Origin of the sequence: Aquiflexum sp. TKW24L, assembly GCF_023502205.1 — a bacterium.
Taxonomy (GTDB): Bacteria; Bacteroidota; Bacteroidia; order Cytophagales; family Cyclobacteriaceae; genus Cognataquiflexum.
Genome location: NZ_JAMFLG010000017.1, coordinates 1 through 102,677, shown reverse-complemented (window position 1 = coordinate 102,677; position 102,677 = coordinate 1). Strand labels below are relative to the sequence as shown.

The window sequence follows — 102,677 nt, the reverse complement described above, 5'->3', positions numbered from 1 at the left end:
GATTGTAAAATTACAAAATTGCAAGATTTAAAAATTCTTTACGCTAATTCATTCGATTTTGAACTTTAGCTAATTCATTCGATTTTGATCTTTAGCTAATTCAATTTGACTCCTAAGAAACTGCTGAAAACTGGAAACTGAAAACTGAATACTGAAAACTTCCCCCTTCCCCAATGAAAATCATCCCAGCCATAGACATCATCGGCGGCAAATGCGTCCGGTTAACCCAAGGAGATTACAGCCAAAAAAAAGAATACCATGACAGTCCTTTGGAAATGGCAAAGCGCTTTGAGGGAGTAGGAATCGAACGTCTCCATTTGGTAGATCTGGATGGAGCTAAAGCAAAAAAAATAGTCAATCTTGAAGTTTTAAAAAGTATAACCGAAGGAACTTCCCTGAAAGTTGATTTTGGAGGCGGTATCCAATCCGATTTTGATATCAATCTTGCTTTTGAATCCGGCGCACATCAGGTGACAGGGGGAAGTATTGCTGTCAAAAACCCCGTCTTGTTCGAATCTTGGATAGCAAACTTTGGAGGAGAGAAAATCATCCTTGGTGCAGATGCCAAAGACCGGAAAATCGCAATCTCAGGTTGGGAGGAAACCACTTCGATGGACCTGATCGAATTTATCAAATCTTATCATGCCAAAGGAATCCAATATGTAATCTGTACCGATGTGGCGAAAGACGGTCTCCTTCAGGGACCTTCGTTGGAATTGTATCAGGATATTTTGTCTGAGATTCCTGGTATCAAATTGATTGCAAGCGGGGGAGTGGCGGGGATTCATGATTTGGAAGAGCTTCAGAAAATCGGCGTTTATGGGGCAATTGTAGGGAAGGCGTACTATGAAGGCAGAATAAGTCTTGAAGAGTTAGGGAATTTTGGATCATAAAAAGTGTAGGTTTTAAAATTTTTTACCAATTTAGAGCCAAGTTTATTTTACTACTTTTAAGTAAAAAAAAACTTGCTAAAACTTTAAAACAATATCTATGAAATCCAGCCTTTTAGTTTTTCTGCTTTTTATTTCCCTGAATTATGCTTTTGCCCAAACGGACGTCAGTTTCCATGCAAAAGGGATAGAGGGATGTTATACTGAATACTATATTGCCTTCACCGAAAGAGGCGCCAATCCTGTAACAGATGGCCAGCATGATGTGGTCATATCTGTCATTCACCAAGGGAAGAGCGAATGCTATCTTGGCAAAGCAACAGTAAAAGGTGGAAAATTTATCAATCCGGTCATGATCCAAAAGGATGACATGTCTTTGGTTCCTTTAAATACAATATTCCAAAGCCTAAATCAAAATTGGTTAGAAGAGCAAGATATGTCTACTCTAAACAATATTACCGATGGAATGACCAATATGTTCGTTACTAAAGACAATTACGAATTGAGGATGTTTTTCTACACTTTTATCCATCAAAATGTCAGGGCCAATAGGAAGGCACCACCTGCTGATGTCTTGCTAAAAAAATAAAATCGGAAGTATTCCAATCTTAAAAAAATAAATTCCCTGCCTCTTAATTCCATTTACGAGGCAGGGAACTTTTGTTTTATTTCTTTTCTATTTTTTCATAGGAAGCCAAAACTCCCCGTACCATGGCTGCTGAAAAACCCTGATGCTCCATTTCATTGAGTCCGACAATCGTACAACCTTTAGGCGTAGTGACTTTGTCTATGGCTTCTTCGGGATGGATGTTTTTTTGGATCATCAATTCTGCGGCGCCTTTTACTGTTTGGTTCACAATTTTGCTTGCTGTTTTGGCATCAAACCCGATTTGAATTCCTCCTTGAATCATCGCCCGCATAAACCTCAATACATAAGCAATCCCACAGGCACCAAGTATCGTAGCAGCTTCCATCAGACTTTCATCTATCGTGATGCTGAACCCGACACTGTTAAAGAGACCTTTCACTTGATTTTCTGTCGATTCTGTGAAATTTCTACCGCAGATACAGGTAACAGATTCCCGGATATCGGCAGCAATATTTGGCATTGCCCTAAATGCAACAGTAGTTGGATCTATTTCCTGAAATATTTCATCCAAAGTGATACCTGTCGCAACTGACACGATAATCTGTTTTTTGGGATCGAGGACCGGATTGATTTCTTTTAGAATAGCGGAGACATTGTATGGTTTCACTCCCAGAATAACAATGTCAGATTCTTTGGCAGCAATCAGATTATCCGAATGTACCCTGACCCCTTTGTCCTGAAGGTAAAGCAGGCTTTCCGGGTTCCTTTTGGTGACGTGGAGGTTTTGTGGCAAAAAATCAGCCTGTTCCAGCAAGCCGTTTGCGATGGAGGTTCCGAGATTTCCGCATCCGATGATTGCGATTCTTATATCTTTCAGCATTTAGTTTTTTGGTCTATTAGGTTTGACAGCATAAAGGTAAAAAGGAAACCTTGTTTTTTGGAGTTTTACTTTCAATCAAACAACCGAAAGCAAAAATTCTTATCCGGAAATTTTTTGCTTTAATAATTTGATTCAAAAAAAATTTATCAAATTTGTTTGACTATATGTAAAACAAAATTTACATTTGGTAAAAATATCTTTACAAAAATGGAGGTAATATTACTTTTGAGTTTTTATGTATTTGCCGCATTCGAATATCAAAAATGGATAGCTACAAAATCACTTTAAACCCACTTTAGACCATGTTAACGAAAATATTATTGCCCCATAGATTTCAGTTTATAGGATGGATGCTCTTTTTTCCTTTGGCCATTCTTCTGATCTTAAATAGCTTTTATGACTACGAAATCGGATGGCTGACTTGGGAGGGATTCAGGATGGGTGACATTTTTGCTCCATCCAATGAAAATTTCACCAATGAAGTTGCGATTGTTGGAACATTTTTGTCTTTGTTTTTTATCGCTTTCTCCAAAGAAAAGCAAGAGGACGAATACATTCAGAAGCTCAGGTTGGACAGTTTGTTGATTGCTTTTTACGTTTACGGACTGCTTACGGTATTGGGAACTCTTGTTTTTTACAGTACGGGTTACCTCGAATTCATGGGATTCAACATGTTTTCAATTCAGTTAGTCTTTATCGTCAGATTCAGATGGGTGATGTATAGACAACAGGAAACCCTTACTTTGATTTAACATTGGCAATATGAAAAACACTGTCAAAGTAGAACGTGCCAAGAAAGACATGACGCAACAGGACCTTGCGGATAAGATCGGTGTCTCCCGGCAGACGATTAATTCCATTGAAGCGGGAAAGTACGTTCCGTCCACTGTTCTTGCGCTCAAAATTGGCCGGGTATTCCAGACGCCTTTGGAATTGATTTTTGAATTGGAGGAAGGGGATTAATTAGTTGACAGTTGGCAGTCGCAGTCTGAAGAAATTGCTATTAGAATTTCACCTCTGCCTAATAAATATTGAGAAAACAGGAAAGTTTCTATTGCGGATTTAGGTGATTTTTATAATTTAGTTTTATGAAAGAAAACAAAGCCATCATTTTTATCCTATTGACCTTCCTGCTGAATCCGATCTTGATTTCCTGTGAATCAAAAACCAAAGGGGATGCTAAGATTATACAAGTGGATTTGGATGCTGCTAAAAACGGAAAAATATCAGACCATTTCGAATCCATTGACTACATCCTCTTGGACTATCCTGACAGTCTTCCGATAGTCAATCCTGCCAAAATGATTCTGACAAATGATAGGATTTTTGTCGAAAGCAGGGAAACTGCTGCGGTTTTTGTTTTTGACAGGAAAGGGAATCTTCAGAATGTTATCAGGAATTATGGTGAAGGGCCAGGCCAATTTCTTTTGATTGATGACATGTTTTTGGAAGGGAATTTGGTTAGAATTCATTGTACATATTTGAAAAAGTACCTGATTTTCAATCTAGAGGGAGAATTAATTGAGGAAGGAAAATTGGACGAAATTGCTGACCGGAGTTTTATAGGGAAGGATTTTTCACTTTTTCATTTTCAGAAAGGGCATGGACCTGAGAAATTTACAATTATCAGAAAAGAAAATGACAACGTTACACAGGGGTTTTTTCCGCTTCAGGAAGGGTTTGAAATTTTTTACAGTTACAATAGCATTTATGGATTTCAATTTGATCCATTCCGTGATTGCTATTACATTGTTGGCTTAGATTCTTATGAAATACCCGTTTTGGATGGCAAAGGCATTTTGAAACAAAAGATTGATTTTGATTTTGGCAAAAACAATTTTGAAATTAATAAAAGGATAGAGATGGCTCAAGATCCAAATGGAGTGAACGCCTTAATGAAAGACGGAAAGATTGTCCGATATATCAATTCATTCTTCCCTTTCAAGAATAAGTTTTTTGTTAACTTTTTTTCCGGAATTAGAAATTCCCATTTCTTGTTTTTGGATGAAAACTTTGATGTTATCTATCATGTCGATGAACTTGAAAATGATTTTGATGGGATGAAGATTTATATGAGGTCTTGGGCTTATTCAGAAATTGAGATTATTTATCAAATAGATTCGAAACAATTTTACAGTGACTATGTCGAAACATTCATGGGTACTAAAGTGACAGTGAAAAAGGGCGGTATCCATGATTTTTTTAAGAGTAATAAAGAAAAATTGGAAGAGGAAAAATACGTGTTGGTGGTAATGAAAGTTAAAGAATGAGTACTTCGATTTTTAAACAATCCCTTTGACTTTTTTATATTTTTTCCAATCCCCAAGCAATAAAAAGTTATATTTGGCATTTTAAACGCAAAAAACTGAATGTCAAAAATTATCCGGATCACCACAGTACCAATTTCATTAAAGCTTTTACTTTCAGGTCAGATGAAGTTCATGAAGGATGCAGATTGGGAGGTAATTATGGTAAGTGCAGATGGAAGAGAAATCAACGAGATTGTAAAAAAGGAAGATTGTAGGCACGAGGTAATTCCTTTTACAAGAAAAATAACTCCTCTTCAGGATCTTTCCTGCCTTTGGCAACTGTATAATCTAATCAAAAAAGAGAATCCGGATATTGTCCATACCCATACTCCAAAAGCAGGACTGCTAGGGATGTTGGCAGCCAAACTTGCAGGAGTAAAAGTAAGGATTCATACTGTGGCAGGCCTACCTTATATGGTGGCCGAAAAGCAGAAAAAGAGTCTTCTTGTCAATATCGAAAAGCTTACCTACTCATGGGCAACCCAAGTGTGGCCCAATTCGCCTTCCCTGAAAAAATTCATTGTCGATGAAGAATTGGTTGGGCAGGAAAAATTGAAACTGATCGGTTTCGGTTCTTCTAATGGTGTGGATTTGGAGAAATTTAATCGGGGGATTTTGAAGGAAAACCACCTTGTGGCCGCAACGATGAGGATTATGCCCGGAGACAATGACTTTATCATCCTTGCAATAGGCAGGTTGGTAAAGGACAAGGGGATAGAGGAAATGGTATCTGCTTTTTTGGATTCCAAAATTTCCGACAGATCTAAACTTGTATTGCTTGGTTCTTTCGAACAAGAACTTAATCCGGTTGATGAAGAAATCGTCAGGAAAATAAGTGACCATCCGAGGATTGTTCAAATAGAATGGACGGACCATGTTGCCCATTACCTCGCCTTGGCAGATGTTTTGGTGCATCCATCGCACAGAGAGGGATTCCCAAATGTGCTCTTAGAAGCAGGTGCCATGCAGGTTCCGATTATTTGTTCTGACATCATCGGAAATACGGACATTGTGACCAACAAAAAAACAGGGCTGGTATTTCCTGTAAAAAATAAAGAGTTTCTAAAAGATGCATTGGAGTTTGCTTATATCAAAAGGGATATTATGCAGGAATTGGCAGATAATCTTTTTAAAGAAGTGGAAGAAAAGTACCAAAGAAAGAAAATGCATCAATTAATTTTGGAGGAATATAAAAATTCCATGCGCACCATTGAAGGAAATTGATTTCGCTTAAACTAAATACTCTCAGAAATTAGGTTTATCAAAGTCAATTATTTAAAATTTTATTCGTTTTTTGCAGATTAATTAAGAAGAAGAAAATGAAATATCTTGTTACAGGTACTGCAGGTTTTATTGGCTTTCATGTTGCATTGTATCTTCTCAAAAGGGGAGAAGCTGTTGTCGGGGTTGATAATATCAATGATTATTATGATGTCAACCTTAAGTATCAAAGACTTGCAGAATGTGGCATAGTCCGCGAAAGTGTTTTAGAAAACAAAAAATCTATTTCCAATACCTATCCTCATTATTCTTTTTTTAAGATGGACCTTTCGGATAAGGCCGTTTTGATGGATATTTTTGAGACAGAAAAAGTGGATGTGGTCATCAATCTTGCAGCACAGGCCGGAGTTAGGTATTCATTGACCAATCCTGATGCCTACATCACAGCCAACATCCAATCTTTCTTGAATATTCTGGAGGCTTGCCGGGCGTATCCTGTCAAACATTTGGTATATGCTTCCTCCAGTTCTGTCTATGGTGCGAATACCAAGATGCCTTTTTCCACTTCAGATAACATCGACCATCCGGTAAGTCTCTACGCTGCCACCAAAAAATCAAATGAATTGATGGCGCATACTTATAGTCATTTGTTCAATATCCCGACTACAGGACTGAGGTTCTTCACTGTTTATGGACCTTGGGGGAGACCTGACATGGCTTTGTTTTTATTTATCCAAGCTATCGAGAAGGGTGAGTCTATCCAGGTCTTTAACCATGGTAAAATGAAAAGGGACTTTACTTACATTGATGATATTGTGGAAGGTGTCATCCGAGTAGCTGACAGGCCTTCCAAACCTAATCCTGCATGGACGGGTCAAGACCCTGATCCGGGATCCTCTTATGCTCCTTTTAAGGTTTATAATATCGGGAATTCCCAACCTGTAGAATTGATGGACTACATCGGTGCTTTGGAAAAAGCAATGGGTAAAGAGGCCATCAAGAACATGCTTCCGCTTCAACCTGGAGATGTACCCGCTACCTATGCGGATGTAACTGACCTTAAAAGAGATACTGGCTATCAACCCCAAACATCAGTGGAAGAGGGCGTTGCCAAATTTGTAGCTTGGTACAAAGAGTCTTACAAAAATTAACCCGTAGCAAGCCATCTGCCGAAAAAAAAAGACCTTGGTAGTTAGAACCTTAGTTTTTTCAATTTCCCAAATTTTTAATCCCAAAATATGAAAAAGAACATCCTCATCACAGGAGGCGCCGGATTCATAGGCTGCCATGTGGTTCAGCTTTTTGTCCAAAAATATCCTCACTACCATATCATTAACCTTGATTGCCTGACTTATGCCGGCAATCTTGAAAATCTCAGCGAGATTGAAAATTCCAAAAATTATACTTTCGAGAAAGTGAATATTTTGGATGTGGAGGCTTTGACTGAAGTTTTTTCAAAGCATCAAATCACTGATGTGATCCATTTGGCTGCAGAATCTCACGTAGACAGGTCGATTACGGATCCCTTGGCTTTTGTCAAAACCAATGTCATCGGCACCGTCAATCTTCTGAATGTTGCTAAGACGTACTGGGAAAATTTAGAGGACCATCTTTTCTACCATGTCTCTACAGATGAGGTATATGGCTCATTGGATCATGGTGGTTTTTTTACAGAGACAACGCCTTATGATCCACAATCTCCGTATTCGGCTTCAAAAGCATCTTCGGATCATTTTGTCAGGGCTTACAGCAATACTTACAAATTGAAAACCGTCATTACCAACTGCTCCAATAATTACGGTCCAAACCAATTCCCCGAAAAGCTGATTCCGCTTTGTATCAACAACATCAAAAATAATAGACCACTTCCAGTTTATGGAAAAGGTGAAAACATCAGGGATTGGTTGTATGTCGTGGACCACGCAAGAGCCATTGATATGGTGTTTCACAAAGGGAAAAGTGGCGAGACGTATAATATTGGCGGATTCAATGAATGGATGAATATCGATATTGTGAAGCTTCTCTGTCAAAAGATGGATGAAAAACTCGGAAGGGAAATAGGAACTTCTGAAAAGCTGATCACCTATGTCAAAGACCGCGCAGGGCATGACCTGAGGTATGCCATAGATGCTTCCAAAATCCAGAAAGAACTTGGTTGGGAGCCAAGCCTGCAGTTTGAGGAAGGTATCAGCAAAACCATTGATTGGTATTTGGAGAATGAAACTTGGCTTGAAAATGTAACCTCAGGCAATTACCAAAAATACTATCAGGAGCATTACGGCAAATGATTTTCTCATTTGACAATAAATGAAAAACACCCGACCAAATTGCCGGGTGTTTTTCGTTTTAGAGATAAATTGCAATTATTTCACCTCTACTTTTTCGATTTCCTTGAAGATATCAATCTGAGTGGCTTTTGCTTTTTCCTCAAATTGTTTCCAATCATTTTCGAAGAAAGTATTCCAAACCTTCAGTGCAGATTCAGCACTTTCTTTGGCTTGCTGCAATAACCTCAATTCGGTAAGACCAGGAGCTGTGAAGGAAGAATTGGCATAGCTTCTCGGAGCAAACAGCCTCGTCATCGTGGTTGGATAGAGATTTCTAACGATTCCCTGACCTTCTCTTGTTGGTCCGTAGAATGCTTCTCTTGTGGTGTCCACCTTCTTTTTGGTTTCTTCTGAAAGTTTGACTAATTCTTTGACAGATTCAGAGTTCACATCTTTGGCATAAGCCAATAGTTTGTCTATCGTCTTTTTGGCATCGTCCAGTTGTCTTGTTGCTTTCATGACATCCCCTGTCAGAGCCTCAGTTTGTTTGATAAATTCCTCTCTGGCTTTCAGGTCAGATAAATTGGTTTTGATTCTAGGATCTGAATAGACCATGATGGAAGTTTCAGCTGTGTTTTCTCCATATTTGAAAACCACTTTATATTTACCAGGTAGCGCATCACCGCCACTTGCCTCATAGAATCCTCTAGCTCTTGCAGCTTGGCCGCCACCGCCACCAAATGAAGGAGTTTCTACAGACGATTTCCTGTCAAGGTTCCAAGTAAACTTATTGACTCCCTGAGTTGGAAGTTTCTTAATAGTTCTGATCTGTTCTCCTTGTTCGTTGAAAATAGAAACTACCACAGAATCAAGTTTTTCCTTTTCGGGATCATTGAGAATGAAACTGAGTCTTCCACCTAATTCTCTGTTTTCTGCCGCATACTTACCGCTTGCAGGAAATCTTTCGCCGTGAGGCTGGTGGATTTCTGCCTGATAAGCATCAGGGGCAGGGATTGCCACTAGCTTTCCATCTGGAGTTTTACCTGAATTTTTTGCGAAAACCCTCAATGGTCTAATATCATCAAGGACATAAATGGACCGGCCAAATGTTCCGATTACCAAGTCGGCTTCTCTTTCTTGGATGACCATATCATAAGTGGATACAGCATTGGGATAGCCATGTCTCCATTGGTTCCAGGTTTTGGCATTGTCAAAACTCACATAAAGACCATATTCGGTACCTAAGAATACCAAGTTTGGTTCAACAGGATCTTGTACAATAGAAAGGGTAAATCCCCAAACTTTGTTATCATCTGCAATTCTTTCATAGGATCCACCAAAGTTTTTGGTTCTATAGGCATAAGCAGTGAAGTCATTATTTCGGTAGTTGTTTGCAATGATCCATGCTTCACCCGCATCATATTTGGAGGCTTGAATTTGAGGAATCCAACTTGCTTTAGGAAGTCCGGTAAGCTTGGCAGCGGTGTTCGTCCAGGTTTTCCCTCCGTCTTTGGTCACTTGTACATTGCCATCATCAGTTCCTACCCAGATCACATTTGGATCTATGGGACTTGGTGCGATGGCGATGATGGTAGTGTGGTTTTCTGCACCTGTGACATCAAAGGTCAATCCGCCCGTTTCTTGTTGTTTTTGTTTCTCAGGATCATTGGTAGTCAAATCAGGAGAAATGACTTCCCAGGTTTCCCCTCTGTCAGTGCTTTTATGCAAAAACTGACTTCCATAATAAATGGTTGTTTTACTATGTGGATCCTGTGCTATTGCAGCATTCCAGTTGAATCTCAAGAAGACATCATTTTCAGGATGCGTCGGTTTAATTGTTCTTTTATGTCCTGTTTCTTTGTCAAATCGGGTAACATTTCCTCCTTGTGACATGGAATAACCGAATCTTGAATCAGCAGGATCTGAAACTACATCAAACCCATCACCGAATTGGATTTCCTGCCAGTAAGTATTTCTGATACCATCTTGTCTCCAGACATAAGCAGGACCAACCCAGCTTCCATTGTCCTGAAGGCCACCATAAATATTGTAAGGCACCTCATTGTCAACATTGATATGGTACCATTGACCCACAGGGATATTTTCTGCAAAATACCATGTCTTTCCTCCATCACGGGTAATATTCAATCCACCATCATTTCCATCTATCATCAATTTTGGATCATTGGGGTTGATATACCAAGCATGGTGATCCGGGTGAACTCCTTCATAGGATAGAAGTTGGGTAAAGGAACGTCCACCATCTTCACTCATCCCTACCCTAGAATATAGCGTGTAAATACGGTCAGCATTCTTTGGATCGGCATGGATCTCAAAATAATAGAAAGGTCTATCCCCGATTTCCGCTTTGTCATTGACCATTTTGAAGTTACCGCCACCATCTTCGGACACGTACAACGCATTTTTGGAAGACTCAATCAGGGCATATACTTTTTGGCTGTTGGCTTTGGATATGGCCAAACCCATTCTCCCAAGATCACCTTTAGGAAGACCGTTTTTATCATCTAGTTTTTTCCATGTTTCGCCTCCATCAATGGTCACATGAAGTCCTGAAGATGGACCTCCTGATTTGAAAAACCATGGATACCTTCTGTGTTCCCACATGTTGACAAAAATCTTATTGGGATTGTTGGGGTCCATAATCATCTCCCCAACACCTGTCTTTGTATCGATGTAAAGGATTTTTTTCCAGGTTTTACCTCCATCAGTGGTTTTGTATACGCCTCGGTCTTCTTGCTCTCCCCATGGAGAACCGATGGCACCGACATATACTGTGTTTGGATCATCAGGATGTACGATGATCCGGTGAATGGCTTTGGTTTTTTCCAAGCCCATAGCCTGCCAGGTCTGACCGGCATCCATAGATCGGTAGACGCCAAGACCCATGTTTAGCGAGTTTCTTGGATTACCTTCTCCTGTCCCTACCCATATGATGTTTGGGTTTTTTTGGTATATGGAGATGGCCCCGATTGAATGCACTTTTTCCTCATCAAAAATCGGAGACCAGGTAATTCCACCCGAAGTTGATTTCCACAAGCCACCGGAAGCGGAACCTGCATAGATGATCTGTGGATTGTCATGGATAGCATCGATGGCAGTGATTCGTCCGCTCATAGCAGCAGGACCTACGCTTCGTGCTTTCATGGATTTGAATTGATCCATGTCAATTTTTTGGGCAAACACCGCGGGTTGTAGGGCTAGCACCCATAGGATTACCAAGCCTAGAAAGCTCATTTGGGTAAGTATTCTTTTTTTCATAGGGACATATTTTGATTCTGTGGATTAAATAAATTTAAATCATTCAGGTAAAATATTTATTTGATACAAGGGGGGTATTGGGTTGATGGATGGAGGATTAATTTTATTTTTTTAAACTTCAAAATTCTGATTTTGATAATATCGAGCTAACCTTTACTCGATTGGATATTTTGGCTTCAAGAAGTACGGATATAGGCTTTATAAATAATAGGTTAAAAAAGCCAAAATTTTATGTTTTTATTCCTTATAATTAAAATAATCAGCATTATTTCCGTTGATAATATTGGTAAAAGAATGTCTGGAGAGGGCATAAGTTTCCTTGCATATGAAAAAATTAATCTGAACTTTGTACACAAATACGTTGGTTACACTTACATGAAAAAGATTGCAATTTTAGGATTTTGTCTGGCTTTTGGGTTTCAGGTTAATGCAAAAGAATTAGTATCCAGGGACTCGGTTGGGATAGAAAAAGTTGGGGATAAGACCTTTATAATCCACCAAGTTGATGAAAAGGAGACGCTTTTTGGACTATCGAGGAGATATCAGGTTGCTGTCAATGACATCATGCTTACCAATCCCCAGCTTTCAGAAGGTATTAAAATAGGGCAAAGAATCAGAATACCATTTATAGCCAAATCAGCCGTGCCATCTGGTTCCACCCTTCACAAGGTAATTCCCGGTGAAACCATGTTTTCGATTTCCAAAAAATATGGGGTTTCTGTATCGGATATCCTAAGCTGGAACAATCTCCAAGGAGCAGATATCAGTGTTGGCCAATCACTTGTCATCCAAGGTGTAGAACCAAAACCAAGTCCTGTTCAGCCTGTAGCCACTCCGGTCACCCAACCTAAAGAAGCAAAAGCAGCAACCACTGTAACTCCACCAGCTGAGATGAAATCAGTGGCAGAGCCTAAAGCCAATACTCCAAAAACCTCTGTTCCGGTGGCTGAGCCTGCGCCGGCCAAGACATCCACCCCTTCCAACTTACCCGGTGATTGGATTTCACATACAGTTGCGCAGGGTGAAACATTGTTTTCAATATCCCAAAAATACAACGCTAACGTAAAAGATATCCAATCTTGGAACGGCTTGGGGTCGAATAATATATCTGTTGGGCAAAAGCTCAAAGTTGGGAGAGAGGCCAATTCAAATGTTCCTGTGGTCACTTCATCTGTACCTGTAATCATCAACAACGAAAAAACCAATGCGACTTTAAGTAAAGCTAAAACCGAATCAGGTGATGCGGATGCAAGTACAGCTTACAAAAACATCAAAGAGACGGGTTTGGCGGAAGTAATAGAAGGAACGGGCAACCATAAAAAATACCTTGTTCTGCACAAAGAAGCTCCAGTCGGAACGATCATGAGAGTTAGAAATGAAGAAAATGACATTACTATTTTTGCGAGGGTAGTAGGCAAGCTTCCGGAAACAGGAGACAATAGTAAACTTGTTGTGAAGCTATCCAAAGCTGCTTATGACCAACTGAGGGCTGTAAATGCACGGTTTCCTGTAGAGATTTCTTATTGATTACCTGATGAATAAAGGGCAACTGATATTTCACCATTTTTTTAGATTTATATGGAATACCATCTTCGTGTTGACTTACCCGATTTTGGCCACTTTTGGATTGTTCTTTATAGGGATTACATATCTATTTTCATTGTTGTCTAAGTTATTGGCAGGATTTAGAAAAGGGAATCTTACCGAAATTGAAGTGGAATCAGATTGGCTTCCATTACCTCAGACCAATGGATTGTTGGAAGCCAAAATGTACAAGCAAATCATGTTTGGCCCATCATGTTTCCAATTAAGACGAATTGATGGTGTTCCTTCTGTCATCCAAGATCATTATTTTGGAAACAAGGTCAGGTTTATTGAAGAAGGAATTTTGCTCGAAAAATGGAACAGTACAGATTCCAAGGAACTGCCTGACTTTGATATTTGCCTTTATGATCCCGATGAAGACAGACTTACTTCATTGACCACTATCAAATGTTTCGACTGGCATCTTTCTGAGAAAGAAAATAAAAACCTTTCCTTCAAATGGTTTGATGGTATTCAGGGTGGGGAGGTCAAAGTAGCACTTTAAGATGGATTTAAAGGAATTTTTAGATCAAAAAGTATCGCAGTACAACCAGGCTGGATTCATAGAGCTGGACCCTATCTCCATTCCCCATCGATTTACCATTAAGCAAGACATTGAAATTGCAGGGTTTTTTGCTGCTACCTTAGCTTGGGGGCAACGAAAAACCATCATCAACAAATGCCTGCAATTATTGGAAATGATGGATAATGCCCCCCACCAATTTATGCTTCATCATTCTGAGTCGGATTTAAAGCCCTTTTTAAATTTTAAGCACAGGACATTTAATGACCTAGACACACTTTATTTTATTCATTTCTTTTCCACCTTCTACAAAGAAAATATCTCGCTTGAAAGTGCTTTTGTGGTTGGATGGCAAGGAAAAGCTGATATCATGTCAGTTCTTTTGAAAAATTTCCACCAATATTTTTTCCAACATTCATTTGCTCCCAATAGAACCAAAAAACATGTTGCCACTCCCGACCGAAAGTCGGCTTGTAAGCGATTGAATATGTTTTTGAGGTGGATGGTAAGGAAAGATGAGCAGGGTGTTGATTTCGGTATATGGGACATCATTAAGCCCTATCAACTGATTTGTCCCTGTGACCTGCATGTGGATAGAGTCGGCAGGAAGCTCGGCTTAATATCCCGAAAGCAAACCGATTGGCAAACTGCAATGGAGCTGACTCAGAGATTAAGAGAATTTGATCCCATCGACCCTGTGAAATACGATTTTGCTTTATTTGGGCTAGGAGTGGAGGAGAAGTTTTGATAAGACTTATCTCCTGATTTCCCTTATTTCATCCACGCCCCTGGATTTTTTCTCCACTCTACTAGGGACGTCAAAGTATGATCATCAATATGACCATCGGCTAATGCTTGTGGAAGCATCGAAGAATAATCACTTAGACAGACCAATTTCACACCCGCTTCATCAAAATTCTGATCGGCTATTTCAAAGCCATAAGTGAAAATGGCGACCATTCCCAAAACTTCAAATCCCGAGGCTTTTAAATCAGCTACTGCTTTTAAGGAACTTCCGCCGGTGGAAACCAAATCTTCGACAACCACTACTTTTTGACCGGGGGTAACTTTCCCTTCAATCATATTTTCCATACCATGACCCTTTGGTTTGGACCTTACATACAAAAATGGAAGATCCATTGTATCCGATATCAACGCACCTTGTGGAATACCGGCAGTGGCAACTCCAGCTATGGCTTCTACGCCAGGGAAAAATTTTATTACTGCTTCAATTAATTTACTTTTGATGAATTTTCTAATCTCAGGATAAGATAGTGAAAGCCTATTGTCACAATAGATTGGGGATTTCCAGCCTGATGCCCAGGTAAAGGGATTAGAGGGCTGAAGCCTTATCGCTTCGATTTCTAAAAGCTTTGCAGCTACTTCTGAAGCAGTTTTTTTGTCGAATATTTCCATGGTCTAAAATTAAGCTATAAAATCCAAGCGGGGATTGTGCAGGCTTAAAAATTTTATGCATTTTTGACCAACTTCCTTATCAAACCACGGAACACGATTTTCATAAAATGAAGATTTTCATCAACGACAAACCGCTAGAGTTGTTTACACCAAAGGATCTGCCCAAAGACAGAACTTTTGAAGTGGTTTACGACCATCCTAAGGATATTCCTGCCACAGGAGATTTCCATGATGACGTGCTGATAATTGAACCTACCAAGGATGTCATCATCAAATTGCTTTACCTTCTCAGATCCCGTAAGCTTAAAAATCTAGATTCAGTCAGCGTGGTTTGTATTGATAAACCAGCTTTGAAAACATTTATAAAAAGTAGGTTCACCGTCATCAAAGCAGCCGGTGGTATTGTGGTGAAGGACGATAAAGCTCTTTTTATATACAGGCTTGGAAAGTGGGATTTGCCAAAAGGTAAATTTGACAAAGGAGAAACACCTGCACAGTGTGCACTCAGGGAAGTGGAGGAAGAATGTGGGATTAAGGTCAAACTAGGCCCAAAAATTACCAACACTTGGCATACCTACACCCAAGACAGGAAAAGTATTTTGAAAAAAACGTATTGGTACCTCATGGAAAGTGTCAATGATACGGGAATGAAGCCCCAAAAGGAAGAAGGCATCGTGGATATCCGATGGATGGGTCATCAGGAAGCGAAGACAGCGTTAGTAAATTCTTACCCTTCAATGCGGTATTTATATAAACAATTTTTAAAAATAATACCTAAAATTCACAATCGATAGGGTAGATAATTTGATACATCACCCTGATATCGATGTACTTCCCGGATGATCGTCGAACTCACATTCGCATACTGTGGAGATGTAATCAAAAACACAGTTTCCAATTCAGGATTGAGATTCCTGTTCATTTGACTGATGGTGTTTTCATATTCAAAATCGATGGTATTTCTCAAGCCTCTTATTAGGAATTGGGCACCTTGTTTTTTTGCAAAAGAGGTGGTCAGTTCATTGTATACCAAAACTTTGACTCTTTCATTTCCGGCATAAAGACTGCTGATTTTTTCGACCATCATCTCAATTTCAAAATACCGGTTCTTTTTCGCTGAATTATACCCTATTGCAATGATAACTTCATCAAAAAGATTGAGACTACGAAGCACGATGTCATGATGGCCTTTGGTATACGGGTCAAAAGAGCCGGGAAAAAGAGCGGTTTTTTTCATTAAAGGTTAATTTTAGGGCAGTACCCAATAGGATTCAAATACCTCAGGATTTTGAAATTTCTCGGTACCTTCTTGGTATTGTATGTTTGAAAACGGAGTGGAGATCTTAAAATTTTTGAAGTATAAATTTCCCCAATCTTCAACTATGCCATATGAAAAGGAATCACCATAAACCGAAACTCGGCAAAATGACCGATTGAAATTGAGTTGGTGGACTACTCCTAGGGTATATTTCAAAAAATCTTCTTTATTTTCAATTTCAAATCTGTTAAACAAAGTCAATTCTTGATTGGAAAATGCAATCAGATAAAAAAAACCTTTTTGAATCAAGATTAGGATTTCCTGGTTTAACAGATTGAATTTTTCTTTTAGTGCAAAAGAAAGAAATGACGAAGCACCATGGTGGAATGTGATCTCAGATTTTTCTTCAGCCAATAAATCAGACAATTCAGTACGTATGCTGCCGACGAGGTGAAGGTTGTTGCTTGATAAGGTGGTTTCAAAGACTAACATGTTTTCTTTCGGCTTTTCTGCAAAAAACAAAAATATTGAAGAAAGGGAACTTTCAAATAACATTCCCGGGATCAATGAAAATGGTGAAACATGGTTAAAAACCCTAATAGGAATATCAAGTTTCAGAAGTTTTTCCTCTTTAAGCTTGAAAGCCAACAGACGTGGGCTTTCATAGTATTGTCTATGAATGGCTAGAATTTTACCGTTTTGATCTTTGGCATAATAAAAATAAAATCCATCAAATAAGAAAAGCGATAAACTTGACACCGATTGAGGGTCAAATTTATCGCATTGAATTTTTTCTTGGATATTATTTTGTGTCTGGATGGCCAAAATTACTCCCAGTTACCTGAAGTAGATGAATCGGTTCGAGATCCTACTCTAAGTGCTTTCTCTTTGTTATTCAGTCTTCTTTTTGGATTGATCGGATCAGGATCTCTGATTTCAAAAACCGGAATCTGTCTCTGGGTTCTTTCTACTTTATCAGCAAAAAACTCAAACTGCTTTCCCCCTGAACCCGGTACAACATGCATGTTGTCAATGTTGAAATTTGGATATTTTCTTTCATTGAACAAAGAATCAATCACATTCACTGATCCAAGGGTATCATATTGAACAGTGATTTCTTCTTTTCCATATTCCAAAAGTTTGGTGGATTCTGTTCTTTGAACGAGCCAAATTTTTCCTTCTTCAATAAATTTCTTTAGATCATTCCAATTGCCGGCATATACACCGTTTGTAGCTAGGTATGCAGTTTCGGCATCTCTTAGCATTTGAAGTTTTTCGATAATCCTAGCTTCGGTAGCTATGATCAGTTTTTCTTGCTGCATTACATCATCCACACTTTTGTAGAGGAAATACCCAAGGGCAAGTGCGGAAATTAAGAAGACAATCGATAAAATTCTGGATAGTGTCATTTTTTGGATTGATTAGAACTTTTAATAAGGTTGATGGTGTACAATCAAGATGCTATTTTATAGAATTATTTTCAAAATTAAAATAACCTTTCCATAATCTCGCATCATTCACTGATTTTATTCCCCAAAAAAGGCGGTGTTTCTCCTCATTTTTGATGGATGACAATATATCGATGTCGAGAAACTGTATTTCAGTGATCAACTGTTTGTCATTTGGCAATTCGGGATCCTGTCCTAGGCCCAAAGTACCACCAGTTTGCTTAACTTCAAAATAGAGTTCTACAGCATGAAGGGGAGGGTTTAAGTATTCATAGTTGCAAAGAAAACTTTCTACAGCAATTTCAATTCCTGTTTCTTCAAGAAACTCTCGTTTTAGGTTTTCAGCGCTTGAGCTTCCATATTTCATTCCTCCTCCCGGCACATTCCAAAAGAATTTGCCGTTTCCCATGTTATGTTTGATCATTAGGATTTTTTCATTTTGGATCAAAACCCCGTTAACTCTCGTTCTTAACCTTCCACCGAACTTCTCATGAAGTTCCTTTTCCGAAATTGTCATATTAGCCTTAGCTTCGTCACTAATGATTGGTAAAGATAGTCAAGACAGTGTAAAGCCTTCTGCCTTATTGAGAAGAAATTTTCCTTTTGAGCCAACTAAGGGGCAAATGGATTTTTTCAGGCATATGGATGGTTTTATGACCTTAAAATCCTCGGGAAGCAAAGCTTTTTTGCTGAGGGGGTATGCCGGTACCGGAAAGACCTCCCTTATCTCTGCCTTAGTCAAAACCCTTCCCATGGTCAGACTCAAGTCATTATTGTTGGCACCAACTGGACGCGCGGCCAAGGTAATGGGTAATTACAGCAATAAGGCGGCATTTACTATTCATAAAATCATTTACAAACCAAAGGGAGAAGCCGGAGATCTGGGACAGGGTTTTACACTTCAGAAGAATTATTTCAAAGAGACGGTTTTTATAATAGACGAGGCTTCCATGCTATCTGATGATGGATTATCAGGAAGTAGTTTGTTAAAGGATTTAATCAATTTTGTTTTTCAGGAATCTACAAATAGGCTGGTGCTTGTAGGTGATGTGGCACAATTGCCCCCTGTCGGCAGTTCTTTGAGTCCGGGATTAGACAAGGATTACTTGATTCGGAATTTCAGGTTGGAGGTGGATGGTGTTGAACTTACAGAGGTCATGCGGCAGCAGCTGGCTTCCGGCATTCTTTACAATGCCACCCAGTTAAGGCAAATTCTCAGTAAGGAAGTGCCCGTGATTGGTATGGTAACTGGAGGATTTAAGGATTTTTTCAAAATGACCGGAGAAAGGCTCGAAGACGGGCTGCGGTATGCTTATGAAAAATATGGGATTGAGAATACTATCATCATCACACGATCAAATAAGTCCGCTGTACAATACAATCAATATATAAGAAGAACAATCCATTTTTTTGAAGATGAAATAGCAGCGGGGGACATGCTGATGATCGTCAAAAACAATTATGTTTATATGGCCGAATCAGAGAGAGTAAATTTTCTTGCAAACGGCGATTTTGCTGAAGTAATTAAGATCAGGTCTTTCGAAGAAATGTATGGACTGAGATTTGCTACACTGGAATTGCGGCTTATTGATTATCCTGACGAACCGTACTTTGAGGCAAAAGTGATCCTTGATACCTTATACAGTCCATTTCCATCTTTGAGTCCGGAACAATACAGGGAATTATATCGAGAAGTTTCGGAGGATTATGCTGATGTAGCAAACAAGGGTGAAAGAATGGAAATGATAAAAAAAGATCCTTATCTTTCGGCTTTGCAGGTCAAGTTTGCGTATGCATTGACGTGTCATAAAGCTCAAGGTGGACAATGGGATGCAGTATTTGTCGATCAGGGTTACCTGACTGATGAGATGGTCAACCAAGATTACCTCCGCTGGCTTTACACCGCAATGACCCGAGCAAAGAAAGAGTTATTTATGGTGAACTTTCACCCGAAATTTTACCTTAATGTAAATGATTTAGAAGTTTAACACCTAAATACAAAAAAAATGAAAAAAACCCTTTTATTCATGGTAGCTGTCTTGATGGCCTTTACCGTTTACTCGCAAGATCAAAAAGGAGCTGTAATCGAGTTCCAAGAAAAAGAAAAGAATTTTGGTGACATCAGCCAAGGTGAAAAAGTAGAGCATGTTTTTGTATTCAAAAACACTGGAGACGCCCCTCTAAAAATCCAGAACGTTGCGGTAACATGCGGATGTACTGCCCCAAATTGGCCGAAAGATGCAATTGCTCCTGGAGCCTCTGGAGAATTAAAAGTGGTGTATAATTCTGCCGGTAAAATGGGAACCCAAAACCCAATTATTAGGATTTATTCAAATGCTTCAGAACCGATAGAAAAAGTTGCGCTAAAAGTTAATGTTTTGCCAAAAGGGCAGTAACGAAAAGAAAAATTTATAAAAAGCCGATAGAATTTATTTTCTATCGGCTTTTTTTACAATTTTTTTTTTAATCCACCTTGAGCAATATCATCAACGGAATACCATCACTTGTAGTCAAATAAAGCCTGTTGTTTTCAATCTTGTATTTTTTGATTTCTCTCAAACCCTGCGTCACTCCCCTTTCCAAAATCATTTCAGCTTGAGGGCAGGCCATCATCGTACTCATCAGATTTCCAAATTCGATTTCTGTTTCTGTGAGTTTTGAAATGGGTCCCCTTATCGTATTACATCCAGAAAACCCAAAAATACCTTTTTCTGCAGCATTGAATTCGAAAATTAAGGGTTTGTCCATTCCTGTGGGATTTTTCATTTCACCAATACTTTCCAACTTCCAAATATCCGTTATCCGCAAGGTCAAGTCGGGTTTTTGAGAAATCACCTCAACCAAACTGTATTTGAGGCTGGAAGCATCTGCAGGAATCGGGGGAGGGAGTTGCTCTACATTGACTTTGATGCGGTAAATGTTTCCGGGTTTGTAGTCAAATCCCTCGATATTGCTGAAAAAATTCAACCATTTTCCCTCCTCGATTTCTTCTCCATCCTGTAGCTGAAGACATGTCATCGGTCCGACTCCCTGACAGGGAAACTTGGTGCTATTTACCCAAAATATTTTTTCTTCCATTTTTCGGTTGTCGGCGATTTTGGTGGATTTGCAGGAGACCATAGAGATAAATAGAATCCCAAAAGAGAGGATCAGGAGAGTTTTCATAGTTCTTTATTTTGATTGGTTCTGTTCCAAGACGGGCATTTTCAACTTTTTGATTGAGGGTTTTATGGGCGAATAAGTTAAAAAATGCTAAAATTCCTGATGTTTAGAATACCATTTCCTCTGAAACTATCTTCGTCAATTTCTCTGCCCAAGATTTGTAAACCAAAGCACTTGGATGGAGTTTGTCTTCGACGACCATTTCGGGCAGAGCGCCAATTTTTCGATATTCATCCGTGATGTCTATGTAATGAACTCCCATTTCGGTTGAGATGCTTTTCTTGGCGGCATTATATGCATCAATTTCCTTGGCCACCTTTTCACTGTCCGTTCCACGGTTGGCGGCAAAGGGAGTTACTCCCCAATCAGGAATGGAAATTACCACAACGTGTTTTGGATCTCCTTTGGCAAATTTGATTGCTTTCGTTAACATTTTTCTGAATTCCACTTCATAATCGGATACTGTTCTTCCTCGGTATTGATTATTGACACCAATCAAAAGCGTCACCAAATCATAGGTTTTTCCTTCAACTCCGGTATCATTTATTCCTTTATCCAGCTCGTCTGTCGTCCAACCTGTTTTGGCAATGATGGTGGGATCTTTAAAAATGAGGTTGTTGGATTTCCATATTTCAACAGCCTGATTGGGATATCTGCCTGATTCTTCCACGCCTTCACCGATAGTGTAGGAATCTCCCAATGCCAGATAGGTGTATGATTTTTCTTCCATTTTCGCTGTTTTTTCTTTTTCTATACAGCCCAAATAAAGGCTTGAAATGATCAAAATGATGAGTGCAATTGATTTCACGTTTTGAGTATTAAGATTTAAAAATACTTTCTGTCAAAGTGAATGTCCCTGCGTCAGCATCCATTTCTACATTAGCTCCAAAAGGGACGATAAATTGCTTGGCGACATGTCCGATCATTGCGCCTTTATATGCAGGGATTTTCAATGGAACAATGTAATCATCCAAAATATCATCTAAGGTCAAGGAACCATATCCGCCGCCGGGATTGCAATCTGTACATTGTCCAAAAATGAATCCTTTGATTTTGGACAGGGTTCCGTTGAGTTTCAAAGTGCTGAACATTCTGTCAATCTTATAGGGATCTTCGCTGATGTCTTCGACAAAAAGGATCGCATTTTTGAAATCAGGATAAAAAGGCGTGCCGGACAAGGAAGTCAGCACAGTTAGATTACCTCCCATAATCTTTCCTGACACTTTCCCACCAATCAAAGTCTGTATCCTGTTTTGCTTCACGATCAAATCATCGCCTTTGACCTGTTCGTTTTGAAATACAGTTAATGATTTTTCAAAGAATATTTGTTCGAATTGGGTAACATTGAATTTATTCCAGCTTCCTGTCCCGTTTGGACCATGAAAAGTAATCAGACCTGTCTGAGAGTGAATAGCGCAATGTAGTGCTGTGATATCCGAATAACCCAATATTGGCTTTGGATTCTTTTTGATCAGGTCATAATCAATCAAATCAAGAATCCTCGCGGCGCCCGAACCTCCCCGGATACAGATGACCGCTTTGACTTCCCGATCTGCAAACATCCCATTAAGGTCATCAGCCCGCTCCTGATCAGAGCCTGCAAGGTGGCCTCTTCGGTTTTTGAGATTGTCGCCAAGCTTGACCTGAAGTCCCAAAGCCTCTAGAGACTCTTTGGCAAAATCGAATTGGATGCGCTCTGAAGTGGCCGCTGAGGGACTGATCAAACCTACGATATCGCCCTCTTGAAAGGGTTGTGGAAAAAGTCTTTTTTTGGGATCCTCAACCTTGGGAAGGAAAGAAACAAGAGGTAAAGTACCGACCCCCAGGAGGGCTGATTTTATAAAATGGCGTTTGTTCATTTATCTGAATTGAATTTTTTGGTTTTCAGCTAATTTTACTTGTGCATTGATCAACTATTTGACTGATCATTGTTTTTCATTTTTGTCCCACTTTTGATCAGGAAGGAAATCTCCAAAATTGCCATCAAACGCTCCAGCCTTTCCAAATAGGTTAGTGATTTCATTTCGCCAATCCTTTTTGCTTCCTTGTCCTCAGGATTGGAGTAATTGAGCTTACCGGATTCTTGTTTTTTCATTTTGAAATCATTTAAGACCAAATCTCTTTATTCTAAGCTAAGGATTAGTGGCTTTTTTTCCAAGAGAAGTTATATCCTGAAGTACCATCAGCTGCACTGAAATCAAAAACTCTCCTTGATATACAGCATCACCTTTTCCATCTCCCTTCTAACCTCAGGGGCTTTGTTGAGGTAGTTGTTATTCATAAAGGCAAATGCATATATCTTTCCTGTATCGCTTTTTATATACCCTACGAGAGAATGGTTGTTAGCCACAGTTCCTGACTTTGCAAAAATATAAGGACTTCTTGCTTTGTAATTGTTTTTAAGTGTCCCGCTGATACCACCCTGGGGAAGCAGTTGCATGACCTGACTTCGGGGTATCTCTTTTTCGATTTTGACCAAAATGGAAATCATGGATCGTGGGGTAATCAGGTTGTGGCGGGAAAGTCCTGATCCATCCACCCACTTTGGCTGGTCAGGAAGGTCCCTAAAATAAGTCTTTTGAATATATTCAATTACCCTTTCGGAATTCAATTCTAAAAATTGCTTGTCGGACATCATCAGTAGCAATTGCTCTGCAATGAAATTGTCGCTTTCCTGCAATATCTCAATCCACAATGGTCTAATTTTTCCACCATAAAAAACTTTGTGAGATGAGGGGATAGGGTGCTTTACAGTATTAACGTTTTTTTTCAAAGTCTCCTTTACAAGAACCCTAAACAGTTCGGGGGAGGTGATAAAAGGGATTTCTGATTTGGATTCTGTGTAATTGTTGGGATTGAAATAAAAAGAATTTACATACCGGTCTCTCTCGACGCCTTTATTTGTTTTTTCAAGGTTGATTGCAACTTTTCCAAAATAAGGGATATTGGACAAGGGAACTCTTTTATTATTGGTGAAAGTGACGATGTTGCCGAAGATCGGAAAAGGGGATTTTTCGGCCGAATAGGAATAATTAAAATCATCCCACTGCCAGCCATATCCAAAGGACTCTTCTTTCCAATTTTGGTCCGAAAAATTAATGGTGTCAAATTTCCCTAGAAATTCATCAATACCTTGTTGTGGCAGTTTGGAATATTTCCAGCCTGGATATCCTGTTCCCCAAATAGTAATTTGTTTTCCAATTTCCAGATATCTGAATGCCGGAAGGCTGTCTTTCAAAATCATGATACTCCCATAAAAAGTCAAAAGCTTGGTCGTGGAAGCAGGGAGGAAATTGATGTGGCTGTTTTTTTCATAAATGACTCTTTGGCTGTCTGGTTCAAAAAGAATGAACCCTGTGAGGTGGTTGCCAAAAAACGATTTCTCATTGAGAAGACTATCCAAGCCTGCATATTTCACCCTAAAATCGGCTTCCTGTGCCCAAAGAGGGGAGAAGAATATTAATGTGAGGAGAAAGGGGAGGATGGTTTTTTTAATGTCCATTGAAATCAGGTTCCTTGTTTTTTTCCTGCCCAAAACAAAAACAACCAACCCACAATAAACGCAACTCCACCCAATGGCGTAATGGCTCCAAGCCAAGTAATTCCTGTTAATGATAAGACATAAAGGGAACCGGAAAAAATTAAGATCCCGATAAGAAAGGACCACATTGATTTTACCAATATTTTTCTTTCGGGCTGAATGCGATACCAAATTGCTACAGCCAATATTGCCAAAGCGTGGTAAAAATGGTATTTAACGGCCGTTTCAAAGGTGTCCGACCTTCCATTGGATTCCAAAATTGGCTCCAAACCATGTGCCCCAAATGCCCCAACGCCAACAGCGGTGGCACCAACTATAGCAGCTATCTGAATAAAATTTACTTTCATATCCTATTTGTATTCTCTTTCGCCAAAAATGGCAGTTCCGATCCGGATCATGGTGCTCCCTTCTTCCTGCGCGAGGATATAATCCCCGCTCATTCCCATAGAGATTTCTTTCAGGTCAAAGTTTGCCGGAAGCTCTTTGGTTTTTAATCTTTCGAAAATTGATTTCAAATTTTTGAATTCCTCCCTTACCATATTCTCATTGTCGGTAAAAGTGGCCATACCCATCAAACCCACAATTTTAACATTGGTTAAAGATTTAATAGCTTCACTCTGAACCAGTTCATCAAGTTCATTTATGTCAAGGCCAAATTTGCTTTCTTCTTTTGCAATGTAAATCTGCAAAAGGCAATTGATTACCTTCCCGCATTTAATAGCTTGTTTGTTGATCTCTGTGAGGAGCTTCAGAGAATCCACGCCATGGATCAGGTAAATGAACGGGGCGATGGATTTGACTTTGTTGGTTTGCAGATGGCCGATGAAATGCCACCTGATGTCTTTTGGTAGTTGGGCTTGCTTTTCTTCTACCTCTTGGACTTTGTTTTCCCCAAAATCACGAACCCCAAGGTCATAAGCCTGCTTGATCGCATCAATCGAATGGGTCTTACTTACTGCCACCAAAAGACAGTGGGGATTGACAAATGTATTTTTTAATGATAGGAGGTTTTCTTTGATACTCATTCTGTAAATTTGGCCAAATCAACTCAAGCAAAGATATGGCGATATTGGGTACATTACTAAAAAAAGGTATCAGATTAAGGGATTCTTTGGTTCAGGAGTATAGCTCACCCTTGGACCTTCAAAAAGAAGAACTCAAAAAGTTGCTGATCAAAGCCAAGGATACCGAATTTGCGGAAAAGTATAATTTTGACCTGATTTTAAGGGAATTCAAGAAAGGGGAACATGATTTTTATACCACATTTTCCAAGCAAGTCCCTATTTACGATTACAATACGATCTACAATGAATGGTGGTATCGGCTCAAAGGTGGAGAAGAAGACATCACTTGGCCGGGAGCAATCCGACATTTTGCCTTGACTTCCGGGACTTCCGGTGCCGCCTCGAAGTATATTCCCATTACCAAGGATATGGTAAAAGCCATTAGGAAGACAGGTGTCCGTCAGATTTTATCGCTTTCTAAATATGACCTACCGGATAAGTTGTTTACCAAAGGGATCTTAATGTTGGGAGGAAGTACGGACCTGGAATTTAATGGGACATATTTTTCGGGGGACTTAAGCGGTATCACCACTGGAAGATTACCGATTTGGTTTCAAAGGTTCTATAAGCCAGGGAAGAAAATCTCCAAAAACAAAAACTGGGGAGATAAACTGGAACAGATTGTTGAAAAAGCCGCCGATTGGGATATTGGCATCATAGTGGGTGTTCCGGCTTGGCTTCAGATTTTGCTTGAAAAAATCATTGAGCGGTATAACCTCAAAACAATCCATGACCTGTGGCCAAACCTGCAAATCTTTGTCCATGGAGGGGTTTCCTTTGAGCCATACAAACATGGATTTGAAAGGCTTCTCGCCAAGCCTTTAATTTACATGGAGACCTACCTAGCTTCAGAAGGATTTTTGGCATTTCAGGCAATTCCTGAAAGCAAGTCTATGCGCTTGGTTTTGAACAATGGGATTTTTCATGAATTTATCCCTTTCAATGAAGAGAATTTCGACAGTGAGGGCGAAATCCTTCCTTCTGCCAAATCACTTAAGATCGATGAAGTAGAAGAGGAAGTGGATTATGCTTTGCTCATCAGTACTTGTGCTGGAGCTTGGCGGTATTTGATAGGTGATGTCATCAGGTTTGCCTCAAAGGAGGAAAGTGAGATATATATTACAGGCAGGACCAAGCATTTTTTGAGTCTTTGCGGTGAGCATCTTTCAATGGACAATATGAACAAAGCCGTGGAATTGGTCTCTGAAGAAATGAACCTCAACATCAGGGAATTTACCGTTCTCGGCTTGCCTCACGGTTCGCTCTTTATGCACCATTGGTATATTGGGTCCGATGATCAGGTAGACCAAGCCATTCTCCTCCGCGAGATTGATGACAAATTGAAACAGCTTAATGACGACTATGTCGTGGAGCGGAAGCATGCCTTGAAAGAGGTGAAGCTGACGGTGCTATCGCCTTCCGTTTTTTACAATTGGCTCAGATCAAAAGGGAAAGAAGGAGGACAGAATAAATTCCCAAGAGTTTTGAAGGGTGAAAAAGCAACCCAATGGATTGAATTTCTCAAAGAAAATGGCGTAAAAATATGAACCAAGCGCTTTGGGAAGGCATCAGTATGGGGCTTGTCTTGTCGGCGATGATCGGCCCGGTTTTTTTTGCTTTGATCCAAAACAGCCTTGAACATGGTTTTCGGTATGCTGCGGTCTTGGCCTTGGGGATTTTGCTTTCTGATTTGATCTATGTCGTGATCACGTATTTCAGTGTGTCACTTTTTGCCCAGAATCCTTATTTTGAGATTATCCTTGGGTACATTGGTGGGATTGTATTGATTGGATTTGGGATTTCTACCATTCTCAAAAAAAACAGAAACAGGCCAAACTCAGGAGGTATACCCTTACCCAAAACCAAAAAAAGAACCGGGTTTATGAAGGGATTTGGGATCAACGGGGTCAACCCATTTGTCATGCTTTTTTGGATCTCTATCGCGGGATTGGTCAACCTCAAGCAAGAGTACCAAAGGATGGATATTTGGCTGTATTATATTGGGATCTTGCTGACAGTATTCTGCATCGATCTGCTCAAAGCATTTATCGCCAAGCAGCTTTCCGGTTTTGTCACCCCAAAACTGATGTCCAAACTCAATATCCTGGTAGGATTTATCCTGATTTTTTTTGGAAGCAAATTGGTAAAGTTTGCTTGGGACAAGCAGGTTTTGATGGGGTAAACAAGCTCGTTAAACTTTTGAATCAATCCACAGACAATTTATAGTCACATACTTTAAAATTTTGTTTTGTATATCCGAGCAGGTCCATATAATATATTTTTATTTTAATTTTTTCAAAGAAAATATTCTTAAAAAAAAGAATTTTTTTCTTAACTTAATACTAGGTTAAATGACCAATATTTTATTAACCACTAAATTTTAAAAAAAATGAAAAAGCCAAAGTTAATTTCAGAAAAATTATTGTCGCTATTTTGGATAATCTGTGTGATTATCATTTCAGCATCATGTGATTCGCTTCAGGGAGATCAAGGGATTCCGGGTGAAGATGGGGCAATTGGTCCTCAAGGTCCAATAGGTATCCAAGGTCCTCAGGGGATACCCGGGTTGCAAGGTGCAACAGGACCGTCCGGTCCGATTGGACTTACAGGTACCGCTGGTCCTGCAGGCCCGGTTGGCCCTGCCGGTCCCGCTGGAACTGATGGTCCCGTTGGTCCCGCAGGTCCTGCCGGCCCTGCCGGCCCTGCCGGTCCAACCGGTAACGGCAATGTTACCTTATTAATATATGATCAAGTCGATTTTAGATCAGTTTTAAACAGGAGCCTCACAATCCCACTTTTGCCAGGAGAAGTTCGAGAACGAGTTTTGCTGTTGCCATTTTTGATTTCAACAGTGTTTTCTTATCAGGTTCCTGGTCCGGGTGTAGCTAATGCATCTGAATATAGAAGCTTCATATCTGTAACAGGCCCATTTACATTAGGTATAAATAAGATTACTGGTCCCGGGGAATTATATAATAGCATCCGTGTATTTAAAATTGTGGCCAATTCCACTGTAAATGGAAGAATACAATTGCCTGACATTGATCTCGAGGATTATAATGCAGTGGCAGAATATTATGGATTTAAAGATTAATTATAGGCACCGAAAGGAATTTATTTCATCAGTTTTAGTTAAACCGCCAAGATTTTTGGCGGTTTTTTTATTGAAATGATGTTTTAAAAATTATAAAATCAATGATTTCATTAGGACAGGCATGTTTTGGTGGTGTGAACAAGCTCGTTAAATTTCTCACTCCTCTACTCCACTTCCACATCAAAAGCCCCATTTACAATCCTTCCATCGATTTTTACCTGAACCCAGACCCTGTAATTGCCGGGTTGGGGAAAGGCATAGGGGAAGCTGACCATGCTGTGCTCTATATGTTCGGGATCGCTTGGGTCGAGGTGAACCATATTTCCCATCAGGAGACTGTCACGTTCCTTTTCTGGCATTTGGTTCAAAACTTTGATCACACCATCGATGCTGTCTGGAAAGCTCAGCCCTGTCGGCAAATTTTGCATGCCTATTTTGCCTGATTCAAATCTTTCGAGGAGCATCTGTTGCGAACCCATGGAATAATTGCCGGTAGGGTGGAGGTGAATGTACACAGAACCATCGTGTTTCAGGACCACGGCATGGCCCATCATGCCGAGATAGGGTTCAAGCTTGGCAGCATTTCCTTCCGGATCAAAAAGCGCAAAATCAAGGTTGTAGAGGGTGCCGGTTTCAAAATTTTCTCCATCAGTTTCCCAAACTGCCGAGTATCCACCCGGCAAATCGGTTTTGATCCCGGGTTTGCCGCAAATCATGATATCCCCATCCAAGGAGGTCTTTTTACCTGAAACAGGATTGGAAAAGGTATAGGTATCGTCCCGTCCCAATATAACATCTGTATTGGAAATGAGCTGGAAATTGGAGTTTTCAGGAATGGTAAAATCCGAGATGATGGTTTCAGAAAAACCTGTGAACCGGGTGATATCCGCATACACATGGTAATCGCCGGCAGGGATGGAAGGCAATTTTACCTTGAAGTTCAGGGAGTCCAACCGCTCAGGGTGCAGGTGTGCAAACACATCCAGATCACCCTTTCTGATCAAAAACAAATGCATCAACTTGCCGTGGTCAGGAACTATCAGACTGAGTTTTCGTGAGGTTTTACCTTGCTTGAGGGTAGCGGTGTCTATTGCTAAGTGGAGGTAATTTTCTCCAGATTCTGATTCAATCCGCGAATTGGCTTCGATGGGTTTGAAAAGGTAGTCGTTGTATTTTTCTGACTCGGAATCCCACCAGGTTTTTCCTCCCCAAAGGACCAAGAGCATGATGACTGACCCGATGGCAATGCCATATTTTCTTCTTCTGTCGACAGCCGGATTCCTGTCTTTTCCCGGTTCCCTGATGCTGTCACTCATCGCTGAGGAGATGATGGTCACCATCAGGATGACCAAAAATATCCCCAAAATTGCCAATGGAATGCCCAACTCGGAGGTCATGGAATTTTTGGCTGTGGGCCAAGCCATGACAGGAACGATCGCTTCAAAAGTTTCCCCATTGGCTTGCATTATCACCTGCACACTCGAAGTTCCCGAATTCATAAACCACAATTCGCCTTCATACTTTCCAGGTTCACCAGGAACTGCCACCATGGGGTCGGCTTTGGGAGTTCCTTTCAGGCCTGCAGACCAATAAACAGGCCGCACCTCGAGGATGATATTGTCAGGATTTTCGGGAATGATGATCGTCACCCGCGCGATTCCGGGGACGACTTCCGCAGGGATAATATTGGCTAGGATGCGATACGGGCCTAGAAGACCTTCATAAATGACACCCGGACTTCCGATGTGGCTACTCGCCGTACACCACAGCAATAAGAGAAAAGGCAATACTAGTTTTCTTTTCATAATCTATCTTTTCACCTGCTTCATCCAATTGCCCCAAGCAAGTCCGACTCTTGAAGTCAGGATTCCAATGCCCACTGCTATCGCCAGACCTTTGATCAGATCCCAACCATAGGTAGAGAAATTGGGGTTGAACTGATACCTGAATTCGTAGCTTGGATTGGCAAAATAGGGCCAAGAAAACCTGCCAAAGAACCAACCTCTGCCGATTTCAGAAATCAAAACTTCAGAAAAATACCATTGTACAGGAGTAAAACAGACAACAAAGATCAGGGAAAGTAGGACTGCCAAAAGCCACTTGTTGGAATTTCTCCATTTTTCGATGGCATAGTCAATGGCAATCGCCGGCACAATCAGGAGAACGGGAAAATGAAAAGGCTGAAACCGCGTGATGTAATTGAAGACCGGGCTGAGCTTGGGTTCGGCAGGAAACAAGGGCATGATCCATACCATAGCTGCCATGACAAAGGTATAAATCAAAGCCATTTTGGTAGCGGCAAATCGATAAGGAGAGGCAAATGAGATGGAAATCAAAAACAATGGAAACATCAATGCGGCGATCTGATAAGGCAAGACCCCATGAAGCATATTCAAGAAGAAATACTCAGACACGAGCGTATAGACCATCACCAACAAAAACCCTGCGGATAAGGCGTACATCCATTGCAGGTGGGATTTGGTTCGGGCATCCATTTTTTCTCCCAATTTATTTTGGGCAGCGATCACAGAGATCATGGCGCCAAATTGGATCATCATCATCCCAAGCCCCAACAAAGCATGGGGAGGAGAGAGGATTTTTACATCAAGACCATAGGTATTGTGCCACCAATCATCAAAAGGAGCGGAGGTCAACATCGCAAATGCCCCCCAAACGCAAAACATCGCTCCCAAGGATCCATGGAAAATCCCCCAAAATCTGATGCTTTGGGACTTTTCTTCTTTGGAACCCCAAAAGCTGGTTTTCAACACTTTGATCCCCGAAAACACACCTGCGATCACCGCTCCCAAATAAATCAAAATATGCGGCGGAGAAAACAAGCCATCCCGACCCACACTCATGTGCCAGGAAATGTCCCATTGCAATCCGACAGCGATGCACAGGGAAGCAAAAACGGTGGCATAGACATACGTGGGAATCACGCGGGTGACCGTGACGGTGTCAAATGCTGCCGACTCAGTCAGGGTGGTGGAGGTGAAGTTTTGGTTCATAAAAGTCTGATTTGGTTCTAAATATAGAAGTATTGGTCCCTAGATAGAAATATTCTGATGTTAAATTTTTCAGGCAAATGGATAAAGTTGCTTTTCGGGGAGATTGGTTTTTAGGGCTTTGATTTGGATGAGATATTTGGCTTTTAAAAGATCAATACAGCGCTAGGCGTAATTTGAAATTACGCCTTCCTATCATTTTGAATTTGTAATTCAATTTCGCAAAGTTAAATGAAGATTTGTCGAGACACTGCCAACTGCGAAGCCTACTGAGAACTACTCCCTCATCCCCGGCTTGTATGTATACCGAGAGTTTTTCAGCACATCTTCCCTATAAAAACTCACCTCTTTGAATTCCCCTTGGCTGTATCTTTCTGCTTGGTCTACAAAGTGGGGAGAGAAGGGATTGCCGCTTTGACCGCCTGCAAGGAGGCTTTTGGCTTTGACTTTGTCTCCAAACTCCACCACAGCCACAAAGCTGTTGCCGACATTTCCGTACCATTTCTTCGTATTGGGATATGCCCTGCTGCCATACGCCGCCAATGAACCCCAAAGTGAAGAATTATAACCGATGGGTAAGCTTGGGAAGCTGTCGTCAAACCTTCCCTGAATGTCATTGGTGATACGCTGAAACCTGTTGATCTCTCCCCAAGGGGTATTCCATGTGCCAAAATCCGCTGTCAATTGATCGACAGCTTTTTCAAATGCAGCGAGCCTCATATTGTCTGAGGTTTCTTTGGCAAGAAAATCAAAGACATAGGCATCCCAAGGCCTGTCCATTTCTCTGGCATCCATTAGGAGTTGGTTTCCCCAAAATACCGCCAAGGAAGTGCCCACGGATTTGATTCCGGTATTTCGGTCCCAATTTGAAATCGCCGCCATAGGGTCTTTGAGTTTTGCTTTTCTGACATCTGAATCCGACAATCTTTCATATGCATCTTCCAAGGAAGGAATCAGCGGCTCAAAAGCCATGAGCTTGGGATCATAAGCTGTGGCTATCAGGGATTCCAAAGTGAAATCCTTTTTACCAGTCAAAACTCGGACGGCATTCAGTCCCCGTGCATTTTCCACGTCCCAAGCCATATAGGCAGGATAATTTTCTCTTTTGGGAGAAAAAGATCCAGCCGCAGTAAATGGATCTGAATTACAATTTTGGATCCATCCGTTTTCGGGGTTTTTGATCCAAAGCATCTCTTCTACCTCATGAAGTCCTTTCCAATCGGTAGCGGGATTGCTGCCATCCACTATATTTCTCCAATCAAATTTCGGGTCTCTTATTGGGATAAAATTTCCGTGGTAGTAGACGATATTCCCGTCTTTATCTGCATAGACTGTATTGTTGGAAGAGTTGGTTTTGAGCGCCATGGTGGCCATGAACTCTTGGTGGTTTTTGGTTTTTGTTCTCGAAAATGATTGGATCAAAGCTTTTTCCCTTTCCACCATCAGTGCGATGGCGATCCATTTTCCATTTTCTTCCCTGATTACAGGTCCATGATGGCTGTAATAGGCCGTGATTTCTTTTTCAAGGACTTGATCATCGGCTTTGTATTTGAGTTTGATTTGTTTTTCTGTCAGGGGAAGCCATTTCTTTCCAAACTGGTAATGGTACTTTCCTTTTCTGTTTTCTACAGTCAGTGCATAATGGTCTATCGCATCGGCTTTGCTGGAAGTATGTATCCATCCGTTGTATTCATTGAATCCCTGATAGATAAAAAACTGTCCCCAGGTCACAGCACCGTAGGCATTGAGGCCTTCTTCACTCACCATGTGCACCTCAGGACGGAAGTAAAAAGAAGTATGTGGATTGATCAAAAGCAGCGCCTTTCCACTTTTCGAAAGTTGGGGTGCGATTGCAAAACCATTGCTGCCCCGTGGTTCAGTGTCCCAATCCCGCTCTTCCAAAACAAGGTCAGAAAGTGGTTCTTTTCCATAAAAAGCTTTCAACTGGTTGGTGGAAATGGTCTCAATATCTCCACCGATACTGCCCTCACTGAAAGTCAAGGCCATCCATGGTTCAAATTTGGTGAGCAATTTGGGTTTGACTTCAGGATGGGTATGGAGGTAATAATTGATTCCGTCGGCCCATGCGTCCATCAGTTTTTTGAGCCATTCTGGGGAATTCAGGTATTCGCTTTTGACTACTTCTTCGTCGATATACAGCTTCATCCTGAAGTCATTGAATAGCATATTACTTCCTTCCACCTCTGCCATTCTGCCCAAGGCATTGATAAAGTTGACTTCAACCCGGTTGAAATCGTCCTCACATTGGGCATAGACCATCCCAAAAACAGCATCGGCATCGGTTTTTCCATAGACATGGGGAATGCCCCATTGGTCCCTGATAATCTCTGTGTTTTGGGACCTCTGTTGCCATTTTGTGGTTTCACTTTGGGAGAAAGAATGGGAACATATCCCAAGAAGGGAGATGAATAATAAGGTTTTTTTAAGCATTCTGAATTGGATTTACTGACGGGCTAAAATAGTGATTTGGCTTTTGCAAACAACAGCATTTTAGCTAAATGGCGGATTTATACACGATCAATTAGTTTCCGATCTCGCCCTCAAAGATTGATTTAATTAACTTTCTAGATAATTTTAAAGAAATCAGGCTGAAATTCCCATATTGACCCTTTGATTATTGATTTGGTCCCAATTTTATAATTACTGGGAGAGGCTTCCGTGACTATTATAGGTTGAATTACTATTGAATGGATAAATAGAAGAATCAAATGTTAAATAATGAATTAGATGCTTTGAAAGTTCTTACACTTCTGGACAATGTAGCTTCAGGACTAATGGTGTTGGATGGGGATGAGAAAATCATTTACATCAATCAACAGGCTTCAGTTTTTCTTGGTGTAAATCAAAATAAAGTTTGTGGAAAGGAATTTTCAACACTGAAAATAGAACCATTGATTTTTGACCTCGTATCGAAATTCAAGTCGGATAATTCAACTTCTTCTCTTGAGGTGGAAATGTTGGATGGTACAAAGCTAGTTTGTGTGGGGGTTAAAATTTTTGGCCAAGGTAATTCTGTCATTCTTTATTTTGATGACATTACAGAGAGAAAAGAAATCGGGGAAAAGTACAGGCAGGACTATTTGGCTATTAAAAACCTAAATTCCCAATCGCAAAAAATCAGGGAGGATGAAAGGGCGCTTCTTTCACGTGAGATCCATGATCAACTAGGGCAGCGACTTACAGGAATGAAGATGGAGATTGATTTCATTTTGAAAAAAAGTCCTGATCTCGATGATTTTGCTAAGGAAAAGCTGCATGTTGTCCTGAAGCAGATAGAAAGAACGGTAAGCACGATAAGGAATATTTCCCGAAATCTAAGGCCTGGAATATTGGACGATTTTGGACTCCTTGCAGCATTGGAGTGGCAGGCAGAAGAGTTTACCAAGTCAGGTAGGATCCCCATTTTCTTCCAATATGAAGGTGTAGAAAAACCCATGGATAACCAGAAAGCTACTGCAGTTTTCAGGGTTTTTCAGGAATGCCTGACCAATATCATGAGACACTCCAAATGCAGCCATGTCAAGGTTGGGGTGTTTTTTAAATCTGAAGGAGTGTGGCTGAGCATTTTTGACAATGGATTGGGCTTTGATCCTATAATTTTAAAAGATACCAAATCACTCGGTATCCTAGGGATGCAGGAGCGGGCGGAAAGTTTCGGCGGGGATTTTAAGATTCAGTCAGCACATGGAGAAGGTACCAAAATAACCCTGTTCATTCCATATTAAACCATAAAATATGAAAGCCTTAATTGCAGATGATCACCCAATAGTCAGAAAAGGAATAGTGCAATTGCTCAAAGATGCTTTCCCAAAAATACTCACGGAAGAAGTGAGCTCTGGCATTGATGCAGTGAAAAAAATTAATCAGGAAAAATGGGACCTCATCGTACTGGATATTTCTATGCCTGGAAGAAATGGCATAGATGTGTTGAAGCAGGCCCGTAACTCTGGGATAAAGACACCCATTTTAATCTTGAGCATGCAGGCTGAAGAACATTATGCCCTGAGAACTCTGAAGGCGGGTGCCTCCGGGTATGTGAGTAAGGAAAGTGCCGGAGATGAACTCGTCAAGGCGGTGGAAAAGGTAATGGAAGGGAAAAAATACATCAGTCCAAAAGTGTCAGAAATCTTAGCCGAAAGCTTGGGGGAAGAACCCGAATTCATCCATGAGAAATTATCTGACAGAGAAATGGAGATAATGATGTTGATCGCCTCTGGGAAGGCAGTGTCGGTAATTGCCCGTGAACTGAGTTTAAGTGTCAGTACAGTAAGTACTTATAGGCTGAGGGTTTTGGAAAAACTCCATCTTCAAAATAATGCTGAGATCTTGAGATATGTTTTCGAGAATGGATTGGCTTGAATTTGTAGTACAAACAACTACATGAGAATCGCTTTTTAGACTATAATCCTTCGTTTGGTGAGGATGTAATTTTGAGTTAATAAATGACTCATATGTTACAGCCTGACGAATCTCGCATCAAAGCTATTGTTTACGATTTTGCACCTAGCAATACGGTTAAGATTCTAGACATGTTGAATCACTTACCTTTTGTCGAAAATCTTGGGACGGTCTACTCGCAGGATTCAATGGAGGAAAAAATAATTAATCAAGAAGCAAACCTCGTTTTTGTCAACATCTGTTACAAGATGAGTTCAGTAAAATTCTCCCCAGACCAAGTCATCGAAAGAGTAAAAACTTTAAACCCACATGCCACAATCGTACTTTGTAAATCTAATATCGGACCTCTCTTAAGGCAACTTTACCTTCATCAGGGATTTGATTTTGTGGTAGACAAGGTCAAACATTTTGATAAAATCCCTCTGTTATTGAAAGAGATTTTATTGCAAAGAGAGTCAGAAGTAGCAGTTATGGTTGCTTAATCAACACCCGATTGATAAATAGCATGTGGAAAGGTAGCGCCTCGGTCCAATACTCCCAAGTATGGGCACCGGGCCTTTCTGTATAATCGTGAGGGGTATTGTTATCAAGTAGCAATTGATGGATTTGTCTATTGGTATCTAGCAGAAAGTCATCTACCCCACAATCAATGAGTAAGGAAACTTCGTTTTCTTTCATTCGATCTACCAAGCCCACAATAGTATATTCAGTGAAGGGGGAGTCATAGCTGATATCCCCTAATATTGCTTTTTGGCCTTCATGGCGTAATTTTCTAAAATCTTCAGGCACTCTCCACATCCTGGTGTCAATATTCATCACCCCGCTCATACTCCCTGCCATAATGAATAATTCAGGGTGTTTGGCGCTGAGCATCAAAGATCCGTGACCTCCCATAGACAAACCTGTAATTGCCCGTGATTTCCGGTCGTTGATTGTTCTGTAGTTTTTATCGATGAATGGGATCAGTTCTTTGATGAAATAAGTCTCATACCTGACAGAATTAAGCAATGGGCTATCATAGTAATAGGATGACGGGCCGACACCAGGTGTGACAATGATTACCTCATACCGATTGGCAAGATTGGGCAAAAGACTTGGATCAGTCGTATTCTTATGCCAATCCGAAAAAGATCCTGATCCCCCATGAAGCAAATAGACCGTAGGATAGGATTTGTCACTTTTGGCATATCCTTCAGGCATGACGACAGCGCCTTTTAGCGATTTGTTCATCGCCTTACTGAAAACCTCAATGGTATCCACTTGGGAAAATAGGGGATGCTGAAGAAGGAGTATTACCAAAACTGCGAGCGAATATTTTTTGATCATGATGCTAAGAATTTTTTTTAAAATTACTTTGATACTAACCAAATCAAATGTGATTCCACAAGGAAAACGAAAAAAGTAAAAAACTGAAAAAAATAATGGTCAGGAATGTCATTTCCATTCCTGACCATTAAATGCTTATCATTAATGGAATTTTTTCACTTTTTCCATTTCTACCACATTTGAAAGGCTGTGGCTCATTCTTTCTGCATAATCATCCAATAATTCCCTCACCCTTTCATGCTTGTTAGACTTGACGATTAGGCCGGCATGATAGTCCAAAGGAACTCTGAAACAAACTTCAGGATCATTGAAAGCGGACAGATCTGGGTCTTGGAATTTGGACAAAGTCAAGACAATTCCCGCATAGCCTTTTTTTACCTTAGGTAAGGTGTATTTACTACATTTCACTACAGAGTCTTCGATTTTTGCCCATTCGGTCCATAGGTTGATGTTGGAGGCACCTTCTACCATTTCGGCAAGATGGGCTCCGCCAACTCTAGAGGATGTTTCTAAAAAGTATATTTTTCCATCTTCTTTTCCTTTGATGAATTCAGTATGGCTAGCACCGTTTTTCATCCCAAAGGCCTTCATGACAAGTTGGTTTGCTAACCTCATTGAATTGTCATCATCTGAACCATATGGAACATTGGCGCTTCTGAAAATCCCTCCTCCCTGTGAAATCTCCATCGGCGTAGCAAGGTATCGTGAAATGGTACAAAAGATGTTTTTCCCATCCAGATTGAGCCCATCAGCATGATAGACATCACCCGGTTTAAATTGCTCCACCAGATACCTTAGCCGGTTATCTCCCATTTCATGGATATTTTGCCACAAGCTTTCCTTATCATGTACTTTGATGATGCCGTGCGCGGATGCTTCAGATCTTGGTTTTAGTACCCAAGGTGGCGCTACATTATCTGCAAAGTGATTCACCTCCGCATCATTGAATAGTGCTGAAAAAGCGGGTACCAAAACTCCAGCTTCCTGTGCCCTTTTTCTCATGGCGAGTTTGTCTCTAAAATACCTTCCGGTTGTTTGTCCCATTCCGGGAATACGAAGATTTTCACGCAAGAAAGTTGCTTTTTCAACATCATAGTCATCCAGAGCAGCAATTGCGTCAATTTTTACTCCTTTCATCAGACCGGCCACTCCGGTCAATAAAGTTTCAAGATCCCAGTCCAAATCCTGACCCGGCATAAAGAATATTTCATCGATATAATTCCTTGGCCAGTTGTTTTCCTTGAGTTTTTCTGAGGTAATCAAATACACTTTGTTTCCTGCTTTTTTCAGGGCGATCAAAAATGCACTTCCTTTATAATAATTGGAAATGCATAAAAAGGTCTTAGGGCTATCTTCCATGGTCTAAAGATTTTCTAACAATTTAATCAATAAATGTACACCATATGCAGTGGCATGCTTTGTTTTTGCAAATTCAGAATCACCGAATGCAGTTCCAGCAATGTCTATATGTGCCCATGAGGTATGACTGTCTGTGAAATATTCCAAAAACTTGGCTGCTGTAATGGCACCGGCAATGGGCTTGCCATGGAAATTTTTAATATCCGCAATTTCGGAATCCATCTCGGTTTTGTATTCATCCCACATCGGTAGTGGCCACAGCCTTTCGCCAATACTTTCACCGCATTGCTGAAGATTTTTTAGCAAAGCTTCATTTTTGGAAAACAACGCTGCACACTCATAGCCAAAAGTTCCGACTGCACTTCCTGTCAAAGTAGCAAAATCAATCACTGTATCAGGTTTGAAATTTTGGATCAAGTAGGAGAGGCCATCGGCCAAAATCAACCTTCCCTCGGCATCGGTATCGATGACCTCTATAGTTTTGCCACTATAGCTTCCTATGACATCAGAAGGCAAAAATGAGTGGCTGTCAATGGCATTTTCAACACAGGGAACAATTGCGGTGACGTTTACCGCCAATTTGAGGTCAGCAATCAATTGCATAGCACCTAAAACAGTAGCGGCACCACCCATGTCGCATTTCATCTGAACCATGCCCTGGGTTTTGATATTCAATCCACCGGTATCAAATGTGACTCCTTTGCCCACCAACCCAATATGTTGTTTTGCGGCTTTGGACTTGTATTTCATGATGATAAACTGGGGTTCTCTATGGCTTCCCTGACCCACCGCCAAAAATGCTTTTAGGTTTTCTTTTTCAGCTTTCTTTCTGTCAAGGACTTTGACATCAAAGCCAAACTTTTTCCCGGCATCCTCTGCCCAATCTGCAAGGTATTTTGGCGTGACTTTATTAGGGGGCAAATCCACTAAATTGAATGTTTCGATCTGGGCTTCTGCAATTTTTTGGCCTTTTTCAATTGCTTTTTTTGATTCCTTATCTTCTGACAAAACAGAGATATTGACCTTTGACCAGTTTTTAGGCCCTTTTTCCGTTTGCTTATAGTGACCTAGTCGGTAGGTTCCAAGCAGTAATCCTGAAACTGCCGCTTCAATAAAATCTGAACCCATTCCTTCATTTAGCCTTACCAACACCTTTTTTTCAAAGAGATGTTCCTGTTTAGCGGTCAATCGTCTGAATGCTGTCTTGATAGTTTTGTAATTCGGTTCTTTTCCAAGTCCAACCATAAGAAAGACCTGATCGGAATCCTTATCTTCTACTATGAATTGGCTGTCTTTTTTTCCGGAAAACAGATTTTTGGAAATCCTGAATGACTCAAAAGAAAAGGCTTGTTCACTTTCTTCTTTTTCAAAAAAAGGAATGATGACCAAGCCTTTGAAATTTTCAGAAGATTTTACGGTAGTTATTTTCATTTGTAAATGTGAAAATGGTTAGGGTTAATCCTGTTTGGGTTATTGAAATCATGACGACCATAAGACCTACAACAAGTGCAACTACAGGTTCTGATTTATGATTTTTAAAAAGGTAAGAATTTATATGAAAGTTTGGCTATCTATTGACCTTAAAATTTGATTTTCTAGATGTCACCTTTTCGATTACTGAAGAAAAGCCATTCTATAGCTTTTGGAAACTCATCACTCCAAAAAGTCTCACTGTGTTTTCCCTTCTCATTGATACTGAGTTGGATTTCCATTTTCTCCGCCAGTGTATTTCTTTTAAGGAGTCTTTTCTTAAATTTTTTGATATGGGAGACCATTGTCACACTTTCTTGTCCACCGGCATATAGGTATATTTTGGTTTCCATCGGGTCAAAGAAATCCAAGAAAGAAAATTTGATTTTTGGGATTACCCAGAGGGAAGGGGAGAAGATCATGAGCTTTCCATATACTTCTGGATATATCAACCCACTGAATAAACTCACCAATCCTCCCATAGAACTTCCTCCAATACCGGTTGATTCCCTTTCGGGTTTGGTTCGGAAATTTTTGTCAACAAAGGGTTTTAAGGTGTCTGTCAGAAATCGGATATATTCTTTTCCCTGACCTTTACCTAATAGGGTTTTGCCAAAATTATATTCCAAAACCCTTTCTTTATCTGCATGTTCAATCGCGATGATAATAATCTTACCAATTCCGTAATCTGACATGACAGCAAGTTTTTTATCGATTTGCCAGTTACCGAAAGGTGAATTCTCATTGAATAGGTTTTGGGCATCCTGTAGGTAAAGGACAGGGTAATGATCCTCTGAAGTATTGTAATCATGGGGAAGAAGCGCCCAAACCTTTCTTGTTTTGTTGAGTTGGGGAATCTCAAATTCTTCGGAAATCAAGTGAACCTGAGGCAATTGGCTTGGTCTGTAGGGAAGCCAATTTTGTCGCCATTTAGCTACATGTTCTTCCTGGATTCCTGATTTTTTCTTACAGAATCTGTTTGGGGTTTTGTTTTCAAATTTGTCAATTTCAACTTCTGACCAATCCCCCTTGGTGAATTTGTAAACCAATTCGGCGGGATATAAAAAGTCAACAGGAAAAGTGAATTTATACTTTCCTGTAGAAAGTTTATCCATCAGGTATTTATTATCTTGGGTAATCCAGTGATTGAAATTTCCCGATAGATAGACAGGCCGTCCATCGTCCTCATCAGTAGAGAGAAGGATAGTAAGCCTATTATCAACTATTTCTGCTTCTGTAGGCCTTACAACCGTATTTTCTTCACATTCCATCCGAGGTGATTCCAATTATTTTTATTTTTTGTGTACTGGTAAAATTAGATTTTTGTAACCATCAATTAAAACATAATCAGTAATTTTTTGATCTAAAATCTCACAGGAGATGTCCTTATTTCCGGTGTTTGGATCGTGATATAAGATTCTCCTTCCTTCGCATGGCACGCATTGCAAGCTGAAGTTAAAACCGTAAACCCTTTTAAAAAAGCATCCTTGTCCTTCTTGGCTATTATTTCTTCAAAATTTGGAATTGTCTCCTTCATAAAACTTTCGGCAGAGGCACTTCTTACAGGTCTTCTTTTAACCCCATCTTCCAAAGCTTCAATTATGTGCTCCACTTGATGGTCTGCATATCCCCAGTTTTCATCCATTCCTGCCCAATACAATTCTGAGTAGCGATAGGATACTTCTACCATTGTCCTGCTGAATCCTCCAAGCTGATGGGCAACTTCCTCCATTTTTTCCTCATTGGTCCCTTTCAACCAACCTTCTTCTCCAACAGCCTCGGAATTTTCTACTGAATTTACCTGACAGGAAATTATAAAAATTGCTAGAATTATTAAGTACCAATTTTTCATAAAGGATGTAGGTTATTTATTAATTGAAGAGTATGGACTGCTGCTAATCCCGCAGTCTCAGTCCTTAGCCTGCTTTTTCCCAAGGAACAGGGAATAAAGAAATTTTTAAAAGCAAGGTCTATTTCCTTTGGGGCAAAATCACCCTCAGGTCCTATCAAAACTAGGTAAGCGCTATTTGGTTTCGCTTTTTCAAATAGATGATGATTATTGTCCTTATCTACATATGCGATAAACCGCTGGTAAGTATCAAATTTTGGATTGATTACTAGATCCTTCATGTGGCAGATTGGATTCAATTTAGGAATCCTTGTTTTCAAACTTTGCTTGCATGCTGCCACAATTTTCTTTTCCAATCTGTCAAGTTTCAGGAAAGACCTTTCAGAATGTTCAGATTCCATCATGGTGATTTCATGGACACCTATTTCAGTGATTTTTTCCATCATCCATTCCATCCTGTCAGGGTTTTTGGTAGGGCAGATGGCCAAGTGGATGTAGTAATCGTCTTCTGGATCAAAAAGCCTTTTAAGAACTTTGATTCCTGCCTTTTTTGGATTGTCATCTATGATAACAGATTGATACAAATATCCCTGACCATCCGTAAAATCTACTTTATCGCCTTGGATTTTTCTCAAAACCTTGATCAGATGTTTTGATTCTTCTTGATCTAGATAGAATGTGTTCTCAGTTATGTTTTCATGAAAGAAAAGCTGCATTGTCTTCAAGTATTATTTGCTAAAATACATATTCATCTTATTCCATCAGGCATTGCAAATAAAAAAAGCGCAATCTCTAAGAGATTGCGCTTTCGAATATTAACATTCTAAACTTTGTAATTTAAAGATTAAGCCTTTGAGATTTCCATGTTGACGGTAATACCTTTGATGGTATTGTTTTTCATCACTTTGATCACGTGCTCAGCATCTTTGGATGGTACATCTACAAAAGAGAAGTTGTCAAAGATATCAATACCACCAATGCTTCTTCCCGGTACTCCAGTCTCGCCTGCGATGGCTCCTACGATATCATTTGGTCTGATTCTGTCTTTCTTTCCAAGGTTTAGGAAAAGACGGGCCATTCCCGGTTCTCTAACTCCTTTTTCCCTTGCAGGTCCACGGTCAGAAGATCTTTCACTTCTTTCGCCTCTGTCTGGTCGGTCACTTCTTTCAGGTCTGTCGGCTCTTTCAGGTCTATCGCCTCTATCGCTTCTTTCGAATCTACCACCACGCTCTCTGCTTCCGCTACGACCTGAATCTCTGTCTCTTTCTCTTCCTCTTCCAAAATCTCTTCCTTCAGGTCTTCTTCCGCCTCTGTCTCCACTTCTTTCTCCACCTCTTCCAAGGTCTAGATCAAAGTTTTGATCTTCCATTTCGTGTACAGCATCAGCCATTTGGATTTTGGCAAATCCTAGGACAATCTGCTCCAAAGTCAATCCTTCAGTTAGCATCTGACCGATAGTATCTTCATAGAAGCTATTGTCTTCAACCTTATTCAGTTGTCTGTATACGTCTTTGATCAATTGTGTTTTTTTCAACTCAATCAAATCAGCAACAGATGGAGGAGCCATTTTAGTGATGGATGTCTTGATGAATTTCTCCAGATCCTTTACCCTAAACATGTCTTTTCTACCTGTCACAAAACTGATAGCAGCACCTGATTTGCCTGCGCGGCCGGTTCTTCCGATTCTGTGTACGTAGTTGTCTTCGTCCAAAGGAAGATCAAAGTTGAATACAACTTCTACATCATCTACGTCGATTCCTCGGGCTGCTACGTCTGTTGCAACCAAAATAGAAACTTGTCCTTTTCTGAACTTGGCCATTACTTTTGTTCTCTGTGCCTGAGATAGGTCACCGTGAAGTGCTTCAGCAGCAATTCCACGAGCCAAAAGTTCCTCAGTAACTTCGTCTGTTACCCTTTTGGTGTTACAGAACACGATACCCAAGTTGAATTGGTTCAAGCTGATCAGCCTGGTCATCAATTCAATTTTAAGGGCGGACTTTACTTCATAATATACTTGAGAAATATTCTCAACAGTGAGTTCTTTTCTAAGTACTTTAACGATCTCAGGATTTTTCTGATATTTTCTCGTCAAGTCCATGATTGGCTTGGGCATGGTCGCTGAAAAGAAGATTGTTTGTCTTTCTTCAGGACATTCGCTAAGGATGTTTTCGATATCATCTCTGAAACCCATGTCAAGCATTTCGTCTGCTTCATCTAAAACGATGATGCCGACATTTTCTAATTTTAAAGTACCACGGTCCATATGGTCCATGATCCTACCTGGAGTACCTACCACGATCTGAACACCTCTTTTGAGGTCTCTAACCTGCCTGTCCATAGAGTCACCGCCATATATACAAGTTGAGGAAATTCCTCTTTTGTATTTGGCAAGTTTCACGATTTCACCTTCTACCTGAACTGCAAGTTCACGTGTAGGGCAAAGGATCAAAGCTTGTGGTTTTTTACTGCTTGCATCAACCTTATCGATTATTGGAATACCAAAAGCTGCTGTCTTGCCGGTTCCCGTCTGGGCTTGTCCGATGACGTCTTTTCCTTCCAATAAAAAAGGGATAGATTGTGATTGAATGGTAGAAGGTTGGGTATAACCCATGTCTTCCACCGCCTTGAGGATTTCTTCTGAAATCCCAAGGTCTGAGAATGTTAATTCTTTTTCCATGAAATGTTTCCTTACTTCTTCTAGACCATGTATTTCTTTGAATCAACCCAAGTCAAGCGACAGTAAGGAAACCCACGGTTAGAAAAATATTATATTATTATTCGGGTGCAAAGGTAATATAAATATCTTTAGCCCGCAAGCTTGGATTCAAAGATTTTAGAATATCTTCCAAAAAAATAAGCTTTTTTTAAATTATTATTCTGTTTCGGGTAATTTCGATACGAATTACATATATTTTGTTGCTAGTGTATTGACCAAATCTACGTATTCTGAAGTCGCATCTTCTTTGGATTTTCCATTTAAAGCCGACCAAGAATTGTATTTTGCAGCTGCTACAAAGTCAAATCCTCCAGGTCTTTCTTCTTTGTTATCACCCTCGGTTGCTTGTTTGTAAAGGCTGTAAAGTTTTAGAAGTTCTTCGTTTGATGGTTTGCTTGTAAATTTTTTAGTCAACGCGACTGCTGATTCAAGTGTGTTTGCTTCCATAAGTAAACTCGATTTTAATTTAAAGTTTCCAAATATAGATAAAGAATAGTGATTTGTTTTTAGATTGGAATGCGATTTTAATAGCTGAATAACTCTTAAAAGAGAAAACTCCAAACTTAAGTTTTGCACTTAAAGTTTGGAGCTTTAAAAATTCACTGAAAGTTTGCTTAGCCTCGTTTGTTCATAGAAACATAATGTTTATCTACAGCGCCTGTGTAAATTTGACGCGGTCTTCCGATTGGTTCGCCATTATGTCTCATTTCTTTCCATTGAGCGATCCACCCTGGTAGACGGCCCATGGCAAAAAGGACGGTAAACATATCTGTAGGAATTCCCAATGCTCTATAAATGATTCCGGAATAGAAATCCACGTTAGGATATAAGTTCCTTTCTACGAAATATTGGTCATTTAATGCTGCATATTCGAGTTCTTTTGCAATTTCTAAAACCGGATCTTTTACTCCCAATTTTAAAAGAACATCGTCAGCTGCTTTTTTGATTATTTTTGCCCTAGGATCAAAGTTTTTATAAACTCTGTGACCAAATCCCATCAATCTGAAAGGATCGTTTTTGTCTTTTGCTTTGTCAAGGAATTTTTTAGTGTCTCCTCCATCAGCCTTAATTTGCTCAAGCATTTCAATTACCGCTTGATTGGCACCACCGTGAAGTGGACCCCAAAGTGCGTTGATTCCTGCCGAAATTGAGGCAAAGATACTTGCTTGAGATGAACCTACGATCCTCACTGTAGAAGTAGAGCAGTTTTGTTCGTGGTCTGCATGCAAGATAAGAAGCTGATCCAATGCTTTTGCCACAATGGGATCAACATCATATTTCTCTGCGGGTAAAGCAAACATCATTTTCAAAAAGTTGGAGCAATAATCTAAACTGTTGTCAGGATAGTTTACCGGATGGCCTACTTCATTTTTGAAAGCCCATGCTGCGAAAGTCGGCATTTTGGCTAGTAGTCTGACAATGCTAAGATTAACTGCATCTTCATTTCGATTGGGATCCAAAGATTCAGGATAAAATGCAGTCAAAGAACATATCAATGATGATAACACTCCCATGGGATGGGAGTTAGAAGGAAATCCTTCGAGGATTTTCTTGATATCTTCATGCACCAAAGTGTGGGTGGTGATTTCTCTTGTGAACTTTTCATATTGATGTTGGGTCGGCAAGTCGCCATAGATCAATAGATAGGCTACCTCCAGGAAAGTTGATTTTTCAGCAAGTTCCTCTATATTATATCCTCTATATCTTAGGATACCAAGTTCACCATCCAAAAATGTGATTGAACTTGTTGTTGAACCTGTATTTTTAAATCCTGGGTCAATTGTTATCAATCCGGTCTGAGCCCTTAATTTTGCTATGTCAATAGCTTTTTCATTCTCAGTTCCTTCAATAATTGGGAGTTCAAAATCTTTTCCTCCATATGAAAACTTAACGGTTTCGGACATAAGTATTGTTTTTGTTTTATCTATTTATCGTATCAATATGATCATCTTTCATTGCTGCGCTTAAGTTAGTAAAAACGTGTATTTTTTACATGTTTAATTACATCAATCGCAAATTAAAGATTGTGAATTTATCTTATTTTTCTTTGAATGAAAGAGAAAACAACAAGCTAATTCTAAGTTTTTTTTATGGAATTCCCAATAATTTTCATGTTGTAGGGAATAATAACAGTTTTATGTTTTGCAAATAACATTTGACCAAAGAAAATTAATTAAGCATAAAAAAAGCCCCGTAGGGCTAATTTTATTTACAGAAGTGTTCGAAAACCTCAACGAGATGTTCGCCAATCATTTTGGAATTTCTTCCTTCGATGTGATGTCTTTCTATGAAGTGGACTAATTCCCCGTCTTTGAACAAAGCCATAGCGGGGGAGGAGGGAGGATAAGGCAGATGATGTTGCCGTACTTTTGCGACAGCAGCTGAATCATTTCCTGCAAAAACAGTAGCCAATACATCAGGCTTGATGTCGCTTTGATCCAAAGCCAACCTGATTCCGGGCCTTGCAGCACCGGCAGCGCAGCCACATACAGAGTTGATGACAATGAAAGTGGTTCCTTTGTGGTCTTTCAAATGGTTATCCACTTCTTCGGCTGTTCTGAATTCCTGAAAACCAACATTGGTCAGTTCAGAACGCATGGGAGCAATTAATTCCTCTGGGTACATATTTTTTTAATTTTTTATTTTTAAAGAAAACCTAATTCAAGTTTGGCTGCTTCGGACATCATGTCCTGGGAATATGGTGGGTCAAATGTCAGTTCCAATTCCACGTGGTTGATACCTTGGATTTGCTGGATTTTATTCTTGACCTCTGAGGGAATAAATTCCGCCGAAGGGCAATTGGGTGAAGTAAGGGTCATCATGATATATACATTGTTGACAGGATAGATGCTGATTTCATATATCAAACCCAAATCATACACGTCAACAGGAATCTCAGGATCATACACTTGCTTGATCGCATTGATTACTTTTTCCTTAAGTTCTTGCGAAGGTATTTCCTTTACTTCTTGTGTGGTCTCTGACATATTTTTATACATTTTGCTTGGCTTGATAGGCCAAAGCGTATAATTTCATTTGCTTGATCATAGCCGACAGGCCGTTTGATCTTTGTGAACCGATGATATTCCCCATGCCGATTTTGTCAATAAAGTCAAGGTCGGCTTTCAGTATTTCCTGAGGTGTTCTACCTGAAAGCACCCGGATCAATAAGCTGATGAGTCCTTTGGTAATGTCGGTATTGGAATCCGCCAAGTACTGGATTTTATCCCCGTTTTCTCTCGTAGCCAGCCACACTTTGGATTGACAGCCTTTGATGATGTTTTCGTCTACTCTTTCCTCCTCGGGAAATTTTGGTAATTGACCTCCAAGTTCCATGATATAATAGATGGTGGATTCTTTATCCTCTCCCAAAATCTCGAATTCCTCGATGATTTCGTTCTGTATGTCCTGGATACTGCTCATTTATTTTTGATTTTGGCTATTTTCGCTAAGCTTAACGCCATTTGATCAATTTCTGATTTGGTATTGTAAACAGAAAATGAGGCCCTTACAGTTCCTTCGAGGCCTAATCGTTGCATGAGAGGCTGTGTACAATGATGCCCTGTCCTTACTGCGATTCCGTTTGCATCAAGCATCACACCCACATCAAAAGGATGCATTCCATTGATGTTAAATGAAACAACACTTACTTTCTCTGCGGCTGTGCCTACAGGAACAAATCCTTTGATCTGTCCAAAAGCTTCGTTTGCATGGTCAAGCAACTCATCTTCATGTTTTTTGATATTTGATTTCCCAATAAAGGAAATAAAATCAAGAGCCTTCTGAAAGGCAATTACATCGGCAATATTAGGCGTACCGGCTTCAAATTTGAAAGGGATTTCATTGTAGGTTGTTTTGGCAAAAGTGACCTCTTTGATCATCTCACCACCACCTTGATAAGGAGGCATGATTTCCAAAAGGCTTCTTTTACCGTATAAAATCCCCAAACCTGTGGGTCCATATAATTTGTGCGCTGAAAAAGCAAGGAAATCACAGTCCAAATCCTGAACATCAATATCCAAGTGGTTGGTCGATTGGGCGCCGTCCAAAAGGACCATGGCGCCAACTTGATGCGCTTTTTTGATGATTTTTTTGACAGGGTTTATAGTACCCAATGCATTGGAAACATGAACGATGCTTACAAATTTTGTCTTATCAGAAAGCAGGTTTTCAAATTCTTCTAAAAGAATTTCACCCCTATCATTGATCGGGATAATCTTCAAAGTAGCCTCTTTTTCCTCGCATAGCATTTGCCATGGTACGATATTAGAGTGATGTTCCAAGGTTGAAATGATAATTTCGTCCCCTTTGGTAATGAATTTCCTGCCATAAGAAGAAGCAACTAAATTGATGCTCTCTGTAGTGCCTTTCGTAAAAATCACTTCCGCACTTTCATTGGCATTGATAAAGTTTTTTACTCCTTCTCTTGTCTCTTCATAATATCGGGTAGCTCTATCAGCTAATGTATGCGCACCCCTGTGGATATTGGAGTTGTCCTTTTCATAATAACCTGTAAGTGAGTCAAGTACAGATTGGGGCTTTTGGGTAGTCGCTGCATTGTCAAAATAGATCAAAGGTTTACCGTTGACCTCTTGATGGAGGACGGGAAACATTGCTCTGATTTCTTCTATATTCAATGACATGACTTTTTATCAAAAATTACTTCCCAACCGAGTTTGGACAATATTTACAACATGGTTTTGAAATGCTTCATCGGAAATGTGGTCCATGACTTCGCCCGTAAAAGCATATAGCAACATTCCTCTAGCTTGTTCTTTGCCCAAACCTCTTGCTCTTAAATAGAACAAGGCTTCTTCATCCAATTGACCTGTGGTGCAACCATGGGAGCATTTGACATCATCAGCCCAGATTTCCAATTGCGGCTTGGTATTGACAATCGCGTCTTCAGACAGTAGGATGTTGTTATTTTGCTGAAAAGCATTTGTTTTTTGGGCATCTTGCCTCACGAAGATTTTGCCATTGAAAACTCCACGGGAGCTGTCAGCCAATACCCCTTTATACAATTCATTGGATTGGGCATGTGGCTTGGTATGGTCCACATTGGTGTGGTTGTCGACATGGGTCTTCCCATTCAAAAGGTATAACCCGTACATATTTCCTTCGCAACCTGAATCAAGAAGATTTAAGCTGAGGTTATTCCTCACCATATCCCCGGAAAGAGAAACCACTACAGAAGTGAAAACAGCATCTCGGTGGATGTCTGTTTCAGTGTTATTGACGGAAATTGCGTTTTTACTTTCGTTTTGAAGTCTGTTGTAGTGAACTTGGGAGTTTTGTCCCACTTTGATTTCAGTCACTGTGTTGCTGAAATAAGCTTTGTCATCTAAAGAAATATTGTCCTCCAAAAAGGTAACCTCAGCATTCTCCTCAACTTCAATCAAAATTCTAGGCTGGATGACCTGCCCACCATTTGATTGATTAAGAAAAAGGAAAAGGATTGGATTTTCTACTTTTTGATTTTTAGGAATTTTCAAATACACCCCATCCTGGAAGGAGGCATTGTTGAGCGCCACAAAAGGATCCTTTTCTTTAGCTGCTATTTTTCCCAACAGCTCAGGTTTGGCATCTGTAATCAAAGAAAATATGTATCCATTTTGCGAAACAGACGATAATTCTTTGTCATAAAAACCGTTATTGAAAACCAAAATATCACCTTCAAATCCTTCAAAAACATGGGATTGAACCGTTTTAGAGTTCAAATCAGATTTTTTTGCAAGGGAAAAATCAGAAATTGAGTTCTCCAGTTTTTTGGTGATCCCTGTGAATTTATATTCTTCTTCCTTTATAGCTGGAAGTCCATTTTTTTCGAGTAACAATCTGCTAGTCGCTCTTAATTCAGAGAAAGAAGGATTGCTAACCACTTGACTTAGAATGGAATCAAGTAAATTATTTTTTATCGTTGTCGTCATTGATTTAAAAGATTTTGGTAAAAACCGGAGTTAAACAGAAGCGGCATTCACTTCTTCTTTGATCCAATCGTACCCTTTTTCTTCTAATTCCATAGCCAATTCCTTGGTTCCTGATTTTACAATCCTTCCATTATAAATTACATGGACATAATCAGGAACTATATAATCCAGCAATCTTTGGTAGTGGGTGACCACAATGGTTGCTGTTTTATCTGACTTGAGTTGGTTGACTCCGTTGGAAACAATTCTCAAGGCATCGATATCAAGACCGGAATCCGTCTCATCCAAAATGGAAAGAGTGGGTTCCAACATGGCCATTTGGAAAATTTCGTTCCTCTTTTTTTCTCCTCCTGAAAAACCTTCATTCAAAGACCGACTCAAAAGTTTTTGGTCTATTTCAACCAATTTCATTTTTTCTTTCATCACCGAAAGAAACTTGACAGCATCCAATGCGGGCAAGCCCCTGTATTCGCGCACCTGATTTACTGCAGTTCTCAAAAAGTTGGTAGTACTGACACCCGGGATTTCGACAGGATATTGAAATGCTAGAAACACACCTTCGCGGGCCCTGTCTTCCGGGGCCAATTCCAAAAGGTCTTTTCCCTTAAAAATCACTTCGCCTTCGGTTACTTCATATTCCTCTCTACCCGCCAATACTGACGCCAAAGTTGACTTTCCTGAGCCATTTGGACCCATGATAGCATGAACTTCGCCAGCTTTTACTTCTAGGTTTATACCTCTTAATATAGGAGTGCCTTCGATAGAGGCGTGCAAATTCTTAATTGTTAGCATTGCTTAATCTTTCAATATTTAAATTTTTAAATTTTCCAATTTTTTACCCAACGCTTCCCTCAAGTGTCAGGGCCAAAAGCTTTTGGGCTTCAACAGCAAATTCCATGGGAAGTTGGTTCAGCACTTCTTTCGCATAACCATTTACAATCAGGGCTACTGCATCTTCAGTACTGATTCCCCTTTGGTTGCAATAGAACAATTGGTCTGCACCGATCTTAGAAGTAGTGGCTTCATGCTCGACTTTGGCTGTTGAGTTTTGAATATCGATGTAAGGAAATGTATGTGCGCCACAACGGTCACCCATCAACAAAGAATCACATTGGGAAAAATTCCTTGCATTGGTAGCTCTTTTCATTACTTGAACTTGGCCCCTGTAGGAATTCTGTGATTTGCCCGCTGAAATACCCTTGGAAACAATCCTCGACCTTGTGTTTTTCCCGATATGGATCATTTTGGTTCCGGTATCAGCTTGCTGGTAATTGTTGGTGACAGCTACAGAGTAGAATTCACCGATCGAATAATCACCTTTTAAGATACAAGAAGGATATTTCCAGGTAACTGCAGAACCTGTCTCTACCTGTGTCCAAGATATTTTTGAATGGTCACCGGCGCAGATTCCTCTTTTTGTCACAAAATTGTAGATACCACCCTTTCCTGATTTATCTCCCGGATACCAGTTTTGAACAGTTGAATATTTCACTTCAGCATTTTTGCCTGCATATATTTCTACTACAGCCGCGTGAAGTTGATTCTCGTCTCTTTGTGGTGCAGTACATCCTTCTAGATAGGAGACATAGGAACCTTCATCCGCAATTATAAGCGTCCTTTCGAATTGCCCGGTGTTGGCAGCATTGATTCTAAAATAGGTAGAAAGCTCCATTGGACACCTGACCCCTGTAGGGATATAGCAGAAGGATCCATCTGAAAAAACGGCAGAATTGAGTGCTGCGTAATAATTATCAGTCATCGGGACTACTGATCCCAAATATTTTTTAACTAATTCCGGATGTTTATGAACTGCTTCACTGAATGAACAAAAAACAATCCCCAATTTGGAAAGTGTCTCTTTGAAAGTCGTACCAACAGATACAGAATCTAAAACGACATCTACTGCAATGCCCTGAAGTCTTTTTTGTTCGTTGAGATTGATTCCTAGCCTTTCATAAATCTGTAACAACTCTGGATCAATTTCATCCAAACTTTTAGGCTTGTTACTGTTCTTTGGAGCAGAATAATATCTGAGTCCCTGAAGATTGATTTTTGGATAATGCACATTGGCCCAAACTGGTTCCGTCATGGTAAGCCAATTGTTGAATGCTTTTAATCTCCATTCCAATAACCATCCGGGTTCCTCTTTTTTTGCAGAAATCCAACGAATAATACCCTCATTTAAGCCTATCGGTGCATCGTCAGTTTCTAAATCGACCGACCAGCCGTGTTCGTAGTCTTTTGAAGTTAATTCTTCTAATATCTTATTGTCCTTGCTCATTTGTTTGAGTAATTTAGACTAATTATAGTTTGTGAGGCGAAGATACAACATTTAACCAAATTATAATGTTCAAATCCATAGGAAAAATCTATCAAACATGCCTAAATGTGACCTTATTGTAAAGAAAGTCAATCATTTATAAAAAAGAAAAGCTGAGAGTAGTTCTCTCAGCTTTGTTGCAAAAATTTTATAATATAATTGAATAATTATAATTTTTATTAAAATGGATTTAATCTAAATAACGAATAACTATGATCAAGATCATTCAATGACCCTGTTTTTTGCTTATTTCTCAAAAAACTGAATAGGCCTGTTGATGCTTTCTTCCAATACAATCAACGTTTCGGTACGGTCTATTCCATCTACTTTTTGGATTTTGTCCAAGACAGTTCGTAGGTGATTGGTGTCTTTACAGATAATTTTGGCAAAAATGCTATAATTCCCCGTGGTGTAATAGGCATTGATTACTTCAGATATTTCCTTTAGTCTTCCAATGACCGTGTCATATAGAGAGCTTTTTTCAAGATAAATACCGAGAAAGGCAGAGATGTCGTAGCCGAGTTTCGAAAAATCAATATTGAGTGTAGCACTCTTTACGATGCCCATGTCTTCAAGCTTTCGCATTCTCACGTGTACAGTACCGGAAGAAACGTATACTTTTTTGGCAATTTCTGTATATGGGGTCTTGGCATCGTCATTTAACAATGAAATAATCTTAAGATCCACATTGTCAATATCTAAAATTTTGTCCATTTTTTTCGGGTTAATTTGAGGCTATGTTAATATATATGCCCACAAATTATGAAATAGTTAAAAAAATGCAAAATAAATTTTTCAATTTGTAAAATTCGGTAAAATGAAGTTACTTTGGTGCGTTAGACTTGAAGTTATATAATATTTTGTATTTGCTTCTTTTGGTCAAATAAATGTTTGAAAATTTAAGTTTTACTTTGTTTCACGCATTTTATAGATGGAAACTTTTAATCTCTAAAGTTATATTTGGGTTTATATTCTGAAAAGGGTCTTGCTAATGGCAAGACTTTTTTGTGCCCTATAAAAAATTTAAAATGCAAAAATTTGCATATGAAAAATATTTATCTGTATATTTGAGAAAAATATCTCGCATATGAACAGACTTTCTTTCATCCTCGCATTATTCGTAAGTGTTTCACTTGTTGGACCACAAGTTCAGGCCAAATCGGTTTTTTCTGAAATAGAAAATGAAAAAGAAATTAGAAACGCTACAAAAGAGAATGAAAAGGCTCTTGTCTCTTTGAAACCTTTTGTGGGTGTTTCTTCAGGAGATCAAAATTCTGGTTTAACGAGTAATTTGATAATTGATGTTCTTGATCCGGTTGATGGATTTGGTTCGGATTATGCACCGTGGTTTTGGTCTGAAGAGACTTTTGCTATGCTTGATGGATACGCTCCATTCATTTTCAGGACAAAGAAAAGTGCTACTGCTATAGATGAATTGAGGGTTGTGATTTCAATAAATGAATTCGGAAAAGTAATAGGTTATAAAATCCTGAATGAATCACCCGATAAAGGTTTGAAAGAAAGGCTTGCCCATGTGATAAGAAAAATGCCTAATGCAATACCTGTTCCCGGATTTGATTCCTATGAATCTATGGATTTTGAATTGATAATGGGATTTTAAAAATTTATTCGATCAACTCTTCAGTTTAATTTTCCCTACCGTCTGTTCGGTAGGGATTTTTTTTGAGCGGTTAGGAATGGGGGATGCCTTATCCTAATTTTATCCTGATCATCAACCTTTAATGATATGAAGAAAACCCTACTATGGATTGCTTTTGGATTGCTTGTATCAACAAGTTTTTCATTTGCACAATCGCTAACTCCTGAAAAAAAGTGGCCCGAACAAGATAAAGAAGCTAAGTTTTATACAATTTCCGGAGAAAGACATGGACAGTCTTTTTTTAAGAAACATGAATTTCCTGAGGTACAATATACTCCCGGTGAGAAACTGACTTTTGACATATACCACACCCCGGATGTGATGTATCATTGGTACAAATTATGGGCAGAAAAGTATCCTGAGATCACAGAACTCTACGAAGTGTCAAAATCCTTTGAGGGAAGGCCAATCCTTCAAATGACAATCACAAACAAAAAAACAGGTAAACATACTGACAAACCGGCTGCTTATTTTGAAGGTGGTCGTCATGGTGGCGAAGTGACAGCGAGTGAAGCCGTTTTTTGGTTGACTCAACACATATTGGAAAACTATGGGAAGGATCCGGCCATCACTAAGCTTATTGATACTAAGACTGTTTATGTAAGGCCCCAGAATAATCCTGACGGGACTAATATGTACCTTTTCTCAGAACAAAGAAACAGAAGTACAGTCCGACCTCATGACACAGACCGTGATGGACTTTTGGATGAGGATCCAGAAGAGGACTTAAATGGGGATGGAGTCATTCACATGATGAGAAAAAAAGCTGTCACTGAAAAGGAAAAAGAGGAGGCAAGTTTTATTATCGATCCCAAAGATCCCAAAGGCCGATTGATGAAAAGAGTGTTTGAAGGCAAAGGTGATTACCTTATGTATACTGAAGGTATTGACAATGATGGTGACGGCAAATATAATGAAGATGGAATCGGTGGGCTGGACCTTCATAGAAACTACCCCGAAAACTGGCGCCCGGACACAGGTGGAGATGAAACGGGAAGAGGCTACACCCAATTTGGTGCAGGAGAGTACCCAATGAGCGAAATCGAAACCCGCTCCACAGTACTTTGGTTGCTTTCGCATCCAAATATTTCAGTTGTCAATTCTTTGGATACCCGTGTTCCCATGCATTTGAGACCGCCATCCACTTCGTCTAGTGCCGAGTCCATGTTTTTGAAAGACAGGTTGATTTATGAATACTATGACAGCCTTGGCATGACAATTACCGGTTATCCTTGGGCTGGTGATGTCTATGAGACCTACAGCACGAGAGGAAAAGTAAACAGGCTAACCGGAGATCCTTTAAAGCCAAGCCCATTGTTTGGCCATGGTCCTGATTTCGGATATTTCTATTATGGAGCAGTTTGGTATGGGGATGAATTATGGAACAACGGTGCCATGAAAGACTATGATGGAGATGGAGAGCGTGATGATTATGATGGCATGCGATGGGATGAGGAGGAAAATGGTTCTAAAGGTTTTAAACCTTGGGAAAAATTCACCCATCCCCAACTTGGTGAGGTAGAAATCGGTGGTTTTCATCCAAAATTCTTTGGCCAAAACGGTCCACCGTGGCAATTAGAAAGCTGGATCAAAAAACAGTCGCTCTTCAACCTTGCCATGGCAATGGACTTGCCGCAAATTGAAATCAAAAATATCAACATCACCAAGACACGCGATGTATATGAGATCAAAGTTTCTTGGACCAACTCAGGGAAACTACCTGTAGCATTGGATCAGGCCAAAAGGGTCAAAATCGTTCAAGAAGACAGGTTGATGCTGGATTTTGACAAGGAACTTACCAAAGGTTTTGAAAATGCAAAAGTCCAGATCACTACTCCGGAATTGTATGAAAAAACCATTTATACAGGCTATACAGAAGCAGGAGAGACCAAAGAAGCAATATTCAAAGTGAAAGTAAATCAAAAAGAACCTGTAAAAGGCAAGTTGAAATTACTTTCAACAAGAGGCGGATATATTGAAAGGGAGTTTACGCTGGGGAATTAAAAAAATATAAAGTGAATAAATTAGGCCACTAAGCATTGGTGTCAACGGAAATATCCCAAAACATCATGTGCTTTGTGGCTTTTTTATATCATCAAAAATCCATTAAAATAAAACTTAAGGAATTTTTACGTGTTCTTTTCTTTATTTGAATCAAATCAACAGTCAGGTTAATATGAAAATCCTAATTAAATTTCAGCTTATTCTCTTTTTCTTTTGGTCATCGAATTTGTTGATGGCCCAAGAAAAAAGATCACTGACCCATCAAGATTATGATGGATGGGAAACAGTCTCCTCAGAAAGGATTTCCAAATCAGGACAATGGATAGGATATATTGTCAATCCTCAGGAAGGTGATGGCAGGCTTGAGATTGCGTCACACCAAAATCCTACCCAGTTCAACTTCGTTCCCCGAGTCAGCCAATGGGTTTTTTCAAATAACAGTCAATTTGCAATTGGAAAAATCATGCCCCAAGCAGACACTGTTCGAACGCTTAAACTGAAAAAGAAAAAAGCGGACGAAATGCCCAAGGACAGTCTTTTTATTATGAACATGTCAAACGGGGAATTGGAAAAATTGGCTAGGGTAAAGTCATTTGCAATTCCTTCTAAAAAAGGAAATTGGCTGGCAGTTCATTTTGAGAAAGATTTGCCAAAAAAGGCAGAGAAAAAAGAAACTGAAGATACCACTAAAGTCAACGAACCTAAACCTGAAAAACCTAAGAAAACTGATGGAACAAGGCTTTTGGTTAAAGACCTTGGCGGGACTCAAACCTTCGAATTCGACCGCGTCAAATCTTTCGGTTTCTCGGAAAATGGAGAATTTTTATTTTATTCCAAAGCGGAAGAAGACACTTTAAAAAATGCGGGAATTTTTCTTTTGGATCTCAAATCTGGAGTTTCCAAATCTATCGATGAAAGAAAAACAGAATATAGTTCAATGGCTTTTTCTCCAGAAAACAAGTATTTAGCATTTTTGGCTACAGAGGATTCCGCAAAATCAAAAAAACCATATTATGACCTTTATCTTTTTGAAACAGCCCAAAACAAAAATCAAAAAATAGCAACTAAAGGCACAATTGGCATTAATGGAATGGTAAGCAAAAATGGACGTCTGTTTTTTTCAAATGATGAAAACCGTCTGTTTTTTGGCACAGCTCCTGATTATGTTGCATTCCAATATGAGGATGATACGACTATTTTGGATGAAGATAGGGTTAGCCTTGATATTTGGGGATGGCAGGATGCGGAGATTCAGCCCATGCAGCTTAAGAATAAAAATAGGGAGCAGAACAAGTCATTTCTCGCCATTTATAATCTGAAATCCAAAAACATCATACAGGTTGGAGATAATACAGTATCACAGATCGTCACAGATAAGAAAGTTAAAAACCAATACGGACTTGGTTTTGACGAAAGCCCATACCGGAGAAATTATAGCTGGGACATTCAGATCGGAAGAGACTTGTACCTAGTTGATTTGACAACAGGTGCCAAAAATTTAATTAAGAAAGATGTCCCGGGAAACCCTCAGCTCTCTCCCGAAGGAAAATATGTGTATTGGTATGATGAGCGAGATAGTTCATGGCTGACTTATGATATCAAGGGAAAAGTTTTCAAAAACCTTACCCAAGGTATTAACAGTAAATTTTATGATGAGCTCCATGATTCACCCTCCTTGCCCGGAAGTAATGGCGCCGCAGGATGGATCAAAGGGGATTTGGGTTTCGTGGTTTATGACCGATTTGATATCTGGAGAATAGATCCAACAGGAAAGTCCCAACCGATCAACTTGACACAAGGCGAAGGAAAGAAGCAGCAAATTGTTTTCCGAAGAGAAAAGCTAGACAATGAAGAAGAAAGCATTGATCCTTCAAAGCCATTGATTTTGACTGCCTTCCATGAATTGAATAAGAAAAATGGGTATTTCAAAGGGGATATTTCAGGTTCAAGCCTTCCGCAATCAATTGTTTTTACCGACCATCGATATTCAGGTTTGACTAAGGCTGAAGAATCTGATAAAATGATCGTCAGAAGATCCACATTTCAGGATTATTCCGACGTATATGCCACCGATATGGATATGAAATCTATGAATCGAATTTCAGCTGCAAACCCACAGCAAAGCCAGGTGAAATGGGGATCTGTGGAATTGGTGGATTATCTTGCCAATGATGGGGTTCCGTTACAGGGACTACTTTTCAAACCTGATAATTTTGACCCAAATAAAAAGTATCCAATGTTGGTGTATTTCTACGAGAGAAATTCTGATGGACTGCATTCGTACAGAGCACCGGCGCCAAGTGCTTCCACAATCAACATACCCTATTTTGTCAGTAATGACTATCTCGTTTTTGTGCCGGACATTAAGTATGATTTGGGTTTACCCGGTCCAAGTGCTTACAATTGCATCATCCCGGGAGTTCAGGCTTTGGTATCAAGAGGTTATGTGGATGCCTCGAATATGGCCATCCAAGGCCAATCTTGGGGGGGCTACCAAGTAGCATACTTAATCACCAAAACGAACATGTTCAAGGCTGCAGGGGCAGGCGCTCCAGTGGTAAATATGACCTCCGCCTATGGTGGTATCAGGTGGGGCACGGGCATGAGCAGGATGTTTCAATACGAGCAAACGCAATCAAGAATAGGAGGGACACTTTGGGACAAGCCACTTTATTTTATTGAAAATTCTCCTTTGTTTACCTTGGATAGGGTCAATACTCCGGTACTCATTATGCACAATGATGACGATGGATCCGTTCCTTGGTACCAGGGTATTGAGATGTTTATGGCTTTGAAAAGGTTGAATAAACCGGCTTGGTTACTTCAATACAACGGAGAAGACCATAATCTCAGACTGAGGAAAAACAGAAAAGACCTTTCGGTCAGGATGTCACAATTCTTTGATTATTACCTGAAAGGAGCTCCGGTACCACTTTGGATGACCGAGGGTCTTCCCGCTGTGGAAAAAGGGAAAACCTTAAAATATGAGCTTTCAGGAAATTAATAGATTCAGTACACAAAAAAGCCATTGGGTAAATATCCAATGGCTTCTGAATTTTTTGGGAAAACAACTTCTTTATCTATTGATGTATCTCCTGATAAAAAATTGAAAATTCCCCATCATATCAGGGTAAATGAGCTTGTTTTGCATGTTGTTGCCATCTATCTCAGAGTTTGTTAGAAACATAGCTGAAAGTTCAAGTCCAATATCCCACTCATATTCAAAATTAGAAACCATACCGAATTTAACCGGAACATAAGCCATCATAGTGGATTGGTTTGATCTTTCTACAAATCCCTGGATATAGATCCCGTTTTCAAGAACACCGTCACGCATCACCCTCTGGGCTCTTTCCGAATACACGGCACCAACACCAAGACCAACATAAAAGTTGACAGGCTCGCCGACACCTGAAGTGTTTGGATTGAGGTTTAGCACCGGCATGACATCGGCAAAATAACTCATACCTTTAAAATAATAAGCCTGTCCATTATTCCCCCATTCAATAATGATGGGGCTGTTCAAAGGCCTGAATTCTCCGCTATTCAAGACCTGACCGCCAACTGTGGCCTTGATGTCAAATTTATTTGAGATTTCTTTACTATAGGAAATGGAAAATGCGGGCTCCAAATTGAATTCCATGTATTTGTAAATCCCAGCGTTTTCGGCATATATCATGCCCCAACCGAAGCCGCCTGAAATATTGTCTCTAGATCCTTGTGCACTGAGAAATCCTATAAAAGAAATGTTTAATATTAGAGTAAAAAGAATTCTAAGCATAAATACTTAAGGTTGATTGCGACCACGAATATACAAGAATTGGATTTCATAATCCAAAGTACTTGCTATGACGTGTTTTTTGAAGGTTTTGTTTTTCGGATATAAAATCTGATTTACGTGCACTTGATACTTTTTGAAATACAAAAAATGACCTTTTTGTGAGAATTAAATAAATTACATTTTTTATAGAGTAGTCGCGCCAGATTTCGTTTATTCTAAAATTCAAGAAAAAAGGCTGTTCAAAACAATCCTGTGATGTTTCCATCTGCATCAATATCAATATTTTCTGCTGCAGGTTTGGATGGTAATCCTGGCATCCTCATGATAGTTCCGGCAATCGGAATGATAAATCCCGCACCTGCTGCGATGTCAAATTCACGGATCTTGATGGTAAATCCTGAAGGCCTGTTGGTAAGCTTTGGATCATCCGAAAGTGAATACTGTGTCTTCGCTATACAGACAGGTAATTTGTCCAGACCGATTTTTTGAAAAAGCTTGATTTGCTGCTTTGCCTTGAGGCTATATTCCACTTCGGCAGCACCGTAAATTTTTCTTGCAATGATCTCTATTTTTTGCTCGATGCCCCAATCAAATCGGTATAAAGGCGTGAAGTTGCTTTTTCCTGATTCAGCTGCTTCTTTTACTGCCATGGCAAGGGCTCTTGCCCCTTCTCCTCCTTTTTCCCAAGCTTCGCAGAGGGCGACTTTTATTCCCAATTTTTCACATCTATCAATGACTATCTTAATTTCTTCCTCCGAATCAGTTGCAAATTTGTTGATCGCCACCACAGGCACCAGCATAAAATGCCGCATGTTTTCAATGTGTTTTTCGAGGTTTGGCAGACCGAAGGTTACAGCCTCTGAATTTGGGTTTTTCAATTCAGCAAATGGTATTCCCAAATGACTCTTTAAGGCCCTGATCGTTGCCACGATGACCACTGCGTCAGGTTTGAGGTTTCCATATTGGCATTTGAGATCCAAAAACTTTTCCCCGCCGAGATCGGAGGCAAATCCAGCTTCGGTCACGACATAGTCCGCAAGAGAAAGTCCCATTTTGGTTGCAATGACAGAATTGGAACCTTGAGCGATATTGGCAAATGGTCCGCCGTGGATAATGGCCGGATTTCCTTCAATGGTCTGGACAAGGTTTGGCATGATGGCATGCTTCAACAAAGCAGTCATGGCGCCTTGGGCTTTGAATTGGTGGGCACGTACGGGTTCATCGTTATATGTATATCCGATAATGATGTTTCCAAGTTTTTCTTTCAGGTCCATCAGGCCATCGGAAAGACACAAAGCGGCCATCACTTCGGAGGCAGCCGTAATATCGAAACCGGACTCTCTCGGAACTCCTTGGGCGGAACCGCCAAGACCGGTCACAATATCTCTCAATGAACGTTCATTCATGTCCATGACCCTTTTCCAGATGACCTTCCTCGGATCAATGTTCAGTGTATTTTTTTGATTGTGGATATGGTTGTCAACAAGAGCAGATAGCAGATTGTGGGACTTTTCTATGGCTGCGAAGTCTCCAGTGAAGTGGAGGTTGATGGATTCCATCGGCAAGACCTGTGCATATCCACCACCTGCTGCCCCACCTTTCATCCCAAAAACAGGACCTAAGGATGGTTCGCGGAGAACTACTGCTGTTTTCACCCCTATTTTGTTGAGTCCCTCCACCAATCCGATACTTGCGGTGGTTTTTCCCTCTCCTGCCAATGTTGGTGTGATTGCTGTGACCAAAATCAGCTTTTTACCCTTTATTTTAGATTCGTCGATTAGTCTTAGAGGGAGTTTGGCAATATATTTACCATAAGGTCTAAGATCGTCCTCGGCGATTCCAAGCTTGGCAGCAATTTGGTAAATAGGTTGCATCTTAGATGCATGGGCAATTTCCAGATCGGATAGGTGCATGGTTTGATATTTGGGTTGGTCTAAAAGTAGATAAATTTTGATAAGTTGGTGACATCCTTTTAGTGTCGGCAGGAAAAAAACTCTGAAACTATATCTGTTCAAAGACTTGAATTGTGAATTTTTAAGATTACTGGGATTTTCTTTCCCATACATGGTATCAATTTGTATTATTTAAAATTCTGAATCCACTCAGGATAACTCACGGAATTGTCGGTTTGTAATATCAGTGAAGTCTTTTTTCTAGTTGATAGAAAGAAAAGGATTGATTCGGTCAAATTTTCCTTCATATTTTGAAAAGAACCTCCAAATGCCTCAAAACCAAAACTTGTCCATTTTTGCAAATCACCTTCTCTCCAAATCTGCGTAAGTTCGACTTGACATCCTGACTCGGGCCATTCTTCAGGGGAGATTTCAATGATATCATTCTTTACCTTGGATAATTTCAATAAGTACCTGACTTTAAATATTTTAAACCATTCACCTGAAAGATTCAAATCTTCTTTCATGATCGAGATATTTGATTCTGAAGGTTGAAAAGACCATTTAAACCAATAGTTTATTTCTCCTGAAATTGAATTGTGAATGTATTTTTCCGGTGTCCCAATCTGAGCTTTTACCTCTAATTTACCCTGTCTTTTTTTAACACCGACAGAAGTGCAGTGGGGAATGATCAGATACTCATCTGTCCTTAATTCCTCTCTTTTTATATTGTTGGAAAAAATTTTTCCTGAAATGTTATCAGCGATAGGATCGGTTTTTTTGTAATCATCACCCATAAACCATTCCAAAGCAACTTCCCATTCCAAGGTAGGAGGAAGGAACCACCGTATTTCTGCGCTTTGAAAAAGGTACGGTTTGATAGGATGTTGATTGATCATGATTTGATCATTTTTTCAATAGCACTGATCAAAAATCTGTCCGAAAACCCTGAAACAATCGCAACAGCCAATATAAAGGCATAGTTTTTCGGTTGAAAATTTAGTATTTCCGCAGTCAGGAAAACCGTAATTACAATAGCGGATAAAGCCCCCACCATCAGCCTGGCGAAAGCAAGAACATTGCTCGAAAGTTCTGAGGGAATACTCGTTCCTTTTTCATAACCAATGGCCGAGGTAAAGGAACTGAGGATAGAGCCTAAAATTCCGGCAAATACAATGGCGAGCCAAAATTTGATTGGGTTGTTTGCAAGGGCAATCCCAAAAGGGTCATTCCCTTCGGATTGGATAATCGGAACAGGAAGATACAATATCAACCAAAGTACAATGGCCAAAAATCCAATGCCTGAAAGCCATTTTAACCTGTTTTTTATAATCGATTGTTTCTGATAAACATTATCAAAATGTTCGTCAAGGAGCCTTTTGGCTTCAATAACTCTATAAACTCTGATTAGCTTTTTTTTACTCTCATCGATCTCTTTATTAATCTCGCTTGGCTCACTCTCATTTGGTTCTTTTTCTTCTTTGAAATCAAGTAATTCTATGATAGAATCTCTCCTCCATTTGGATAACCCCTTTTTTTCATCCTTTGCCTCTATGAGGTAGGATTTTTCCTTAGAAATCAGAAGTTCGGGGGCATGTTCGGCCAATCCAAAATGCATAAAGCGATCTGCCGCTTTGAGGCATCTCCAACCTTTTTCGGTGTCATTATTTTTGGCAGCTTGTTTTGCATTCTTCAAAAGTCCTTCAGCAGGTGATCTCCATTCCACATTTTTAGAAATTTCCGAAATGTCATCTGCATTGTTTTTCAGTGATTCCAATTCTTTTTCAAAGACTATTAAAGCGATCTTCAAGCGTTTTAAAGAGAAAGAATTAAAAATTCTATTCATCATTTCTGAATCATTTTTTGGCTTTGCTTCACTGGTCATATCAAATCAATTAAGTGGAAACAAGTGGTATTTTCTTAAAGATCAATAGGTGTAACCAAACGTCTAATTATAATTCCAATGGATTAATATCACTCCGTGTGAAGGAGTAGTTGAATTTTCAATAACTGGCGTTTTTATTGGCTTATTTTTTTCCCGAAGAGTTTATCCTTTCATTTTCATTCCTGTCTTTCCTAAATTCTTGATTTGGTCTTCAAAAAAAGGCGTCTAATAATGTGATTTTATTCATCATCGGAAAAATGGATTTAAGCTCAATGTTATCCAATTATCAATATTTTATTTGATTAATTCAAGAATGAAAAGAATTATTTACTGTTTTTGGGATAGGTATTTATGGTGCTATTTATAATTTAGAATTTAATTTATGATCCAATTAATTGGAGTTGTATAAAGATCAATCTTTAGATTGGAGAATATATTTTTTATTCTATATTTGTAGAGTAACCTCTAGATATATAGAAGATGAACTTATCCAACGGTGAAGAACAATTGATGAATGTAATTTGGATGAAAGGAAAAGCATTTATGAAGGACCTTTTGGAAGCCTTCCCTGAGCCAAAGCCTGCTGTAACTACCGTGGCCACTCTTCTCAAAAGACTGTCAGATAAAGGCGCAATAGGTTATACTGTTTATGGAAATTCAAGAGAATATTATGCTCTGATTCAAAAAAAGACCTATTTTTCGTTAAAAGTAAATGAGTTGGTGAAAAACTTTTTCAACGATTCTCCTTCCCAATTTGCTTCATTTTTTACCCAAGAGAGCGACATGTCCCAAAAAGAATTGGAGTCTTTGAAAAAAATCATTGAAGATCAACTTAAATCCAAATCGATATGATTTCTTATCTCCTCAATTCCGGTATTTGTCTTTCTCTTCTGCTTTTGATTTACCATTTGGTATTGAGAAAGGAGAATATGTTTGTCTTCAATAGGTATTTCCTCTTGGTGAGTTTGGCTTTTTCTCTGTTTGTTCCTTTCATTTCCTTGCCATCTTTTTTTCCTCCTTTACGCTCTTCTGAGCAATACCCAATTGCTGAAATTCAACATGTCATTTTAAACAACGGCATTCAGTCATCAAATGAAGTCGTTCCGGTTTTGGATCTACAAAGTAATATACAGCAAGAAGTATTCAGTGGGGTAGGGTGGTATGAAGTTTTGGGTTTGGTTTACATGGTGGGAGTATTGTTTTTTTTGGTAAGGTTCATGATTCAAATCCTCGGCTTAAAGAAACTGATCAAAAACGGTGTGGTCATCAGCAAAGAGAAGTATAAGTTGGTTCTCCTTGATCTGGAAATCATGCCTTTCACTTTTTTGAATTATCTTTTTGTAAATCAAAAAACCTATTGTGGACAGGGACTTGAACCGGGGATTCTTCAGCATGAATTGACCCACATACTTGAAAAACACAGCGTAGATATCCTCTATGTAGAACTCTTGAAAATAGTTTTTTGGGTTAATCCGGTGTTTTATTTTTATAAAAAGGCCATACAGCTCAACCATGAGTTTTTGGCCGATAGGGAAGTGATCGCAGGTACCAATGATGTATTGCAATATCAAAAGTTGTTGATTTCGAAAGTGCTGGGAGAGGAATTTGTCTATAATCTCAGTAGCCCGATCAATTATTCAGTAACAAAAAACAGGCTGATCATGATGAGAAAAACTACTTCAAAACGTCGGTCCCTGCTGCTCAAAGTAGGATTGATTCCGGTAATGGTTTTCTTAGGGGCTGCCTTTAGCCAATCCGCGGCCAACCAAAACAAGACATCAATTTTCCCTGATTTCTTAGTGAAGGATTTTGAAAGCTATATCAATGAGGCTTTAAGTAAGGAGTCTAAGTATATCCTTGAACTTGAAAAATTAGACATCAAAGGTGCAAAAGCAGCATATGATCAATTGAGTCAAGAAGAAAAAGAGAAGCTTACCGAATTTCCTTTTTTGGAAGATGATGTGATAGAAACTTTTTATAAACTTCAAAATGCTAAAGACAGTGTTTTAATTAGAATTAACTTTTCTTCTCCACCAGAAAAAAAGCATGTAAACTTAGAAACATGGCAAAATTGGCTAAACACTAAAAATCTGGAAGTAACTGTTGATGGAAACCAAATTGAAAGACCATCACTAGAAAAATTTTCTCCTAGTGACTTTGCCTTATTTGAGGTAAGGGGAACTGAAAAAAAGAAATTTTTGAAAAAGGAAAAGTTCAGTTTGAAATTAACAACTCACGACCATTACCAGGAGAAATATATTTTGGCCAGGAAAAAGATCCATACCATTACTGCCGGATATCCTGATGGAAATGAAGCTGAAGTTCCTTATTATATCAAATATATCCTTTTACTTCCCAACGGTGAATTGGATCAATATTACCCTGCAAATTATCTTAATAGGGCATTAGAATCCATGTTAACCTATGAATTTGAAAACTATCCAAAAAAGAATGCCATTATGGACATCCGAAAAAGTTTTGGAATCAATGTAATTAGAAATGGGAAAAAGGAAATGGTGGTGGTTTCAAATGAATAACCACCATTTCTTTTATTTCAATTGAAACTAGATCTATTGAATTTCAGGCATTTTACTTTTTGACTTCAGCCACTTTCAGAATTTCCTTAATCACCTCAGATTTTTCATCATAATTTCTATCAAATGGCATGGGATAGGCGGTTCTCCCTCGCATGGGCCAGTTGTTAAGCCAACTTCCTCCATCATGGATTCCCCAAAAGGTAATCCTTGTGATTTTGTCTCGATGCTTGAAAAAAAGCGCAAACAATTCCCCATACCGCTTCGCCAATTTTTCTTGGATTTCTACAGGAAGTCCATCTTTGTAGGGGCTATACTTTTCATCAGACTCAAAAGTGGCATCTATATCTGCCCCGTGCCTATTGACAGGGTTTGGAAGTACATCAATGTCCAATTCGGTGAACATCACAGAAAATCCCGCTTCAGATATGGCCACGATGGAAGCTTCAATCTGTTCGATGGTAGGTGACTCCAATCCATAATGTCCCTGCATCCCAATACCGTCTATTCTGATACCTTCAGAGCGGAGCTCTTTTGCCAATAATATGGCAGTGTTCCTTTTTTCAGGTTTCCACATGTTGTAATCATTGTAATACAATTCTGCCTCAGGATCCATTTGGTTGGCCTTAATAAAAGCCCTTTTGATAAAGTCTTTTCCTGCCGCATTGTACCATTTGGAAGTTCTCATTTTGCCATCATCAAAAATGGCTTCATTGACCACATCCCAACCATGCACTTTTCCTTTGTACCTACCCACCACCGCTTCAATATGGTTTTCCATTCTTTTTAGCAGATCATCTTTCTCTAAGAGATTTTTATCAGCATCTTCGAATACCCAATTCGGTGTTTGGTTGTGCCAGACCAAGGTGTGCCCAATGATCTGTGCATTGAGCTTCTCGCCCAATGCCACAAACTTGTCAACCGGGTCAAAATTATACTTATCGGGTTCTGGGTGGATCGGTCCCCATTTCATCAGATTTTCACCAGTGATGCTGTTGAAGTGTTTTTCAAGGACTGTTATGGCTTTTGGTTCCTGTCCGTTGATTTGTCGGTAATTGAGTGCTGCTCCGATTGTAAATGACCCTTCGAAGGCTTCTTTCATACCAACTTGGGCATGGGTTGATGCCTGAAAAAGAAGAAGGAAGACGGATAAAAGTAAAATAGGTTTTTTCATGGTTTTTTATTTAGATGCCTGGTACAAAGTTTCTTTTGAAATTTACATAATAATCCAAATCGTGTTTGGGTTTTTCAACACCGGCGGGAAATGGCATTTTGGAAAATTGCTGAAAATAAAGCAAGCAAGAGTCTCTCCACCATTCTGCTTCCGCTACTTGGATTTTCAAAAAAGAACTGATGTGTTTGAATCTTTCTTCGTCTATTTTTCCCTCCAAGCCTGACCATTGGGATTGCATCCATCTTGCGCCTTCTACCCCTTTTTGGTAGCGTAAAGCCATCTCATTCCATAAGGTATTCCCGGTTTTTAGTTTTTTGTTCCAAGATACTCTGTGAAACCAGAGCAATTGTTCCAATGGGATTTGGTCGGCATTGCCCCAGATTTTTTTCCACTCAGGAGCGTATTGCGCCAGAGCATTGCTTCCTTTATCGGTGCGGTCAAACCCTATCCCATCTACCGAAGCTCTGTGATAGTAGGTAGCTGTCCAATCTTCCCTGCCGCCACCTGTCACCCAAGGTCCCGGTCCCCAATGATGGCTTCTAGCCATGATATGGTGCAATCCCAAGGGAGTCATATAATTTACCAAAATTTCATGGGATTTGAGCATGATTTCGGAGGAGGTGTTTACGAATTCAGCATCATTGGTAAATGTCATTTTAAGCCAATCCTCAGCGATATCGTCAATATTGCTGTCCGGATTCCAAGCTATTTTTCCAAAAGCATACCAATCGGCTTGGGCTGTCGGATGCCCGGTCCAGTTTCTGTCTGTTCCAATATTGGCAACTCCTGCGATCCCGGTTAGTTGGTAACCTTGAAGGCTTCCGTCCAAGACTTTGCTGACTGTACTTCCTTTTCCTTTGGCATAAGTATCAGATTGGAGCACCTCTTTCCACATGGTGGCGAGATTTGCCCAATGTGTGTCTTGGCCCAAATATTCCTTGGTAATCTGAAATTCCATCATCAAGGGAGTTTTGGGCATCGCTCCAAAAAGTGGGTGAAATGGCTCACGTGGCTGAAAATCAAGTGGACCGTTTTTGACTTGCACAATGACATTATCCCTGAATTTTCCATCTAAAGGTTTAAATTCGTCATATGCTTGTTTGATCCTGTCGGTGGGGGTTTTTTCATTGTAAACAAATGCCCTCCACATCACTATCCCACCAAATGGTTTGACTGCATTCGCGAGCATATTTGCTCCGTCGGCTTGGGTGCGACCATAATTGTGTGGACCGGGCTGTCCTTCTGAATCGGCCTTGACCAAAAATCCTCCAAAATCAGGTATAAACTTATAAATCTCCGCTGTCTTTCTTTTCCACCAAGCTTGTACTTCGGGGTTTAAAGGATCGGCTGTTGGCAAACTGTCTAATATCATTGGGGCATTAAATCTTGCCGTCAGGTATATGGTGATGCCGTAAGGCCTGAAAGCATCAGCCAAAGCGGCATATTTTTCTAAATATTCCGGAGTAAGTACAAGTGCATTTGAATTGACATTGATGATCGAGGTTCCATTGATGCCGATCGAAGCATTTGCACGGGCATAGTCGATGTATTGCTGATCGACGTGCATGGGAAGGCGGTGCCAATTCCAAATACTGAAGCCGGCATATCCCCGCTCTACGGTTCTATTCAGGTTATCCCAATGATTTAAAAGCCTTTTTTGGATTTTTGGATTTTCAAGAAAGTCAAGGTTTTCCAGTTTTTCCCTCGTCTGTATGGCTTTCAAAAAAGCAAAAGTGCCATACAATAGCCCAATATCTGTTTTTGCGGTGATGATGATTTTTCCCTGGAAGGATTTCAGCCAATAGCCTTCATCTGTGATTTCATTGAGTTTTGGTCCCAGTTTGCTTTTGGTGTCAGCAGGTAAGTCATCGGTTTTGAGCACCCAAGTCAAATTTGAACCCGTAGTTTTTGAAAAAATAGGGGAGATGCGTTGGCCAAAAAAACCTTCGGAAGCTATCTCAAATTCTTTTTGAATGACTGATTGGGTGGCTGATTCTACGGCTATGGTGATGTGTTCGAGATAGTCTCGGTAATAATCGCCAACTGCCTTGTTTTCAAAGGGTAGATATTGGAGCCAAAGATTATACCCGTCATTGGCTTGGGTCACACTTACTAATAGGATTAGTAATAAGGTGAAGGTTAATTTTTTAATTTTCATTTTGAGTTTATAGGTTCGATTGAAAGATTGGGTGGAAAGCTAAAAAAATTAAAAGAAAAGTGTCAGGCATAATTGATAAACGGAATTCATATTCCCTTGATTTTGGAGAAAGCAGATATCATTTGAGAATTGTATCAGCTTCGAATAAAATTTTCTCTGAAATACAGATTTCCTGTATTGCTTCTCTGCCTGAATACGCTGCCGGTGGTAATCCCCCTCCTGTGGCTACCCAATGTCCGGCCATATAAAACCGCTTAAGAGATGGGAAATGTCTTGAAATTTTGGTTTTTGTTGATTCAGGGGTTGGTAGCCATCCTTTGTAACTTCCATTGTGGTTTCCGGTCCATTTTTCATATGTGATGGGAGTCGCTATATCTATGAAATCAACCTGACCTGAGATACCGGGAAATTCCCGTTCCAGGTTTTTGAGAAGTTCCTTGCCAATTCTTGATTTTTCTTTACTGTAAGGTTTTTCTCCTTGGTCATGGAGTTTTTTCCAATATTCATAATCCGAATCCAAAATGGCTGTGACCAAGGTTTTTCTAAGTGGGGAAGTTGTCGGATCAAAATTATAGATCTGGAAAGAAACCCTTTGATGCTTAAAATTGCCGACACGGAGTTTTCGGTCCAATGGGATATTAAGCCCGATGATAGAAGAATCCACCTCCTCAAAAGTCCTATTGATCCCCGCTGAAAAATAAACAAGGGAAGGAAAGGTCTCCAGTGTCCGGTAAGCATCCATTGTCCTCTCATCGGCACGGTTTTTTTCTAACAAATTGAGCAAAACTGTTGTGCCATCACATGCCGATATGACATAATCTGAATAATGGCATATGGAATCTTCAGTCTGTATCCCTACCGCCTGATTTTTCTCGATGAGAATTTTTGTGACTTTTTGCCCAAGGACCAATTTGCCTCCTAAGTCGGTGTATCTTTTTGTCAGCTGCTCCATGAATCTCCCCGAACCTCCAATCGGGTAGCCGGCAATTCTGTTTGCAGCATAGCTCAGCTGCAATAGCATAAAACTCATAGACATGTCAGGAGACCAAAAATTCTCAAAAGCCTTTTTGATGATCTTTGATTTGAATTTTTTTGCAAAGTTCCTCACAGACATGTGGTTGTATTTTTCCAAAACATCTGCACCAAATATATTTTCCGTAAACACTTTGGTCCAATTCCCGGCATGCAGCAAATCAAAAGCCCTCCCAATTGTTAAATTTGCTTCTGAGAGCAGCTTGATGTTATGGATCAAGTCTCCAATCAATCTAGCATCAACAGGAGAAATCGACAATAAATGTTGTTGAAGTCTGTTGGGATCAGTGTAAAAATGGACATCTACCCCTTGGATGTTTTTGTATTCAATAAAACTGTCATGGTAATGAAAATCCATATCATCCAACACACCCAATTCTTTCCACATCTTATAAAAATCGATTCCTGGTGCAGAACCGACAAGCCATTGGATTGAACCGTTGACATTGTATCCGGCTATTTCCCAGGAATTGCAGACTCCTCCGGTTCGCTGTCCCATTTCAAAAATAGTGACATCGAAACCGTTCAATCTTCCATATATACCTGCTGCAAGACCTGCGACACCTCCACCGATAATGTTGATTTTTTGTGAATCTTTCATGTTATTTTGGGTTTAGTCAACAATTTAAAAAGTTGTGGCAGGTGGACTATATAAATATAACCTGTATTATAATTTATAAAATAAAATATAAGAAAAAATGTGGATAGTAATGTCTTTTTGTAGAAATTTCAAACCAGAATCCTCAAACCTTTCCGGAAGGTTCCATTTAAAAATTGATTTGATTCTCACCTTTGAATAAAAAATCGGGCTAGGCCTGGAACCTAATTCGCTAACAAATAAAAAAGTAATGGAAAAATTTATTTTGGTCTTATCTGATCTTGTATGGTAATCTGCTGTGCCTTTTCTACCACATCTTTGATGATTACGTCCAACTCTTTTGCCGAATTTATCAGATGCCCCATAAATTCCTTAGATTCTAATTCATTCAAATTCTCTCTTTGAATCAAATCAATAATGCCCATCATTCTCGAAAGAGGAGCCCGCAGGATATGGGATTGCATCCAGGCTATGTCTCTGAGTTTTTCATTTTGTGCTTCAATGGCCTCAAGGTATTTGAGCTTGGCGGTAATGTCATTTGCCAATATAAGTCTACATCTTCTTCCCTGAAAAACAATGGCATTGGAATGGATTTCGACCCTTATCAAAGTCCCATCTTTTTTGAGGTGATTCACAATTACCCTGAGGTATTTTGGGTTTTCTTTGCGGACAGAATCCATAAGATTATCTAAATACTCTAATTCCTCCTTTGGCCGGATGTCCCGGACTGTCATATGCATAAATTCCTCCTCGCTATATCCATAATGCACAATCGCAGCTTGGTTTACATTCAGAAAATCTAAGGTATTCACATCAAAAACCCACATAGGCTGCGGGCTAAGTTGAAAAAGGTCCACATATCTTTGTTCGGATTCCTGTAATCGGACAAAATTCTTATTTCTCTCGATATTGTAGATTATACTTTTGAAGAGAATGGTAGGACTCAAATCATCTTTGAGTAGGTAATCTGAAATTCCCATCGAGAGAGATTTGATGGCGAAATTGGCATCGGCATAGCCTGTAAGTACGATAATCGGGGTATTCTCTGCTATAGAAATCATTTCGCCGACAAGTTGTAAGCCACTTTTGTCGGGGAGCGTTAAGTCCAGGAGGATGACATCAAACTTTGTTTTTTTCTCGGTTAAAATCTCTTTGGCTTCCCTGTAATTCTCCATTCTGATGATGACCGGTTCAGCAATCATTTCCTCCAAATATTCTTCCACTAAGACAAAATCCCCATAGTTATCCTCTACGAGCAAAATCTGATGTTTCTTTTTATCCTTTATCATTAGTCTGTGGGTAGCGTGATGGTTTTCATCCAATATTTTTAAATAAGAAGCCTTGGAATCTATCGTTATGGTGAAGCTTTTGAAGGAGATGAGATTTTTAATAATTATTCTTTGGCACCCCGCAACAATAAAACCTGACAAATATCATATTCTCTGTACAAATTTCTTTCCAAAAATCCTGAGCCAGGTTCAGGAGATGGAAAATTTGATTTTTAAGACATTGGTTATCAATAAATTTTTCGCTTGGAGCAAACAGATGGTTCAATGTTAGATAAAATATGTTTTTTTGCTATCCCTTTTTTGGGGAATGGGGGCTATTCTCCATTTTGCGATGTTGCAAGGTTAGAAGTTTTTTGGCCAAAAATTAAATTGATAGGCATTAGATTGATTTTTGAAAAAATCGGTTGGAGAAGATTGGTTCTGACCTTTGGGATAAATATTCGAAAACAGTATTGAGATTAGCTTAAAACATTATATTTGAAAATAATTCGGTTAAAAAAAGAAATTATCTTTTGCAATCGATTACGGATAAAAATCATTAATAATAAACCATAACCTATGTTACTAGAACCCTTAGACCTCGCCGTATTTGTCGGCTATTGCTTATTGATTGTGGGTATGGGACTATTTGTCTCCCGAGAAAAAAAAGGGCATATCAAAGATTCAAAAGATTACTTCTTGGCATCCAAGGCATTGCCTTGGTGGGCTGTAGGTGCATCGCTGATAGCATCAAATATTTCTGCTGAGCAATTTATCGGCATGTCGGGTTCAGGTTTTGCGATGGGATTGGCCATATCCACCTACGAATGGATGGCAGCTGCTACACTTTTGGTGGTGGCCATATTTTTCCTTCCTGTATATATTAAAAAGGGTATCTACACCATGCCGGGATTTTTGCTTGACAGGTATGACACCCGAGTCAGGACTACCATGGCAATATTTTGGTTACTTCTCTATGTATTTGTCAACTTGACTTCGGTCCTTTATCTTGGCGCATTGAGCTTAAATACCATTCTGAATGTCCCAATGACTTATGGCATCATAGGCTTGGCACTATTTGCGATGGTCTACTCCATTTATGGAGGACTTAAGGCAGTTGCTTGGACGGATGTGGTGCAGGTGGTTTTCCTGATTGCAGGTGGATTGGCTACGACTTACATCGCACTTCAGATAGTGGGAAGCGGGGATGCTTGGGATGGTTTGGGTTTATTAAGAAAAGAAGTTCCAGGTCACTTTTCTATGATCCTTTCCAAAGGTGAAATGATGATACCTGATGGCAAAGGTGGTACAAGGGATGCCTATTTGGACCTTCCCGGTATCAGTGTGTTGGTAGGAGGAATGTGGATTACCAATTTGAGTTATTGGGGATTTAACCAATACATTACCCAAAGGGCCTTGGCAGCAAAGAATCTTGATGAAGCCCAAAAAGGGATGATTTTCGCTGGATTTTTGAAATTGTTGATGCCATTGATAGTCGTTATCCCTGGAATTGCAGCTTATGTGATTGTAGAAAACAATATTGATCCAGGTTTTATTGCATCTATGAAAGATCCTGTGACTGGCTTGATCAAATCTGACAGGGCGTATCCGACATTGCTTCAGATTTTGCCCGTAGGCCTTAAAGGATTAGCGTTTGCAGCCTTGACAGCAGCGATCGTATCCTCATTGGCATCTATGGCCAACAGTACTTCTACGATTTTTACGATGGACATCTTCAAACAATACATTGATAAAAATGCCTCTGAGACCAAACAGGTAAGGGTAGGCAGATTGGCAGCTTTGGTTGCTTTTGTGGTGGCTGCCATCGTAGCTCCGGCTTTGGGTTCTTTGGACCAGGCTTTTCAATTTATCCAAGAATATACAGGTTTTGTTTCTCCGGGAGTTTTTGCCATATTCTTCTTTGGTGTATTTTGGAAGAAAACAACTTCCAATGCAGCTTTGACTGCAGCGATTTTGACCATTCCTTTGTCAACCGCCTTGAAGTTTGGAATGCCAAACCTACCATTCCTTGATAGGATGGGTGTCGTGTTCTTGGTTATTTCTGCTCTTATTATTGCCATCAGTTTGTATGAAGGCAAAGGCAAAGACCATCCAAACAGCATTGAAATCAACAGGGAACTCTTCAAGACAAGTACTACCTTCAAAATCGGAGCTATTATTATTTCAGGCATCACAGCCGCACTTTACATTGTATTCTGGTAGAATTTATCAAGCATGAGAAGATTATTGATTGGATATGATATCGGGAGTTCTTCGGTGAAAGCTACCCTTTTGGATGCTGATACCGGCAAAGTAGTGGCTTCTGAAGGATTGCCGAAGGTCGAAATGACCATAGCAGCACCTCAAAAAGATTGGGCAGAACAGGATCCTGACATGTGGTGGAAGTATATCATTGATACCACCCATGCCATTGTTAAAAGTGGCGAAGTCAAAAAAGGCGAACTGAAAGCCATCGGGATTTCTTACCAGATGCACGGGTTGGTATGTGTGGATAAAAACTATAAAGTAATCCGTCCCTCCATCATTTGGTGTGATAGCCGGGCTGTTGGTATTGGTAACAAAGCTTTTCAGGAATTGGGAGAAGAATATTGCCTTCCCCATTTATTGAACTCTCCGGGAAATTTTACAGCATCCAAGCTGAAGTGGGTCAAGGAAAACGAGCCTGACCTGTATGCCCGGATCCACAAAATCATGCTCCCGGGTGATTATATCGCCATGAAGCTTTCGGGGGAAATCAAAACCTCAGAAACAGGCTTGTCAGAAGGCATTTTCTGGGATTTCAAATCAAATGGATTGTCCAAAAAGCTTTTGGATTACTACGGGATCGATGAATCCCTGATCGCAGACGTGGTACCTTCTTTCTCCTTTCAGGGAAATGTGAATTCTGAGGCTTCGGAAATATTGGGAATAGAATCCGGCATTCCAATAACTTACCGGGCCGGCGACCAACCCAATAATGCTTTTTCACTGAATATATTGGAAGAAGGCGAATTGGCCACAACGGCGGGTACGAGTGGGACCGTTTATGGCGTAAGTACACAAGCGGTATATGACCCAAAATCCAGAGTGAATACCTTTGTTCATGTCAACCACAAGCAGAAAGATCCAAAATATGGAGTTTTGCTTTGTGTTAACGGAACAGGGATTTTGAATTCCTGGCTCAAAAAACTGTTGGGCGGAGAAAGCATTTCTTATCCTGAAATGAATGATTTGGCCTCGCAGGTTCCCATCGGCGCAGAAGGACTAAAGTTTATTCCTTTTGGAAACGGTGTCGAAAGAATCATGGGAAACAAATCTGTGGATGCCCATCTTTCCGGTATTAATCTCCTCAAGCATGACAAGAGACATGTGCTCCGTGCAGGACAAGAAGGGATTGTAGCTTCTTTGACTTATGGGTTTCACATCATGAAGGACATGGGCTTGAACCTCAACACTGTCAAGGCAGGAAGGGCAAACATGTTCTTGAGTCCGCTGTTCAGAGAAGCTTTTGTCAATATGAACGATATCACCTTGGAACTTTATGATACCGACGGTTCACAAGGCGCAGCACGAGGAGCAGGGATTGGTGCCGAGATTTATTCTTCGCCGAAAGAAGCTTTTCAAGGGCTTGAAAAATTAGCATCAAAAGAACCGGACCCTTCTTTGGGCAGTGCTTACAAGGAAGTCTATGAAAGCTGGTTGGATGCACTGAAAAAAGTGCAGTGATCGTTTCCGGTGGTCAGTTGCCAGTTTACAGTGGGAAGTTTACAGTTTATAGTGGTCAGTTTACAGTTTACAGCCAAACCATGTAATGAGTAGATGCTGATTACTGATTACTGGTTAATGAACACTGCTTACTGAATACTGACCACTGCTTACTCAAATTTCACATCTCATATCTATTAAAAAATAACCTATAAATACCATGTCAAAAACCTATTTTCCAAACATCGACCAAATCAAGTTTGAAGGAAAGGGATCCAAAAATCCGTTTTCATTCAAATATTATGATGAAAATAAAGTTGTTGGAGGAAAGACCCTCAAAGAACATTTTAAATTTTCCATAGCCTATTGGCATACCTTCTGTGCCACAGGCGCTGATCCATTTGGGCCTGGAACAATGATAAGACCTTGGGATGCGAATGCAGATGCAGTCCAAAGAGCTAAAGACAAAATGGATGCTGCTTTTGAATTCATCACCAAAATCGGCGCTCCGTATTATTGCTTCCATGACGTTGACCTCATTGATGAAGGAAATTCCCTTTCTGAATATGAAAGCAGGATGCAGGTCATCACAGATTATGCCAAGCAAAAGCAGGCAGAAACCGGGGTGAAGCTACTTTGGGGAACAGCCAACGTATTCTCCAACCCACGCTATATGAACGGTGCTTCTACCAATCCTGACTTCAATGTCGTGACTTGGGCAGGAACTCAGGTGAAAAATGCCATTGATGCCACCATCAAATTAAATGGTGAGAATTATGTGTTTTGGGGTGGACGTGAAGGCTATATGTCGTTACTCAATACCGACATGAAGCGTGAGACAGAACACCTTGGTAGGTTTCTGACCATGGCAAGGGATTATGCTAGGAAGAATGGTTTCAAAGGAACCTTCTTTATCGAGCCCAAACCGATGGAACCAACCAAACACCAATATGACTATGACGCCGCTACTGTGATCGGTTTCTTGAGACATTTCGGATTGGACAAAGATTTCAAATTGAACATCGAAGTCAACCATGCAACCTTGGCAGGACATACCTTCCAACACGAGCTTCAGGTAGCAGTGGATGCCGGCATGTTAGGCTCAATCGATGCCAATAGAGGAGATTCGCAAAACGGATGGGATACCGATCAATTTGCCATCAACCTTCAGGAACTGACTGAGGCCATGTTGGTAATCCTTCAAGGCGGAGGTATCAAAGGTGGAGGTGTAAACTTTGATGCCAAAGTGAGAAGGAATTCTACAGATCTTGATGATCTGTTCTTGGCACACATCGGCTCGATGGATGCTTTTGCGAGAGGCATGTTGATTGCCAATGACATTTTGGAAAACTCAGCTTATCTTGATATGAGAAAGCAGCGCTATGCTTCTTTTGATGATGGAAAAGGAAAAGAATTCGAAGAAGGCAAGCTGACTTTGGAAAATTTAAGAAGCTTGGCGGTAGCCAACGGCGAACCAAAACAAACCAGCGGCAAGCAGGAATTGTACGAGAATATCTTGAATGAATTCATTTAGGATTTATCCAAACATAAATGAAAAGACCGTCTGGTGTAAACTAGACGGTTTTTTTTATTCTGGTGCCAGGCTTATCCCGCTTCAGGGCTGTTTGACGAAGGAGTCAAAATAAGGAGATTTCACTTAGATTTCGGTAATAGAGATTATCCAAATTATGAGACCCGTGACCGAAATACCGAAAAAACCGCCATTCTACCCATGGGCTACGGTGCATGGAGATTTGAGAAAATATAAAACTAGGTTTAGCACCTTACCCATGGCTACAAATATTTTGCGCCGTTGGGGCTTTTGGTCGAAGGAATCTCCCCTAGGCGGAATTTGCAATTACGCCTTCTTATAATTGCAATTTGTAATTCCATTAGGACCAATCTTTACTTTGATAATTTTCTGTCAACCTTCCCTGTTTTTGGTGTGAGGCCAATTCCTTTCTTTCCTTTTTTTCTCCCAATCCCGATATTAATCGGGACCAATGAAACCTCGTTTTCTTTAACCCCGAGCTGTGGTGCATGGAAATTTGTTTGAGTATAAAAACCAGAGAAGCACCTTGCACGGGGCTGGTATTATTTCGCTCCGCCGCGGCGGACAGTTGTTCGAAGGAGCCAAAATGATGAAGATTTACCTCCCATTTGAATGTAGAAAGGCGCAAGCGTAAAAAATAAAAAACGCCGTCAAAAATCTATTTGACGGTGTTTTTATTTCTCAAATCTCAAATCTCAAATCTCAAATCTTATCTACTTTCTCAAAGGCTCAATAGTCTGTATCGTGCCATCTTCATTGTGGACCAATTCGGTCATCTTGATATTGCGCAGGTGGGTTTTGTTGGTCAATTCGGTGTCATGGTAGAAGAGATACCATTTGCCTTCAAACTCAACAATGGAATGGTGATTGGTCCATCCCTGAACAGGATTCAGGACAACTCCTTGGTAAGTAAAAGGACCATAAGGATTGTCCCCTATGCCATAAGCGATAAAATGGGTATCGCCAGTAGAGTAGGAGAGGTAATACTTTCCTTTGTATTGGTGTACCCAGGCAGCTTCAAAAAATCTCCTTTCATTGTCTCCGGCTAGGATGGGATTTCCTGAGGAATCCACAATCTGAATCGGTCGTGCAGGTTCGGCAAGTTCCATCATGTTGGCATTCAATTTTGCCATTTGAGGCATAAGGGCTGGTTGGTCTGCAGCAGGCAATCCATCGGTCGGTCCTTTGCCTACGGGCCTATGCTTGCCATCACGGTATTGTTGTAATTGGCCACCCCAAATTCCTCCCCAATACATGTAGTAACTTCCATCCCCGTCTTTGAATACCGCAGGGTCAATGCTGAAGGTTCCTTTCATCGGTTCAGGATTGGCGACAAATGGCCCTGTTGGTTTATCGGAAACTGCCACGCCGATTTTGAAAAGGTCATTGGCATCCTTTGCAGGGAAATAAAAGTAATATTTACCGTCCTTCTCTGCCGCATCAGGTGCCCACATTTGTCTTTTGGCCCAAGCTACGTCTGCCACGTCCAACACTTTGCCGTGATCTGTAACCTTTCCACCCGGTTTGTCCATGGAGAAAACATGAAAATCCTTCATGTCAAAATGCGATCCCATATCATCTTCCGTGACACCGGATTCTAAATCATGAGAAGGGTAAATGTAAATCTTCCCTTCAAAAACATGCGCCGAAGGATCCGCGGTGTAGACGTGACTGACCAAAGGGGGATTTACAAAAAGTTTGGGAGCACAGGACAACGCCAAAAAGGGAATAACAGCTGCTGCCGAAATTGATTTTACAAAATTATATTTCATAGGTTATAGGTTTTTTTTTGTTCCTTAAAAGTAGGGATTAGCATTGATAATTTTTGATGTTTTCCAATAATTTCAGGTATCTTGATTGGAGTATTGCAAACCTTATTGACCATGAAGTTCCCCTTTTCCTTTCTGCTATTTTTTTTATTTTCTTTAGTTTTCTTTGGCTCGTGCAAAGAAAAAATCATTTTACCTAAACACAATATCCTGCTTATCATCACGGATGACCAAGGCTGGGGAGACCTTTCCTACCATGGAAATGAGGTGATTGAAACTCCTCATTTGGATTCATTAGCGGCTCAATCCGTGATTTTTGAAAGGTTTTATGTTTCTCCCGTTTGTGCACCCACGCGTGCGAGCCTGCTCACGGGGCGCTATCATCTGGCCACAGGCACTACTTGGGTGACGCATAGGATGGAAGTGATGAGGGAGGAGGAAATCACGATTGCGGAGATGCTCCAGCCTGCAGGTTATCGGACAAGATTGTTTGGTAAATGGCATCAGGGAAAACAGTTTCCCCATGATCCTTTAGGGCAAGGTTTTGAGGAGTTTTTGGGATTTACTGAAGGTCATCTTAACAATTACTTTGACAGCAAACTCACGCATAATTTTGAGGAAGTTTCTTTCGAAGGTTATTTGCCTGATTTCTTGACTGACAAAACGATGGATTTTATGGAGGGAGAAGCCCCTTTTTTTGCGATGCTTTCCTTCAATACTCCCCACAGCCCTTTTCAGGTTCCTGACCGATACTTTGATATGTACAAAGCCAAAGGACTTAACGACAAAGACGCAGCGGTCTACGGAATGGTAGAAAATATCGATGACAATGTCGGAAGGCTGATTTCTTTTCTCAGACAAAGCGGGAAACTTGATAATACCATTGTCATCTTTATGACAGACAATGGTCCCAATGGAGTCCGGTTCAACGGCGGCATGAAAGGGGCCAAAGGCCATTTAGATGAGGGAGGAGTGAGGGTTCCGTTTTTTATTCGGATTCCCGGTCAGCCACATCAGGTGATTAAACCTTGGGCGGCACACATTGATGTACTTCCGACTTTGATGGATTTGCTGGGAATACCGGTTTCCCAAGACCTTGAGGCCCATGGCAAAAGTCTATTGCCGTTGATCAAGGGTAATCCGCAATGGGAAGACAGGTACTTTTTCACACACCATGTCAACCGGGATTTCGATACGATTCCCGGAGCGATCCGAAATCAGAAGTATCTTTTGACCCTGAAAAACAACAAAAAAGAGCTCTATGACCTGGAAAACGATTATTTCCAAATCCAAAATGTTATCGCTGAAAATCCCCAATTGGTGGAAATGATGGAGGAGGAATATTTGGCTTGGTTCCAGAATGTGACCAAAAATGGTGTTACACCCCCTTTGATCCAAGTTGGACATGCGCAAATTCCCCGGATAGAACTTCCGGCACCTGATGGGAAAATGATGGGAGGGGTCAGTTTCAAGGGAAAAATGGGATGGGCCAATGATTGGTTTGTGGGATTCACCTCAGAATCTGATCAGGTATATTGGGACTTGGAAGCAGTACAGAACTGCGAGTATGAGGTATATGCACAAATGTCCAATAGCTCACCGCTTGAAATTGTTCTTGATTTGAATGGTGAGGAATGGGGCACAACGATCTTAGGAGCCAATGTTGCTGAACAAATTCCTAGTCCAGATAGAGTTCCAAGGGGGGAGGTTTATGAGAAAAACTGGCCTTTGATATATTTGGGAAAGGGAAGGTTTGAAAAGGGAAAAGTGAAGCTTACCCTACGAGCCAAAGGCAAGGAAAATGTAGAACTTGAAATAAAATCAGTTATACTTAATGAACTGAATTTTAAATTACCCCATTCAATAAAATGAGTTGCAACACGTTAAATTTTTGACCAAAAGGTAAAATTATGAAAAATCCCATCCTCCATTTTTGCGTTTTGATACCCCTGTTTTTTTTTAATGTTTCCTGCATTCAGGAAAATGGCGATGTCGATCAGACAGAAAAGGGACCCATTGTGGTCAAAGTGGCTTATCCCAATTTGACTTTTGAAAGGCCGGTTGATTTTCAAAATGCCGGGGACAATTCAAATAGGACTTTTATCGTGGAGCAAAGAGGAGTGATATCCGTATTTCCAAATGATCCTACTGCCACTACCAAGCAGGTGTTTTTGAATATTGAATCCAAAGTGAAAGACCAAGGAAATGAGGAGGGACTTTTGGGTTTGGCTTTTCATCCCAATTATGAAACCAATGGCTTTTTCTATGTCAATTATACCGCCGCCAACCCCAACCGAACTGTAATTTCCAGATTTCAGGTTTCTGCTTCGAATATCAACCAAGCCAATCCGGCAAGTGAATTGGTGTTGATGGAAATCCCTCAGCCTTTTTCTAACCACAATGGAGGACAGGTTTCATTTGGGCCTGATGGCTTTTTGTACATCGCAGTTGGAGATGGAGGGTCTGGCGGCGATCCCCAAAATCATGGGCAGAATCCTAAAACATTGTTAGGAACAATCCTCAGAATAGATGTAAACAGCCCATCGGGATCTCTAAATTATTCCATCACATTAGATAATCCATTTGTTATTAATAATGCTTCAGGTATCCGAGCAGAGATCTATGCGTATGGTTTAAGGAACCCTTGGCGTTTCAGTTTTGACACCCAAAACGGAAGGTTGTGGGCAGGTGATGTAGGCCAAAACAGGGCAGAGGAAATAGACATTGTCACCAATGGTGGTAATTACGGATGGCGGACAATGGAAGGGTTTGAGTGCTACAATCCCGCAAACAATTGTAACCAAACCGGATTACTAATGCCTATCGTAGAATATGGCCATTCCAATGGGGATGTTTCTGTGACGGGAGGATTCGTCTATCGCGGAGCTACCTTGGATGAACTAAAGGGATTATATGTTTATGGGGATTTTGTTTCAGGCAGGATTTGGACTTTGAACCACGCCAATATCAAGAATCCGATCAATACCGAATTGATGAAAGCCTCTTTTCCAATAGCTTCCTTTGGAGTGGATCAACAAAACGAGTTGTATATCTGTGGCTTTGATGGGAAAATTTACAAGTTCGGTTATGAATAACCTCCTCAGAGGGGTTCACATCAGTTTGTATTTAAATTTTTTTTGATTCGGTAGTGATGAGTTTTTGGATTAAAAATAGTCGATTTAATTTTTCGACCGGGGTAGACCTGCAAAATTTAATTTGTATATTTTCCAAAAAAACCCAATTAAATGATCCGACTGATAAACTTCTTGGCTTTCTGCATGATCACATTCACAATTTTCTCCTGTGCTGGAAGCCAAAAAAATGAAAGTGAGGCTGAATCTTGGCAAACACTTTTTAATGGAATAGACCTAAATGGATGGGTTCCTAAAATCCACAAGCACGAGGTAGGCGAAAATTTTGCTGAAACATTCAGGGTTGTGGATGGTGCTATTCAAGTCAACTATGATCAATATGAAGTTTTTGAAGAAAAGTATGGTCATTTATTCTACAAAGAGCCATTTTCTTCTTTTCATCTCAAATGGGAATACCGGTTTACAGACCAATGGATGTCAGATGCCCCTGACTTTACTTATAGAAACAGCGGTGTCATGTTTCATTCCCAAGACCCGAATACTATCCTCAAAGAACAAGATTGGCCGGTTTCGGTAGAATATCAGATGTTGGCAGATGCGGGAGATGGAAATCCACGACCTACAGGCAATATGTGCTCTCCGGGAACCCAAGTGTACTTCGAAGGCGTGTCCGATCCAAGACACTGTATCAATTCTACCTCGGAAACCTTTCCTTGGGATGCGTGGGTCAAGGCAGAACTCATTGTGTATGAAGACTCTTTGGTCATGCATCTCGTCAATGGTGATACAGTTCTCAGGTATACTAAGCCACATCAAAAACTTTCCAGTGGTGTTGTCAATAGATTCACTGATGAATTGTTCGAGGAGGATAGGCCTTTGAAATCTGGCTACATCGGATTACAGGCAGAAGGTCAAGGTGTTGAGTTTAAGGAAATCAAAATCAAAAAACTGGATTAAATATGATTTGTCAGGTTTAGGAGTTTTGTTCTTAAATTCCTCTATTCTAAATTCTGCAAATGGCCAAAGTCCCTTTAGGGACATAATCTGGGTAAAAAAATTGATCAATCGAATGGCTTTTGTGCCTTTAGGTACAACCTATATTCCGTACCTAAAGGCACGGGAATGAACTAAAATCAAACTCGTCCTACCCATATCTTGTCCCTAAAGGGACAGGAAATTAAACCATATGTATCTATTTTTTCTTTCTTTCAATCAGTAGGATTATTGAATCGAAACTTAAATTGATAACTTCTATCGAAATTTGATAAATTAAGTTAACCCATTATCCAATAACCAAATACTTGTACTGACCGCAAACGAAGTAACCAATAACCAAATAACCAATAACCAAATAACCAATTAACCAATGTCCAAATCCCTCAATTTCCTTATAGCATTTATCCTAATAGTATGCCTTGGCTGCAAAAAAGAAGATAAATCCGCTTTCGAAGCTGACATCATCATCTACGGAGGAACTTCAGCCGGAATAATTGCAGCGGTTCAAGCCAAAAAAATGGGTAAATCTGTTTTGGTAGTTTCTCCGGATATCCATTTAGGCGGACTTTCTTCAGGAGGCTTGGGTTTTACAGATACTGGAGACAAAACGGTCATCGGTGGCTTGGCAAGGGAATTTTACCACCGTGTATATATGCATTACCAAAATGACTCCGCTTGGAAATGGCAGAAAAGGGAGGAATATGGAAACAAGGGTCAGGGAATACCTGCAATAGATGGAAATGCGCGGACCATGTGGATTTTTGAACCACATGTTGCGGAAATGATCTTTGAGGATTTTGTCAGGGAAAATGAAATAGAAGTTCTCCGAGATGAATGGTTGGATAGAGAAAGTGGTTTGACGAAAACAAATGGAAAAATAGTTTCTTTCATGACACTATCTGGTAAGACTTTTAGGGGTAAAATTTTTATTGATGCCACCTATGAAGGAGACCTTTTGGCGGCAGCTGGGGTAACTTATCATATCGGAAGGGAATCCAACGAGACTTATGGAGAAAAGTGGAATGGGGTGCAGTTTGGTGTATTCCAACATGGACATTATTTCAAAAATCCTGTAAGTCCATATATAGTAGCCGGAGATTCTTCAAGTGGTTTGTTGCCGGAAATATCAGCCGCAAAACTTCCACCCAACGGGACAGGTGACGACAAAGTACAGGCATACAATTTCAGGATGGCACTCAGTCAGCACCCGGACAATAGGATTCCATTTCCAAAGCCTGTGAATTATGATCCAAATAGGTATGAATTATTGGCAAGGGTTTTCGAAACCGGTTGGAATGAAACTTTTGACAAGTTCGATGACATTCCCAATCTCAAAACAGACACCAATAACCATGGACCTTTCAGCACAGATTATATAGGGAAGAATTATTCCTATCCGAAAGCTAGCTATGAAGAGAGGAAAACCATGATCCGCGAACACGAGGATTACCAAAAAGGATTGATGTACTTCTTGGCAAATGACTCCAAAGTTCCTGAAGCGGTAAGCAACGAAATGTCTAAATGGGGATTGGCAAAAGATGAATTTGTAGACAATGGCAACTGGCCACATCAGATTTATGTGAGGGAAGCGCGGAGGATGATTGGAGATTATGTCATGACTGAGCACGATGTCCTCGGTGATAAAGAGGTTCCGCATTCAGTAGGTATGGGTTCTTATTCACTTGATTCGCACAATATCCAGCGGATAGTGACTGCGGATGGATTTGTACAAAATGAAGGAGATATCGGCGTTCATCCCAAAAACCCATACAGCATATCTTATGGAACTATCGTTCCAAAAAAATCCGAATGCGAAAATTTGCTTGTTCCTGTGTGCGTGTCAAGTTCTCATACAGCTTTTGGATCCATCCGTATGGAGCCGGTTTTTATGATTTTGGGACAATCCGCCGCAACAGCCGCCTCTATGGCGATCGATGAAAACCTCGCTGTTCAGGATGTTTCTTATGAAAAATTGAACGTAAGGCTAAAAGCAGATGGTCAGGTACTGGTATTGGGAGAAAGATTGAAGTAAACCCGAATTTTTTAATCTTTACCAATTACCGCGTTCTTCAGATTCATTCAAAAGCAATACTTAAAAATAGAAAGTACTTTGAAATTACTTTCTTGTCAGGAAAACTGAACTATTTGGCCTCAAATTTTTGGAAGATTTTTTTAAATAATCCCGTGCAATATTTTGGAAATGAAAGAGCCAATCTGCCAATTCTGTAAGATTTCACTATTGTTGTATAAGCCTTTAACCATTTAGTTCCTGTATTTTTATACAAAATTCCCTTCTTTTTTAAAGATGGGAAATCCAATAATGTAATTATTTATCATTTGATTTTTGAAAAGAAGGAATTCTTTCTAATACGTTCTGAGGGTCAGGGAATTGGATGGGAATTGAAAAAGATGGAGAAAGGCCTTTTTGAAGCTTTTTAGAAAATTTAGACAGATTGGAAATCATTCCTTTCAGACCGGACGGTGGCCTTAAAGAAATCACACCAATGCGATTTAATTGACTTCTTATCAGTTAGTTGTGATGAACTTAAAAACGTTCTTTTAAATCAAAATCAATAACGAATCCTCAATTAAGATATCATTGGTCGCAAATGGGACCTAAAAAATTTTGAATAGAAAAAAAATAAAATAGAGGTAGAACGGATATTAAAACAAACTATGGTAGAAAAAGACAGCACATAAAAAAGCCGACTGATTGGGAAATCAATCGGCAGGAATTGGTTTTTTGATGCAAAACATTGGGGAATGGAATCATCAAATCACCAAGCTTAAAGAATAGTTCAATTCAATAAACCTATCAAAATTATGAAAAATAGTTTACAGAAGATAATATATACGTTATCCAGATTCTTCCTATATGGGTTTGTAGTCCAGTTGATGGTACTCAACTTTAGTTTTGCTTCCAAAGCAAACGGATTTTATAATAGCATAGAGGAAGTAGTTGTTTCAGAAATCGACGAAGAAATCACCATTACAGGCACAGTATTGGACGACTTGGGTCTTCCACTGCCGGGCGTTACGGTTTTGCTTGAAGGAAAAGGTACTGGAGCAGTGACCGACCTAGATGGTAAATATACCATCGTTGCCAATGAAGGGGATGTGCTTGTTTTCTCTTTCGTGGGTTTTGCCAGTCAAAGGGTAATCATTGGAAATATGACAACCATCAACATCAGTCTTGTACAAGATGTAGATACATTAGATGAATTTGTACTTATTGGGTATGGTTCCTTAAGGGAAAAAGACCTGACATCAGCTATCACTACCATAAAATCAGACGTTATCGTCAAGACGCCTGCCGCCAATGCCATGCAATCACTTCAAGGGCGTGTAGCGGGTGTGCAGATAGTGAGTAATGGCGCTCCGGGTGCAAGCCCAACAGTCAGGGTAAGGGGAGTCGGTTCTTTTGAGGGGAATGCCGCACCGCTATACGTAGTAGACGGGATGTTCTTCGATAACATTGATTTTTTGAATCCAAATGACATCGAAACGATTTCTATCCTCAAAGATGCTTCTGCCTCTGCCATTTACGGTGTGAGGGCATCGAATGGAGTTGTATTGATCGAGACCAAATCAGGTGGGTATAACCAGCAGACGGAGATTGTGTATGATGGTTATTATGGTATGCAGGTTCCTCAAAACGTGATTAGGATGGCAAATACGCAACAATTTGTCCAGTATGTTAATGAGACTGGTGCACCTGCGGATATTGCATTTGTCAATAACGCCATTCAGCGATATGGTAGAAGCAGGTTGGATCCTAGCCTTCCCGATGTCAATACCGATTGGTATGCAGAGGTCATGAATCCGGCGGCTATCCAAAATCACAACTTATCTTTCAACGGCGGCGGTGAAAAAACCAGGTATTCCCTTGGTGTCAGTTATTTTGACCAGAAGGGTTTATTGAAGGATACCCGAAATGAGTTTAAAAGAATCAACTTCAGGGCCAAGCTTGACTCTGATGTCAAAGAGTGGTTAACTGTTGGTACCAACTTTAACATAAGTATAGCCCAACAATTCAATGGAGACGATGGGGCTTGGTTCGGTTCCTATTTTGCTGTTCCGATTATTCCGGTTTATGATCCTTTGAATGTCGACGCTTCGCCATTCCAACTTTCGAATGCACAGAAGATTGGATATAGAGGCAGCCAAAATCCATTCTATAGTTTATTATATAATGACAGCAGAAATCAGGTTGCCAAAGTTTTGGGAAATTTCTACGGAAATATCGAAATCATTCCAAGCAAACTATCTTTCAGATCGGCATATAACTACAGCCTTGAGGGAGTTAATACAAGAAATGTGGGATTTGATTACAATGATGGTGTGACTGCTTTTCAATCCTCAATTAGAAGGCAGAACTTTTCGAGATTCGATCAGATTTGGGATAATTTCTTTACCTACACCGAAAATTTTGATAAACATAACATTACCGCAGTATTGGGTAGCTCATTCAGGAGTGAATACAGCGAAGTGCTTTTTGCCAGAGGGGCAGGGATCACACCGATTCCAGACCGTACCAGGGAGCATTTTTGGTATTTGGACAATGCTACAAATATCGATATCAATGATGTTGGAGATGCAAACGGGTCAACTATCAATTCACGCCTTTTCTTCCAATCCTATTTCGCAAGATTGGCATACAACTTTGATGACAGGTACTTGTTTTATGGAACCATCAGAAGGGACGGGAATAATAAGTTTCAGAGCAAGTGGGGAAATTTTGCAACCTTCGGTGCAGGCTGGGTGGTTTCTTCTGAGAAATTTTGGAACATCAAAGGGGTTGATTTCTTAAAACTGAGAGGATCTTGGGGTCAATTGGGAAATGACGGCATCCGTCCTTCGGTCGGTGCGCCAACTTTAGGCGAAACAAATACAGCTATCAATGATGTATTGACAATCGGAAGAAACCTCAACCCAACTTATGACTTGATCAACCAATGGGAAACCACTGTTGAACAGAATTTTGGACTGAGTGCTAGATTCTTTGAAAACAGACTTTCTATGGAGGCGGATTATTTTATCAGAGACACCAGAAATCTTGCAGTAAGTATCATTCCTCCTGTTTTTAGAGCAACGGAGCGTAGGTCTGTAGGTGAAATCAGGAACCAAGGGATTGAAATTACCCTAAACTGGGAAACCCAAGTCACCCAAAACTTCTCTTATTTCATCGGTGGAAATTTTGCCACCTTGAAAAATGAGGTGCGAGGACTTGGCGGTGCAGCCGGTCTGGATGCCGGTTCTGCAGAATTCCGTCAGAGATCGATCATCGGCCAACCATTCAATGCTTTCTATGGCTATCAAATCAATGGGGTTTTCCAAAATCAGGAACAGATCAATAGCAGTGGATATACCCAGGAATTTATCACATCCTCCAATCTGGTGCCGGGTGATTTTAATTTCAAAGATCAAAATGGAGATGGAATCATCAATGACCTGGATAGGGTAGTCTTGGGATCTTTCTTACCAAAAGTGAATTATGGTTTCAACATGGGATTCACTTATAAGAATTTTGATTTTGCTGCGCTGTTCCAAGGTCAGTCAGGGCACAAAATTCTCAATAGAAAAAGAGGTGAAATCATCTTTACCAACGATACCAACCTTGATGCTGATTTGATAGAAAATCTCTGGAGAGGAGAAGGAACTTCAAACAACTATCCTTCTGCAGTTGGTCTCCGCAAAGGGTGGAACCAAAATATGAGTGATTATTTTGTAGAGGACGGGTCTTATTTCAGGATTCAAAATGTGAGACTTTCCTACTCAATTTTAGACAAGGATTTTCTCGGCATTGCGATGCCGGCGACGAGAATCACTTTCACTGCCGAGCGTCCGCTGACATTGTTCAATTACAACGGGTTTAATCCTGAAGTAGCGAATGGAATCGACCGTCAGACTTATCCCATTCCGGCGATTTACACTTTGGGTCTGAATATCAAACTCTAAACCGAAACTATCATGAGAACTTCAAAATATTTAAAATACATCCTGTCATTGACATTGCTATCGGCAATGTCATGTACAGACTTGTTGGAGGAGCCCCTCGAAAATCAAATCATAGCAGAGAATACGGATTATACCGAATCTCAAAATATGATATTGATGCTTTTTGGTTCCTACGCAGAATTGCACAGCCTACAATGGGAAACTTTCCCGATCATCTCTGTTAGAGGGGATGATGTCAATTCGGCCGGAGACCAATTTCCTTTATTGGAAACAGACGTTTTTAGATATGACAGAAATTTTTGGATGTACAACTCTACTTGGCTCAACCTCTATACAGATTTGCTCTATTGGCATGGAGCCATGGAGGAAATCCAAAAATATGAGGATGCCGGAGCCAGTGCTGCTTTGGCTCAGCAATACATCGCCGAGATCAAAGTAATGCGTGCTTTTGAATTGTTGCAATTGGCGAGACTTTGGGGTAGTGTATTGATCCCAAGATCATCTCAGCCAAGTGATTTGTTCAATGTGGAACTGTCTACATTTGATGAAGTCTTGCAGCACATCTCCACTCAAATGGATGAGGCGATCCCCCTTTTGCCAAGAATTCATCCCAACCAACGTTCTGATGTGAGGGGAGGGGTTACTGCTTTCACAGCCCTTGCAGTGAAAGCCATGGCTAACCTTGATCTGAAAAACTTCCCAGCTGTGGCTGAAGCAACAGGTCAGATTATCAGCAGTGGCATATTTGCTTTGGAGCCTGATTACTATCAGTTATTCAAGATACCTGGAAAACTTAACAGGGAAAACGTTTTTGAATTTCAATACTCTGATTTTGGAACGCCAACCGGAACTTCAACGAGATACCTTTGGGATTTCTTTGGTCCGGCAAGCTGGACTCCTTCGAGGTCAGGTGCAGGTGGCGGTTGGGGTTTCTGGGAACCAAGTCAGAAATACATCAAATTTATGCTTGACAGAGGTGAGCAGGAAAGGTTACAAACTACTGTTCTTTTCACTCCTGCCGGAATTGCAGCACTCAGGGCTGATCCCAATTATGCTACACTTCCTGCTTGGGTATCCCATATTACACCGGATGGAGATGTATTCAACAGCCATCCGAGGTACCTGTTTTTGAGCGGAAAGTTTTACCTACCTTCTACACAACTGACACCTGGTAGATTTACCTATGGAGAAAACAAAAACCTTCCTGTGATCAGATACTCAGAAATTCTGTTAATGCATGCGGAAGCTTTGGTCAGTGGAGCAAGCAGTTCTATACTTTCTGCAGATGCAGCGGTCAATGCAGTCAGGGCAAGGGTTGGACTTGGGGCCGTTAGCGGTGTGTCTCTGGATGTCGTGCTCGATGAAAAATATGCTGAATTTGGTACTGAATGGGGCATTCGTTTTCATGATTTAATTAGGCATGGTAAGACTACTGAGCTGAACTATGAGGGTAGAAATTTTCAATTGAACCAACACAGGTATTTGCCATATCCACTGGAGCAGCAGGATATATTGCCTCAGATCAAAGGAGCCACCAATAATGGATAATAGCATGTCAACCAAAAATCTGAAAAAATGAAAAATATAAAATTAATATTGATTGCAATGCTTTTGCTCAGCTTTGGCTGTACCGAAAGCTATATAGATGAGATAGTAAGGGTGGAGCCTGGTGCAGATGTGTCTGCACCTGAAGTTAATATCACTTACCCGCTTGAAGGTACTTTGATCAGGGTGGTTGAGGATGTAACTCCTATCAACATCATTTTTGAAGTCATTGATGATATCGAAATCGAGTCCGTTCAGGTAAATCTGGATGGAACCCAAATCGCCATTTTCGAAGAATTTCTTGATTTCAGGAGGTTTGTTAAGACCCATACCTATCCTAATCTTTCGAATGGAATACACGTGTTGACCATTGTTGCTAAAGATGTTTCTGGAAAAACTACTACCAAAACCGTAAATTTTGAAAAAGTTGAACCTTATACACCTGTGTATGAGGGTGAAACCTTCTATTTACCTTTTGATGGCGATTTTACTGAATTGGTTAAAGTCACCAATCCTACAGTTACCGGAAATCCGGGCTTTGCTGACGGTGTGATCGGTCGTGCATATGCAGGAACCAACAATGCCAACATTGCATTTCCAACTATCAACCTGTTAAGTCCTGAATTTAGCGCAGTCTTTTGGTACAAAGTCAATGGTACTCCTGACAGGGCTGGCCTGATGGTCATTGGTCCACCGGACACGAATAATCCTACCAATATGAATAACAGAAATGGAGGCTTCCGTCTGTTTAGGGAAAATGCCGGAGGCAAGCAAAGAATAAAGCTAAATATAGGTACCGGATCTGGAGAAGCATGGTTTGACGGAGGTGCAGCAGCAGACATTGACCCTGCTGCCGGTGCTTGGTCTCATGTGGCATTTACTATTTCAGGAAGCCAAGCCGCTGTCTATATCAATGGACAGGTGGTAAGTCAGGGAAGTTTCTCAGGCATAGATTGGGCAGGTTGCGACCTTCTCTCCATTGCTTCGGGAGCACCGAGGTTTGCGGAGTGGGGGCATTTGTCCGATGCAAGTTTGTTTGATGAGCTCCGTTTATTCAACAAGGCCTTGACCCAAACTGAAATCCAAGCGATCATCACAGCAGAAAAGCCATAAGCATGCTTGATAAATAATTAAATGAGGATTTTGGGAAACTGAAATCCTCATTTTTTTCCATCCTTCATCAAGAATATAAAAATGCTGAATGATAAAGTTCATTCTGATTGGAAGCGAAAATTCCTTTGCACAGGTAATTTAAATCATGACAAAACCCAAAAACCCATGGCGAGAAGCAGTAATGAATATTCCCTTAAACCAAGTCTGAAGTCCTTACTATTTTTTCTCCTTTACATTATCGTTTTTTCATCTTGCGAAAAAGATGAGCCTGAAGCTTCCATTGTTGCACTTCAATCAGCGGATGCAGGAGGTACTGCAATCAGTTTGGTGGCACCGATCAGTGAAAACATTCCTTTGGACAGGCCCATCACTTTAATTTTTTCGGCAGCCCTTGAACCCACATCTGTTGCCAATTCTATTTCACTTTTTGATGGAGATCAGCTTGTCACTATTTCCACAAGTTTGATCTCAAACAACAGGAACATCGTCATTTATCCCGTAGGGCTTTTAAAAAACAACACAGTCTATAGAATTGGCATTTCCAATAGCCTTAAAAGTGCCAACCAAAGCAATTTTGTGGGACAAGAAATCAGCTTCAAAACTGTTTTCGGCGGACTTCAGATCGTATCTCTGACGATCCAGGATTCCGAGCAAACGAAGACAGCTAGGACGGTAAATGTGCCTCTTGATTTCTCGATTAACATTGAATTTAATGCACCGGTCAACCGCGAATTATTCCAAAGCGGAGTAAGGCTTTTGGGTAGAGAAGTTCCCAATCTTCAATTTACTTATACCGAGGCTGATAAAAATGTGGCCGTTTCAGGTCTAACCCCACTTCAGGATCTTTCTAAATACACTTTTGAATTAGCAAATACCATCAAAGGTGTAGGAGGTGAATCATATGCGGGGTCTTCAAAAATATTCTACACCAGATCTCGGGACAATCCTTTTTTTCCTGTCATTTCAGATGAAGCCTTACTGACCAAAGTGCAGGAACAGACATTTAGGTATTTTTGGGATTTTGCCCATCCCAATAGTGGCATGGCTAGAGAAAGAAATACATCAGGGAATCTGGTGACCGTTGGTGGATCAGGTTTTGGTGTCATGACAATTTTAGTAGGGATCGAAAGGGATTTTATTAGCCGGCAACAAGGAGTAGAAAGGTTGAACCAGATTGTTGATTTCCTTGTACAGGCAGACCGGTTTCATGGTGTTTGGCCGCATTGGTTGGATGGCAATACCGGAAAGGTGATTCCATTTAGTGAAAAAGACAATGGCGGAGATCTGGTGGAAACAGCCTTTATGATTCAGGGCCTATTGACGGCAAAAGCCTATCTAAATGCATCCAATCCTTTGGAAAGTGCCATCATCAACAAAATCACACAACTTTGGCATGAGGTAGAATGGGATTGGTACACCCGAGGAGGTCAGAATATCCTCTATTGGCATTGGTCACCAATCTTCAATTGGGAAATGAACCTACCGATCAGAGGGTACAATGAATCCTTGATTGTCTATGTCCTTGCAGCTGCTTCTCCAACACATCCGATAAATCCGGCAGTGTATCACCAAGGTTGGGCAAACAACGGAGCGATGAGAAATGGAAATCTATTTTACCAGATTCCTTTGCCTTTGGGTTATGATTTTGGAGGACCTTTGTTCTTTTCGCATTATTCATTTCTCGGATTGGATCCCCGAAAACTTTCCGACCAATACGCTGATTATTCCCTACAAAACAGGAACCATTCCCTTATCAACCAAGCCCATGCCATTAGCAACCCGCTAGGTTTTGCAGGGTATTCAGAGGATAGTTGGGGTTTTACTGCAAGCGACAACCACCTCGGTTACAATGCCCATTCGCCAACCAATGACCTTGGCGTCATCACTCCGACGGCAGCCTTGGGCTCGATGCCTTTCACTCCTGTAGAATCCATGAAAGCATTGCGGTTTTTCTACTACAAAATGGGGGACAGGCTTTGGGGACAATATGGTTTCTATGATGCATTCAACATCACCGAGCAATGGTACGCAGATTCGTTTCTGGCAATTGACCAAGGCCCCATCGTCATCATGATCGAAAACCACCGAACAGCCCTGCTTTGGGATTTGTTTATGAAAGACACTGAAGTGAAAGCCGGTTTGGATAGGCTGAATTTCACTTATTGAAAAACTAAACAGGACGGAAGACCGAAGTCGGAAGACGGATGTATTGGCTATTTCAGTTTTCTACCAATAATGAAGTTGAGATATTATTTTACTGTCGTCATTGCATAAATGCATTTAAAATTAGATCTGGAAAGCTATGGTCATAACAATTCAAAAACTAACCAAAATCGGAATTTTGGGAATTCTTTATCTGGGATTGGTTTTCCATTCCCATGCTCAATCCACCCAGATGCGGACGTATTGCAATCCCATTAACCTGGATTACACGTACATGATTTACAATTCCCACGAAGGAAAATCCTACCGCTCGGGTGCGGATCCTTCCGTGGTCGAATTCCGTGGGGAATATTACATGTTTGTCACTCGTTCGATGGGGTATTGGCATTCCACAGATTTGAATAATTGGACATTCATAAAACCTGAAACTTGGTATTTTGAAGGATCCAATGCACCCACAGCCCATAATTATAAAGATTCAGTACTGTATGTAACCGGAAATCCATCCGGTCACATGAGTTTGCTCTACACTGACAATCCGAAGCGGGGAGATTGGAAAGCCGTACCCGGGATTATCAACGACCTTCAAGACCCTCATGTATTCATTGACGACGATGACCAAGCTTATGTATTTTGGGGTTCTTCCAATGTTTATCCTGTCAGGGCAAAAAAGCTGGACAAAAATCTGCGCTTTCGGCCATCCAAGGAAACAGTTGAATTGTTCAAATTAGACATGGACAAGCATGGATGGGAAAGATTTGGTGAAAACCATTCTGATACCGTTTTGGCAGGATACATGGAAGGTCCATGGCTGACCAAGTATAAAAACAAGTATTACATGCAATACGCCGCTCCGGGAACGGAATTCAATGTGTATGGAGATGGTGTCTACACCAGCGATTCTCCCTTGGGACCTTATACTTATGCGCCTAACAACCCCATTTCTTACAAGCCGGGCGGGTTTATGAATGGGGCAGGTCATGGAAGTACTGTGATCGGACCGGGCGGTGCCTATTGGCATTTTGCAAGCATGGCCGTCTCCGTGAATGTTAATTGGGAAAGGAGAATCGCCATGTTCCCGACTTTTTTTGACAAAGATGACCTGATGCATACGGATACCTATTTTGGAGATTATCCGCATTTTGCTCCGGCTGAACCGGGAAAGAATGGAGAGTTTGCCGGATGGATGCTCTTATCCTACAAGAAACCGGTAAAGTCATTTTCATCTGTAGCAGGATTTTCTCCGGAACAATTGGTGGATGAAAATGTCAAATCATTTTGGCTTGCCCAAAGCAACGGAGCAGAAGAATGGGTGGAAATCGACCTCCAAAAACCAGGCACTGTTCACGCCATTCAAGTCAATTACCATGACCATGAATCGGACATGTACGGAAGAATTCCCGGTTTGTATCACCGATACCGGATCGAAGGATCAATGGATGGGGTCAATTGGGAAACCTTGGTAGACCGAAGCAAAAGTTACAAAGATGTACCCAATGACTATGTGGAATTGGTAGTTCCAAAATCTGTAAGGTATGTTCGTTATTCCAATATCCATGTACCCACTCCCCGCCTTGCAATTTCCGGTTTGAGGGTATTTGGATTAGGCAATGAAAAGGTACCTAACGCAGTCAAAAACCTCAAAATCGACAGAGAGAAAGACAAGCGCGACGCCATGATCACTTGGGATGTCGTTCCAAATGCACAGGGTTATAATGTGATTTGGGGAATCGCCCCTGACAAATTGTATAGCTCTTGGCTCGTCTATGGTCAAAATGAACTTGACCTGAAAAGCCTCACCGTAGGTCAAACCTACTATTTTGTTGTGGAAGCATTCAATGAAAATGGTGTTTCCACAAGGACAAAACCAATCAGAGTGGATTGAAAATGTAGCTCAGATTTATGTTAAAATTTGAAATAATGTTGGGCTGAGAAATTGGGATTTGCTTTCACAGAGTAAATCACCATTCAGATTATTATTTAGAATAAAGCGTGGATAAATCCCGATATTAGGAATCTATTCCACAAAGTAAATTTTATTGGATTGACCACCTCAAATAAACTTCAAATGAAAAGAATCCTTCAGTTTTTATTGATCCCGGTAAGCCTCACGCTTTTATTGGCTTGGAACTGGAATCCCTCCAAAGGAAATATGACCTTGGACCAATTGTATACTTACAAAGCGGATTCCATTATTGCTCTTATGACTTTGGACGAAAAAATCGGGCAGCTGAATCTACCTGCTTCGGGAGATTTTACTACCGGTTTGGCTTCGAGTTCCAACATAGCAGAAAAGATCAAAGCGGGAAGCGTTGGCGGTCTTTTCAATATCAAAACAGCTGAGAAAATCCGCGTTGTCCAAAAGATTGCCATGGAGGAAAGCAGACTCAAAATCCCAATGATTTTTGGGATGGATGTGATCCACGGATACGAAACCCTTTTTCCGATCCCGATCGGTATCTCCAGTATTTGGGACATGGAATTGGTAGAGAAATCCGCAAGGATCGCAGCCATTGAGGCAAGTGCTGATGGGATCAACTGGACTTTTTCGCCCATGACGGATATCTCCCGTGACCCAAGATGGGGCAGGGTTTCGGAAGGAAGCGGCGAAGATCCTTACCTTGGCGCCCAGATCGCCAAAGCGATGGTCAAAGGGTATCAGGGAGATGACCTCAGTCTCAACAATACGATTATGGCTTGTGTCAAGCACTTTGCCTTATATGGCGCGCCGGAAGGCGGCAGGGATTACAATACTGTCGATATGAGCCGCATCAGGATGTACAATGAATATTTCTTGCCTTACCAAGCGGCAGTTGATGCCGGGGTTGGATCGGTGATGACTTCTTTTAATGAGGTAGAAGGAATTCCTGCTTCTGCCAATAGATGGCTGATGACTGATGTTTTGAGAAATCAATGGGGTTTCGATGGCTTTGTGGTGACTGATTATACCGCAATCAATGAAATGATTGACCACGGCATTGGGGATTTGCAAAAAGTATCTGAGCTTTCCCTCAAAGCAGGAGTGGACATGGACATGGTGGGAGAGGGATTTTTGATCACTTTAAAGAAATCATTGGAAGAAGGGAAAATCACAGAAAAGCAGATTGATGATGCCTGCAGAAGGATTTTGATCGCCAAATATAAGTTGGGTTTATTCGACGATCCATACAGATACGCCGATCCTGAGCGGGCAAAGAAAGAGGTATTTACTGCACAAAACCGGAAGGTCGCTCGGGAGATTGCAGCCCAATCTTTCGTATTGCTCAAAAACAACAATATCTTACCTATCCAAAAGAAAGGAACCATCGCCCTCATCGGACCGCTTGCCGACAACAAAGAAAACATGGCAGGAACTTGGAGTGTGGCGGGCAGATTTGAGGAGGCCATCTCACTTACCGAAGGATTGAAAAAAGCTGTAGGAGGCAAGGCCAATATCATTTATGCCAAGGGTGCCAATGTGGTCGCTGATTCCTTATTGGAATCTCGGGTGAGCATTTTTGGAAAGCCAACATACCGCGACAACCGCCCTGCGGAAGTGCTCATTCAAGAGGCTTTGGATGCAGCAAAAGATGCTGATGTCATTGTAGCTGCATTGGGAGAATCCGCCGAAATGACAGGTGAAGCTTCAAGTATGAGCAATATCGAACTTCCCGAAAACCAAAGGGATCTGCTCAAAGCATTGCTCAAAACAGGCAAACCTGTCGTCATGGTATTGTTTACAGGAAGGCCATTGGCTTTGACATGGGAAGAAGAAAATGTTCCTACGATTTTGAATGTATGGTTTGCAGGAAGTGAAGCAGGAGATGCCATTGCCGATGTGTTGTTTGGAGATGTGAATCCATCCGGTAAACTCAGCGCAACGTTTCCACAAAATGTCGGTCAGGTGCCGATTTATTACAACCACAAGAATACCGGCCGGCCGCTTCCTGAAGGACAGTGGTTCCAAAAATTCCGGTCCAATTACCTCGACGTTTCAAATGATCCGCTTTATCCATTTGGTTTTGGACTGAGTTATACCAATTTCAAATATGGCGAGCTTAAGTTGAGTGGGAATTCACTAAAGGGAAATCAAACCCTGAAAGCAAGCATCACACTCACCAATTCCGGTAAGTATGATGGAAAAGAAGTGGTCCAATTGTATATCCGGGATTTAGTAGGATCAGTGACCCGACCTGTGAAGGAATTGAAGGGTTTTCGAAAAGTGCTGTTAAAGGCTGGTGAAACAAAAACCATCAGCTTTGACATTACCCCTGAAGACCTCAAATTCTATAATTCAGATTTGGACTTTGTCTGGGAACCGGGCGAATTTGAAATCATGATCGGAGGAAACTCACGGGATGTGAAGGTGTCAAAAGTTGATTGGAAGGAATAGGGATGATTTTTGAGTGGTCAGTTTTCAGTATAAATACCTTTGAGGTTTTTTGAACCTCGAAGGTATTTAAGAAGAAAGCGGTCAATCTCGGTAAGCAGTCCCAGCGGTGAGTTGGGAGTCTCAGTAAGAGACGCAAATTGATTTCCTGATCTAAATAAAATTTAAATAAAAGTCCTGCCTATTTATCCGTTTGGATATGGGGAAGGATTTTTAATGTTAGATGATGGGTCTGTTTCTAAAAATGATCTGAAATTATAACGAATGCTAACTTCCTAAACAATATCCATGAATATCCAATATCAATTAGTATCAAATCGTAAATAGTTGAACATTGATATTCATAAAAAAAAACATCTTGCTTTTATTGCTATTTAGACGGATATTTTTGCTAACCAAACCCATTTAACCATGAAAATCCGTCTTTTTTTCTTTCTTATTTTCCTTCATTTTTCAATAACCTCATTTTCCCAATCTTCCGAGAAGCCCAATATCCTTTGGATTTCGGTGGAGGACATCAGCCCTTTGTTGGATGTGTATGGTGACAACAGCATCAAGACACCCAATATCAGCCGATTGGCCAAGGAAGGGATTGTGTTTACCAATGCCTTTGCCACAGCAGGCGTCTGCGCACCGAGCCGGAGTAGCATCATTACGGCGATGTATCCTGTGAGCATCGGAACCCATAATATGCGGACCGGTCCACACTATGCTTATCGAGAACCGGAAGCGGAAGTATACAAAACCTATTACAGCCAAAAAGACATCAATGGAAAAAACGTCCCCGAATATGCGGCTGTTCCACCGCCATTTGTCAAAGTCTTTACAGAATACCTACGAGCAGCAGGATATTTCACCACCAATGCTGCCAAGACAGATTACCAATTCAACTCTCCGATGACCGCTTGGGATGAAATCGGAAGGGAGGCACATTACAAGAATCGCGCTCCAGGACAGCCTTTCTTCGCCGTATTCAACCATGAAATCACCCACGAATCAAGGGTTTTTGGAAAGAAAGCCGATCCCATGCTTTCGGATGTCCAACAGGTAAAGCTCCCGACTTATTTCCCGGATTTGCCTGTAGTGAGACAGGACGTCGGGCGTGTTTATTCCAATATCATGGAACTCGATCAGCAGGTCGGAACATTGTTGATGGAACTCGAGGATGCAGGATTATTGGAAAAGACCATCATCTTTTTTTGGTCGGATCATGGCGGTCCTTTGCTGAGGCAAAAGCGCGCAGTCGGGAATTCAGGACTGCGTGTCCCGTTAATTGTCCGCCTGCCAAATGGGCAAATGGCCGGTACAAAAGTGGAAGACATTGTTTCACTGATGGACTTGGGTCCAACCGTGATGTCTTTGGCAGGAATTGAGCCACCGGAGTACATGCATGGAAAGGCTTTTTTGGGAAAATACAAAAGCAAAAATCCACACCAATATGCCTTTGGTTCTGCAGACCGTTTTGATGAAGCTGTAGACATGAGCCGCTCAGTGATAGACGGGAGATTCGTTTATATCAGGAACTTCCGGCCTGAGTTGCCGCTGATTTACCGGAATGCCTACCGGGAGCAGATTGACATGACCAAGATTCTGATAGAAATGGACCAAGAAGAGAAGCTGACAGGAGGCGCGGCTTATATCTTTATGAAAACCAAGCCACAGGAAGAATTGTATGATTTGTCCAAAGATCCCTACGAAATCCACAACCTTGCCCAAATGCCTGAATACAAAGAAAAGTTAATGGAAATGAGAACTGCGTTAAGCAAATGGCAATTGGAGGTAAAGGATTTGGGATTTGTTCCGGAATCTGACTTGGTCAACATGATGTGGCCGGGAATGGTGCAGCCTGAAACAGCTAAGGTTGGATTTGAAAAGTCAGGAGGAAAAATGTCTTTGACTTCTGCCACCGAAGGAGCAAGTATCGCCTATCAGCTAGAAGATGAAATAGGTGGGAAGCGGTGGAGATTGTACCACGAGCCTATTCCTGAAGCCAAAAACATTGCTGCAAGGGCAGTTAGGATCGGATACAAAACCTCTGAAATAAGCCATTTTAAATAAGCCAACATGAAACTCAAAACCATTTATCTCCTTTTACTCTTCTTCACCGCTACAAACCTTATGGCACAGATCCCCGCTAATTATAACGAAAGCAAAGTTCCTGACCTGATCTTGCCTGATCCATTCGTCAGTCTTAAGGGAAATCCGATACTGACTATTGAGGATTGGGAAAACATCCGAAGACCGGAGATTTTGAAGCTTTTTGAAGAAAATGTTTATGGACAGATCCCAAAGTATTTTGATGATATTTCATTTTCAGAAGTGACAAAAAGTCAAAATCCTTATCCAAGTATTGCCATTCTGAAGGAGATTGATATAAAGGTTTCCCGGGGAAGAAAAACCCACACCATGCGCTTGAATGTGTTTATTCCCAAAAATGGCAAAGGTCCTTTTCCTGTTTTTTTATTGATCAATTACCAAGCTCCATACGCGGATGGAAAATTGGTGGAGGAAGGTTTTTGGGCGGTTAAGGAATTGGTGGAAAAGGGATACGCGACTGCTTCCTTTCACGTGGAGACGGTGGCTCCTGATGATAAAAATAGATTTTCTAAAGGCGTAATTGAAACTCTTTATCCCGAGCAATTGGGCCAAAAAGATGGCATGCGTGCATTGGGTGCTTGGGGTTGGGGAGCAATGCGGGCGATGGATTACTTCGAAAAAGAATCATTGATCGATGCAAACCGCACGGTTTTGGTTGGGCATTCAAGATCCGGAAAGGCAGCCCTTTGGGCAAGTGCCAATGATACCCGATGGGCGGTGACGATCCCCAACGAATCAGGATGCGGGGGAGCGGCTTTGTCCAAGAGGAAATTTGGGGAAACAGTCCAAGTCATCAATACGGCATTTCCACATTGGTTCAATGATAATTTCAAGGCATTCAATGGTAAAGAAGAACTGTTGCCGCTCGACCAACACATGTTGGTTTCCTTGATCGCGCCACGGGCGATATATTTTTCCAGTGCAAGGGAAGACCGCTGGGCAGATCCCAAAGGAGAGTACCTTTCGATGAAATTGGGCAGTAGGGTATTTCCTTTGATTTATGGGAAAAAGGTAAGTTTTCCTTTGGATTTTGAGGAGTTGAAAGAGTCGGTGATTCAACCATTCGCAGGTTACCATATCCGTGAAGGCGAACATGATCTCACTCTGGAAGATTGGAAGAGTTACATGGATTTTGTGGAAATGAATTTAGGGAAAATGGAGAAGTGAATAGACCATAGTCGATAGTCCATAGTTCGTCAGGGTCGGTCTTAGCGTGAGTCAAATCCAGCTTCTGGAGAAGCAGGATAGCGGGAAACCTTCCTTAGTAATTTTTCTTGCTTTTTCCTTTTGCGTCTTAGGGTCTTAGCGGGAAATATATTTTGCTTTGTGGCTCCGTGCCTTTGTAAGCTTTTTACCCTTTTGCGTCTTCGTGTCTTTGCGTGAAATATATTTTCCTTTGTGCCTCCGTGT

At 40.5% G+C, this 102,677-nt stretch carries 84 protein-coding genes; 41 read left to right on the top strand and 43 right to left on the bottom strand.

Annotation, left to right across the window (positions count from 1 at the left end):
• The first annotated feature begins 173 nt into the window (after positions 1-173).
• Positions 174-893, top strand: a complete 720-nt coding sequence (gene hisA / locus M3O96_RS12765) for a 1-(5-phosphoribosyl)-5-[(5-phosphoribosylamino)methylideneamino]imidazole-4-carboxamide isomerase (protein WP_249720981.1) — start codon at positions 174-176, stop codon at positions 891-893.
• A 97-nt stretch (positions 894-990) separates the two neighbouring features.
• On the top strand, positions 991-1,479 hold the full coding sequence (locus tag M3O96_RS12760; protein ID WP_249720980.1) for a hypothetical protein: 489 nt from the start codon (positions 991-993) through the stop codon (positions 1,477-1,479).
• Between the two features lie 76 nt (positions 1,480-1,555).
• Here M3O96_RS12760 and proC read toward each other — a convergent pair whose 3' ends face one another.
• Positions 1,556-2,359: a pyrroline-5-carboxylate reductase gene (proC, locus tag M3O96_RS12755; protein ID WP_249720979.1), complete on the bottom strand. Its 804-nt coding sequence runs from the start codon at positions 2,357-2,359 to the stop codon at positions 1,556-1,558.
• Positions 2,360-2,661: 302 nt separating this feature from the next.
• Here proC and M3O96_RS12750 point away from each other — a divergent pair, with 302 nt between their 5' ends.
• The 6 genes from M3O96_RS12750 to rfbB all read left to right on the top strand — a co-directional run bounded on the left by M3O96_RS12750 (position 2,662) and on the right by rfbB (position 8,177).
• Positions 2,662-3,111, top strand: coding sequence for a hypothetical protein (locus M3O96_RS12750; protein ID WP_249720978.1), 450 nt, complete (start codon positions 2,662-2,664; stop codon positions 3,109-3,111).
• A gap of 10 nt (positions 3,112-3,121) precedes the next feature.
• Positions 3,122-3,322, top strand: a complete 201-nt coding sequence (locus M3O96_RS12745) for a helix-turn-helix transcriptional regulator (protein WP_113924503.1) — start codon at positions 3,122-3,124, stop codon at positions 3,320-3,322.
• A gap of 125 nt (positions 3,323-3,447) precedes the next feature.
• Positions 3,448-4,629, top strand: a complete 1,182-nt coding sequence (locus tag M3O96_RS12740; RefSeq protein WP_249720977.1) for a 6-bladed beta-propeller — start codon at positions 3,448-3,450, stop codon at positions 4,627-4,629.
• 99 nt (positions 4,630-4,728) lie between these two features.
• Positions 4,729-5,892: a glycosyltransferase family 4 protein gene (locus tag M3O96_RS12735; RefSeq protein WP_249720976.1), complete on the top strand. Its 1,164-nt coding sequence runs from the start codon at positions 4,729-4,731 to the stop codon at positions 5,890-5,892.
• Positions 5,893-5,987: 95 nt separating this feature from the next.
• A complete protein-coding gene (locus tag M3O96_RS12730; RefSeq protein WP_249720975.1) occupies positions 5,988-7,040 on the top strand; it encodes an NAD-dependent epimerase in 1,053 nt (350 codons plus the stop codon).
• A gap of 87 nt (positions 7,041-7,127) precedes the next feature.
• Positions 7,128-8,177, top strand: coding sequence for a dTDP-glucose 4,6-dehydratase (rfbB, locus tag M3O96_RS12725; RefSeq protein WP_249720974.1), 1,050 nt, complete (start codon positions 7,128-7,130; stop codon positions 8,175-8,177).
• Between the two features lie 75 nt (positions 8,178-8,252).
• On the opposite strand, the gene M3O96_RS12720 is transcribed toward rfbB, so the two are convergent.
• Positions 8,253-11,435, bottom strand: a complete 3,183-nt coding sequence (locus M3O96_RS12720; protein WP_502798914.1) for a VPS10 domain-containing protein — start codon at positions 11,433-11,435, stop codon at positions 8,253-8,255.
• 375 nt (positions 11,436-11,810) lie between these two features.
• Between M3O96_RS12720 and M3O96_RS12715 the strand changes: the two genes are divergently transcribed.
• Genes M3O96_RS12715 through M3O96_RS12705 form a run of 3 tightly spaced genes read left to right on the top strand, consistent with a single transcriptional unit; the run spans position 11,811 to position 14,290 of the window.
• A complete protein-coding gene (locus tag M3O96_RS12715) occupies positions 11,811-12,962 on the top strand; it encodes a LysM peptidoglycan-binding domain-containing protein (RefSeq protein WP_249720973.1) in 1,152 nt (383 codons plus the stop codon).
• Between the two features lie 7 nt (positions 12,963-12,969).
• A complete protein-coding gene (locus M3O96_RS12710) occupies positions 12,970-13,524 on the top strand; it encodes a hypothetical protein (protein WP_249720972.1) in 555 nt (184 codons plus the stop codon).
• Position 13,525: 1 nt separating this feature from the next.
• Entirely contained in the window at positions 13,526-14,290 is a 765-nt protein-coding gene (locus tag M3O96_RS12705; RefSeq protein ID WP_249720971.1) for a TIGR02757 family protein, read from the top strand.
• Positions 14,291-14,313: 23 nt separating this feature from the next.
• On the opposite strand, the gene pyrE is transcribed toward M3O96_RS12705, so the two are convergent.
• Positions 14,314-14,958: an orotate phosphoribosyltransferase gene (gene pyrE / locus M3O96_RS12700; protein ID WP_249720970.1), complete on the bottom strand. Its 645-nt coding sequence runs from the start codon at positions 14,956-14,958 to the stop codon at positions 14,314-14,316.
• A 107-nt stretch (positions 14,959-15,065) separates the two neighbouring features.
• Here pyrE and M3O96_RS12695 point away from each other — a divergent pair, with 107 nt between their 5' ends.
• Positions 15,066-15,752: an NUDIX hydrolase gene (locus M3O96_RS12695; protein ID WP_249720969.1), complete on the top strand. Its 687-nt coding sequence runs from the start codon at positions 15,066-15,068 to the stop codon at positions 15,750-15,752.
• On the opposite strand, the gene coaD is transcribed toward M3O96_RS12695, so the two are convergent.
• The 4 genes from coaD to M3O96_RS12675 all read right to left on the bottom strand — a co-directional run bounded on the left by coaD (position 15,740) and on the right by M3O96_RS12675 (position 18,181).
• Positions 15,740-16,195, bottom strand: coding sequence for a pantetheine-phosphate adenylyltransferase (gene coaD, locus M3O96_RS12690; RefSeq protein WP_249720968.1), 456 nt, complete (start codon positions 16,193-16,195; stop codon positions 15,740-15,742). The two genes, M3O96_RS12695 and coaD, sit on opposite strands and share 13 nt — an antisense overlap.
• Positions 16,196-16,207: 12 nt before the next feature.
• Positions 16,208-16,975: a DUF3822 family protein gene (locus M3O96_RS12685; RefSeq protein ID WP_249720967.1), complete on the bottom strand. Its 768-nt coding sequence runs from the start codon at positions 16,973-16,975 to the stop codon at positions 16,208-16,210.
• A 68-nt stretch (positions 16,976-17,043) separates the two neighbouring features.
• On the bottom strand, positions 17,044-17,625 hold the full coding sequence (locus tag M3O96_RS12680) for a hypothetical protein (protein WP_249720966.1): 582 nt from the start codon (positions 17,623-17,625) through the stop codon (positions 17,044-17,046).
• 52 nt (positions 17,626-17,677) lie between these two features.
• Positions 17,678-18,181, bottom strand: a complete 504-nt coding sequence (locus M3O96_RS12675) for an NUDIX domain-containing protein (RefSeq protein ID WP_249720965.1) — start codon at positions 18,179-18,181, stop codon at positions 17,678-17,680.
• A 22-nt stretch (positions 18,182-18,203) separates the two neighbouring features.
• Here M3O96_RS12675 and M3O96_RS12670 point away from each other — a divergent pair, with 22 nt between their 5' ends.
• Both M3O96_RS12670 and M3O96_RS12665 read left to right on the top strand, forming a co-directional pair.
• The gene (locus M3O96_RS12670; protein WP_249720964.1) at positions 18,204-19,652 is read left to right on the top strand and encodes an ATP-dependent DNA helicase; all 1,449 of its coding nucleotides are present in this window, start codon (positions 18,204-18,206) and stop codon (positions 19,650-19,652) included.
• 18 nt (positions 19,653-19,670) lie between these two features.
• Positions 19,671-20,060, top strand: a complete 390-nt coding sequence (locus tag M3O96_RS12665; RefSeq protein WP_249720963.1) for a DUF1573 domain-containing protein — start codon at positions 19,671-19,673, stop codon at positions 20,058-20,060.
• A 67-nt stretch (positions 20,061-20,127) separates the two neighbouring features.
• Here M3O96_RS12665 and M3O96_RS12660 read toward each other — a convergent pair whose 3' ends face one another.
• From M3O96_RS12660 to M3O96_RS12630, 7 genes are all read right to left on the bottom strand, one after another.
• On the bottom strand, positions 20,128-20,829 hold the full coding sequence (locus M3O96_RS12660) for a DUF4377 domain-containing protein (protein ID WP_249720962.1): 702 nt from the start codon (positions 20,827-20,829) through the stop codon (positions 20,128-20,130).
• Positions 20,830-20,932: 103 nt separating this feature from the next.
• Positions 20,933-21,634 (bottom strand): SGNH/GDSL hydrolase family protein, encoded by a 702-nt coding sequence (locus M3O96_RS12655; RefSeq protein ID WP_249720961.1) that lies wholly within the window; start codon positions 21,632-21,634, stop codon positions 20,933-20,935.
• 10 nt (positions 21,635-21,644) lie between these two features.
• On the bottom strand, positions 21,645-22,685 hold the full coding sequence (locus M3O96_RS12650) for a S66 peptidase family protein (protein ID WP_249720960.1): 1,041 nt from the start codon (positions 22,683-22,685) through the stop codon (positions 21,645-21,647).
• A gap of 50 nt (positions 22,686-22,735) precedes the next feature.
• A complete protein-coding gene (locus tag M3O96_RS12645; protein WP_249720959.1) occupies positions 22,736-22,921 on the bottom strand; it encodes a hypothetical protein in 186 nt (61 codons plus the stop codon).
• A 102-nt stretch (positions 22,922-23,023) separates the two neighbouring features.
• Positions 23,024-24,328, bottom strand: coding sequence for a D-alanyl-D-alanine carboxypeptidase (locus M3O96_RS12640; RefSeq protein ID WP_249720958.1), 1,305 nt, complete (start codon positions 24,326-24,328; stop codon positions 23,024-23,026).
• A 5-nt stretch (positions 24,329-24,333) separates the two neighbouring features.
• On the bottom strand, positions 24,334-24,714 hold the full coding sequence (locus tag M3O96_RS12635; RefSeq protein ID WP_249720957.1) for a DUF423 domain-containing protein: 381 nt from the start codon (positions 24,712-24,714) through the stop codon (positions 24,334-24,336).
• 3 nt (positions 24,715-24,717) lie between these two features.
• Positions 24,718-25,392 carry a YggS family pyridoxal phosphate-dependent enzyme gene (locus M3O96_RS12630; protein WP_249720956.1) on the bottom strand — a complete coding sequence of 225 codons (675 nt, stop codon included), beginning with the start codon at positions 25,390-25,392 and terminating at the stop codon, positions 24,718-24,720.
• Positions 25,393-25,427: 35 nt separating this feature from the next.
• On the opposite strand from M3O96_RS12630, the gene M3O96_RS12625 reads away from it, so the two are divergent.
• From M3O96_RS12625 to M3O96_RS22035, 3 genes are all read left to right on the top strand, one after another.
• Positions 25,428-26,978 (top strand): GH3 family acyl-acid amido synthetase, encoded by a 1,551-nt coding sequence (locus M3O96_RS12625; protein WP_249720955.1) that lies wholly within the window; start codon positions 25,428-25,430, stop codon positions 26,976-26,978.
• A complete protein-coding gene (locus M3O96_RS12620; RefSeq protein WP_249720954.1) occupies positions 26,975-27,613 on the top strand; it encodes a LysE family translocator in 639 nt (212 codons plus the stop codon). Before M3O96_RS12625 ends, M3O96_RS12620 begins: the two co-directional genes overlap by 4 nt.
• A gap of 207 nt (positions 27,614-27,820) precedes the next feature.
• A complete protein-coding gene (locus M3O96_RS22035) occupies positions 27,821-28,525 on the top strand; it encodes a hypothetical protein (protein WP_283773990.1) in 705 nt (234 codons plus the stop codon).
• A 164-nt stretch (positions 28,526-28,689) separates the two neighbouring features.
• Here M3O96_RS22035 and M3O96_RS12610 read toward each other — a convergent pair whose 3' ends face one another.
• The 3 genes from M3O96_RS12610 to M3O96_RS12600 form a co-directional block, all read right to left on the bottom strand.
• Complete coding sequence (locus tag M3O96_RS12610) at positions 28,690-30,330, bottom strand: DUF8832 domain-containing protein (RefSeq protein WP_249720953.1); 1,641 nt, start codon at positions 30,328-30,330, stop codon at positions 28,690-28,692.
• A gap of 3 nt (positions 30,331-30,333) precedes the next feature.
• A complete protein-coding gene (locus M3O96_RS12605) occupies positions 30,334-31,536 on the bottom strand; it encodes a hypothetical protein (protein ID WP_249720952.1) in 1,203 nt (400 codons plus the stop codon).
• Between the two features lie 273 nt (positions 31,537-31,809).
• A complete protein-coding gene (locus M3O96_RS12600; protein ID WP_249720951.1) occupies positions 31,810-33,984 on the bottom strand; it encodes a penicillin acylase family protein in 2,175 nt (724 codons plus the stop codon).
• Positions 33,985-34,262: 278 nt separating this feature from the next.
• Between M3O96_RS12600 and M3O96_RS12595 the strand changes: the two genes are divergently transcribed.
• From M3O96_RS12595 to M3O96_RS12585, 3 genes are all read left to right on the top strand, one after another.
• A complete protein-coding gene (locus tag M3O96_RS12595) occupies positions 34,263-35,279 on the top strand; it encodes a sensor histidine kinase (protein WP_249720950.1) in 1,017 nt (338 codons plus the stop codon).
• A 10-nt stretch (positions 35,280-35,289) separates the two neighbouring features.
• A complete protein-coding gene (locus M3O96_RS12590; RefSeq protein ID WP_249720949.1) occupies positions 35,290-35,913 on the top strand; it encodes a response regulator in 624 nt (207 codons plus the stop codon).
• Positions 35,914-35,996: 83 nt separating this feature from the next.
• The gene (locus tag M3O96_RS12585) at positions 35,997-36,434 is read left to right on the top strand and encodes a hypothetical protein (protein ID WP_249720948.1); all 438 of its coding nucleotides are present in this window, start codon (positions 35,997-35,999) and stop codon (positions 36,432-36,434) included.
• Here M3O96_RS12585 and M3O96_RS12580 read toward each other — a convergent pair.
• The 17 genes from M3O96_RS12580 to M3O96_RS12500 all read right to left on the bottom strand — a co-directional run bounded on the left by M3O96_RS12580 (position 36,421) and on the right by M3O96_RS12500 (position 53,636).
• The gene (locus M3O96_RS12580; protein WP_249720947.1) at positions 36,421-37,278 is read right to left on the bottom strand and encodes an alpha/beta hydrolase; all 858 of its coding nucleotides are present in this window, start codon (positions 37,276-37,278) and stop codon (positions 36,421-36,423) included. The genes M3O96_RS12585 and M3O96_RS12580 overlap by 14 nt on opposite strands.
• Before the next feature lie 141 nt (positions 37,279-37,419).
• The gene (locus M3O96_RS12575) at positions 37,420-38,637 is read right to left on the bottom strand and encodes an ATP-grasp domain-containing protein (RefSeq protein WP_249720946.1); all 1,218 of its coding nucleotides are present in this window, start codon (positions 38,635-38,637) and stop codon (positions 37,420-37,422) included.
• Positions 38,638-38,640: 3 nt separating this feature from the next.
• Positions 38,641-40,068: a leucyl aminopeptidase family protein gene (locus tag M3O96_RS12570; protein ID WP_249720945.1), complete on the bottom strand. Its 1,428-nt coding sequence runs from the start codon at positions 40,066-40,068 to the stop codon at positions 38,641-38,643.
• Between the two features lie 164 nt (positions 40,069-40,232).
• Complete coding sequence (locus M3O96_RS12565; protein WP_349630845.1) at positions 40,233-41,393, bottom strand: alpha/beta hydrolase; 1,161 nt, start codon at positions 41,391-41,393, stop codon at positions 40,233-40,235.
• Positions 41,394-41,470: 77 nt separating this feature from the next.
• On the bottom strand, positions 41,471-41,959 hold the full coding sequence (locus tag M3O96_RS12560; RefSeq protein ID WP_249720944.1) for a hypothetical protein: 489 nt from the start codon (positions 41,957-41,959) through the stop codon (positions 41,471-41,473).
• Positions 41,956-42,672: a 16S rRNA (uracil(1498)-N(3))-methyltransferase gene (locus M3O96_RS12555; protein ID WP_249720943.1), complete on the bottom strand. Its 717-nt coding sequence runs from the start codon at positions 42,670-42,672 to the stop codon at positions 41,956-41,958. The genes M3O96_RS12560 and M3O96_RS12555 overlap by 4 nt, the downstream gene beginning before the upstream one ends.
• A gap of 128 nt (positions 42,673-42,800) precedes the next feature.
• Positions 42,801-44,633: a DEAD/DEAH box helicase gene (locus M3O96_RS12550; protein ID WP_249720942.1), complete on the bottom strand. Its 1,833-nt coding sequence runs from the start codon at positions 44,631-44,633 to the stop codon at positions 42,801-42,803.
• A gap of 225 nt (positions 44,634-44,858) precedes the next feature.
• Positions 44,859-45,119, bottom strand: coding sequence for an acyl-CoA-binding protein (locus M3O96_RS12545; RefSeq protein ID WP_249720941.1), 261 nt, complete (start codon positions 45,117-45,119; stop codon positions 44,859-44,861).
• 167 nt (positions 45,120-45,286) lie between these two features.
• Entirely contained in the window at positions 45,287-46,576 is a 1,290-nt protein-coding gene (locus M3O96_RS12540) for a citrate synthase (protein WP_249720940.1), read from the bottom strand.
• Between the two features lie 301 nt (positions 46,577-46,877).
• Positions 46,878-47,297, bottom strand: a complete 420-nt coding sequence (locus M3O96_RS12535) for a BrxA/BrxB family bacilliredoxin (protein ID WP_249720939.1) — start codon at positions 47,295-47,297, stop codon at positions 46,878-46,880.
• 20 nt (positions 47,298-47,317) lie between these two features.
• Entirely contained in the window at positions 47,318-47,659 is a 342-nt protein-coding gene (locus M3O96_RS12530) for an SUF system Fe-S cluster assembly protein (protein WP_249720938.1), read from the bottom strand.
• A gap of 4 nt (positions 47,660-47,663) precedes the next feature.
• On the bottom strand, positions 47,664-48,095 hold the full coding sequence (locus M3O96_RS12525; protein ID WP_249720937.1) for a SufE family protein: 432 nt from the start codon (positions 48,093-48,095) through the stop codon (positions 47,664-47,666).
• The gene (locus M3O96_RS12520; protein ID WP_283773989.1) at positions 48,092-49,315 is read right to left on the bottom strand and encodes a cysteine desulfurase; all 1,224 of its coding nucleotides are present in this window, start codon (positions 49,313-49,315) and stop codon (positions 48,092-48,094) included. The genes M3O96_RS12525 and M3O96_RS12520 overlap by 4 nt, the downstream gene beginning before the upstream one ends.
• A 9-nt stretch (positions 49,316-49,324) precedes the next feature.
• Positions 49,325-50,602 (bottom strand): Fe-S cluster assembly protein SufD, encoded by a 1,278-nt coding sequence (sufD, locus tag M3O96_RS12515; RefSeq protein ID WP_249720936.1) that lies wholly within the window; start codon positions 50,600-50,602, stop codon positions 49,325-49,327.
• A gap of 30 nt (positions 50,603-50,632) precedes the next feature.
• Positions 50,633-51,394 (bottom strand): Fe-S cluster assembly ATPase SufC, encoded by a 762-nt coding sequence (sufC, locus tag M3O96_RS12510; protein WP_249720935.1) that lies wholly within the window; start codon positions 51,392-51,394, stop codon positions 50,633-50,635.
• 43 nt (positions 51,395-51,437) lie between these two features.
• On the bottom strand, positions 51,438-52,883 hold the full coding sequence (sufB, locus tag M3O96_RS12505) for a Fe-S cluster assembly protein SufB (protein WP_249720934.1): 1,446 nt from the start codon (positions 52,881-52,883) through the stop codon (positions 51,438-51,440).
• Positions 52,884-53,168: 285 nt separating this feature from the next.
• The gene (locus M3O96_RS12500) at positions 53,169-53,636 is read right to left on the bottom strand and encodes an Lrp/AsnC ligand binding domain-containing protein (protein WP_113924546.1); all 468 of its coding nucleotides are present in this window, start codon (positions 53,634-53,636) and stop codon (positions 53,169-53,171) included.
• Positions 53,637-54,009: 373 nt separating this feature from the next.
• Between M3O96_RS12500 and M3O96_RS12495 the strand changes: the two genes are divergently transcribed.
• The 3 genes from M3O96_RS12495 to M3O96_RS12485 all read left to right on the top strand — a co-directional run bounded on the left by M3O96_RS12495 (position 54,010) and on the right by M3O96_RS12485 (position 59,590).
• Positions 54,010-54,543, top strand: coding sequence for a hypothetical protein (locus M3O96_RS12495; protein ID WP_249720933.1), 534 nt, complete (start codon positions 54,010-54,012; stop codon positions 54,541-54,543).
• A 126-nt stretch (positions 54,544-54,669) separates the two neighbouring features.
• Positions 54,670-56,586, top strand: coding sequence for a M14 family metallopeptidase (locus tag M3O96_RS12490; protein WP_249720932.1), 1,917 nt, complete (start codon positions 54,670-54,672; stop codon positions 56,584-56,586).
• A 172-nt stretch (positions 56,587-56,758) separates the two neighbouring features.
• Positions 56,759-59,590 (top strand): S9 family peptidase, encoded by a 2,832-nt coding sequence (locus M3O96_RS12485; RefSeq protein WP_249720931.1) that lies wholly within the window; start codon positions 56,759-56,761, stop codon positions 59,588-59,590.
• A gap of 72 nt (positions 59,591-59,662) precedes the next feature.
• On the opposite strand, the gene M3O96_RS12480 is transcribed toward M3O96_RS12485, so the two are convergent.
• From M3O96_RS12480 to M3O96_RS12465, 4 genes are all read right to left on the bottom strand, one after another.
• A complete protein-coding gene (locus M3O96_RS12480; RefSeq protein ID WP_249720930.1) occupies positions 59,663-60,367 on the bottom strand; it encodes a hypothetical protein in 705 nt (234 codons plus the stop codon).
• 239 nt (positions 60,368-60,606) lie between these two features.
• Complete coding sequence (locus M3O96_RS12475) at positions 60,607-62,280, bottom strand: formate--tetrahydrofolate ligase (protein WP_249720929.1); 1,674 nt, start codon at positions 62,278-62,280, stop codon at positions 60,607-60,609.
• Between the two features lie 167 nt (positions 62,281-62,447).
• Positions 62,448-63,158 carry a hypothetical protein gene (locus M3O96_RS12470; RefSeq protein WP_249720928.1) on the bottom strand — a complete coding sequence of 237 codons (711 nt, stop codon included), beginning with the start codon at positions 63,156-63,158 and terminating at the stop codon, positions 62,448-62,450.
• Positions 63,155-64,069, bottom strand: coding sequence for a hypothetical protein (locus M3O96_RS12465; protein ID WP_249720927.1), 915 nt, complete (start codon positions 64,067-64,069; stop codon positions 63,155-63,157). The genes M3O96_RS12470 and M3O96_RS12465 overlap by 4 nt, the downstream gene beginning before the upstream one ends.
• Positions 64,070-64,624: 555 nt before the next feature.
• Between M3O96_RS12465 and M3O96_RS12460 the strand changes: the two genes are divergently transcribed.
• Both M3O96_RS12460 and M3O96_RS12455 read left to right on the top strand, forming a co-directional pair.
• Entirely contained in the window at positions 64,625-64,996 is a 372-nt protein-coding gene (locus M3O96_RS12460) for a BlaI/MecI/CopY family transcriptional regulator (protein WP_249720926.1), read from the top strand.
• On the top strand, positions 64,993-66,681 hold the full coding sequence (locus tag M3O96_RS12455) for a M56 family metallopeptidase (protein ID WP_249720925.1): 1,689 nt from the start codon (positions 64,993-64,995) through the stop codon (positions 66,679-66,681). Before M3O96_RS12460 ends, M3O96_RS12455 begins: the two co-directional genes overlap by 4 nt.
• 52 nt (positions 66,682-66,733) lie before the next feature.
• Here the strand turns inward: M3O96_RS12455 and M3O96_RS12450 are convergent, their stop codons facing one another.
• The 4 genes from M3O96_RS12450 to M3O96_RS12435 all read right to left on the bottom strand — a co-directional run bounded on the left by M3O96_RS12450 (position 66,734) and on the right by M3O96_RS12435 (position 72,929).
• On the bottom strand, positions 66,734-67,852 hold the full coding sequence (locus M3O96_RS12450; protein ID WP_249720924.1) for an endo-1,4-beta-xylanase: 1,119 nt from the start codon (positions 67,850-67,852) through the stop codon (positions 66,734-66,736).
• 10 nt (positions 67,853-67,862) lie between these two features.
• Positions 67,863-70,010 (bottom strand): alpha-glucuronidase family glycosyl hydrolase, encoded by a 2,148-nt coding sequence (locus M3O96_RS12445; protein ID WP_249720923.1) that lies wholly within the window; start codon positions 70,008-70,010, stop codon positions 67,863-67,865.
• A 118-nt stretch (positions 70,011-70,128) separates the two neighbouring features.
• Entirely contained in the window at positions 70,129-71,643 is a 1,515-nt protein-coding gene (locus M3O96_RS12440; RefSeq protein WP_249720922.1) for a phytoene desaturase family protein, read from the bottom strand.
• Between the two features lie 257 nt (positions 71,644-71,900).
• Positions 71,901-72,929 (bottom strand): response regulator, encoded by a 1,029-nt coding sequence (locus M3O96_RS12435; protein ID WP_249720921.1) that lies wholly within the window; start codon positions 72,927-72,929, stop codon positions 71,901-71,903.
• Between the two features lie 243 nt (positions 72,930-73,172).
• Between M3O96_RS12435 and M3O96_RS12430 the strand changes: the two genes are divergently transcribed.
• The 4 genes from M3O96_RS12430 to xylA all read left to right on the top strand — a co-directional run bounded on the left by M3O96_RS12430 (position 73,173) and on the right by xylA (position 78,147).
• Positions 73,173-73,385, top strand: coding sequence for a hypothetical protein (locus tag M3O96_RS12430; protein WP_249720920.1), 213 nt, complete (start codon positions 73,173-73,175; stop codon positions 73,383-73,385).
• Positions 73,386-73,487: 102 nt separating this feature from the next.
• The gene (locus M3O96_RS12425) at positions 73,488-75,131 is read left to right on the top strand and encodes a sodium/sugar symporter (protein WP_249720919.1); all 1,644 of its coding nucleotides are present in this window, start codon (positions 73,488-73,490) and stop codon (positions 75,129-75,131) included.
• 12 nt (positions 75,132-75,143) lie between these two features.
• Positions 75,144-76,634, top strand: a complete 1,491-nt coding sequence (locus M3O96_RS12420) for a xylulokinase (RefSeq protein ID WP_249720918.1) — start codon at positions 75,144-75,146, stop codon at positions 76,632-76,634.
• Between the two features lie 199 nt (positions 76,635-76,833).
• On the top strand, positions 76,834-78,147 hold the full coding sequence (gene xylA, locus M3O96_RS12415) for a xylose isomerase (protein WP_249720917.1): 1,314 nt from the start codon (positions 76,834-76,836) through the stop codon (positions 78,145-78,147).
• Positions 78,148-78,878: 731 nt separating this feature from the next.
• Here the strand turns inward: xylA and M3O96_RS12410 are convergent.
• The gene (locus M3O96_RS12410) at positions 78,879-79,937 is read right to left on the bottom strand and encodes a glycoside hydrolase family 43 protein (RefSeq protein WP_249720916.1); all 1,059 of its coding nucleotides are present in this window, start codon (positions 79,935-79,937) and stop codon (positions 78,879-78,881) included.
• Between the two features lie 111 nt (positions 79,938-80,048).
• Between M3O96_RS12410 and M3O96_RS12405 the strand changes: the two genes are divergently transcribed.
• The 12 genes from M3O96_RS12405 to M3O96_RS12350 all read left to right on the top strand — a co-directional run bounded on the left by M3O96_RS12405 (position 80,049) and on the right by M3O96_RS12350 (position 102,434).
• Complete coding sequence (locus tag M3O96_RS12405; protein WP_249720915.1) at positions 80,049-81,806, top strand: arylsulfatase; 1,758 nt, start codon at positions 80,049-80,051, stop codon at positions 81,804-81,806.
• Between the two features lie 38 nt (positions 81,807-81,844).
• Complete coding sequence (locus M3O96_RS12400) at positions 81,845-83,029, top strand: PQQ-dependent sugar dehydrogenase (protein WP_249720914.1); 1,185 nt, start codon at positions 81,845-81,847, stop codon at positions 83,027-83,029.
• Between the two features lie 150 nt (positions 83,030-83,179).
• Complete coding sequence (locus M3O96_RS12395) at positions 83,180-83,983, top strand: 3-keto-disaccharide hydrolase (RefSeq protein ID WP_249720913.1); 804 nt, start codon at positions 83,180-83,182, stop codon at positions 83,981-83,983.
• A gap of 409 nt (positions 83,984-84,392) precedes the next feature.
• Positions 84,393-86,054: an FAD-dependent oxidoreductase gene (locus tag M3O96_RS12390; protein WP_249720912.1), complete on the top strand. Its 1,662-nt coding sequence runs from the start codon at positions 84,393-84,395 to the stop codon at positions 86,052-86,054.
• A 791-nt stretch (positions 86,055-86,845) separates the two neighbouring features.
• The gene (locus tag M3O96_RS12385; protein ID WP_249720911.1) at positions 86,846-89,980 is read left to right on the top strand and encodes a SusC/RagA family TonB-linked outer membrane protein; all 3,135 of its coding nucleotides are present in this window, start codon (positions 86,846-86,848) and stop codon (positions 89,978-89,980) included.
• Positions 89,981-89,992: 12 nt separating this feature from the next.
• Positions 89,993-91,528, top strand: coding sequence for a RagB/SusD family nutrient uptake outer membrane protein (locus M3O96_RS12380; protein ID WP_249720910.1), 1,536 nt, complete (start codon positions 89,993-89,995; stop codon positions 91,526-91,528).
• Between the two features lie 27 nt (positions 91,529-91,555).
• On the top strand, positions 91,556-92,638 hold the full coding sequence (locus M3O96_RS12375; protein WP_249720909.1) for a LamG-like jellyroll fold domain-containing protein: 1,083 nt from the start codon (positions 91,556-91,558) through the stop codon (positions 92,636-92,638).
• An 81-nt stretch (positions 92,639-92,719) separates the two neighbouring features.
• Positions 92,720-94,804: a glucoamylase family protein gene (locus tag M3O96_RS12370; RefSeq protein ID WP_249720908.1), complete on the top strand. Its 2,085-nt coding sequence runs from the start codon at positions 92,720-92,722 to the stop codon at positions 94,802-94,804.
• A gap of 136 nt (positions 94,805-94,940) precedes the next feature.
• On the top strand, positions 94,941-96,686 hold the full coding sequence (locus M3O96_RS12365; protein ID WP_249720907.1) for a family 43 glycosylhydrolase: 1,746 nt from the start codon (positions 94,941-94,943) through the stop codon (positions 96,684-96,686).
• Positions 96,687-96,869: 183 nt separating this feature from the next.
• Positions 96,870-99,173 (top strand): beta-glucosidase BglX, encoded by a 2,304-nt coding sequence (gene bglX / locus M3O96_RS12360; RefSeq protein ID WP_249720906.1) that lies wholly within the window; start codon positions 96,870-96,872, stop codon positions 99,171-99,173.
• 408 nt (positions 99,174-99,581) lie between these two features.
• Positions 99,582-101,228 (top strand): sulfatase family protein, encoded by a 1,647-nt coding sequence (locus tag M3O96_RS12355; protein ID WP_249720905.1) that lies wholly within the window; start codon positions 99,582-99,584, stop codon positions 101,226-101,228.
• 6 nt (positions 101,229-101,234) lie between these two features.
• Positions 101,235-102,434 carry an alpha/beta hydrolase family protein gene (locus M3O96_RS12350; protein WP_249720904.1) on the top strand — a complete coding sequence of 400 codons (1,200 nt, stop codon included), beginning with the start codon at positions 101,235-101,237 and terminating at the stop codon, positions 102,432-102,434.
• Positions 102,435-102,677 lie beyond the last annotated feature (243 nt).

Bases quoted from the DNA above. Each gene is read 5' to 3' on its own strand.
- hisA (WP_249720981.1), top strand. From the start codon at position 174: ATGAAAATCATCCCAGCCATAGACATCATCGGCGGCAAATGCGTCCGG.
- M3O96_RS12760 (WP_249720980.1), top strand. From the start codon at position 991: ATGAAATCCAGCCTTTTAGTTTTTCTGCTTTTTATTTCCCTGAATTAT.
- proC (WP_249720979.1), bottom strand. From the start codon at position 2,359: ATGCTGAAAGATATAAGAATCGCAATCATCGGATGCGGAAATCTCGGA.
- M3O96_RS12750 (WP_249720978.1), top strand. From the start codon at position 2,662: ATGTTAACGAAAATATTATTGCCCCATAGATTTCAGTTTATAGGATGG.
- M3O96_RS12745 (WP_113924503.1), top strand. From the start codon at position 3,122: ATGAAAAACACTGTCAAAGTAGAACGTGCCAAGAAAGACATGACGCAA.
- M3O96_RS12740 (WP_249720977.1), top strand. From the start codon at position 3,448: ATGAAAGAAAACAAAGCCATCATTTTTATCCTATTGACCTTCCTGCTG.
- M3O96_RS12735 (WP_249720976.1), top strand. From the start codon at position 4,729: ATGTCAAAAATTATCCGGATCACCACAGTACCAATTTCATTAAAGCTT.
- M3O96_RS12730 (WP_249720975.1), top strand. From the start codon at position 5,988: ATGAAATATCTTGTTACAGGTACTGCAGGTTTTATTGGCTTTCATGTT.
- rfbB (WP_249720974.1), top strand. From the start codon at position 7,128: ATGAAAAAGAACATCCTCATCACAGGAGGCGCCGGATTCATAGGCTGC.
- M3O96_RS12720 (WP_502798914.1), bottom strand. From the start codon at position 11,435: ATGAAAAAAAGAATACTTACCCAAATGAGCTTTCTAGGCTTGGTAATC.
- M3O96_RS12715 (WP_249720973.1), top strand. From the start codon at position 11,811: ATGAAAAAGATTGCAATTTTAGGATTTTGTCTGGCTTTTGGGTTTCAG.
- M3O96_RS12710 (WP_249720972.1), top strand. From the start codon at position 12,970: ATGAATAAAGGGCAACTGATATTTCACCATTTTTTTAGATTTATATGG.
- M3O96_RS12705 (WP_249720971.1), top strand. From the start codon at position 13,526: ATGGATTTAAAGGAATTTTTAGATCAAAAAGTATCGCAGTACAACCAG.
- pyrE (WP_249720970.1), bottom strand. From the start codon at position 14,958: ATGGAAATATTCGACAAAAAAACTGCTTCAGAAGTAGCTGCAAAGCTT.
- M3O96_RS12695 (WP_249720969.1), top strand. From the start codon at position 15,066: ATGAAGATTTTCATCAACGACAAACCGCTAGAGTTGTTTACACCAAAG.
- coaD (WP_249720968.1), bottom strand. From the start codon at position 16,195: ATGAAAAAAACCGCTCTTTTTCCCGGCTCTTTTGACCCGTATACCAAA.
- M3O96_RS12680 (WP_249720966.1), bottom strand. From the start codon at position 17,625: ATGACACTATCCAGAATTTTATCGATTGTCTTCTTAATTTCCGCACTT.
- M3O96_RS12675 (WP_249720965.1), bottom strand. From the start codon at position 18,181: ATGACAATTTCGGAAAAGGAACTTCATGAGAAGTTCGGTGGAAGGTTA.
- M3O96_RS12670 (WP_249720964.1), top strand. From the start codon at position 18,204: ATGATTGGTAAAGATAGTCAAGACAGTGTAAAGCCTTCTGCCTTATTG.
- M3O96_RS12665 (WP_249720963.1), top strand. From the start codon at position 19,671: ATGAAAAAAACCCTTTTATTCATGGTAGCTGTCTTGATGGCCTTTACC.
- M3O96_RS12660 (WP_249720962.1), bottom strand. From the start codon at position 20,829: ATGAAAACTCTCCTGATCCTCTCTTTTGGGATTCTATTTATCTCTATG.
- M3O96_RS12650 (WP_249720960.1), bottom strand. From the start codon at position 22,685: ATGAACAAACGCCATTTTATAAAATCAGCCCTCCTGGGGGTCGGTACT.
- M3O96_RS12645 (WP_249720959.1), bottom strand. From the start codon at position 22,921: ATGAAAAAACAAGAATCCGGTAAGCTCAATTACTCCAATCCTGAGGAC.
- M3O96_RS12640 (WP_249720958.1), bottom strand. From the start codon at position 24,328: ATGGACATTAAAAAAACCATCCTCCCCTTTCTCCTCACATTAATATTC.
- M3O96_RS12635 (WP_249720957.1), bottom strand. From the start codon at position 24,714: ATGAAAGTAAATTTTATTCAGATAGCTGCTATAGTTGGTGCCACCGCT.
- M3O96_RS12630 (WP_249720956.1), bottom strand. From the start codon at position 25,392: ATGAGTATCAAAGAAAACCTCCTATCATTAAAAAATACATTTGTCAAT.
- M3O96_RS12625 (WP_249720955.1), top strand. From the start codon at position 25,428: ATGGCGATATTGGGTACATTACTAAAAAAAGGTATCAGATTAAGGGAT.
- M3O96_RS12620 (WP_249720954.1), top strand. From the start codon at position 26,975: ATGAACCAAGCGCTTTGGGAAGGCATCAGTATGGGGCTTGTCTTGTCG.
- M3O96_RS22035 (WP_283773990.1), top strand. From the start codon at position 27,821: ATGAAAAAGCCAAAGTTAATTTCAGAAAAATTATTGTCGCTATTTTGG.
- M3O96_RS12610 (WP_249720953.1), bottom strand. From the start codon at position 30,330: ATGAAAAGAAAACTAGTATTGCCTTTTCTCTTATTGCTGTGGTGTACG.
- M3O96_RS12605 (WP_249720952.1), bottom strand. From the start codon at position 31,536: ATGAACCAAAACTTCACCTCCACCACCCTGACTGAGTCGGCAGCATTT.
- M3O96_RS12600 (WP_249720951.1), bottom strand. From the start codon at position 33,984: ATGCTTAAAAAAACCTTATTATTCATCTCCCTTCTTGGGATATGTTCC.
- M3O96_RS12595 (WP_249720950.1), top strand. From the start codon at position 34,263: ATGTTAAATAATGAATTAGATGCTTTGAAAGTTCTTACACTTCTGGAC.
- M3O96_RS12590 (WP_249720949.1), top strand. From the start codon at position 35,290: ATGAAAGCCTTAATTGCAGATGATCACCCAATAGTCAGAAAAGGAATA.
- M3O96_RS12585 (WP_249720948.1), top strand. From the start codon at position 35,997: ATGACTCATATGTTACAGCCTGACGAATCTCGCATCAAAGCTATTGTT.
- M3O96_RS12580 (WP_249720947.1), bottom strand. From the start codon at position 37,278: ATGATCAAAAAATATTCGCTCGCAGTTTTGGTAATACTCCTTCTTCAG.
- M3O96_RS12575 (WP_249720946.1), bottom strand. From the start codon at position 38,637: ATGGAAGATAGCCCTAAGACCTTTTTATGCATTTCCAATTATTATAAA.
- M3O96_RS12570 (WP_249720945.1), bottom strand. From the start codon at position 40,068: ATGAAAATAACTACCGTAAAATCTTCTGAAAATTTCAAAGGCTTGGTC.
- M3O96_RS12560 (WP_249720944.1), bottom strand. From the start codon at position 41,959: ATGAAAAATTGGTACTTAATAATTCTAGCAATTTTTATAATTTCCTGT.
- M3O96_RS12555 (WP_249720943.1), bottom strand. From the start codon at position 42,672: ATGCAGCTTTTCTTTCATGAAAACATAACTGAGAACACATTCTATCTA.
- M3O96_RS12550 (WP_249720942.1), bottom strand. From the start codon at position 44,633: ATGGAAAAAGAATTAACATTCTCAGACCTTGGGATTTCAGAAGAAATC.
- M3O96_RS12545 (WP_249720941.1), bottom strand. From the start codon at position 45,119: ATGGAAGCAAACACACTTGAATCAGCAGTCGCGTTGACTAAAAAATTT.
- M3O96_RS12540 (WP_249720940.1), bottom strand. From the start codon at position 46,576: ATGTCCGAAACCGTTAAGTTTTCATATGGAGGAAAAGATTTTGAACTC.
- M3O96_RS12535 (WP_249720939.1), bottom strand. From the start codon at position 47,297: ATGTACCCAGAGGAATTAATTGCTCCCATGCGTTCTGAACTGACCAAT.
- M3O96_RS12530 (WP_249720938.1), bottom strand. From the start codon at position 47,659: ATGTCAGAGACCACACAAGAAGTAAAGGAAATACCTTCGCAAGAACTT.
- M3O96_RS12525 (WP_249720937.1), bottom strand. From the start codon at position 48,095: ATGAGCAGTATCCAGGACATACAGAACGAAATCATCGAGGAATTCGAG.
- M3O96_RS12520 (WP_283773989.1), bottom strand. From the start codon at position 49,315: ATGTCATTGAATATAGAAGAAATCAGAGCAATGTTTCCCGTCCTCCAT.
- sufD (WP_249720936.1), bottom strand. From the start codon at position 50,602: ATGACGACAACGATAAAAAATAATTTACTTGATTCCATTCTAAGTCAA.
- sufC (WP_249720935.1), bottom strand. From the start codon at position 51,394: ATGCTAACAATTAAGAATTTGCACGCCTCTATCGAAGGCACTCCTATA.
- sufB (WP_249720934.1), bottom strand. From the start codon at position 52,883: ATGAGCAAGGACAATAAGATATTAGAAGAATTAACTTCAAAAGACTAC.
- M3O96_RS12500 (WP_113924546.1), bottom strand. From the start codon at position 53,636: ATGGACAAAATTTTAGATATTGACAATGTGGATCTTAAGATTATTTCA.
- M3O96_RS12495 (WP_249720933.1), top strand. From the start codon at position 54,010: ATGAACAGACTTTCTTTCATCCTCGCATTATTCGTAAGTGTTTCACTT.
- M3O96_RS12490 (WP_249720932.1), top strand. From the start codon at position 54,670: ATGAAGAAAACCCTACTATGGATTGCTTTTGGATTGCTTGTATCAACA.
- M3O96_RS12485 (WP_249720931.1), top strand. From the start codon at position 56,759: ATGAAAATCCTAATTAAATTTCAGCTTATTCTCTTTTTCTTTTGGTCA.
- M3O96_RS12480 (WP_249720930.1), bottom strand. From the start codon at position 60,367: ATGCTTAGAATTCTTTTTACTCTAATATTAAACATTTCTTTTATAGGA.
- M3O96_RS12475 (WP_249720929.1), bottom strand. From the start codon at position 62,280: ATGCACCTATCCGATCTGGAAATTGCCCATGCATCTAAGATGCAACCT.
- M3O96_RS12470 (WP_249720928.1), bottom strand. From the start codon at position 63,158: ATGATCAATCAACATCCTATCAAACCGTACCTTTTTCAAAGCGCAGAA.
- M3O96_RS12460 (WP_249720926.1), top strand. From the start codon at position 64,625: ATGAACTTATCCAACGGTGAAGAACAATTGATGAATGTAATTTGGATG.
- M3O96_RS12455 (WP_249720925.1), top strand. From the start codon at position 64,993: ATGATTTCTTATCTCCTCAATTCCGGTATTTGTCTTTCTCTTCTGCTT.
- M3O96_RS12450 (WP_249720924.1), bottom strand. From the start codon at position 67,852: ATGAAAAAACCTATTTTACTTTTATCCGTCTTCCTTCTTCTTTTTCAG.
- M3O96_RS12445 (WP_249720923.1), bottom strand. From the start codon at position 70,010: ATGAAAATTAAAAAATTAACCTTCACCTTATTACTAATCCTATTAGTA.
- M3O96_RS12440 (WP_249720922.1), bottom strand. From the start codon at position 71,643: ATGAAAGATTCACAAAAAATCAACATTATCGGTGGAGGTGTCGCAGGT.
- M3O96_RS12435 (WP_249720921.1), bottom strand. From the start codon at position 72,929: ATGATAAAGGATAAAAAGAAACATCAGATTTTGCTCGTAGAGGATAAC.
- M3O96_RS12425 (WP_249720919.1), top strand. From the start codon at position 73,488: ATGTTACTAGAACCCTTAGACCTCGCCGTATTTGTCGGCTATTGCTTA.
- M3O96_RS12420 (WP_249720918.1), top strand. From the start codon at position 75,144: ATGAGAAGATTATTGATTGGATATGATATCGGGAGTTCTTCGGTGAAA.
- xylA (WP_249720917.1), top strand. From the start codon at position 76,834: ATGTCAAAAACCTATTTTCCAAACATCGACCAAATCAAGTTTGAAGGA.
- M3O96_RS12410 (WP_249720916.1), bottom strand. From the start codon at position 79,937: ATGAAATATAATTTTGTAAAATCAATTTCGGCAGCAGCTGTTATTCCC.
- M3O96_RS12405 (WP_249720915.1), top strand. From the start codon at position 80,049: ATGAAGTTCCCCTTTTCCTTTCTGCTATTTTTTTTATTTTCTTTAGTT.
- M3O96_RS12400 (WP_249720914.1), top strand. From the start codon at position 81,845: ATGAAAAATCCCATCCTCCATTTTTGCGTTTTGATACCCCTGTTTTTT.
- M3O96_RS12395 (WP_249720913.1), top strand. From the start codon at position 83,180: ATGATCCGACTGATAAACTTCTTGGCTTTCTGCATGATCACATTCACA.
- M3O96_RS12390 (WP_249720912.1), top strand. From the start codon at position 84,393: ATGTCCAAATCCCTCAATTTCCTTATAGCATTTATCCTAATAGTATGC.
- M3O96_RS12385 (WP_249720911.1), top strand. From the start codon at position 86,846: ATGAAAAATAGTTTACAGAAGATAATATATACGTTATCCAGATTCTTC.
- M3O96_RS12380 (WP_249720910.1), top strand. From the start codon at position 89,993: ATGAGAACTTCAAAATATTTAAAATACATCCTGTCATTGACATTGCTA.
- M3O96_RS12375 (WP_249720909.1), top strand. From the start codon at position 91,556: ATGAAAAATATAAAATTAATATTGATTGCAATGCTTTTGCTCAGCTTT.
- M3O96_RS12370 (WP_249720908.1), top strand. From the start codon at position 92,720: ATGCTGAATGATAAAGTTCATTCTGATTGGAAGCGAAAATTCCTTTGC.
- M3O96_RS12365 (WP_249720907.1), top strand. From the start codon at position 94,941: ATGGTCATAACAATTCAAAAACTAACCAAAATCGGAATTTTGGGAATT.
- bglX (WP_249720906.1), top strand. From the start codon at position 96,870: ATGAAAAGAATCCTTCAGTTTTTATTGATCCCGGTAAGCCTCACGCTT.
- M3O96_RS12355 (WP_249720905.1), top strand. From the start codon at position 99,582: ATGAAAATCCGTCTTTTTTTCTTTCTTATTTTCCTTCATTTTTCAATA.
- M3O96_RS12350 (WP_249720904.1), top strand. From the start codon at position 101,235: ATGAAACTCAAAACCATTTATCTCCTTTTACTCTTCTTCACCGCTACA.